This is a genomic window from Paenibacillus lacisediminis, assembly GCF_046567315.2.
The window spans coordinates 56,262-171,604 of record NZ_JBKIAX020000003.1 but is presented as its reverse complement, the minus strand read 5'-3'; the positions used below and the strand labels follow the sequence as shown (position 1 = coordinate 171,604).

The 115,343-nt window shown below is 52.4% G+C and carries 101 protein-coding genes, 1 pseudogene and 1 riboswitch (1 of these 103 only partly in view); of the genes and pseudogenes, 13 read left to right on the top strand and 89 right to left on the bottom strand.

Annotated features, from left to right (window positions below; all coding sequences use genetic code 11):
* Window positions 1-22, top strand: partial view of a DUF3231 family protein gene (locus tag ACLD72_RS06985; RefSeq protein ID WP_411002235.1) — the 3' portion only. 485 nt of this gene lie to the left of the window's left edge; only the last 22 of its 507 coding nucleotides appear in the window; the start codon falls outside the window, past its left edge; its stop codon occupies window positions 20-22.
* A gap of 457 nt (window positions 23-479) precedes the next feature.
* Here ACLD72_RS06985 and ACLD72_RS06980 read toward each other — a convergent pair whose 3' ends face one another.
* Window positions 480-1,175: a 2-phosphosulfolactate phosphatase gene (locus ACLD72_RS06980; RefSeq protein WP_411002250.1), complete on the bottom strand. Its 696-nt coding sequence runs from the start codon at window positions 1,173-1,175 to the stop codon at window positions 480-482.
* Window positions 1,176-1,329: 154 nt separating this feature from the next.
* Here ACLD72_RS06980 and ACLD72_RS06975 point away from each other — a divergent pair, with 154 nt between their 5' ends.
* Entirely contained in the window at window positions 1,330-2,634 is a 1,305-nt protein-coding gene (locus ACLD72_RS06975; RefSeq protein WP_411002236.1) for an MFS transporter, read from the top strand.
* Between the two features lie 109 nt (window positions 2,635-2,743).
* Window positions 2,744-3,607: a phosphosulfolactate synthase gene (gene comA / locus ACLD72_RS06970; protein WP_411002237.1), complete on the top strand. Its 864-nt coding sequence runs from the start codon at window positions 2,744-2,746 to the stop codon at window positions 3,605-3,607.
* 77 nt (window positions 3,608-3,684) lie between these two features.
* Here comA and ACLD72_RS06965 read toward each other — a convergent pair whose 3' ends face one another.
* From ACLD72_RS06965 to ACLD72_RS06900, 14 genes are all read right to left on the bottom strand, one after another.
* A complete protein-coding gene (locus ACLD72_RS06965) occupies window positions 3,685-4,863 on the bottom strand; it encodes a nitrate/nitrite transporter (RefSeq protein ID WP_411002238.1) in 1,179 nt (392 codons plus the stop codon).
* Between the two features lie 194 nt (window positions 4,864-5,057).
* Window positions 5,058-5,576: a hemerythrin domain-containing protein gene (locus tag ACLD72_RS06960; RefSeq protein WP_411002239.1), complete on the bottom strand. Its 519-nt coding sequence runs from the start codon at window positions 5,574-5,576 to the stop codon at window positions 5,058-5,060.
* A 15-nt stretch (window positions 5,577-5,591) separates the two neighbouring features.
* Window positions 5,592-6,239 carry a response regulator gene (locus ACLD72_RS06955; protein WP_128633452.1) on the bottom strand — a complete coding sequence of 216 codons (648 nt, stop codon included), beginning with the start codon at window positions 6,237-6,239 and terminating at the stop codon, window positions 5,592-5,594.
* A gap of 58 nt (window positions 6,240-6,297) precedes the next feature.
* Window positions 6,298-7,317 (bottom strand): ATP-binding protein, encoded by a 1,020-nt coding sequence (locus ACLD72_RS06950; RefSeq protein WP_411002251.1) that lies wholly within the window; start codon window positions 7,315-7,317, stop codon window positions 6,298-6,300.
* A gap of 35 nt (window positions 7,318-7,352) precedes the next feature.
* Window positions 7,353-7,814: a GAF domain-containing protein gene (locus tag ACLD72_RS06945; RefSeq protein ID WP_411002240.1), complete on the bottom strand. Its 462-nt coding sequence runs from the start codon at window positions 7,812-7,814 to the stop codon at window positions 7,353-7,355.
* 36 nt (window positions 7,815-7,850) lie between these two features.
* Window positions 7,851-8,537, bottom strand: a complete 687-nt coding sequence (gene narI / locus ACLD72_RS06940; protein ID WP_411002241.1) for a respiratory nitrate reductase subunit gamma — start codon at window positions 8,535-8,537, stop codon at window positions 7,851-7,853.
* Complete coding sequence (narJ, locus tag ACLD72_RS06935; protein WP_411002242.1) at window positions 8,524-9,102, bottom strand: nitrate reductase molybdenum cofactor assembly chaperone; 579 nt, start codon at window positions 9,100-9,102, stop codon at window positions 8,524-8,526. Before narJ ends, narI begins: the two co-directional genes overlap by 14 nt.
* A complete protein-coding gene (narH, locus tag ACLD72_RS06930; RefSeq protein ID WP_411002243.1) occupies window positions 9,095-10,636 on the bottom strand; it encodes a nitrate reductase subunit beta in 1,542 nt (513 codons plus the stop codon). The genes narJ and narH overlap by 8 nt, the downstream gene beginning before the upstream one ends.
* Window positions 10,626-14,303 (bottom strand): nitrate reductase subunit alpha, encoded by a 3,678-nt coding sequence (locus tag ACLD72_RS06925; protein WP_411002244.1) that lies wholly within the window; start codon window positions 14,301-14,303, stop codon window positions 10,626-10,628. Before ACLD72_RS06925 ends, narH begins: the two co-directional genes overlap by 11 nt.
* A 748-nt stretch (window positions 14,304-15,051) precedes the next feature.
* Entirely contained in the window at window positions 15,052-15,972 is a 921-nt protein-coding gene (locus tag ACLD72_RS06920; protein ID WP_458475656.1) for a transposase, read from the bottom strand.
* Between the two features lie 913 nt (window positions 15,973-16,885).
* A complete protein-coding gene (locus tag ACLD72_RS06915; RefSeq protein WP_411001141.1) occupies window positions 16,886-17,287 on the bottom strand; it encodes an NUDIX hydrolase in 402 nt (133 codons plus the stop codon).
* A gap of 43 nt (window positions 17,288-17,330) precedes the next feature.
* A complete protein-coding gene (locus tag ACLD72_RS06910; RefSeq protein ID WP_411001139.1) occupies window positions 17,331-17,822 on the bottom strand; it encodes a DMT family transporter in 492 nt (163 codons plus the stop codon).
* Between the two features lie 13 nt (window positions 17,823-17,835).
* Window positions 17,836-18,534 (bottom strand): Crp/Fnr family transcriptional regulator, encoded by a 699-nt coding sequence (locus ACLD72_RS06905; protein WP_411001137.1) that lies wholly within the window; start codon window positions 18,532-18,534, stop codon window positions 17,836-17,838.
* Between the two features lie 30 nt (window positions 18,535-18,564).
* Window positions 18,565-18,990, bottom strand: coding sequence for a DMT family transporter (locus tag ACLD72_RS06900; protein ID WP_251587723.1), 426 nt, complete (start codon window positions 18,988-18,990; stop codon window positions 18,565-18,567).
* Between the two features lie 171 nt (window positions 18,991-19,161).
* Here ACLD72_RS06900 and ACLD72_RS06895 point away from each other — a divergent pair, with 171 nt between their 5' ends.
* Complete coding sequence (locus tag ACLD72_RS06895; RefSeq protein ID WP_411001135.1) at window positions 19,162-19,722, top strand: GNAT family N-acetyltransferase; 561 nt, start codon at window positions 19,162-19,164, stop codon at window positions 19,720-19,722.
* A 55-nt stretch (window positions 19,723-19,777) separates the two neighbouring features.
* Here ACLD72_RS06895 and ACLD72_RS06890 read toward each other — a convergent pair whose 3' ends face one another.
* Window positions 19,778-20,203 (bottom strand): MarR family winged helix-turn-helix transcriptional regulator, encoded by a 426-nt coding sequence (locus ACLD72_RS06890; RefSeq protein ID WP_411001169.1) that lies wholly within the window; start codon window positions 20,201-20,203, stop codon window positions 19,778-19,780.
* 158 nt (window positions 20,204-20,361) lie between these two features.
* On the opposite strand from ACLD72_RS06890, the gene ACLD72_RS06885 reads away from it, so the two are divergent.
* Window positions 20,362-21,846: an MFS transporter gene (locus ACLD72_RS06885; protein WP_411001133.1), complete on the top strand. Its 1,485-nt coding sequence runs from the start codon at window positions 20,362-20,364 to the stop codon at window positions 21,844-21,846.
* Window positions 21,847-22,019: 173 nt separating this feature from the next.
* Here the strand turns inward: ACLD72_RS06885 and ACLD72_RS06880 are convergent, their stop codons facing one another.
* From ACLD72_RS06880 to ACLD72_RS06835, 10 genes are all read right to left on the bottom strand, one after another.
* Window positions 22,020-22,715 carry an NTP transferase domain-containing protein gene (locus ACLD72_RS06880; RefSeq protein WP_411001131.1) on the bottom strand — a complete coding sequence of 232 codons (696 nt, stop codon included), beginning with the start codon at window positions 22,713-22,715 and terminating at the stop codon, window positions 22,020-22,022.
* The gene (locus ACLD72_RS06875; protein WP_411001129.1) at window positions 22,708-24,012 is read right to left on the bottom strand and encodes an XdhC family protein; all 1,305 of its coding nucleotides are present in this window, start codon (window positions 24,010-24,012) and stop codon (window positions 22,708-22,710) included. The genes ACLD72_RS06880 and ACLD72_RS06875 overlap by 8 nt, the downstream gene beginning before the upstream one ends.
* A 544-nt stretch (window positions 24,013-24,556) precedes the next feature.
* Window positions 24,557-25,354 (bottom strand): LamB/YcsF family protein, encoded by a 798-nt coding sequence (locus ACLD72_RS06870; protein WP_411001127.1) that lies wholly within the window; start codon window positions 25,352-25,354, stop codon window positions 24,557-24,559.
* Window positions 25,355-25,397: 43 nt separating this feature from the next.
* Window positions 25,398-26,408, bottom strand: a complete 1,011-nt coding sequence (locus ACLD72_RS06865) for a biotin-dependent carboxyltransferase family protein (protein WP_411001125.1) — start codon at window positions 26,406-26,408, stop codon at window positions 25,398-25,400.
* Entirely contained in the window at window positions 26,405-27,166 is a 762-nt protein-coding gene (pxpB, locus tag ACLD72_RS06860; RefSeq protein WP_458475655.1) for a 5-oxoprolinase subunit PxpB, read from the bottom strand. Before pxpB ends, ACLD72_RS06865 begins: the two co-directional genes overlap by 4 nt.
* A 399-nt stretch (window positions 27,167-27,565) precedes the next feature.
* A complete protein-coding gene (locus tag ACLD72_RS06855) occupies window positions 27,566-28,285 on the bottom strand; it encodes a YebC/PmpR family DNA-binding transcriptional regulator (protein WP_411001121.1) in 720 nt (239 codons plus the stop codon).
* 515 nt (window positions 28,286-28,800) lie between these two features.
* The gene (locus ACLD72_RS06850) at window positions 28,801-30,357 is read right to left on the bottom strand and encodes an ABC-F family ATP-binding cassette domain-containing protein (RefSeq protein WP_411001117.1); all 1,557 of its coding nucleotides are present in this window, start codon (window positions 30,355-30,357) and stop codon (window positions 28,801-28,803) included.
* Window positions 30,358-30,505: 148 nt separating this feature from the next.
* On the bottom strand, window positions 30,506-31,498 hold the full coding sequence (mgrA, locus tag ACLD72_RS06845; protein WP_411001115.1) for an L-glyceraldehyde 3-phosphate reductase: 993 nt from the start codon (window positions 31,496-31,498) through the stop codon (window positions 30,506-30,508).
* A gap of 135 nt (window positions 31,499-31,633) precedes the next feature.
* Window positions 31,634-32,473 (bottom strand): AraC family ligand binding domain-containing protein, encoded by an 840-nt coding sequence (locus tag ACLD72_RS06840; RefSeq protein ID WP_411001113.1) that lies wholly within the window; start codon window positions 32,471-32,473, stop codon window positions 31,634-31,636.
* Window positions 32,474-32,650: 177 nt separating this feature from the next.
* Window positions 32,651-33,214: a spore coat protein gene (locus tag ACLD72_RS06835; protein ID WP_411001111.1), complete on the bottom strand. Its 564-nt coding sequence runs from the start codon at window positions 33,212-33,214 to the stop codon at window positions 32,651-32,653.
* A gap of 219 nt (window positions 33,215-33,433) precedes the next feature.
* On the opposite strand from ACLD72_RS06835, the gene ACLD72_RS06830 reads away from it, so the two are divergent.
* Window positions 33,434-33,874, top strand: coding sequence for a spore coat protein (locus tag ACLD72_RS06830; RefSeq protein ID WP_411001168.1), 441 nt, complete (start codon window positions 33,434-33,436; stop codon window positions 33,872-33,874).
* A gap of 38 nt (window positions 33,875-33,912) precedes the next feature.
* Here ACLD72_RS06830 and ACLD72_RS06825 read toward each other — a convergent pair whose 3' ends face one another.
* From ACLD72_RS06825 to ACLD72_RS06775, 11 genes are all read right to left on the bottom strand, one after another.
* Window positions 33,913-34,083: a hypothetical protein gene (locus ACLD72_RS06825; RefSeq protein WP_411001109.1), complete on the bottom strand. Its 171-nt coding sequence runs from the start codon at window positions 34,081-34,083 to the stop codon at window positions 33,913-33,915.
* Between the two features lie 116 nt (window positions 34,084-34,199).
* A complete protein-coding gene (locus ACLD72_RS06820) occupies window positions 34,200-35,090 on the bottom strand; it encodes a phytanoyl-CoA dioxygenase family protein (protein WP_251587745.1) in 891 nt (296 codons plus the stop codon).
* A 140-nt stretch (window positions 35,091-35,230) separates the two neighbouring features.
* Window positions 35,231-35,373: riboswitch (cyclic di-AMP (ydaO/yuaA leader) on the bottom strand.
* A gap of 77 nt (window positions 35,374-35,450) precedes the next feature.
* Entirely contained in the window at window positions 35,451-35,717 is a 267-nt protein-coding gene (locus ACLD72_RS06815) for a hypothetical protein (protein ID WP_411001107.1), read from the bottom strand.
* 441 nt (window positions 35,718-36,158) lie between these two features.
* Window positions 36,159-37,718 (bottom strand): acyl-CoA synthetase, encoded by a 1,560-nt coding sequence (locus ACLD72_RS06810; protein WP_411001166.1) that lies wholly within the window; start codon window positions 37,716-37,718, stop codon window positions 36,159-36,161.
* 177 nt (window positions 37,719-37,895) lie between these two features.
* Window positions 37,896-38,762: a transporter substrate-binding domain-containing protein gene (locus ACLD72_RS06805; protein ID WP_411001164.1), complete on the bottom strand. Its 867-nt coding sequence runs from the start codon at window positions 38,760-38,762 to the stop codon at window positions 37,896-37,898.
* 11 nt (window positions 38,763-38,773) lie between these two features.
* A complete protein-coding gene (locus ACLD72_RS06800) occupies window positions 38,774-39,541 on the bottom strand; it encodes an amino acid ABC transporter ATP-binding protein (RefSeq protein WP_411001105.1) in 768 nt (255 codons plus the stop codon).
* A 29-nt stretch (window positions 39,542-39,570) separates the two neighbouring features.
* Entirely contained in the window at window positions 39,571-40,239 is a 669-nt protein-coding gene (locus ACLD72_RS06795; protein WP_411001103.1) for an amino acid ABC transporter permease, read from the bottom strand.
* Window positions 40,220-40,885, bottom strand: a complete 666-nt coding sequence (locus tag ACLD72_RS06790; RefSeq protein ID WP_411001101.1) for an amino acid ABC transporter permease — start codon at window positions 40,883-40,885, stop codon at window positions 40,220-40,222. Before ACLD72_RS06790 ends, ACLD72_RS06795 begins: the two co-directional genes overlap by 20 nt.
* A gap of 42 nt (window positions 40,886-40,927) precedes the next feature.
* Window positions 40,928-42,148 (bottom strand): threonine synthase, encoded by a 1,221-nt coding sequence (locus tag ACLD72_RS06785; protein WP_411001099.1) that lies wholly within the window; start codon window positions 42,146-42,148, stop codon window positions 40,928-40,930.
* A gap of 213 nt (window positions 42,149-42,361) precedes the next feature.
* Window positions 42,362-43,519, bottom strand: coding sequence for a glycosyltransferase family 4 protein (locus ACLD72_RS06780; protein WP_411001097.1), 1,158 nt, complete (start codon window positions 43,517-43,519; stop codon window positions 42,362-42,364).
* A 19-nt stretch (window positions 43,520-43,538) separates the two neighbouring features.
* Window positions 43,539-44,687, bottom strand: coding sequence for an NAD-dependent epimerase/dehydratase family protein (locus ACLD72_RS06775; protein ID WP_411001095.1), 1,149 nt, complete (start codon window positions 44,685-44,687; stop codon window positions 43,539-43,541).
* Window positions 44,688-45,080: 393 nt separating this feature from the next.
* Here ACLD72_RS06775 and ACLD72_RS06770 point away from each other — a divergent pair, with 393 nt between their 5' ends.
* On the top strand, window positions 45,081-46,310 hold the full coding sequence (locus ACLD72_RS06770) for an aminopeptidase (RefSeq protein WP_411001093.1): 1,230 nt from the start codon (window positions 45,081-45,083) through the stop codon (window positions 46,308-46,310).
* 306 nt (window positions 46,311-46,616) lie between these two features.
* Here ACLD72_RS06770 and ACLD72_RS06765 read toward each other — a convergent pair whose 3' ends face one another.
* The 12 genes from ACLD72_RS06765 to ACLD72_RS06710 form a co-directional block, all read right to left on the bottom strand.
* Window positions 46,617-47,891: an MFS transporter gene (locus tag ACLD72_RS06765; protein ID WP_458475653.1), complete on the bottom strand. Its 1,275-nt coding sequence runs from the start codon at window positions 47,889-47,891 to the stop codon at window positions 46,617-46,619.
* A gap of 70 nt (window positions 47,892-47,961) precedes the next feature.
* On the bottom strand, window positions 47,962-48,240 hold the full coding sequence (locus ACLD72_RS06760; protein ID WP_411001091.1) for an ArsR/SmtB family transcription factor: 279 nt from the start codon (window positions 48,238-48,240) through the stop codon (window positions 47,962-47,964).
* Between the two features lie 251 nt (window positions 48,241-48,491).
* Window positions 48,492-50,291, bottom strand: coding sequence for a family 43 glycosylhydrolase (locus tag ACLD72_RS06755; RefSeq protein WP_411001089.1), 1,800 nt, complete (start codon window positions 50,289-50,291; stop codon window positions 48,492-48,494).
* A gap of 19 nt (window positions 50,292-50,310) precedes the next feature.
* Complete coding sequence (locus tag ACLD72_RS06750) at window positions 50,311-51,828, bottom strand: glycoside hydrolase 43 family protein (protein ID WP_411001087.1); 1,518 nt, start codon at window positions 51,826-51,828, stop codon at window positions 50,311-50,313.
* Between the two features lie 2 nt (window positions 51,829-51,830).
* Window positions 51,831-52,859: an endo-1,4-beta-xylanase gene (locus ACLD72_RS06745; RefSeq protein ID WP_411001085.1), complete on the bottom strand. Its 1,029-nt coding sequence runs from the start codon at window positions 52,857-52,859 to the stop codon at window positions 51,831-51,833.
* 61 nt (window positions 52,860-52,920) lie between these two features.
* Entirely contained in the window at window positions 52,921-53,844 is a 924-nt protein-coding gene (locus ACLD72_RS06740; RefSeq protein ID WP_411001083.1) for a carbohydrate ABC transporter permease, read from the bottom strand.
* 16 nt (window positions 53,845-53,860) lie between these two features.
* Window positions 53,861-54,823, bottom strand: a complete 963-nt coding sequence (locus tag ACLD72_RS06735) for an ABC transporter permease (protein ID WP_411001081.1) — start codon at window positions 54,821-54,823, stop codon at window positions 53,861-53,863.
* Window positions 54,824-54,923: 100 nt separating this feature from the next.
* Window positions 54,924-56,597: an ABC transporter substrate-binding protein gene (locus ACLD72_RS06730; RefSeq protein WP_411001079.1), complete on the bottom strand. Its 1,674-nt coding sequence runs from the start codon at window positions 56,595-56,597 to the stop codon at window positions 54,924-54,926.
* 127 nt (window positions 56,598-56,724) lie between these two features.
* Complete coding sequence (locus ACLD72_RS06725) at window positions 56,725-58,461, bottom strand: sensor histidine kinase (protein ID WP_458475652.1); 1,737 nt, start codon at window positions 58,459-58,461, stop codon at window positions 56,725-56,727.
* Between the two features lie 11 nt (window positions 58,462-58,472).
* Window positions 58,473-60,035 carry a response regulator gene (locus tag ACLD72_RS06720; RefSeq protein ID WP_411001077.1) on the bottom strand — a complete coding sequence of 521 codons (1,563 nt, stop codon included), beginning with the start codon at window positions 60,033-60,035 and terminating at the stop codon, window positions 58,473-58,475.
* A gap of 20 nt (window positions 60,036-60,055) precedes the next feature.
* Entirely contained in the window at window positions 60,056-62,953 is a 2,898-nt protein-coding gene (locus ACLD72_RS06715; RefSeq protein ID WP_411001075.1) for a glycosyl hydrolase 115 family protein, read from the bottom strand.
* A 29-nt stretch (window positions 62,954-62,982) separates the two neighbouring features.
* Window positions 62,983-64,962 (bottom strand): hypothetical protein, encoded by a 1,980-nt coding sequence (locus tag ACLD72_RS06710; protein ID WP_411001073.1) that lies wholly within the window; start codon window positions 64,960-64,962, stop codon window positions 62,983-62,985.
* A gap of 143 nt (window positions 64,963-65,105) precedes the next feature.
* Here ACLD72_RS06710 and ACLD72_RS06705 point away from each other — a divergent pair, with 143 nt between their 5' ends.
* The gene (locus tag ACLD72_RS06705; RefSeq protein ID WP_411001071.1) at window positions 65,106-65,966 is read left to right on the top strand and encodes a helix-turn-helix domain-containing protein; all 861 of its coding nucleotides are present in this window, start codon (window positions 65,106-65,108) and stop codon (window positions 65,964-65,966) included.
* 56 nt (window positions 65,967-66,022) lie between these two features.
* On the opposite strand, the gene ACLD72_RS06700 is transcribed toward ACLD72_RS06705, so the two are convergent.
* The 12 genes from ACLD72_RS06700 to ACLD72_RS06645 form a co-directional block, all read right to left on the bottom strand.
* Window positions 66,023-66,787, bottom strand: a complete 765-nt coding sequence (locus ACLD72_RS06700) for a MerR family transcriptional regulator (RefSeq protein WP_411001069.1) — start codon at window positions 66,785-66,787, stop codon at window positions 66,023-66,025.
* 74 nt (window positions 66,788-66,861) lie between these two features.
* The gene (locus ACLD72_RS06695) at window positions 66,862-68,487 is read right to left on the bottom strand and encodes a response regulator (RefSeq protein WP_411001067.1); all 1,626 of its coding nucleotides are present in this window, start codon (window positions 68,485-68,487) and stop codon (window positions 66,862-66,864) included.
* A gap of 21 nt (window positions 68,488-68,508) precedes the next feature.
* A complete protein-coding gene (locus ACLD72_RS06690; protein ID WP_411001065.1) occupies window positions 68,509-70,254 on the bottom strand; it encodes a sensor histidine kinase in 1,746 nt (581 codons plus the stop codon).
* 104 nt (window positions 70,255-70,358) lie between these two features.
* Window positions 70,359-71,189 carry a carbohydrate ABC transporter permease gene (locus tag ACLD72_RS06685; protein WP_251588887.1) on the bottom strand — a complete coding sequence of 277 codons (831 nt, stop codon included), beginning with the start codon at window positions 71,187-71,189 and terminating at the stop codon, window positions 70,359-70,361.
* Between the two features lie 8 nt (window positions 71,190-71,197).
* Window positions 71,198-72,166 carry a carbohydrate ABC transporter permease gene (locus ACLD72_RS06680; protein WP_411001063.1) on the bottom strand — a complete coding sequence of 323 codons (969 nt, stop codon included), beginning with the start codon at window positions 72,164-72,166 and terminating at the stop codon, window positions 71,198-71,200.
* A 133-nt stretch (window positions 72,167-72,299) separates the two neighbouring features.
* Window positions 72,300-72,674: a DMT family transporter gene (locus tag ACLD72_RS06675; RefSeq protein ID WP_411001061.1), complete on the bottom strand. Its 375-nt coding sequence runs from the start codon at window positions 72,672-72,674 to the stop codon at window positions 72,300-72,302.
* Window positions 72,674-73,225, bottom strand: a complete 552-nt coding sequence (locus tag ACLD72_RS06670) for a TetR family transcriptional regulator (RefSeq protein ID WP_411001059.1) — start codon at window positions 73,223-73,225, stop codon at window positions 72,674-72,676. Before ACLD72_RS06670 ends, ACLD72_RS06675 begins: the two co-directional genes overlap by 1 nt.
* A 382-nt stretch (window positions 73,226-73,607) precedes the next feature.
* A complete protein-coding gene (locus ACLD72_RS06665; RefSeq protein ID WP_411001057.1) occupies window positions 73,608-75,677 on the bottom strand; it encodes an alpha-glucuronidase family glycosyl hydrolase in 2,070 nt (689 codons plus the stop codon).
* Window positions 75,678-75,694: 17 nt separating this feature from the next.
* Entirely contained in the window at window positions 75,695-76,486 is a 792-nt protein-coding gene (locus ACLD72_RS06660) for a Nif3-like dinuclear metal center hexameric protein (RefSeq protein WP_411001055.1), read from the bottom strand.
* Between the two features lie 91 nt (window positions 76,487-76,577).
* Window positions 76,578-77,894 (bottom strand): ABC transporter substrate-binding protein, encoded by a 1,317-nt coding sequence (locus tag ACLD72_RS06655; RefSeq protein ID WP_411001053.1) that lies wholly within the window; start codon window positions 77,892-77,894, stop codon window positions 76,578-76,580.
* Between the two features lie 138 nt (window positions 77,895-78,032).
* The gene (glsA, locus tag ACLD72_RS06650; RefSeq protein WP_458475651.1) at window positions 78,033-78,992 is read right to left on the bottom strand and encodes a glutaminase A; all 960 of its coding nucleotides are present in this window, start codon (window positions 78,990-78,992) and stop codon (window positions 78,033-78,035) included.
* 60 nt (window positions 78,993-79,052) lie between these two features.
* A complete protein-coding gene (locus ACLD72_RS06645; protein WP_411001049.1) occupies window positions 79,053-79,340 on the bottom strand; it encodes a small, acid-soluble spore protein, alpha/beta type in 288 nt (95 codons plus the stop codon).
* Window positions 79,341-79,579: 239 nt separating this feature from the next.
* Between ACLD72_RS06645 and ACLD72_RS06640 the strand changes: the two genes are divergently transcribed.
* On the top strand, window positions 79,580-80,452 hold the full coding sequence (locus tag ACLD72_RS06640) for a YitT family protein (protein WP_411001047.1): 873 nt from the start codon (window positions 79,580-79,582) through the stop codon (window positions 80,450-80,452).
* Between the two features lie 57 nt (window positions 80,453-80,509).
* Here the strand turns inward: ACLD72_RS06640 and ACLD72_RS06635 are convergent, their stop codons facing one another.
* Entirely contained in the window at window positions 80,510-81,550 is a 1,041-nt protein-coding gene (locus ACLD72_RS06635) for an ABC transporter substrate-binding protein (protein ID WP_411001045.1), read from the bottom strand.
* 219 nt (window positions 81,551-81,769) lie between these two features.
* Between ACLD72_RS06635 and ACLD72_RS06630 the strand changes: the two genes are divergently transcribed.
* Together ACLD72_RS06630 and ACLD72_RS06625 are read left to right on the top strand one after the other, a co-directional pair.
* Complete coding sequence (locus tag ACLD72_RS06630; RefSeq protein ID WP_411001043.1) at window positions 81,770-82,750, top strand: FecCD family ABC transporter permease; 981 nt, start codon at window positions 81,770-81,772, stop codon at window positions 82,748-82,750.
* Window positions 82,750-83,799 carry a FecCD family ABC transporter permease gene (locus ACLD72_RS06625; RefSeq protein ID WP_411001041.1) on the top strand — a complete coding sequence of 350 codons (1,050 nt, stop codon included), beginning with the start codon at window positions 82,750-82,752 and terminating at the stop codon, window positions 83,797-83,799. Before ACLD72_RS06630 ends, ACLD72_RS06625 begins: the two co-directional genes overlap by 1 nt.
* A 525-nt stretch (window positions 83,800-84,324) precedes the next feature.
* Here ACLD72_RS06625 and ACLD72_RS06620 read toward each other — a convergent pair.
* On the bottom strand, window positions 84,325-85,707 hold the full coding sequence (locus ACLD72_RS06620) for a helix-turn-helix domain-containing protein (RefSeq protein ID WP_411001039.1): 1,383 nt from the start codon (window positions 85,705-85,707) through the stop codon (window positions 84,325-84,327).
* A gap of 242 nt (window positions 85,708-85,949) precedes the next feature.
* Entirely contained in the window at window positions 85,950-87,365 is a 1,416-nt protein-coding gene (locus ACLD72_RS06615) for a PQQ-dependent sugar dehydrogenase (protein ID WP_411001038.1), read from the bottom strand.
* Window positions 87,366-87,517: 152 nt separating this feature from the next.
* Between ACLD72_RS06615 and ACLD72_RS06610 the strand changes: the two genes are divergently transcribed.
* Window positions 87,518-88,423: a DUF2935 domain-containing protein gene (locus ACLD72_RS06610; protein ID WP_411001036.1), complete on the top strand. Its 906-nt coding sequence runs from the start codon at window positions 87,518-87,520 to the stop codon at window positions 88,421-88,423.
* Between the two features lie 95 nt (window positions 88,424-88,518).
* Here ACLD72_RS06610 and ACLD72_RS06605 read toward each other — a convergent pair whose 3' ends face one another.
* The 22 genes from ACLD72_RS06605 to ACLD72_RS06500 all read right to left on the bottom strand — a co-directional run bounded on the left by ACLD72_RS06605 (window position 88,519) and on the right by ACLD72_RS06500 (window position 109,489).
* Window positions 88,519-89,118 carry a suppressor of fused domain protein gene (locus ACLD72_RS06605; protein ID WP_411001034.1) on the bottom strand — a complete coding sequence of 200 codons (600 nt, stop codon included), beginning with the start codon at window positions 89,116-89,118 and terminating at the stop codon, window positions 88,519-88,521.
* 464 nt (window positions 89,119-89,582) lie between these two features.
* On the bottom strand, window positions 89,583-89,918 hold the full coding sequence (locus ACLD72_RS06600) for a hypothetical protein (RefSeq protein WP_411001032.1): 336 nt from the start codon (window positions 89,916-89,918) through the stop codon (window positions 89,583-89,585).
* Window positions 89,919-89,945: 27 nt separating this feature from the next.
* Window positions 89,946-90,473 carry a papain fold toxin domain-containing protein gene (locus ACLD72_RS06595; RefSeq protein WP_411001030.1) on the bottom strand — a complete coding sequence of 176 codons (528 nt, stop codon included), beginning with the start codon at window positions 90,471-90,473 and terminating at the stop codon, window positions 89,946-89,948.
* A 9-nt stretch (window positions 90,474-90,482) separates the two neighbouring features.
* Complete coding sequence (locus ACLD72_RS06590) at window positions 90,483-91,394, bottom strand: hypothetical protein (protein WP_411001028.1); 912 nt, start codon at window positions 91,392-91,394, stop codon at window positions 90,483-90,485.
* A 148-nt stretch (window positions 91,395-91,542) separates the two neighbouring features.
* A complete protein-coding gene (locus ACLD72_RS06585) occupies window positions 91,543-92,385 on the bottom strand; it encodes a DUF4367 domain-containing protein (RefSeq protein WP_411001026.1) in 843 nt (280 codons plus the stop codon).
* Complete coding sequence (locus tag ACLD72_RS06580) at window positions 92,382-92,948, bottom strand: sigma-70 family RNA polymerase sigma factor (RefSeq protein WP_411001160.1); 567 nt, start codon at window positions 92,946-92,948, stop codon at window positions 92,382-92,384. The genes ACLD72_RS06585 and ACLD72_RS06580 overlap by 4 nt, the downstream gene beginning before the upstream one ends.
* 52 nt (window positions 92,949-93,000) lie before the next feature.
* A complete protein-coding gene (locus ACLD72_RS06575; RefSeq protein WP_458475650.1) occupies window positions 93,001-93,255 on the bottom strand; it encodes a hypothetical protein in 255 nt (84 codons plus the stop codon).
* 156 nt (window positions 93,256-93,411) lie between these two features.
* The gene (locus ACLD72_RS06570) at window positions 93,412-94,275 is read right to left on the bottom strand and encodes a hypothetical protein (protein ID WP_458475649.1); all 864 of its coding nucleotides are present in this window, start codon (window positions 94,273-94,275) and stop codon (window positions 93,412-93,414) included.
* A 255-nt stretch (window positions 94,276-94,530) separates the two neighbouring features.
* A complete protein-coding gene (locus ACLD72_RS06565; RefSeq protein ID WP_411001021.1) occupies window positions 94,531-94,983 on the bottom strand; it encodes a hypothetical protein in 453 nt (150 codons plus the stop codon).
* Between the two features lie 579 nt (window positions 94,984-95,562).
* Complete coding sequence (locus ACLD72_RS06560) at window positions 95,563-96,348, bottom strand: ABC transporter permease (RefSeq protein ID WP_411001019.1); 786 nt, start codon at window positions 96,346-96,348, stop codon at window positions 95,563-95,565.
* Between the two features lie 7 nt (window positions 96,349-96,355).
* A complete protein-coding gene (locus ACLD72_RS06555) occupies window positions 96,356-97,159 on the bottom strand; it encodes an ABC transporter permease (protein ID WP_411001017.1) in 804 nt (267 codons plus the stop codon).
* Window positions 97,152-98,201 (bottom strand): ABC transporter ATP-binding protein, encoded by a 1,050-nt coding sequence (locus ACLD72_RS06550; protein WP_251587817.1) that lies wholly within the window; start codon window positions 98,199-98,201, stop codon window positions 97,152-97,154. Before ACLD72_RS06550 ends, ACLD72_RS06555 begins: the two co-directional genes overlap by 8 nt.
* 269 nt (window positions 98,202-98,470) lie before the next feature.
* On the bottom strand, window positions 98,471-99,163 hold the full coding sequence (locus tag ACLD72_RS06545) for a response regulator transcription factor (RefSeq protein ID WP_411001015.1): 693 nt from the start codon (window positions 99,161-99,163) through the stop codon (window positions 98,471-98,473).
* The gene (locus ACLD72_RS06540) at window positions 99,160-100,674 is read right to left on the bottom strand and encodes a sensor histidine kinase (protein ID WP_411001013.1); all 1,515 of its coding nucleotides are present in this window, start codon (window positions 100,672-100,674) and stop codon (window positions 99,160-99,162) included. The genes ACLD72_RS06545 and ACLD72_RS06540 overlap by 4 nt, the downstream gene beginning before the upstream one ends.
* 52 nt (window positions 100,675-100,726) lie before the next feature.
* Window positions 100,727-101,476, bottom strand: coding sequence for an ABC transporter permease (locus ACLD72_RS06535; RefSeq protein WP_411001011.1), 750 nt, complete (start codon window positions 101,474-101,476; stop codon window positions 100,727-100,729).
* Complete coding sequence (locus tag ACLD72_RS06530; RefSeq protein WP_411001009.1) at window positions 101,448-102,206, bottom strand: ABC transporter ATP-binding protein; 759 nt, start codon at window positions 102,204-102,206, stop codon at window positions 101,448-101,450. Before ACLD72_RS06530 ends, ACLD72_RS06535 begins: the two co-directional genes overlap by 29 nt.
* Window positions 102,207-102,295: 89 nt before the next feature.
* Window positions 102,296-103,240, bottom strand: coding sequence for a hypothetical protein (locus tag ACLD72_RS06525; protein WP_411001007.1), 945 nt, complete (start codon window positions 103,238-103,240; stop codon window positions 102,296-102,298).
* A 584-nt stretch (window positions 103,241-103,824) separates the two neighbouring features.
* A complete protein-coding gene (locus ACLD72_RS06520; protein WP_411001005.1) occupies window positions 103,825-104,718 on the bottom strand; it encodes an alpha/beta hydrolase in 894 nt (297 codons plus the stop codon).
* A gap of 12 nt (window positions 104,719-104,730) precedes the next feature.
* Window positions 104,731-105,687: a FecCD family ABC transporter permease gene (locus ACLD72_RS06515; protein ID WP_411001158.1), complete on the bottom strand. Its 957-nt coding sequence runs from the start codon at window positions 105,685-105,687 to the stop codon at window positions 104,731-104,733.
* A 64-nt stretch (window positions 105,688-105,751) separates the two neighbouring features.
* Window positions 105,752-106,789, bottom strand: a complete 1,038-nt coding sequence (locus ACLD72_RS06510; protein WP_411001156.1) for a FecCD family ABC transporter permease — start codon at window positions 106,787-106,789, stop codon at window positions 105,752-105,754.
* A gap of 4 nt (window positions 106,790-106,793) precedes the next feature.
* Entirely contained in the window at window positions 106,794-107,723 is a 930-nt protein-coding gene (locus ACLD72_RS06505) for an ABC transporter substrate-binding protein (protein WP_411001003.1), read from the bottom strand.
* 119 nt (window positions 107,724-107,842) lie between these two features.
* Window positions 107,843-109,489 (bottom strand): AraC family transcriptional regulator, encoded by a 1,647-nt coding sequence (locus ACLD72_RS06500; protein WP_411001001.1) that lies wholly within the window; start codon window positions 109,487-109,489, stop codon window positions 107,843-107,845.
* A gap of 252 nt (window positions 109,490-109,741) precedes the next feature.
* On the opposite strand from ACLD72_RS06500, the gene ACLD72_RS06495 reads away from it, so the two are divergent.
* Entirely contained in the window at window positions 109,742-113,092 is a 3,351-nt protein-coding gene (locus ACLD72_RS06495) for an SNF2 helicase associated domain-containing protein (protein WP_411001154.1), read from the top strand.
* A 351-nt stretch (window positions 113,093-113,443) separates the two neighbouring features.
* On the opposite strand, the gene ACLD72_RS06490 is transcribed toward ACLD72_RS06495, so the two are convergent.
* From ACLD72_RS06490 to ACLD72_RS06480, 3 genes and pseudogenes are all read right to left on the bottom strand, one after another.
* Window positions 113,444-113,578, bottom strand: a complete 135-nt coding sequence (locus ACLD72_RS06490; RefSeq protein ID WP_458475645.1) for a hypothetical protein — start codon at window positions 113,576-113,578, stop codon at window positions 113,444-113,446.
* Between the two features lie 43 nt (window positions 113,579-113,621).
* Window positions 113,622-113,981, bottom strand: coding sequence for a discoidin domain-containing protein (locus tag ACLD72_RS06485; RefSeq protein WP_411001152.1), 360 nt, complete (start codon window positions 113,979-113,981; stop codon window positions 113,622-113,624).
* Window positions 113,982-114,047: 66 nt separating this feature from the next.
* A pseudogene (locus ACLD72_RS06480) lies at window positions 114,048-115,199 on the bottom strand (glycosyl hydrolase family 8); the annotation flags it as partial.
* Window positions 115,200-115,343: the final 144 nt, after the last annotated feature.

Below are 115,343 nucleotides of genomic sequence, written 5' to 3'. Positions count from 1 at the left end.
GCTCGTCAAAAAACCGGAATAACGACAGATACCAAAAACAAAAGAGAATAACGACGGAACCAAACTTCCCCCGAAAATTCGTTATTCTCTTACCTTATTTAAGGCTCAAAACCGAGATTAGTGCTTGAAAAATAAATGTCTTGGTATCCCTGCATGCTGCTTTGCACGATTATCCCTTTTGTTCAGTGGGTAGAGGGTGCGGAGCTAATCACGGTCAGTTCATTTTTCCCGGTATCTTCCCCCATTCCTCCCGTCAGGTCTGCTTCTCCCAAACCTATTTTCCTCTCCTGAATTTATCTTTCTCTCTGCTTTCGGATCAAAAGGGATAATCGTGCAAAGCGTCCGGACAGCGGATGTTGATCTGCCGACCAACTCACCGGCTTCCCCTATCCTAAGCTTTCATCGCCCTTCCGATATTTCTTGCCTCGATCGGTTACCGGCTTGACCTGTCAAGCGCTGATTATTAGGTTGAGCCTTATTTAAACTATAACTTTTTCCACGAAAGGAACGCCATTTCGGCGGTTCACGGCCATCACGAAATCCGAGCGCAGCTCCGCACTGCAAAATGCCATGTCCTCGGGCAAAAATTCCGGCCTGCCGGGATCATAAAACTTTTGGGCCGCTTCGGAGTTAAGTATCCTTAACTTGGTTTCTTCCGCCGAGGGTGCAAAGGTTTCGCGAAGAATGCCGGAAATATACTGCGCGCAGGCCAGGTCATCGTCCCCCGTCGGATGCGAGGCGATGATGTTGATCGTGATGGAGGGGTTGGATTTAAGCCATTTTGCTTTGATATACTCCGCGGTCGTCCTGGCGTTTGAAAACCCCGTAACCAAAACGAGCCGGGCATTCAGCGCGTGCAGCGCCGCTTTTACGCCATTGGTCGTTTTCTGGGCCAAAAACTTCCCCTGAAGGTCGGCCCGCCCGATTCGCGCCGGGGAGTTGTCAAGATCAAAACCGCCGATAAGCAGCCCCTTTTCCTCTCCCGCCAGCAGACATCCCTCTGTTTCCTTTTTCAAGCAAAAAGCTTCCTCCGGCGTCGCCGCGAGAAAGATGCCTTTAATGCCATGAATGAACGCCTGATGAGCGACCGTAAATGCCCGTATGACGTCAATCACCACGTTGATATCCGAAGCTGCGGGCATCCGGCCGCCCCCCTGCATGATCTCGATATTCAACATGTTCCTCCCTTCTTCCCGAGCATTATCAGCTTATGCCTAACCCGGCTTAAATGGTGCAACGGCCCTGTGATGAATACCTTCCGTAAGAATAACAAATAATGAACTTGTTAATTATGTGTTTACATTTTGCCGATCTGAGGAGCTAATTCACATGGAAAAGACCAAATCACGCAAGCTGAATATTTCGTTCGAAAGCGATATACGCCTCACCCCGGACCACAAATCGAAAGAAGCGGAGGAGGCAAAGGAACAGTCCGGCAGCGAATCCAAAGGCCGCATTTGGGAATTTATCGCCATCGCCACGATTCCGATCGTGCAGGTGTTCGGCAATTCGATGCTCGTGCCCGTGCTTCCGGAAATGCAGCGGCAGCTTGGAATCAGCAAATTCCAAAGCAGCTTGGTCATATCGATTTTCTCACTGGCCGCCGCTCTCTTCATTCCGGTGATCGGTTATCTGTCCGACCAGTTTGGGCGGAAAATGATCATCATCCCCGCTTTGATCGTCTACGGCGGGGCGGGCGTATTGGCCGGCTTCGGAGCGATTTGGGATTCCTACGGGGTAATTATCGCCGCCAGAGCGGTCCAGGGCATGGCGGCCGCCGGCACCGCTCCCATCGCGATGGCTTTGGTTGGCGATCTCTATAAAGGCGGCATGGAGAGTAAAGCCTTGGGCCTGGTTGAGGCCGCCAACGGGTCGGGGAAAGTGCTTAGTCCGATCATCGGCTCCCTGCTCGTGTTAATCGTCTGGTACGCTTCTTTTTTCGCATTTCCTGCGTTTTGTCTCATTTCTTTGCTTGCTGTCTTGTTTTTGATTAAGGAACCAAAACATGAGCAGAAGCAGGAGCTGAGGAAATACATTCACAAAATTGGAGAAGTTTTCAGCAAAAAAGGCAGTTGGCTAATCACTTGTTTTTTTGCCGGTTCCTTGGGACTGTTCATTTTGTTCGGCGTACTGTTTTATTTGTCCAACATTTTGGAAGACCCGCCTTACAACATAGACGGAGTCGTCAAAGGTTTGATTTTGGCCATTCCCCTGCTTGGCATGGTCATTACCTCCTATACGACCGGGAGTTTGATCAAGAAAAAAGGCACGCTGATGCGCTGGCTCATGAATATCGGGCTGCTTTTGATGACGCTGGCGCTCGGGGCTACGATTTTTTTCTTCAAAAACATTTACTTATTTATCGGCCTGCTTACGGTCAGCAGCATCGGTACGGGTATGCTCCTGCCCTGTCTAAATACGATCATTACCGGGGCGGTGCAAAAAAGCGAACGGGGCATGATCACTTCCCTCTACAACAGCCTGCGTTTTTTAGGAGTCGCCTTCGGACCGCCGTTATTCGGCTGGATGATGGACAAGTCGGATTATCTGGTGTTTATTTCTGTCTCGGTTTTATCGTTGATTACGCTAGGGCTGGTCTTTTTCCTGATCCGGCCGCCGCGCAAAGTCAGCTGAATCCGCTATTCGCTTTTGTCAAAAGATGGGCACCTGCCGGGGGGCAAACGCATAATATGCCTAAGACATTGGATCACAGATAAGTTTAAAGAAATGAGGAGATTGCAAGATGAATAGTACGTTGCGTGCAGTTTGGCCCCCCGAGCTGAGCGACCCGAGCGGACTGCGCCGTCAAGCCCCGGGCGAGGGCAACCGTCAACCGTTGGAGGCAATGAGCCGCGGCCTCACGATGATCATCGATAAAGGATTGGGCAGAAATGCGTTTGCGGATTTTGTCGAGCTGGGTTCTCCCTATGTCGATTGCGTTAAATTCGGCTTTGGCACGACCCCGCTGTACAGCACGGAGCTGCTGCTATACAAGATCAATTTGGCCAAACGGCACGGCCTGATGGTGATGCCCGGCGGTACGATGCTGGAAACGGCCGTTCAGCAAGATGCCGTTCCGGCTTTCTTTGACGCGGTCTGCAGCCTTGGCTTTAACGGGATTGAAGTATCCGACGGCACGATCGAGCTTCCGCGCAAAAAACGCACCGAACTGATTCATGAAGGCAAAAAACACGGACTCCGGGTCGTTACGGAATTCGGCAAAAAGTTGACCGGATCGCTCATCGATGCCACTCATCTGGCGGAGACCCAGGAGGCCGATCTGGAGGCCGGCGCCGAGTTGATGACCGTGGAGGCCCGCGAGTCGGGATGCGGCGTCGGCATTTTCGATGATAATGGCGATTGCCGCATGGAAATTGTCGACAATATTCTCGAATTTGTGCCTGATTCTCGCAGGCTAATGTGGGAGGCCCCGCTGAAGCATCAACAAGTGCTGCTGTTGCGAAAATTCGGCTCGGATGTGCACCTGGGAAATATCCCTCCGGCCGATATTTTGTCGCTCGAGACAATGCGGCGGGGACTGCGCCAGGATACCTTCGAATTTGGCGTTAAGCAAACGGCAGCGAAGGAATTTTTTTACGTGATCTAAACATCGCGCAATATAAGACAGCCTTGGCCTGATCGTTGATGATCGGCCAAGGCTGTTCCCCTAAAAATCGGCTGTCTTTAATTGCTGATACTGGACGTTTCCGCCGCCGATCCCGCCTTGTCATGGTAGAGCATCCAGAGAACGAGGATCACGCTGGCCAGCGCCACCTGCGACAACAGCATAAATCCAATCGAATACTGCCCGGTTACGGAATGGATGTAAGACAACAGCAGCGGCGGGAAAAATCCGCCAAGTCCGCCCATCATCGAAACGATCCCGTTGACGATGCCGGCCTGCTTGTTGAAATATTGCGGCACCAGCTTAAAGATCACCCCGTTCCCGCACCCTGCGGCGATCGCGATAACGAGGCAGCCGACCGTATATAAGGTAAACGTCGGCGAGAAAGCCAGCACGATCGCGGCCAACGTAAAGGCCGAGAAGACGCCGACCAGCAGATACAGCGCGTTAAAGCGGTCCGCCAGCCAACCGCCAACCGGGCGCATGAACGTAGCGAGCGCGATGAAGCCGGCCGTCCGCATCCCTGCGTCAACTTTGTCGAGGCCAAAGTTCGTGACGAGGAAATTGGGCAAATACACGGTAAAAGCGACAAACGAGCCAAACGTAATAAAATAGAGCAGCGAAAACAGCCACAGCTTTTCATTTTTGTACACGCCTTTGATTTGTTCCTTTAACGACGTTTTCACTTTGACTTCCTTACGGTCGCCCAGGAGAAAATTCAGAGCCGCAAACACCAGCAGCACAACCAGATACAGCTTTACGGTCATCGTCCAGCCGATTTGCGTAGCGATAACGGGCGCCGAAAAAGAGGTGACGGCCGTCCCCAAATTCCCTAATCCGTATATGCCGTTCACCAGGCCATGGCGTTCTTTAGGGTAGTATTTCGGAATCGACGTGACGCCGACGGAAAATACGGCGCCGCCGATCCCGAGGAACAATCCGCCAATGATCAGATCCACGTATGACTTCGCTTCGCTGATGTAGTACACCGGAAACAGCAATAAAATGAAGCTGATCAAAAAGACGATCCGGGCCCCAAAGATGTTCGTGTAATAACCGATGGGTATACGCAGTACCGAACCGAGCACGACCGGAATGGCCGTGATGATCGCCACCTTGTCGGGCGGGATGTTGATGTCTTCGCCCATAAACGACACAAGCGAAGAGATGATCACCCATACGGCAAAACCGACGATGAGATTTAACGTTTGCAGTGGTAATTGAACTTTTCTTATCACATAGATCACCTTTCCCATATTACTGAATGAACCATAATCAGATTCCCCACCCGTATCTTAGCGTATAAGTTCCATACGCCTGAATAGGGATTTCCCCTGATCCGCCCAAGAAACTCCCTTATGTAACCATTTCGACACGAAAAAGCCCATAATCATCAATCGATGTTTATGGGCTGCTCATTTTTATATAGGGACTATTCAACAATTAAGTTATACATTTCCCTATACAACTGCTCTTGTTCGGCTTTGCGCATGACCTGCGCGGTCATCGGAAACAGCACCGTTTCTTCCTTAACGAAATGGACGGTCAAGATTTCAAAGGCTTCGCCCGCATCCCGCGAAAGAGCCTTCATTTGCTCAAGCGTGAACTCGCCGTCGGAATAATGAAGGAAATGATCGATGTAGGTGAAGACTTCTTCATGCTCATTTTCGATCGAAACGATCGGGCCTTGCTCATATCCAATATGTTGCCCCAACCTTGGAAAAAAATAGGCCTCTTCCTTCTGAAAATGTTTGCGCAGAGGCGCCTTGAAATCGTTCAGCAGCTTACGTAAACGGACTAACTCACCTTTGGCTTGCTCAGGCGTATACCGGTCATTCTGGAGCCCCAACACGATCGCGTGCCACTCGTTCATCAGATGCGCCAAATAGCGGTGCTCGTTTTCCAGGATGCGCATGGCGGGCGCTTCGCTTTGCAACGTTCCTTGTTCCATGAAATCCAGCCTCCGTTAAAATTCCAGGAGCTTTTTTTTGAGCGCGTATTCCACCAGCTCCGGTCTTGTTTTCAGGTTCAGCTTTTCCATCATTTTCGCTTTGTGGGCTTCCACGGTTTTGACGGAGATATGCAGCATTTCGGCGATCTCCTTATTCCCGTACCCCTTGGCGACGAGCGGCAAAATTTCGATTTCGCGGGTCGATAGCAACTGGTATGGACTGGCTTCATCAAGCTGTTGATTATGGGCGATGAACTCCCGGACAAGGGAGGTGGCAAGTTTGGGATGGATATAAACGCCGCCCTGATACACCATACGAATGGCGGTGACAAGCTGTTCGTCCGGCGAATTTTTCAGCACATAGCCGCGCGCGCCGTTCTTAAGCACATGGAATAAATATTCCTCGTCGTCATGCATCGTCAGAATGATGATCTTGGTTTCGGGAAAATCCTCGTTGATCTTGGCCGTGGCGATCAGGCCGCTTTCCCCGGGAGGCATGCTGAGGTCCATCAGCAGAATGTCGGGCCGGTGCTTGGCGACCATTTTGTACGCTTCCAGGCCATCCGCCGCCGTAGCCACGACTTCCATATCCTCTTGAAAATTGATGATCATCGCAAACCCGCTTCTGACAACGGCATGATCATCCGCAATTAACACTTTCACTGCGCAATCCTCCCAGTCCTTGATGTATTCACTCCGCTTAACCTTTGCTAACAGCCCCTTACCGGGCTTCTCCGAGCGGAACCCTAAGCTGAACCGTTGTTCCTTTGCCCGGCTTCGATTCGACGGAAAGCTCGCCGCCCACGAGCTCCGTCCGCTCCTTCATTCCGTATAAACCAAGCCCGGTACCTTTCGGATCGCGCGTATTGACATTAAATCCATGGCCTTGGTCGGCAACGATCAGCTCCAAGGTACGCTCCGACGCAAACAGCCGGACGTCGATCTCGTCGACATCGGCATATTTCAAGGCGTTTAACACCGATTCCTGGCAAACCCGGTAAACGACCGTTTCAATTTCGCTGTTAAAGCGCCGGCCGCCCAGTTCCGCGTTAAAATGAACCAGCACGCCGTAATTTTTCTCAATCCATTTAAAGTGCGAACGAAAGGCGGCGTCCAGTCCGAGATCGTCCAGCGAGGCCGGCCGCAGCTCCACCGACAGGTTGCGGATTTGTTCCAGCAGCCTGGTCAAGGAAGCCTCGGTTTGCTGTATTTTCTGCAGGGCCTCATCCTGCACCTTGAAATATTTCAATACCCGCAGGTCGACCAGCGAGCTGATCAGTTCCTGAGCTACGCTGTCGTGCAGCTCGCGGGAAATCCGTTTGCGTTCATCCTCCTGCGCTTTAATGATGCTTTTCGTCATCTTGTTGCGGTTGAGCGTCTGCTGCGTCATCCATTGATTCGTCAGATTGCGCAGCATCAACACCCGAATTCCCGATTCCGCATCAACGGTTTGAAAGCTGGCGGAGTATGGGACAACCTCTTTACTTTTGGTCTCCAGAAACAGCTGGAACGAGCTGAAATCCTTCTGTGTATCGGCGAGATAACAATTCAGGCACGACATCAGCTCATCTTCGCTCGTATAGCCCGCGCACGTGAAGCAAAACGAGTTGCTGTCCGGCTCGGCCGGCTGCTCCAGCACCCGGGGATCCAAGATGGCCTCGGCCTGCGGATTCATCGCTATCACCCGGTGCTGCTTATCGAAGAATACAATCGCATCCGAGCTGTGTTCATACAGGCTCATAAGCAATTCGAACGGAATATTCGCAGGCGGCCGGATCACTGGGGTGTCAACTCCTTTACATCAAATTCGCCAAACTTGCCGTGCAGCGCTTCATGCAAATGCCGAAACGCCTCGTCCGTCATGCGCCGTTCCCCACGGTAGCCAACGAGCAGCACGCCTTCCACGCGATCCGCCAAATACAAGGGGATCGCCGCCAGGCTGGTCAGCCGCTCCGAAACGACGATCGGATAATTAAACAGATCCGGCGGATTCAATTCCTTGGCAACGCTGGAAACGAGCATGGGACTGCCGGTCTTGAAGACGATGCCGGCAATCCCTTTTCCCGATTGAAGGACGATGCGTTTATAGCGGTTGTTTAAATTACCCGATACATATTTCCAGGTGAGGACGAAATCGTTCACGGCCGATTCGGCGAAGGCGAGCGATACAAAATCGTAGCCCAATTGCTTTTTTAAGTGATCTATTTTTGCCTGGTACTGACTGGAGGAAGAATTCATATCCACGGCTCCCTAATTCTATTCCAACGATCCAGCTTAATGCTGACGATGCTTCCTATAAAGGATATAGCTTCTCCGGGCATAATTCAAGGGGACGCTCCAGACGTGAACCAGACGGGTAAACGGCCATAGGGCAAAGATCAGGAAGCCCGCCAAAATGTGGATCTGAAACGAAAGCGGAACATCCACCATGTAGGAGGCCTCCGGACGGAAGATCACCAGGTTGCGGAACCAGATCGAAATCGTATCCCGGTAATCGAACTCCGGCTGAACTTTGTTCGTTACCAGGGTGGAGAACATACCCATAAATACGATAAACAGCAGCAACAAGTTTACGATCATATCCGAAGTCGAGCTTAAGCGGCGTACCGTTTTGGTCGTCAGGCGGCGCGCCGTCAATAGCAGCATTCCGGCCAACGTGAAGACGCCGAAGAGCCCGCCGACATACATCGCGCCCATATGGTACAAATGATCGTTCACCCCGATGGCGTTCATCCACGATTTCGGAATGCCCAGACCGGCGATATGGCCCATGATGACCGGAATAATGCCGACATGAAACAGCAGGCTGCCGATCATCAGCTGTTTTTTCTCGATGAATTCGCTGGATTTGGCCGTCCAGTTAAACTGATCGTAGCGGTAGCGGAAAATATGCCCCACCACAAACGTCGCCATGCAAAGATACGGGAAAATGACCCAGATAAACTGATTAATCAGATTCATGTGCTATCACCTCCTGCTGCAGAAGGCACAGCTTAAACGTTTCTCTTAGCGCCTTGATGAGATGATGATAGGGACTCTTATGCTTTTCCAACGATTTCATCAATTGGTACGTTCCGTCTTCCAGCACCGTGATGACCGTATGCATGCCCACCTCGCCTCGCGGATGGTCCAGCCAATCGGCCGCGTACAGAAACTCCAGCATCAGCGGCAAATAATCCGGCAATTCCCGGTCCGCCATTTCCAGCCCAAACATTTCATAAATCGTTTTGAGCGTGGTCAACATCTGCCCGCGTTCTTTGGAGTCCTCGTATTTGGAAAAGGTCATATAAAGCGTTGAGGTTTTCTCGAAATCAAAAGTCCCCACGTAACGCTCCTCGATCTCATCCATGCTGAGCTGAAGCAGTTCTTCCCGGTACTTCATCACCGGTTCCATAATAGAAGGCGGCAAAACCTCATCCCCGCTCTCGAGGATCTGCGAGAAGGTTTGTTTGTCGGGATAGGCCAACTGTCCGGCAAAAAAGCCAAACAGCTCTCTGTGCTCCTGCAATTTCGCCAGATCAATCACGCCAGATCCCCCCGTAAAAGTTTTGTTCGTACAGCTCCCTGCCGCTTTTTCCGGAGTTCGCCGGAACGGCCGGCCCGCAGCCATCGCAATTCATGCCGAAACCTTCCGATCCCTGGGCGCGGTACGGGTCCATGTAACCTTCCTTATGCGAGGTCGGAATGACGAAGCGGTCCTCGTATTTGGCGATCGCCAGCAGCCGGTACATCTCTTCGATCTGCCGGGCGGTGAGTCCGACCCGGGCCAGGCGGCTTTCGTCAAACGGCTGCTTCGAGTACTGCGCCCGCTGATACGAACGCATCATCGCCATGCGCTGCAACGCGATTTTGACCGTGGCCGTATCCCCGGCAGTCAACAGATTGGCCAGATATTGCACCGGTGTTCTCATCTCTTCGATCGCCGGGAAAATCAGGTCCGGATTCTGGATCGAATCCTTGCCCTCGAAATGGCTCATGATCGGGCTCAGCGGCGGAACATACCAAACCATCGGCAAGGTACGGTATTCCGGATGGAGCGGGAACGCCAGCTTGTATTCGATCGCCAGCTTATAAACCGGCGACTGCTGCGCGGCTTCGATCCATTCTTCGGACAGGCCGTCTTGACGGGCTTGCTTGATCACTTCCGGATCATGCGGATCAAGGAACAACCCGAGCTGCGCCTCGTACAAATCCTGCTCATTCGCCGTGGAAGCCGCTTCCTGCACGCGGTCCGCATCGTACAGCAGCACGCCCAGGTAGCGGATGCGTCCGCTGCACGTTTCCGAGCAAACCGTCGGCAATCCCGCTTCGATTCTCGGGAAGCAGAAGGTGCATTTTTCCGCCTTGTTGGTTTTCCAGTTGAAGTAGACCTTCTTGTAAGGACAGCCGGTCATACAGTAACGCCAGCCCCGGCAGGCCTCCTGGTCGACGAGGACGATACCGTCCTCATCGCGTTTATAGATAGCTCCCGACGGGCAGGACGCCACACAGCTCGGGTTCAGGCAGTGCTCGCACAGCCGCGGCAGATACATCATAAACGATTGCTCAAAGTTGAACTTGATCTCCTCTTCAATCTTCTCGATGTTGGGGTCTCTCGGACCGGTAATATGTCCGCCGGCCAGATCGTCTTCCCAGTTTGGCCCCCAGTTCGGCTCCATCGTCTCGCCGGTGAGCACGGATTTCGGACGCGCCGTGGGCTGATGCTTTTTCTCCCCGGAATTCGTCAGCTTCTCGTAATCGTAGGTCCAAGGCTCATAGTAATCTTTCATTTCCGGCATATCCGGGTTGTAGAAAATTTTGCCCAGGGCGATTTTGGACAGCTTGCTGCCGGACTTCAGCTCCAGCTTGCCTTTACGCAGCGTCCAGCCGCCCTTGTAATGCTCCTGGTCCTCCCAGCGCTTCGGATAACCGATGCCCGGCTTCGTCTCCACGTTGTTGAACCACACGTATTCGGCGCCTTCACGGTTCGTCCAGGTGCTTTTGCAGGTAACGCTGCACGTATGGCAGCCGATACATTTGTCCAGGTTCAGCACCATGGCAATTTGCGCTTTAATCTTCAAGCCAGTCGACCTCCTTCAGTTTGCGCACGGCAACGTACACATCCCGCTGGTTGCCGATCGGTCCGTAGTAGTTGAAGCCGTAGCTGAGCTGAGCATAACCTCCGACAAGCTGCGTCGGCTTCAAATGAATGCGCGTAGGCGCGTTGTGGCTGCCGCCCCGCTCCTTGGTGATTTCCGAGCCTGGTACGTTGATGTGTTTATCCTGGGCATGGTACATGAACATCGCGCCTTTCGGCATGCGATGGCTGACCACCGCCCTCGCCGTCACAACGCCGTTACGGTTGTATATCTCCAGCCAATCGTTATCGCCAATTTGATGCTGCTCGGCATCCTCCCGGCTGATCCATACGGTCGGACCGCCGCGGAACAAAGTCAACATGTGCAAATTATCCTGATACGTGCTGTGGATGTTCCATTTGCCGTGCGGCGTCATGTACCGCAACACCAGGGTGTCTTTACCTCCGGCGATCTGCTTGTCGCGGGGGCCGAACACCATCGGCGGCAGCGTCGGCTTGTAAACCGGCAGCGCTTCGCCGAATTGCAGGAAAATCTCGTGATCCAGATAAAAATGCTGGCGTCCGGTCAACGTACGGAACGGCACCAGGCGCTCGATATTGGTAGTAAACGGCGAATACCGCCGCCCCGATTTATTGGAGCCGGTGAACACCGGCGTTGGGATAACCTCGCGCGGCTGGGCCGTAATGTTCGCAAAGGTGATCCGTTCGGCGGCGCGGTCGGCGGAAATATCCTTAAGCTCCACACCGTGTTCCTGCTCGGCGGATTCCCAAGCCCGTTGCGAAACTTTTCCGTTCGTGGCCGAGGACAGATGCAGCACGGCATTGGCCGCATGTCTCGCCGTATGCAGTTTCGGCCGGCCGTTTTTGATCGTCTCGTCAAAATAAGTGCCATTGATAGACTTAAGTTCTTCGTACTCTTCCTTCACCGGGAAGGATACTCCGTGCGCGCCAACCTTGCCGGTTTCCAGATTCGGCCCAAGCGTCACGTACTTATCGTAAATTTTCGTATAATCGCGTTCGACCACGGCGAAGCTTGGCATCGTTTTGCCAAGGACAGGCGCAGTTTCTCCGCGCTTCCAGTCCTTCACCTCGCCGTACGGCTGGGCGATTTCACTCATCGAATCATGTCCGAGCGGTGAGGACACCAGGTCTTTATGCACCCCTGGAAGGTGCTCTTTGGCCATCTCCGACACCACGCCGGCCAGCGTGCGGTAAATATCCCAGTCGGAGCGTGATTCCCACAGCGGATCGATGGCCGGATTAAACGGATGCACGAACGGGTGCATGTCGGTCGAGGAAATGTCGACCTTCTCATACCATGTCGCCGCCGGCAATACGATATCCGCGTACATCGGCGTCGCGGTCATGCGGAAGTCAAGGGATACGAGCAAGTCCAGCTTGCCTTCCACCTCATCACGCCAGACGATTTCTTCCGGCTTCTCCTCCTCGTTGGGCGTCGATAACAGCCCGTTATGCGTCCCCAGCAAATGTTTCATGAAAAATTCCTGGCCTTTGGCCGAGCTGGAAATGAGATTGGAGCGCCAGACGAACAGGGAACGCGGGAAGTTCTCCGGCGCATCCGGGTCTTCTACCGCAAACTTCGTTTCGCCGGAGACAATCTGCTCATAAGCATGCTTAATGATGTCGGCGTTATCCGTTTGACCTTTGGCGGCCGCTTCTGCGGCAAACGCTAAACTGCTTTTGTTGAACTGCGGGTACGACGGCAGCCAGCCGAGACGGGCCGCCAGCACGTTGTAATCCGCCGGATGTCGGTACGGAATGTCCCCGCCCGTCGGCGACTTAAGCGAATCGGCGCTCATCTCCTCGTATTTCCATTGGTCGGTGGCGAAATAGAAAAACGAGGTCGCGTTTTGCAGCCGCGGCGGAGCTTGCCAGTCGCGGGCAAAAGCAATCGACGACCAGCCTTCGATCGGCCGGCATTTCTCCTGGCCGACGTAATGCGCCCAGCCGCCGCCGTTAACGCCCTGCGAAGCCGTTAGCATCACCAGATTCAGAATGGAGCGGTAAATCGTATCGCTGTTAAACCAGTGATTGATGCCCGCGCCCATGATAATCATCGAGCGGCCGCCGGTATCCAGCGCGTTTTGCGCAAACTCGCGGGCGATTTGCACGATAAGCGAGGCCTTGACGCCGGTGACTTTTTCCTGCCAGGCCGGGGAGTAATGCGAGCTTGCATCATCGTATCCGCCAGCCGTATGCGTGGCGCCCTGCCGGTTTACGCCGTATTGGCTGAGCATCAAGTCGTAGACGGTTGCGGCAAGCCGGGTCGATCCGTCGGCCAGGGTAACGGTTTTGGCCGGAATCGAGCGGGTAAATGTGCCGTTGCCGGCGGCATCGAAATAAGGGAACACGATTTCCGTCCACTCCGCCCCGTGATCCTCAACCGAAAGCGCCGGTTTGATGACCGTGCCGTCCTCCCGTTCGAGAATCAGGTTCCACTTCACGTCTTTTTCCCAACGCTGCCCCATCGTTCCGTTCGGAACGGTTAGTTCGCCGGCGGCCTCGTCGAAAATTACGGGCTTCCACTCGGCGTGTTCCGCCTGTTGCCCGAGATCGCTTGCCCGCAGAAAACGGCCGGCTTTGTATTTGCCTTCATGCGAATCAAGCAAAATCAGGAACGGCATATCCGTGTATTGCTTAGCATAGTTCATGAACATCGGCTCCTGCCGCTGTACGTAAAACTCGTCCAAAATGACATGCGTCATCGCCTGCGCAACCGCCGCGTCGGTTCCCGGATGGGGAGCCAGCCAGTTGTCGGCAAACTTGACGTTTTCCGCATGGTCCGGTGCCACGGATACCACTTTGGTCCCTTTATAACGAACCTCTGTCATAAAATGGGCGTCCGGCGTCCGCGTCAACGGCACATTGGAGCCCCACATGATGAGGTAACCGGCATTGTACCAATCGGATGATTCCGGCACATCGGTTTGCTCGCCCCAAATTTGCGGCGAAGCCGGCGGCAAATCGGCGTACCAGTCATAGAAGCTGAGCATTTCGCCGCCCAACAAGGAAATAAACCGCGCACCCGAAGCGTAGCTGATCATCGACATGGCCGGAATCGGCGTAAAGCCGGCGATCCGGTCGGGGCCGTATTTTTTAATGGTATAGATGAGCTGCGCGCCGATAAGACGAGTAGCTTCCTCCCACGTCACGCGCACATGACCGCCCTTGCCGCGAGCCTGTTTATAGGACTTGGCGGCTTCCGGATTTTCCACGATGCTGGCCCATGCCTCCACCGGGTTGTCGTTGTACTTCGCCAGCGCCTCCCGCCACAGCCGCAGCAAACGGCCGCGCATATAAGGATATTTCACCCGTAGCGGGCTGTATTCGTACCACGAGAACGAAGCGCCCCGCGGACAACCGCGCGGTTCGAACTCCGGCATGTCCGGCCCGCAAGACGGATAATCGATTTGCTGGTTTTCCCAAGTGATGATGCCGTTTTTCACGAACACCTTCCAACTGCAGGAGCCGGTACAGTTCACGCCATGCGTCGTCCGCACCACTTTGTCATGCGACCAGCGGCCGCGGTACATGTTCTCCCATTCCCTGCTTTTCTCTTCAACTTTTGACCAGTTTCCCGAAATAGATTCCGCCTTCTTGAAGAAGGTAAGTCCTGATCTTCTTTTCATAGGAAGTATTCACACTCCTTCATCACGAATGAATGCATTTGATCGGGGAATCCAATGGAATTCATTCTGCTCTCTCCATTATCTAGCGGCGCACCTCCATTTTCCCATCAGGGAAATCCCTTAGTATGGAGGTGAAAACCCTAATAAGAAAAACGCCTGACGGCGTCCTTTAATGGCTCTGACTGGCTCTGACTTCTACTTTAGACGCTGCTCTAACGGACACCAGCGACCTTATCCGCCCATTTACACTGCTTCGTTTGGTAAAGCGAGAGTGACGAGCTTCTACGATCAGACAAAAGAGGTATCCTTGCTTGCCAGACAAGCCGAAAACCGATCGTGGCAAGAAACGCGGAAGGGCTTTGAAAGTTAAGGATAGGGAAGTGGGGTGGGATGGGATGGGCGGCAGATCAACACACACTGTCCGGAGCTTTGCACGATTATCCCGTTTGATCAGGTAGCAGAGAAACAGACAAGCTCGGGAGAAGAAAATATTTGGTAGAGAAGCAGATCGGTTCGAGATAATTTAGACGGGCTTAGGAGAAGGAATCAGGTTTAGGGGTGGTGAAACAGACCGGACAAGAGATCAGGACAGGAGATCAAGGACAAGACGCGAGGGAAACGAAAAGACAGTGATTTTGCTGTAGCCTGAACCCTTCCATTTGCAGCAACGCTCACACCGTTCGTGCTAACTCACACCAATCAAGTTGATCCGCATTAAGCTAACCCCTACCTATTAAGTTGACCTTAGTCAAACTCCCCCACCGTGGATCAGGCCGCAGCCGCAAGGGGCTGGTTCGGTTGGCGCGCGATCAGCCGGCGGTAGGGGATCGCCGGAATCACCACACACATGCGCAGTAATTTCTGCCGCATCGTTTCTTTCGCTCCGGGCAGGTGCAGCCGGCGACGTTCGGTGTACTCGTTCAGGTACGCCTGCAGATGCTTCAGTCCCAAGGCTATATGTACTCTTCAACGATTCCCACGCTTCTCTCACCACTTTCCGTAAGGGCGCATACAGCCGATAAGCTAGAGGGAACGACTGCACCGCCGATGTACGGACATCTACATGCCCGTTGATGAACGCAGCGAGTTCGTGACGGTTTGCCCTTTGTCCGTCTCCTCTTTTATGCGGCACCAGGCGGATTTTGACCTGCTCCGGCTCTCCCGACTCCGTGACCGTGCAGCCCGCTACGACCGCCGAGGCATACGGATGCGAAAGCTGACACCGGGACGGGTCACGCCCATACAGATCGCTGTTCACCTTCACGTCTCCGCTCAGCAGTTCCCGGGCATCGAACTCCCCGACGGCATGGCGTATTTTGTGCAGCATCAGCCAGGCGGTTTTGTAGGTGACCCGGGTCACCTGGCTCAGCCGCATCGCCGAGATGCCGCCCTCAAGCAGGAACAAATCCAGGGCCTCGAACCACTTGAGCAGGGGCAGATGTGTTCCTTCAAAAATCGTACCGACCAAAGCCGACGTTTGATGCTTGCACTTTCCGCACTCGAACAAGGGGATATGCCTGGAGGTCAGATGGCTGCACCGGGTGTGAGCGCAGCGCGGGCAGACAAAGCCGTTCGGCCACTTCATCGAAATTAGCGCCTCCATGCAGGCCTGCTCGCTGTTATAACGGTTGCTGAATGATTGAAGTTCCGTTCCCGCATTGACCTCCATATTCGCTCGCCCCCGAATCAAGAATTTACGAACACACGTTCTATTTGCTTTATTATACCAAACGTACGTTCCTTTTTCAAGCCAAAAATCTCACCTGAACCGCATCATTTTTTCCTCCTCTCTTTTTCTTCTCTCTTTTTTGGGAACCCTTGCTCTAGCCCCCACCCCCTGCCCCCTGAACGAGAGGGATAATCGTGCAAAGGCAAGCAGCAGGCAGGGACACCAAGACACGAACCCTTTGGACAGCCCCCTCACCCGGCGTCGATTTGTGACACTGCTCGAGGGCGGCTACGGTGCAAAAGGTAGATGCGCTGGCCTCGGCGGATAGTGACGCCCTCTTCATCGTTGATGCTTTCATGCTTCCATGTTTGAGCGGAACCGCAGTAAAGCGGTCGAGTTGCTTGCCCGATTTAGAGATCATGCCACAGGCACGTTTTACAAGGGATCTCCTATGTTCTTGATCAACGAAGTAGCCCAAAAAGCCGGGAAGACACTGTCCGCCTCTGATTCAGCGTCAACTCCGGCAATGGATTGCTGCTTTACCCAGCTAAATCAGGGCTTGTCTGCCGATTTTTTGCTGCGAAAGGTGAGTTATAAATAAGGTTAAAAAAACCGCTGAGCGGGTCAGCGGTTATCCTTGCAAAATTGCGTTGAGTGATTAGCAGGGATACGTAATAAAGGCATTTTATGGTCTTATTTCTGCAAATCACTCTACTTTAAATAAATAAGGACATTTTATGACTCTATTTATCCAGAGCTGCCAGGAAATTCCCTCTTTCTACCTGTCCGCCCAAAAATAAGGACGTTCTGTGTGCCTATTTCTCTCATTCCCCGTTCCAGTACAGAAATAAGAGCACTTTTTGTCCTTATATGCTTTTGAACGATTGTCCGATCAACCACGCTAGAGCCTCGATCACGGCAGCAGTTTTTTGTCATGCAGCTCTTCAAAAATAATCCGGCTGATCAGCGACGCCCGGTTCCGGTCGGCATGGCTGAGCCAGGCCAATTCTTCAATCTCTGATGCGGGCGCAAGCTCCCCGGAGTAGTCGGCCGTATAACACGTCATTTTGACGAGCACCCCTTCCGGCTTACCATCGGCTTGGGCTGCAAATGTGGCGAAATAGCTTATCGTTTCCGGCTTGATGCAAACGGACAGCTCCTCGCCGATTTCGCGCTGCAGCGTTTCGGCGTCGGTTTCCCCTGGCTCCCGCTTGCCTCCGGGAAAATAGAAAAGCTCCTTCCCCTTGGAACGGACGCTCAAAATCCGCCCATCCTTGATACAAATCCAGGCGATTTTATCGATAGTGTCAGACATGTTCTTTCCTCCTCACAGTGATTTGTCCAACTTATATAGTTCCTCAGTTCAAGGCTTCCTGCTTGGTTTTCTGATCGCGGGCCGCCGCTTCGGACCGCTGGCGCTCGCCCATTTTATACACGATGATCCCGCCGACAATGACCAGCACGCCAATCAGCTGTTTTGGCGTAAAAGGAACCTTCTGCAGCCCGAGCCAGCCCATGGAATCAAACAATAAAGCGAATCCCAGCTCGGAGGTCATGACGATCGCCACGGCATAAGTCGGCCCCAGACGTTTGACTCCCTGCACCATGCAGGTGACGACGCCTACGCCGATCAAACCGCTGAAATAAAACCACGGCTGCATATCGTGCAGCGCGAACATATTTTTCCCTTCGAGCAAAAACCCGATCACGAAAGAAGCGGCAAATCCGAGGCCAAGCACCAACGTGGTGGTCGTCCAGGTGCCCGTATGCTCATTGACTTTGTTGTTAAAAATATTTTGCATGCCGACCAGCGACCCCGCGATCAGCGCCAACAAGATCCCTAAAAACATCGTTTCCTCCCGGTTATTCGTAGATATTCCGGTGGGTCAGCTTTTGCAGACCTTCCCTGTCCTTGACCAAAATGCCCTTGCGGTTGCGTTCGATCAGCCCGCGGGAGCCGAACTTTTGCAGCACCCGGTTCAAATGCCGGTAGCTGGTGCCGATCAGATTGGCCGCATCCGTCAGGTCGGATGTGCTAAGCTCTCCCCTAAAATCCGCATCGGATTCGTCAAACGTTATGGACAGCAAATAGCTGGCGAGCCTGACCTCCACCGGATACAATAAATTAAAGCTCATCGAGCTCGACTTCATGTAAAACTTTTTGGTGATGATGTCCAGCAAAAAATGCAGCAGCGGGGAATGGTCGCCGCAGTATTTACGCAACCAGCGGTATTCCACCCCGATCATATGCACCGGTGACACCGCCTCGACCGTGTTAATGATGTCGCTGTCCCGGATATACTCCACATCCCCGATCACTTCCAGCGGCATCTTAAAAGAAATGACGAGCGTGCGGCCTTCCTCCGACGTGTTGTATATTTTGATTTTCCCTTTCACCAAAACATACATCACCCCGGATGACTCCCCTTGGGCACAAATCAACTCGCCTTGATCGAAAGCAAGCAGCGTCAGGTGCGGGAGGAGCGGCTCCGTAAATATGTTATCCAATTGATGCGCCTGCATATAGGCCTTAAGCAGCTCCCGATCTTCGATTTCTGTCAAGTTCCGATTCCCCCCAAGCTTGCGGCTGGCCTATAATTTAAGGATCGCGACGCCAGCGATCATCAGCGCGATGCCAACAAACTGCGGCAGCCGCATTTTTTTCTTTTCGATGCCAAACCATCCCGTGCTGTCGATCAGAAAGGTGATGCACAGTTGCGCGATCAGAACGGCGGCAATCGAAAGCGTGACCCCGACGTGCTGAATCGCCGTGACATTGGAGAAAATAATAATCGCCGCGAGCGCCCCGCCGCCGAGATACAACGGCTGCACACGCCCCAGCTGTTTCAGATTGCCATCCCGGATAAACAGCCAGATGAGCAATGCTGCGGCAAAGCCGGTGAACTGGGTCAACGCAGCCGCCGGCCAGGTGCCGACGCTCGAGCTGATCCGCGCGTTCGCCACTCCTTGGAGCGTAATAAAGGCCCCGGCCATAAACGCAAATAACCAGCCTTTCATGGTGTTCTCCCCTCTTCATATTCTGTTCATATTAAAAGATAACACAGGACCTTTTGGAAAGGACATATGTCCTGAAGTTTGGGGTCAGCGAAAATTGCCCGGGGCCATACCGCTGTATTACTATTTAATGGCAAGCTATTTTGCATTCATTAATAATAGGAGGCGCTTTCGTTGCAGCTAACGTTCGAAACAAAAACATATTGGGACGAAACCTGGTGGGAACGGCTCGGCCCGATTTACCGGGAAGCCTTCCCGCACGGGGCCAAACCGGAGAAGGTGCTGCGGAGCATGTTAAACCACGGGGTAGCCTGCATGCACGCCGGGACCCTGGATGGCGAAGCGGCCGCCATGGCGATCACCGGGTTTAGCGGTCCGGCGGAAAATAAGCGGCTGATCCTGGATTACATGGCCATCCGTCACGAAATTCGCGGAAAAGGGCTGGGAGCGAGCTTTTTTAAGCAAATCCGCGATTGGGCCGCTAGCGAAAGCCGGGTCAAGGCGATCATCATTGAAGCCGAGGCGGAAGATACGGAGGAAAACCGCAGCCGCCTAAACTTCTGGGAACGGTGCGGATTTATAGCTACCTCTTATGTACACCAATATATTTGGGTACCCGAGCCCTACCGCGCCCTCTACCTTCCGCTGTCCCCCGGTTTTACCGTCACGGATGACGGGAAGTCCCTTTTTCGCGATATCACTTCGTTTCATCAAAAATCGTTCCGCGGCCATTAAACCTCTTTATAAATAATATGGATTGAACCTTGGAAAAATAGATCTGACGGCAGCTTTAATCTGCCTGATAGCTGTCGTAGATTTTTTGCAGCAAGCTCGATAGCTGCTCCTTTTCCGCCTCCGTCAAGCAGCTTGTAAACCGGCGGTTATGTTCCTCAAAAATCCGCCGCAGCGTCGGCTCGAAGTCTTTGGCCTTTGGGGTCGGATACAACCGGTAGGAACGGCGGTCATGATCGTCGATCCGGCGGTAAACGTAGCCCGCCTCCTCCAGCTGCTTGACGCAGCGGGCCGTGGTCGCTTTGTCGAACTTGGCTTCGCTTGTCAGTTGATCCTGATTGATCCCGGGGTTCGCCAAAATGGCCTTCAGGTAAGTGTGGTGCCCCCCGCCGCCGATGTCGTAAGGCTTCAGCAAGGCAGCCAGCTCCTTTTGGTTCATGCGCTGGATGTATGAGATCAACTTGCCGACGAAAAACTTCTCCATCCCTTTCACCTCTTTGCGAGCGGTCTGTTTTACAAAAATTTTACTAAAAATCTGTTGCAAGCGCAACTAAATCGGAGTACACTGAAACCAGCAAAAAAAGTTGCGGACGCAACAAATGCAAATATTGGGTTTACCGAAACAAGAGAGGTGTAAATTTTATGCAAACGGAAAGTAAAGGTGCCCCGGTATCCTATCAGGAGGATCCGCAAATCCAAAAACGGCGCTGGCTGATTCTGGTCGTGCTGAATCTGTTCACGTTTATGTCGACGCTCGACGGCAGCATCGTCAACATCGCGCTCCCGGTCATTTCGAAGCGCTTGGACCTGCAGGTCGCGGAGGCGGAATGGGTGGTGACCGCCTATTTATTGATGATTTGCGCGGCGATTCTTTTTTTCGGCAAACTGGGGGACATCGTCGGAAAAATCAAAGTTTTCAAGTGGGGTATGATCTTCTTCACCGTCGGCTCGCTGCTGTGCGGGTTCAGTTCCTCTTTGACGATGCTGGTCGGGTCGCGGTTGATCCAGGCGCTGGGCGCATCGATGACGATGGCCAACAGCCAAGGCATTATCACCGATATTTTTCCGGCAAATGAACGGGGCCGGGCGTTGGGGTTGATCGGCACGTTCGTATCCTTGGGCAGCATCGCCGGACCGAGCTTGGGCGGCGTCATCGTGTCCGCGCTCGGCTGGGAATATATTTTCTGGGTCAACATTCCGGTAGGGCTCATCGCTATCGTGCTCGGCTGGAGAACGCTGCCTGGGGACCGCACCAAACTGCGGGTGAAAATCGACAAAGCCGGCAGCCTGCTATTCCCTTTATTTATTCTCGCCTTGTTCTCCGGCTTGCTGCTGGGACAGCAAATCGGCTACCGCGACCCGCGTATTATCGCAGCCTTGATCATAGCGGCCGTAGTGTTTATCGTTTTTCTCTGGATCGAAACGCGCAAGTCCGAACCGATGCTGCAGCTGTCGCTGTTTAAAAATCCGCTGTTCAGCTTAAGCATCCTGTGCGGATTTCTCGTCTTTGTCGCCAATTTTTGTTTTAATATTATCGCGCCTTTTTATACGCAGAGCATTTTGAACCTTTCTCCGTCGCAAGCCGGGCTGCTGATGATGCTGTTCCCGATCGTGATGGTGATCGTCGCTCCGCTCAGCGGTGCGCTGTCGGACAAAATCGGTTCCGAACTGCTCACCTTCGCCGGCCTGATCGTGATGGTCGTCGCCCAGGTTGGTCTTGCCGGTCTTCACGGCAGCAGCCCCATTTTCCTGGTCGGCGTATGGATCGCGATGCTCGGTCTTGGAAGCGGCTTGTTCCAATCGCCTAACAATTCGCTGGTCATGTCCAAGGTGCCGAGAACGCAGCTGGGGATCGCCGGCAGCATCAACTCGCTTGTGCGCAACATCGGCATGGTGGTCGGGATTACGGTCGCCACCACGACCTTGTTTGGCGTCATGAGCAGCCTGGCCGGCCAGCGGGTTACGGGATTGGTGCCAGGTCGCCCCGACCTGTTCCTCTCCGGAATGCACGTCGTCTTTATGACCTCGGCGACCATCTGTCTGGTGGCCGCGGTGCTGACGGGCTGGCGTTTATGGTCGGCCAAACGCGGCGTACGCGGCGAACAGCTTCGTTCGCAGCAGCAATAAAAGAAGATCGCCGCATCCTGGCCCAAAAGGCGCGGGAAGCGGCGATTTTCTGTTTTTTGTGGATTACGTCCATTCCACCCGGGTCAACAACTGGTGTTTCAGCAGCGCCAAAATAAAATCCAAGTAGAAATCCTTGCGGACCACGACCTTAAATTGCTGCTCCCGGCCCTCATTCATATAGAACTTTTGGAAAAAGCCTTCCGCACATATCCCAGGTAGTCCTCGGGCGTATCAATATCGCTTGGCGCGGGGCCGGGAGCCTCCGCATAAACGATGCGCTCCCCGTATTTGCGCAGAAGCTCTTTGGCGCCTACGTCTCCGTTCAACGCGGCCAGATCGGCGAACAGCGGAGCGGCAAACAATACCGGATGGGCCGGACGATCCTCGTAGCGGGCCTGAACGATCCACGCTCCGGTTTCCCGGAACGTATCGGTCACCCGGCGGATTGCCTCGGGCTTCATCTCCGGCTGATCGCCAAGCAGCACCAGGATGGCCGCCGGTGAATGGCGCGCCCGCAGCTGCCGCACACCGGCGGCCAGTGAAGCGCCGAGCCCGCGGGCCGCTGAGTCCGTTTCCAGCCATTCCACGGACTCTAGTGGTGGCGGCTGGACGCTGTTTGAGCCCGATGCGATCCTTGCTTCGGCTCCCGCCCACAGCTCCGGCCCGGCCTTCAGGTGCGCCCGCTTGATCGGCCCTTTTTGGGCGGCGATCACCGCGACCCGGCAACTTCCTGACGACAGCGCCTGATGAACCGTTTGCTGAAGCACATGGCCTTGGGGCGCCGGAAGCAGCAGCTTGGGCCGCCCCATCCGCGCCGACGCTCCGCCGGCGAGAATCAGCGCCCAAACGGCGTTTACCGCTTCAGACATGGCAAGTGGTCTCCGAACGGCGGCAGTGCTCCTGCGGCGCAGGGCGCGCTTCGGCAATCTGCGAGGGCGGGGATGCCGCCCGCAGTCCTTTACGGTCGCGCAGAAATCCCCCGGACTTGCCGTTTCTGCAGGCCAACATTTCCGCGAGGATGCTCATGGCGATCTCCTGCGGCGTTTCCGCCCCGATATCCAGGCCAACGGGAGAATACAGCTTATCCAGGAGAACGCTGTCTATGCCGCTGCGATACGCTTCGCCCCGCTCCATTCCCTGTTCTGTCTCATGCTTTGTTCCCTGCTCCATCATCCTCTGTTCCTTCTCCTGCTTCGTTCCCCCCTTCGTCCCCTGCCCCCCGGCTTCGCCAAGGCTTCCGTCTGCTTTATCCGCCTTATGCGGCTGTTCCCGCCCGATTCCTATAGGCTCCAATATTTTTTCCAGCCGGTATCTTGAGCCGACAAGCCCCAGATAAGCCACCTCCGGTGTAAGCATCTTCCGCACCGCCTCCCGGTCCAAGTCAAGATTATGCGACATGACCACCACGAATTTGCCTTTGACGTCCACTTGGTCAAACGCGAGCCGCGGAATGATCAACAGTTCGTCCGCCTCCGGGAACCGGCTTTCGCTTGCCTTCTCCGTCGCATGGTAGGCGACGGTGACGCGCCATTGCAGCATTTTCGCCATGCTGCAGAGCACGCGGGCATCGTCGCCGACGCCGACGATGACCAGCTCCGGGCGCGGTGCGATGCGCTCGACCAGCAGCTCCAGCCGGGAGCTGCCGTGTACGTCTCGCACCAGCCCGGCCGGCCGGCCGCCGTCAAGCCGGCCGGCGTACGACCCGCTGGGGCTAACCCAGCGCGCGCCCGGCGGAACGGCGGCGTGATCGGAGGAACCGATCACCGTCACCGCCTCATAGGGCTCCCGCGTTTTCGCGCGCCCCAGCAGGTCGGATAAGATCCGGTCTGCCGCCTTAGGATGGCGCACCGGATCAAACGGCTCCAACCAAACGGTGATCGCCCCGTTGCAGCCGAGTCCATGCCCCCAGACGTCATCGCCTTTGACCCGGAAGTCGTAGAACAGCTTTAGCGGCTCGCCGGAACTTAGCACCCCCTCGGCGTGCTGGCGCAAATCCTCTTCGATGCAGCCGCCGCTGAGGATGCCCGTCACTTCCCCATCCTCGTGGATAAGGCAGCGCGTCCCTTCCCGGCGGTAGGCGGAGCCGTCTACTTTGATCACCACTGCTACGACGCAGGGCCGGCCATCTCTCCGGCAGGCGAGCAGCGAGCGGGTTATCTCCTCCATGCTCAGGTCATCTCCATCCGTATCAATTCGGCATCGCCGATAAACAGTACGCGGTCTTTGGCCCAAATATGCCGGGATCTTGAATGGGATAGACCGGATTTTTTTAGCGAATAAAAATTCCGGCATACTAGAGGACGAAGCGCAGGCAGAGAGGGAAGACAGGAGGAGAGAGAACTGGAAGAAGCGGAACTGGATGAAGGGGAACTGGATGAAGGGGAACTGGATGAAGGGCGAATCCGGGAGCTAAGGGACACCAGAGGCTCTATCTGGGGAAAAACGGAGGTTTGCAAAATGTAACGGACAGAGATGACTCTATTTACCTCAAATTGGTCCGGGTGAGCTCGTTTAGAGTGAAATAGCGTCATCTGGGTCCGTTAGGCTGGGAAATGCCCGGGAAATAGGCGGATAAGGTCGCTGGTGTCCGTTAGAGCAGCATCCCCAGCTTAGAAAGGGCCGAAGTCTGTGCAATTCTATAATCGCGAGAAAACTTCCTCTAAATTCGGCCTGCCTTCCCAAAATGTACGTCGACGATAGAACGTTTTTCTTACCCCGACTCTGTTTGTCCGAGCATTTGTCCGAGCGTCAAACCGATCGGTTGAACGACCATTCCCGCTTCCTCCAGAGAGCTGCGGATTTTGCCGGCAAATTCCACGGCATGTGGGCCGTCGCCGTGAATACATATCGTGTCAGCCCGGATCAGCACGTCCACGTTTTGCTGGGACATCACTTTGCCTTCCGCCACCATGCGAATCACTTGGCTGATCGATTTTTGCTCATCGGTGATCAAAGCGTCAGGCTGTTTGCGGGGCGTCAGCGAACCGTCGGACTGGTAAGTACGGTCGGAAAAAACTTCGCTTGCAGTGCGCAGCCCCGCTTTTTGCCCAGCCTTAATCAATTCGCTGCCGGCCAGACCGAACAAAATCAGCTCGGGATCGACGTTGTACACCGCCTCGGCGATCGCTTCGGCCAGTCCGGCATGGCGGGCAGCCATGTTGTACAAGGAGCCGTGCGGCTTCACATGTTGCAGCTTTACTCCTTCCGCGCGCACGAATCCCCACAGTGCGCCGATTTGATAGACGACCATGTCGTAAGCTTCCTGCGGAGAAATATTCATCTCCCGGCGGCCGAAGCCGACGAGATCCGGCAGTCCCGGATGCGCGCCGAGCGCCGCGCCGCTTTCCAAGGCCAGCTTTACGGTTTGCCGCATCGTCGCCGGATCCCCGGCGTGAAAACCGCACGCGATGTTGGCGGAGGTCACATGCTTCAGCACCTCACTGTCACTGCCGATTTGATAAGCGCCAAAGCTTTCCCCCATGTCGCAATTCAAGTCCACCACGCTCATGGTCCATTCGCCTCTCTTTCAATTGTATATTCAACGATCCGGTTTATTTTCGCTGCTGCAAATGGCCGAGTCCCTGACGCAAAGCAAGGATGGCCTGTTCGCGTTCGATGAGCTGCCGCTGCGCTTCCCTTAAGCTGATCAACTGGAATCTCACCTTCCCGCCCAAATTCACCTGGGCGAGCAGCGGCAAATCCATGGAAGCCACCTGGGCAATCATCGGGTATCCGCCAGTTGTCTGGCGGTCGGCCATCAGCACGATCGGGTTGCCATCAGGCGGCACCTGCACTGTTCCCATCGTAACGGCCGAGGAGATCATCTCCACGGTTTTCATCAGCTTAAGCTCAGGTCCATTGAGACGGTATCCCATCCGGTCGGACTGTGGCAATACCTCAAACGGTTCGCTTATGAATAACGCTTTACTCTCTTCCCGGAACAAATCGTATTGCTCACCCGCGATAACCCGGATCACCGGGTTCGGCTCGTACGGAGGAATGAGGTCGGCGGAAACTGCCCAGCGGCTGACGGCACCCAAGTTATTTTCCGCCTCCCGCGCCAGCAGGCCCAGCATATGGAGACTTTGCAAAGACATGTTCCCGACCGGAAGCCGGTCGCCTTTGGCCAGCGCACGCCCATGATATCCCCCGATGCCGGCCCGCAAATAGGTAGAGCGGCTGTTCATCTGCACCGGCACGTCCACCCCACCGCTTACGGCCAGATATGCTCTGCAGCCTTGCTTCATGGGACCGAAGTTTAGCGTGGAGCCTTTGGGGGCCAGGATCGTCCGCCATCCCGGCAGTGATACTCCGTTTAGCTTGGGCGATAAGTCCCCGCCGCAAATCGAGATTAACGCCGTCTGCTCGAACACGATCTCCGGGCCCATCATCGTAATTTCGAGTCCGGCTTCCCCCTCCTCATTGCCAACGAGCAGATTTGCAATCCGCAACGCAAAAGCATCCATCGCACCGCCGACGGTCACACCGTATTTCTGAAATCCATATCTCCCCAAATCCTGCACTGTCGTCAGCAGTCCAGGTTTATGAATCAGAAGGCTCACCGCTTATCCTCCTCCCAAGCGTCAAATTGCCCCCGGGATATCGGGTAAAAGCGCACCGTATCGCCCGCCTCCAGCAAGGTTGGCGGCATTTGCCCCGGCTTGAACAGCGCGACCGGCGTTTTGCCGATCAGCTGCCAGCCGCCCGGCGTATCGAGCGGATACACCCCCGTCTGATCCCCCGCGATACCGATCGAGCCTGCCGGAATCGACAGCCGCGGCGTTTGTCTCCGCGGTGTCGCTATTCGTTCCGCCATGCCTCCCAAATACGCAAACCCGGGAGCAAAGCCAAGCATATAAACCAGGTAATCGGCCGAAGTATGTATCTCGATGACTTCTTCGGGCATTAGACCGTGATGCGCCGCCACTGCGGCTAAATCCGGGCCCAATTCTCCGCCGTAGCAAACCGGAATTTCAACCACCCTCGACGGCGGGAGGGCGGTATTTGTCAACTCGCTCAGTACGTGGCGAAGGCGGGCGGCGGCGAGTTTAAACGGGTATACGTCTCCCTCCCATCCGGCTTCTTTATTATCTGTTAGCAGCTGCATGATGTCGTAATATATAGTTACCGAAGTAAAGGCCGGAACGTATTCCACCGTCCAGCGGAACGGATTTTTTTCAAGATAATCGGCCAACTGCCTGACTTTTTGGTGCACCGCCGGCTGAATCGCTTCTCCAAGCTTAACGATCAGAGCGGAATCCCCCAGCGGAATGATTTCCGTTCCCGTTGTATGGCCAGCGCCGAAAGCCTCGTTGTTCATCATATTCCTCCTAAAATCATCTATCCGAATCTGGACCATTCATAGGAAAATAAGTACAAAAAATGCCGCTAATGATGATGAACCTGCCTGGCTCCGGATAATAAGTACATAAAGTGCCGCTATTTTGAAGGCCGACATTTCGTCGAGACGACGGTTCCCCGAGACGACGGGCCATCCGTCGTTCCAGCCGACGGTTGGCCTTTCTACCCGATGGTTCCAGTAGCTGGCTGTCAAGTACCGCTTTCTAGGTTACGCCACTTTAATTTTAACGGATACTATCGCTTAAAAAAAGCAAACAGGCTGTCCAAGGATAATCCTCCTTGTCAGCCTGTCTCCATCCGAAGCGCACCACTTGAGACGCTCAGCTCCCCAAGTATGTAGCCTTTCGTCTTGTTTCGTTTAGTCCGCAAATTCAACATTATGATACACTTGCTGTACATCTTCCAAATCTTCCAGCGCATCGATCAGCTTCTCGAATTGCGCCTCGGCCTCCTGCGGAAGCGTTACATAGTTTTGCGCCAGCATCGTCAGCTCGGCCACCGTAAACTCGGTGATTCCGGCGTTTTTGAGCGCTTCCTGCACCGTGTGGAATTGATCCGGTTCAGCATATACGATGACCGAATCGTCCTCTTCTACGATATCGCGCACCTCGACATCGGCTTCCATCAGGATTTCAAACACTTCATCAATCGTTTTTCCTTCCATCCCGATCACCGCGGTAGCGTCAAACATATAAGAAACTGAACCGCTGACGCCCATATTGCCGCCGTTTTTGTTAAATGCGGAACGCACCTCCGGCGCGGTACGGTTCACGTTGTTGGTCAGCGTGTCCACAATCACCATCGAGCCGTTTGGACCAAAGCCTTCGTATCGGAGCTCCTGATAAGTTTCCTCCGAGCTGCCTTTTGCTTTATCCAGAGCGCGGTCGATGATCGCTTTAGGCACATTGTAGGTTTTGGCCCGTTCCAGCACGACTTTCAAGGCGCGGTTCGATTCCGGATCCGGTTCGCCCTTCTTGGCGGCCACATAAATTTCAACCCCGAATTTGGCGTAAACCCGGCTCGTGTTGGCGTCTTTCGAAGCTTTTTTCTCTTTAATATTGTTCCATTTGCGACCCATACTGTTCCCACTTTCTATGTTTAGTACCTATCTATTATAACCGATTTTTTTCAAGCTGTGGACTATTCTCTCAGGACCTCTTATGTGGCATAAACAAAAACAACCCACCTGATATACAGGAGGGCTGTTTAAAAAGGACATTACCGCTTTCTTTTCCGCCGTGGTGCCGTGGAACAAACCGCCGCCTTGGGCGCCTCACTAACGACATTGTATTTGACCAGATGCTCGTAAACGGGAACACAATGATGCCGAGTCACTATGCTTATCGGATGGATAACTCGAACAAGCTGGGGATCATAAATATCCTGGACGACGACTTGCGTCGGCGCAACGATCGTTACGGGTGGACAGCAATGGCAGCTCATTTGGATTCACCTCGCTATAGGTTTTTGGCTTCATTACGTTATATGAGACTACCCCGTCGTCTGACTGTTCTTTTGCCCCTTTTACAGTAAAAACAGCCTGCCCCCTGTAAAAGAGCAGGCCGTTTCCAACGGAATGCCGGTATTCAGAGCCTACAGCATCTTCGTCGTCCACGATTCGCAGTTCCACGTTTCCGTCACGACATCACGGTAAAACTCCGGTTCGTGGGAAATCAGCAAAACGCTTCCCTTAAACGCCTTAAGCGCGCGCTTCAATTCATCCTTCGCGTCCACATCCAAGTGGTTCGTCGGTTCGTCGAGCACCAGTAAATTTGTCTCGCGGTTAATCAGCTTGCACAAGCGGACCTTGGCTTTTTCTCCACCGCTCAGCACGGCGATTTTGCTCTCGATATGCTTCGTTGTCAAGCCGCATTTGGCCAACGCCGCGCGCACTTCGAATTGCGTAAACGATGGGAACTCGTTCCAAATTTCCTCAATGCATGTGTTGTAGTTGGCATCCTTCATCTCTTGCTCAAAATAACCGATTTCCAGCAGATCGCCGAGCTGCACCGATCCGGATAACGCCGGAATCTGCCCGAGAATGCTGCGCAGCAGCGTCGTTTTCCCGATCCCGTTCGCCCCGACCAGGGCGATTTTTTGCCCGCGTTCCATCCGCAGGTTCAGCGGCTTCGACAGCGGCGAATCATAGCCGATCACCAGGTCCGCCGTTTCAAAGATCAGCTTCCCGGACGTTCTTGCATCTTTAAAATTAAACTGCGGCTTCGGCTTTTCCCTGGCCAGCTCGATGATCTCCATCTTATCCAGCTTTTTTTGTCTGGACATCGCCATATTCCGGGTCGCGACACTCGCCTTGTTGCGGGCGACGAAATCCTTCAGATCGGCGATTTCCTGCTGCTGGCGCTTATATGCGGACTCCAGCTGCTGCTTTTTCGCTTCGTACACCTGCTGGAAATGATCGTAATCTCCGGCATAACGGGTCAGCTGTTGATTTTCCATGTGATAGATCAAATTAATGACGCTGTTCAAAAACGGGATGTCGTGCGAAATCAAAATAAACGCATTTTCGTATTCCTGCAGGTAACGCTTGAGCCATTCGATATGCTGCTCGTCCAGATAGTTCGTTGGTTCGTCCAGCAGCAGGATGTCAGGCTTCTCCAGCAGCAGCTTGGCCAGCAGCACCTTCGTCCGCTGTCCGCCGCTCAGATCGTTAACATCCTTATCCAGCCCAATATCGGTCAAACCGAGCCCCCGCGCGGTCTCTTCGACTTTGGCGTCGATCATGTAGAAGTCCTGGTTCGTCAGCGTATCCTGAATCGTGCCGACCTCCTCCAGCAGCCGCTCCAGCTCCTCCGGCGACACCTCGCCCATTTTGCCGTACATGTCGTTCATTTCCTGCTCCATATCGAACAGGTACTGGAACGCCCCGCGCAAAACATCGCGAATCGTCATCCCTTTGCTGAGCACCGCATGCTGATCCAAATACCCGACGCGCGTCCGGCGAGCCCATTCGATTTTGCCTTCATCCGGTTGCAGCTTGCCTGTGATGATATTCATAAACGTGGATTTGCCTTCGCCGTTGGCCCCGATCAGGCCGATATGCTCGCCTTTCAGCAGCCGGAAGGATACGTCGCTAAAAATAGCCCTGTCGCCAAACCCGTGACTTAACTTTTCTACATTCAATATGCTCATGAAACTACACCTTTCTCGCAAAAAGATACACTCGTCATATTATAAAGGTTAACGGGAGGACAACTCAATACGGCGGACAAAATTATTGCCCATAAAAAAAGCACCTTCCCCGAACTGATCTTTAGGGACGGTGCTTTTCGCCGATCATCTAATATCCTAAAATCTCGTCGATTTGGCCCAGCTCTTCGGCGGTAAACGAAGTGTTTTGCAGCGCAAGAGCCGCGTCTTCGATCTGGCTGACCTTGCTTGCGCCGATAAGTGCGGAGGTCACTTTGCCGTCTCGCAGCACCCAAGAGAGCGCCATTTGCGACAGCTTTTGCCCTCTTGCGGCGGCCAAATCATTAAGCCGCTGCACCTGGGCGATCCGCTCCGCGGTCAAATCCTCCGGACGCAGGAACACGCTGGGCCCGGCCGCCCGGGAATCCGGGGTAATGCCGCCCAAGTAGCGGTCGGTCAGGATGCCTTTTTCCAGCGGCGAAAAAACGATCGAACCGATCCCCTCTTCCTGCAAAACGTCTTGCAGCCCTTCCTCGATCCAGCGGTTCATCATGGAATAATTAGGCTGATGAATCACGCATGGCGTGCCAATTTCTTTAAGGATTTTCGCGGCCGCCCGCGTTTCTTCCGGCCGATAGTTGGACAGCCCGACATAAAGCGCTTTCCCTTGACGCACGACGAGGTCGAGCGCGGACATCGTTTCCTCCAGCGGCGTATCCGGATCAGGGCGGTGATGGTAAAAAATATCGACATATTCGAGGCCCATCCGCTTGAGACTCTGATCCAGGCTGGAGACGAGATATTTTTTGGAGCCCCATTCCCCGTAAGGTCCCGGCCACATGTAGTAGCCAGCCTTGGTCGAGATGATCATTTCGTCGCGGTAAGGGCGGAAGTCTGCCCTGAGCACTCTGCCGAACGTTTCCTCCGCCGATCCCGGCGGCGGTCCGTAGTTGTTGGCCAGGTCAAAATGCGTGATGCCGAGGTCAAACGCCCGGCGCAGCATGGCCCGCCCGTTTTCCAGGACATTGATGCCGCCGAAATTATGCCACAGTCCAAGGGATATGGCGGGCAGCTTCAGGCCGCTTCTGCCGGCGCGGTTATATGTCATTTTTTCGTATCTGGTGCTGTCTGCCTGATAGGTCATAGCTGGTACCTCCTTTAATGGTCATAAGAACAATATAAGCGAAGCCACGGCTCAACCCTATATCAACAAGGCTGTTTCATATGGCATAATGTCTGTTCCTCTCGATCCATTCTCCGAAGGCGCCAGCCGTTCCCGTTACCGTTTTTCCCGGTAAGCCGAAGGGGAAACGCCGAGCGTTTTTTTGAACATTTTCGAAAACAGCAGCGCATCCTGATATCCGACCGAACGGGCCACCTCGCCGATCGTAAACCGGCCCGTTTTCAGCAGCCCGCAGGCCCGCTCCATCCGGTACTGCAGCAAATACCGCTGCGGCGGGTACCCCGTCGCCTGCTTGAAGATGGCCGATAAATATTTGCGGTCCAGCCCAACGATCGCCGCCAGTTGACCGACTGAAATCTCCTCGCCGTAATGGCTGTGCAGAAAATCAAGACAGCGGTGAACGTAAACATCCTTCGCCTGAACTTGAACCGCCGCTTGGCCCGGTGCGGAAGCTGGAGCCAACTCCACCATCACCGAAAAAAATTCGTACAACAAGGCCCGTAAACGCAAATCGCGGGTGGCCGCATTTTCCTCCGCCTCGTTCAAAAGCTCGTACAGCTTTGGCATCAACCGGGTGTCCATCGGAAACACCGGCTGCTCCGGGGTGGCACGCGTCCGCGCCAAAATTTCCCCCGCCTGATCGCCGCAAAAGGCAATCCAGGAATAAACCCAGGGCTGTGCTGCGTCCGCCTGGTAAAAGACGACCCGCTCGGGATAAGCGATAAACGCCTGTCCCGCCGTCAGCGTCAGCGTCTCGCCGTCCTCCACGCGAACGTTCCCTTTTCCCTCATGGACAAAATGAATTTTATAAACATCGCGCACGCCCGGGCCAAAGGAATGCAGGGGAGCGCAGGCTTCCTTGCCCCAATAGCATAAATACAGCTCCGGCGATTCGCGAAACGGACGATCCGGGTTATAATGAAAAATCGCAGCCAAGCTCGGCACCCTCTTTGCACACGGCATTGGAATTGAATGCGCCCGCATCCGCTGCCATTGTACCACAAAAAGCGATTCCAACTTGTTGATCCCATAAAAAAAAGAGCCAGGCCTGCCAAGGTTATTGGTTTCCTTGGAATACCCGCTCTTTTTAACCCGCTTCGATTAGGCGTACCACTAATGAACCGCCACCGGCTCCTGCACCTTCTCGTAAAAAGCACCAAGTGTATTCATCGTCGTCATTGGAGCCGCCTCTAACGGATAAAAGCCTTTTTTCACCATCCATTGCCATACGTCATAAGCGTGGTGCGAGCTCATGCAGAAGGCATGTTCCAGAAAGCTGCGGATTTCGGGATGGCTCATTTCCATGGCCGCCCAAGCGTACTCCCTGCCCGCCCGTTTCAAGGTCAGCAAATAAGCGGTGGCGATTTCCCGATCGTTAAACTGCTCTATCGAGGTTCTTGGCATGACCGGTACAGGGGACGCAGACGCCTGGGTAAAAGATTGCAGGACCGGCTGCAAATCCGGAATCGGCAGTTTCTCGGCGGCTCCTTCCGCTTTGCTTAAATACTCTGCCTTCATGTTGTAGTCCTGAATATGGAGCGGAAGATGTTTTTGCAACATCGCCTTCAGTTCAGGGTCCTGCGCTTGATTGATAAAACAGGCCATATTCGTAATCGAGTTAACGCAGCTTAACGCGAGTTCATTCAAATCCTGTGCTTCGTGTGCGGCCAGTTCCATGAAACATGTACCTCCTTCGGTTTTTTGGGTTGCTGAATCACCACTTTTAGCATGCACCCCATCGTTTTCTATTATCGCCGGAAGCCGTAGTAAAATTGTCCATTACATAGACAAATACCCATCTAAGCCCATTATGCATATAGTGGATTAATACCAGTATTGGAGTGTGAAATCGTGAACAACGAATGGAAACAGGAACATCTAGCCTGGCATGAAACAATGGAGCTGCATGAGCTTGTCGCCTCGCAAGCCGCCAATTTGGTGGCGTTCAAAAAGAAACTGCCGATGGTGATGGACCCGGCGTTAAAAGCGCTCTATGCAGAAACGATCAAAACCTTGGAGCACAATATACGCGAATTGCTCAAATTTTATCCGATGGCTCCAGGTATGGCCCGCAACGTTTCGCCCGATATGACCGGTTTTGACGCGGCCAACCTGCTTGGCTTCGCTAAAGCCTCCGTACGCAATTACGCGAACGCCATTACGGAGACGGCTACCCCTCAATTAAAAGAAACGTTCCAAAAACATCTGCTTGGCGCCATCGCCCTTCATACCAAAATATTTAACTTCATGTACCAACACGGTTACTATCCGGCGTATAATTTGGAAGAACTGTTAGCCCATGATGTGCAAATGGCCAATCAAGCGTTGAACATGTAATAAGAAAAAATCTCGCCGCTGGCGAGATCACTGGTGCATTATTTCTGTTGTTCCTTTTCTTCAGGTTCATCGTATTTATTGATGTGCCCGGTAATGGCTTCGACCGCTTCATTCACATTCGTGGTGGCCGGCACAGCCTTCACCTCGTCTTCGGTCTTATCGACAAAATTTTGATGATCCGCACGTACGGCTTCAATTTTATTGCTCACCTGAGGTCACTCCTTTCCCGGAAAGTTGTGGTTTGAAATTACTATGCGATATTTTGCGCTACTTTATGTAAAAGGCCGTCCCCAGGCAGATCTTTCTGCCGGGACGGCTTTTTTTCTTAAAATTCCGTGCGGGTCGCCATGTATTCGGGTCTGGGCTTCTTCCCGAAATAAGGCTCGGCCAATTTGTTCTCCACACTGTTATAGACCATAAAAATGTTGCTGCGCGGATATGGCGTGATGTTGCTGTTGGAGCCGTGCATCAAATTGCAGTCGAACAGCAGGACCGAGCCTGCCTTGCCGACCGGTGTTTCAATGCCGCAGCGCTTGGCCAGCTCGGTTAAGCTCGCTTGATCGGGCGCGATGAATTCCCTGGAGGAATCCCCCGGCGTCCTGCCGACGCACGACACGAAGATTTGATGGGAACCGGGCATGACCATAAGCGGTCCGTTAAAAGGATAATTGTCTTCCAGCGCGATCAAACAGCTGAGCGCCCGCATCCGGGGCATCCCGTCCTCCACGTGCCAGGTTTCAAAGTCCGAATGCCAGTAAAACTCTTTGCCGGTAAATGCGGGCTTGTAATTGATCCGCGATTGATGGACGTAGGCCTGCCCCGCCAAAAAATACTCAACGATCGCAAGCAGTCGCGGATGCCGGGACAACTCCTGAAAAACCGGATGGCTCCGATGAATCGCAAAAATCGATTGCACTTCTTCCCCACCGGGTACGCGGATAATTTCATCGGAAGTCAAATCCTGGGATGCTTCCCGCAAGCGCCGTGCCTTCTCCTGATAGCCCTTTAATTCCGCTTCGCCGAAAAAGTTTTCCAGGAACAGATAACCGTTTTTGGCGTAAAAATCCGATTGCTCCTTGCTGATCCCGTTTTCCGCGGTCCACTCGCCATATACGATGGGGTCCTGCCGCGGAAGCCATCTCGGCTCGGCATACACCCGGGAAGGGTAAGCATCCGCCTTTGGATCAAAAATTACGGACGTTTCCAATGTATTCATTTCTCCTCATCCCCTCATGAGAAATATTTGTCCATACAAAAAGGACCTCCGCTTGGAGAAGGCAAAGCTTCGCCAGCAGGGTCCTTAAAACAGACAAAGGCCCTTATAAAAGGGCCTAATAAGATCTCTTAATGTGGCAATATAGACCCATCCACTGCTGACGAGGTTAGCTGACGGGCTCGGGTAAGATGGTACCCTACAATCATTGCTGAATGACTCGCCCCAAAAAAATGGTTCCCCCGTTTTCCGGCCGCGTAAGCCGGAAACTAAGCGTGAGTCTATAGTAAAGGCAATTCGCGTTCATGTCAACCCATGTTCTGTAATATTTTTGATTTCACTAAAACCTCGCCGCCGTACTTATTACCGCAACTGGCTTTCCGCTTCAGCCAAATCGGCCTGATCCTCCTGCAAATCTTCTTTGGCGCGTTCCAGCGGTTCCGGATTCATGCGCCCATCCGCTTGGGAAATGGCCTTTTCCGCTTTTTCAATGGCGTTATAGGCATTTTCCACTGTTTCTTCAGTCGGATGGGATTGGGCTTGCGTTACGGCCCGGTGCGCTTTTTTAACGGACTGCTGGGCCGATGAGATCGGGTTTTGCGATTGCACGCTGGAATAAGGATTTGCCATGTATTCAGCCTCCTCAAAACGATGATATGATGCAGGTTCCTTACTAATTTGAGGAAAAGGCCGGAACAATATGCGTTCGAACTTTTGCCAATCCCATATGACAGCGATGGAATGCGGAGCTGGAAAAAGGAATAGGGGGGAAATCGGCACGAAATGCAAAAGGGCATGCGATTTTCGTCGAAACTCCCCGAAACAGGCGGTTCAACTGCAAATATGCAGTTCATTTCCTATTATTAGCTGCTTTTTTATCCTATAGCCGCAAATGAGATGTATTTTTGCACTTCAACCGCTCAAAAGCAGAAATTTGCGGAAATTCAAATGCACTTTTGCACTTGATCCCATCGAGCCGTCCTTCTTACCACGAAACTGATTGATGAAGTCGCCGTTGATTTTGCCAAATTACATCAAGGCTTTCTTGCCTTAGCTCGGGGGTCTTTTTTTCTAAATCGAGCTTTTCACCTTCAAGGCTGCCTGTTCCTCCCGCTCCCGCAGCTCTACTCTGCGGATTTTGCCCGTGTTCGTTTTTGGCAGCTCGTCAACAAATTCGATCTTCCGCGGATATTTATACGGGGCCGTCACCGCTTTGACATGAGCCTGAAGCTGCTTGATCAGTTGCGGTGAACCCGCTACCCCCTCTTTCAGCACGACAAAAGCTTTGACGATATGCCCGCGAATTTCATCGGGACTAGCCACTGCGGCGCATTCCTTGACCGCAGGGTGCTTCATCAGCGCTTCTTCAACTTCAAACGGCCCGATCGTATACCCGGAGCTGATGATGATATCATCGCCGCGCCCCTCAAACCAGAAATAACCTTCTTCGTCAATTCGCGCCCGGTCCCCGGTAATAAAATACTCACCGCGCACGTTTTGTTGTTTCCGCTCCGGATCCAGGTAATAGTTCTTAAACAAAGCCGGCATGCTAACGTGAACGGCAATATCCCCGACTTGTCCTGCCGGAAGCGGAATTCCCCGCTCGTCGACCACCTCCGCCACGCCCGGGGAAACCGCTTTGCCCATCGATCCCTGCTTAAGCGGAGTATCCTTCAGATTGCCGATCAGCAGCGTGCTTTCCGTTTGCCCGTATCCGTCGCGAATGGTAATGTTCAATTCCTCCCGGAATTTCCGGATTACTTCCTGGTTTAACGGCTCCCCGGCGGAAACGGCGCTGCGCAGGCCGGACAGGTTATAACCGCTGAGCCCGTCCGTTTTCGACATAATCCGATATTCGGTTGGCGTGCAGCACATGACCTGGATACCGTAGTTCTCCAGAAGCTGCAGGTAGCGATGCGGTTGGAACGCCCCCTGATATACGAAACCGGTCGCCCCATTTCCCAAAACCGACAGGAACGGGCTCCAAATCCATTTTTGCCAGCCCGGCGCGGCTGTAGCCCACACTGTATCGGTGCTTCGGATGTCCAGCCAGGCCGAGGTGATCCTGAGATGCGCGTAACCCCACCCATGGCTTTGCACGACGCCCTTCGGATTGCCGGTTGTTCCGGACGTATACGCCAAAATGGCCATATCGTCGCGGTGAGTCCGTACCGCCTCAAAGGTGTCCGGCTGTCCGTCCATCAAAGAATCGAGCATAATCCATCCGGCTGGAGCGGGCACGGTTTCTTTGCCGCCGGCCACCGCGATGCGAAACGCCCAAGCCGGCAGTTCCTCAGCGATGTTGTCCGCCTCGCCGGTCGCATTGTGCCAGGCGATGACCGCCCGCGCCCCGGAGTGCCGGAGCCGGTAAGCCAAGTCCTTGGCCCGCAGCATTTCGGACGAAGGGATGATCGTCAGCCCCAGCTTCAGGCAAGCCACGTAAATCACATAAGCATTAATATGCCGCGGCATCATCACCAGCACGCGGTCCCCTTGAGTTAACCCGAGCCCCGACAATCCTCCGGCAAGCCGGTTGGCCCTGGCCAGCAGCTCTCCGTACGTAATTTCCTCATAGTCGCCTTGCTCGCTTAACCATTTTAGAGCCGTTTTCCCCGGCTCATGGTTCTCCATCTCCGATGTTATATTGTAAAACTCCGGCGCCAGCCATTGCTCATAGTTCAAGTTGATCTATCCCCTTTTAACTGAAATTACCAGTCTATTTGATCAACTCATTATACCATATTCTAGTACCAGGTTCTAATACCAAAAGTGAAAAAACCTGCAAAAAGATTTGCGGGTTTGACCGGTCTAAAGTTTGCCGCCCTCTGTGATGACTTCATTGGGATCGGCATCGGGTCCCAGCTCGTCTTTGACGTATTTGTTGTACAACTGAAGCAGAAACTGCTCCTTCCCCAGATTTTCCAGCTCGGTATTGATCCAATCCTTCAGTTCCGTGTTGCCTTTTTGGACTGCCGGAGCGATCGGCGCTTCTTTTTCCAGCTTTTCTTCGATCAGATGAAACCCCGGGTTGTCCTTGGCCCAGCCAATCAGAATAAAGTTATCCTGGGCGTAGCCGTCGCCGCGCCCGTCTTTCAGCGCCTGCAAAGACTCGGTGTTTTTATCGTATTTGACCAGTTCGATATCCGGGCGGTTTTCCGTCAGAAAAATATCGGCGGTCGTTCCCTTGGTCACGATGATTTTCTTCCCCTTCAGATCGTCCAGCGTTTGGATCCAGCTGTTGTCTGCGACGAGCACCTGGGTCGCCACTTTCATCGTCGGATTGGTGAAGTCCACTTGCTCGGCGCGTTCGTCCGTAACCGTCATATTGGCGACGATCAGGTCCACTTTGCCGCTTTGCAAGTAAGGAATCCGGCTGGCCGGCTCGATCGTGACGAATTCGATTTTCGTTTCGTCGCCCAGCAAATCCTTGGCGAACCGTTTCGCCAAATCGTTGTCAAAACCGATGAAATTCCCTTGTTCGTCCGTAAACCCGAAAGGCGGCTTGTCGGAAAATACACCGACGATCAGTTTGCCGCGGTCTTTAATGGCCTGAATGCCGCCGCCGGAAGCCTCTTTGACTCCGGCCGAGCCGCCCGCCGCGCCGGAGGAATCGCCGCCACAAGCGGTCAGCGCTCCCGCAAGCAGCAATAACGATAATACAGATAAAACCCGCATCCATGATTTCTTCAAGGTTTTCCACTCCCTTTTCCGGTTTCAATGGCAAAAAATTGTCCCAAAAACTGCTGTGCCCGTTCACTTCGCGGCCCTGCAAAAAATTCATCCGGCTTCGCGATCTCGTGGATTTCCCCCTGATCCATAAACGCGATCTGGTCCGCCACAGAACGGGCAAAGCCCATTTCGTGCGTAACGATCAGCATGGTCATCCCCCGCTTCGCCAAATTCAGCATCACCTCCAGCACCTCTTTGACCATTTCGGGATCCAGCGCAGCCGTAACCTCATCGAACAACATGACCTGCGGGTGCATGATCAGCGCGCGTACAATCGCAATCCGCTGCTGCTGTCCGCCGGAGAGCTGGCGCGGATAGGCGTCCTTTTTATCCGCCAGGCCCACCCGTTCCAGCAGCTGCAGCGCTTCCGCGGCCGCCTCGGCCTTCGCGCGCTTCTGCACCTTCAGCGGTCCCAGCAAAATATTTTCCAGCACCGTCATATGCGGAAACAGATGATAGCTTTGAAAAACCATGCCGATCTTTTGCCGGACCTGCTGCCAGATCGCCTTGCCCGAAGTAAGGTCCTCGCCCTGGAAGCGAATGCTCCCGCCCTGCACCGGTTCAAGACCGTTCAAACATCGCAGGAGGGTGCTTTTGCCGCAGCCGCTGGGTCCGAGAATGACGACGACTTCGCCTTGCGCCACTTCCAGGTCGATCCCGTTCAAAACCGGTTGTTTGTCGAAAACTTTGACGACGCCCTCCAGGCTTAATAAACTTCCGCCCATGTCCTGTCCCGCCTTTCCGTAAGGTTGAGCTACTCCGCCCACTTTTTCTCCAGCCGCCGCGAATAGACGGACAGCGGATAGCAAATCAGAAAATACAAGGCAAACAGCGCGCCGTAAATGATGATCGCCGCGAGGCCGTATTTGTAATTCCGTTCGATAACCTGCTGCCCAGACTTGATCATCTCCGTGACTCCGACCAGCACAGTCAGCGAACTGGTCATTACGATCCGGGTGAACACGTTAATGCTTGGAGGAATCATGCGGCGCACCGCCTGCGGGATCAGCACATATATGTACAGTTGGCGGGGATTAAGCCCGATCGCTTTGCCCGCTTCAAGCTGGCCCTTGGGAAGCGACTGCAGAGCGCCGCGCGCCACCTCGCCGATTTCCGTCATGCCCCAAAGCGACAAGACCAGCACGGCCGAAGCAAATGCCGGAATGCCGATCCCGAAAAACAGCGGCAGGCCGAAAAAAAAGAAAAACAGCCAGACCAGCACCGGCACGCTGCGAAAAAGCTCGAGCACCGTTCGCGTCACAATCCGCAGCCACAAGCGCCGCGAAGTGCGGAGCGCTCCAAACCCAATGCCGCAGACGATGCTGATAGCAATTGTATAAAGCGAAATCAGCACCGTTTTCCATACACCGCGGCCCAGCTCCGGCAAACTAAAGAAAAGCAGCTCAATTCCCGTACGCTCCATGCCGGTACCTCCTTTCGATCCAACTCAGCCCGAAAGACAGCGGCAGAAAAATAAGCAAATAACAGAAGGTCATCATCAGCAGCATTTCATACGTTTTATAGTACAAAGAGATATAGCTTGTCGTGGTGAACAGCAGCTCAGGCACCGCGATCGCGGAGACGATGGTCGTTTCCTTCAGCAGAAAGATAAAATTGGCAAACAGCGACGGAAGCGCGATGCGCAGCGCTTGCGGCAGCACGATGTGCCGGAACAGCTGCCAGCGGGACAGGCCGATGGCCAGCCCCGACTCCTCCTGATTTTTATCCACCGCTTCCAGCCCCGAACGGAACACTTCCGTAAAATAACCTCCACCTAGAAAGGCCATGGCGATAAAAGCGACCGTCAGCCCAGGCAGCTTGATCCCAAGAGAAGGCAAGCCATAGTACAGAAAAAACAGCTGGATCAGCAAAGGCGTGTTGCGGGCGACTTCCACATGTGCGCGGACAAACGTTTTGAGCACCGGCACTCTGAAATAGAGAATACCGGAGTAAAGTATGGACAAGGCCAGCGACAGCACGATGGCGATGATGCCGATCCGCAGGGTAAGGCCGGCCGCGAGGACGAAGTCCGGAATATGTTCGATCATAAAATCCGTATCGAGTTGCATGCTGCGTTTCCCCTCTCCCGTTATGCCGCCTGTATACCCGGATTAAGAAAGCCGGGAAGGGATAGATTCCCCGATTTTCAGCAGCGGCGGCTCCACCTGGGCCGTTTCTGGATATTTGACGCCGGCCCCCGTGTTCAGCACGACGACCGTTTCGCCGTCCTTGATCCATCCTTGCTCCGCCAGCTTGCGAGCCGCCGCGAAAGCCGCCGCTCCCTCCGGACAGATGAACGCTCCTTCCAGCCGGGCGATTTTCCACTGCTCCCGCAGCAGCTCCTCGTCGCTGACGGCCACCGCCGCCCCAGCGGTCTCGTAGACCGCCCGCAGCACCAGAAAATCACCCAGCGCTTTCGGGACATTGATGCCAAACGCCGCCGTTGCGGAATCCGGCCAAAATTCCGAGCGCTCTTTACGCTCCTGCCATGCTTTGACGATCGGCGCGCAGCCCTCCGCCTGCACGGCGACCAGCCGCGGAAGCCGGCCGCTGATCCAACCGATTTCGCGCAGTTCCAACAGCGCTTTGTAAATCCCGATCAACCCCACGCCGCCGCCGGTCGGATACAAAATCACATCGGGCAATTCCCAGCCCAGTTGTTCGCATATTTCGATCCCCATCGTTTTCTTGCCTTCGATCCGGTACGGCTCCTTCAGGGTCGATGCGTCGTACAGTCCATCCTCCGCAACCGCCCGGGCGACGATTTGTCCGGCATCGCTGATCAGACCGTTCACCAGATATAGCCTGGCGCCGGCCAGGGCCGCCTCGCTGCGCGTGATCGCGGGCGCGTCCTGCGGCATGACGATCGTCGCTTCGATGCCCGCCCGCGCCGCATACAGCGCCCAGGCCGCGCCCGCGTTGCCGTTGGTCGGCATGGCCAACTTTTGCACGCCGAGCTCCACCGCCTTGGAGACGCCCACGGCCGCGCCGCGGGCTTTGAAGCTGCCGCCGGGCACCAGGCTTTCGTCCTTCATATACAAGCGGGAAATCCCGTAATCCAACCCCAAACGGGGCATATCAAGCAGCGGCGTCATCCCTTCCCCCAGCGTGACGATATTTTTGCGGCTGCGGACGGGCAACAGCTCATGATAGCGCCAAAGCGTATTTTCGCGGCCGATCAGCGAATCGCGTGTCCATTCCATACCTAGTTCATCTAGGCGGTACCGGGCCAGCAGCGGCGAACCGCACGGACATAACTGCCGCACCTCGTCCGCCCCGCAGATTCGTCCGCAAGCCGGGCATTCCAAATGCGATAAATAGCTGAAGCTCATGCTCAAACAACCCGCTTTCCGCAATCTTATAAAGAAGTAAAAATATTATAATTTATACAAAATCCTAACCATGTGCACCCCTATTATTATTCATATTATTCCAATTTGTCAACACGGAATTATACATACAGCATAAGCCGGCACAAAAAAAATGACAGCCGATCGTTGCCTCTATCCCCCAGCCAACAATCGCTGTCATCCCAAAAATCTCTCTTATCTGGCCCGCTTGGCGCTTTTGCCGACCACCGCCGGAGTTCGGCCGCTCAGCGGGTCCGCCATGACCGTCCGGTACAACTCCAGCAGTTGCCGGCTCGGTTCGTTCCAGCCTTGGGTCAGGGCCTCTTCGCGGGCCCGGTCCCCCATGCGGCGCAGCAACTCCTCATCCAACAAAGGGAGAATGACGTTAACCAAACTGCCCGGGATCTCCGGATCGTATAGAAACCCGGTCGCCCCTTCCCGGATCTGTTCCCGGCTTGGCGGGCTTGCGGCAGCCACTACGGTGAGTCCCGATGCCATCGCCTCCAGCAAGACGAGCCCCAGCGTTTCGGTCGTTGAAGGGAATGCGAAAATATCGCTGGACGCATACGCTTGACTCAGCTGCTCCCCGTGCAAAAATCCGGTAAACACCGTCCCTGTACCGGCGAAGTGGGATTCAAGCCGTTCCCGGTGCGGTCCGTCACCCACGATCGCCAGCCGAAAGCGGTCCGACGCGAGCAGCACGTCGCGAAGGCGTTCGATTTCTTTCTCCGCAGCCAATCTGCCGACGTACAATAGCAGCCTTTTGTCCAGTGCGCCGCCCGAAAGCATCCTGCGCATCTCTTCGTTGCGATGCCTGGGACCAAACAGCTCCGTATCCACCCCCCGCTGCCAAAGCCGGACGTTGCTGAACTTGCGAGAAATAAGCTCATCCCGCACCGCCCCCGATGTACACAGATTTAGATCGGCGCGGTTATGCAGGCGGCGCAAATATCCCCAAAGGATCGGCTTCAGCCAGGGAAGCTTGTAAAAATCGGCGTACTGGGGAATATGCGTATGGTACGATGCGACCAACGGGTAGCGGCGTCCATACCAGATGCCAGCTCCCCCCAGCACCACCGGATTTACCACATGAACAAGGTCGGGCTTAAACGCTCGCAGCTCCTTGCCAACGCGCCGGCTTGGCAGCGCCAACGGCAGGTTCGGATACAGAAAAAACCGCAAGCTCGGGACCCCGATCACCTGAGCCCCTTCAACTTCGCTCACGCCCTGATCGGGCGCGATCACGAGCACTTCGTGACCTTCCCGGACCAGCCAGCGGATGCTTTGCATCAGCCGCGTGACGACGCCGTTCGTGGAAGGATAAAACGTTTCGGTAATGAAGGCGATTTTCATTTGGCCTGTACGCCCCCTTTTAACCCCAGCTCACATCAGGCAACACATTGTTCATCACGACGCGGTCTTTATATTTAAGAGCGGTTTCGAAAATGCCGAGCAGCACCTCGTCCGTCAGCAAGTTCGGCGTAAGGCCAAGCTGCTGCAGCTTCGTATTTTTGGCGTGGAAATAATGCGATTCTTTTTCAACTCGAGGGTTCGGCAAATGGGCGATCTCCACCTTGTGGCCATCCCGTTCCGCCACTTTTTTTACCTTTTCCGCCAGCTCCAGCACCGAAAATTCCTCGGTAAACTGGTTAAATACGCGGAACTCCCCGCAGTCGGCCGGATGATTGACGGTAATTTCAATACAGCGCACCGTATCCGAAATATTGAGAAACCCCCGGGTTTGCCCGCCTCGCCCGTACACCGTCAAATCGTGGCCGATCGCCGCTTGAATCAAAAAGCGATTCAGCGCCGTGCCAAACACACCGTCGTAGTCGAACCGGTTCATCAGCACCGGATCAAGCCGCGTCTCATCCGTATGCAGCCCGTAAACGACACCCTGATTGAGATCGGTCACCCGCAGCCCCCAAATCCGGCAAATAAACATCAGGTTATGGCTGTCATGCACCTTGGACAAATGGTAAAAAGACCCCGGCTGCTTCGGATACGGCAGCACGTCCTTGCGGCCATTGTGCTCGATTTCGATATATCCTTCTTCAATATCAATATTCGGCGTCCCGTACTCTCCCATCGTGCCAAGCTTGATCAAGTGGCAGTCCGGCGCCAGCTCGCGGATCGCATAAGCCACATTCAGCGTCCCCACCACATTGTTGACCTGGGTGAACACCGCATGCTCCCGGTCGATCATCGAATACGGAGCCGAACGCTGCTCGGCAAAATGCACGAACGCTTCCGGACGGAACTGGCGCATGACCTCGCACAAAAAATCGTAATGGTTCAGATCCCCGATGTAATACCGGATCGTTTTGCCCGTAAGCTCCTCCCACTTGGCTACCCGCTCCTGAAGTGAAGCGATTGGGGTCAAAGAATTCGAACGCAGCTCCTCGTCCCATTTTCTCCTTGCCAAATTGTCGATGATCGCTACCTCATGCCCTTGTTTTGACAAATACAGCGCCGTTGGCCATCCGCAAAAACCGTCGCCGCCCGCAATAAGAACGCGCATTTCTGGCCGACCTCCTTTAAATGATCCAAACTCAAAGCAAAATTGGTCTTGAGTTAACGATAGCACCGTAATATTAAGGTGGCATAAAACGGCGGAAACTTTCCGGCAAGGTACGCGCTTTCCGGTAAGGTAGTAAGGTGCGTACTTTCCGGTAAAGTACGTACTTTCCGCCAAGCTGACGCGCTTTCCGCTATGGTCGGCCCGTATCCAGCCGCTTTCGGCCCTAGCATTCTCCTTCCTTCACTTGCGCCCAGCCTCCAGTCCTTTTCGGCTTTACCGTTCTCTTCTTCGCTTAATGTCCGGCCTTTCCCGCTTCCTCCCTTCGCCCTTCCGAAAGTGCTACAATAGATCATGCATACATAAGCGAACCTAAGACTCGGAGGAGATCAACCTATGGAACCATTCGATACCCTGCTGGAAAAATACGCGGAGCTGGTCATCAAAGTCGGAATCAACGTGCAGCCCGGGCAATGCTTGATGATCTACGCTCCCTTGGAAACCGTAGAGCTCACAAGGCTGCTCGTCGCCAAAGCTTACCGCGCCGGAGCCAAATACGTTCACGTCGACTGGGAGGACGAGCAAATTACCCGGATCAGGTATGAAACCGCGTCGGACGAATCGCTGTCGTATTATCCGCAATGGCTTGCGGACATGGCCGAGCAGTTTGGAGCGGAAGGCGGTGCGGTGCTGCGGATTAAAGTGCCGGATCCGGAACTGCTGGCCGGCATCCCGTCAGCCAAAGTTTCCGCCGCCGTTAAAGCGGCCGCCAAAGCGCGCGAGAAGCATTTCGCCCAAACCCGCAACAACCAGATCAGCTGGTCGTTGATCAAGGCGCCTACGCGGGCCTGGGCCAATAAAGTATTTGCCGACCTGCCGGAGGAGGGGCGGATCCAGGCGATGTGGGAAGCGATTTTCCAAATGAACCGCGTCTACAGCGATGATCCGGTGGCGGCCTGGCACAAACATATCGATGAGCTTAAGCAAAGACAGGAATATATGAACGCGAAACGTTACAAGCTCCTGCACTATCGCGCGCCGGGAACCGACCTGTCCGTGGAGCTGCCCGCAGGGCATCTTTGGCTGGGGGGCGGCGACTACAATGCGGCGGGCAACTATTTCGTGGCCAACATGCCGACGGAAGAAATTTATTCGCTGCCCCACCGCAGCGGAGTAAACGGCACCATCACAAGCACGATGCCCCTGAATTTGAACGGGCAGTTGGTGGAAGGCTTGAAGCTGACGTTCCGGGATGGAAAAGTGGTGGAATACGACGCCAAATCAGGCCGGGAGCATATGACCAACCTATTGAGCACCGATGAAGGCGCCTGCCGCCTCGGCGAGGTTGCCCTGGTGCCGCACGACTCCCCGATCTCCCGGCTGAAGCGGATTTTTTACAACACCGGCATTGACGAAAACGCCTCTTGCCACCTGGCGCTCGGCAGCGCCTACCCGGTCAACATCGAGGGCGGAACCAAGCTAAGCAAAGAGGAATTGACGGCCAGAGGCGCAAACGTCAGCTTAACGCACGTCGATTTTATGATCGGCTCCGCGGAGCTCGATATCGACGGCGAACTTGCCGACGGCACGATCGAGCCGATCTTCCGCAACGGCAATTGGGTCTAAGCAACTGATAGCAAACCCAGACACAAGACAAAAACGGGCCTTCCCACATTGCGTTTGCGGATCGGAAAAAGGCCGGCACTATCACCTCATATTGGAAAAATCCAATAGATTGACGGGAACGTGTTGGCGAAAACGAGCTTGAACCAAATGCAAAAAAGAAGCTTCCTTTCCGCGTCGACCGCGAAGCGGAAGCTTCTTTTGCTTTGTTTATCTATGGCAATCTGCCCGATCGTGCTCGGCTGAAAGCGGCGGTATAACGCGCTTTGCCCGCTAAATCTGCGGGCATTCGCCATCCATTCCGCTGCGTTACGCGCCCTGCCCGCTGACCTGCGGGCATCCGCTGCTCTTCCCTGCCGCTTCAGCCGCTTGGAGCTGTGCCGCTTCAGAAGCTTCAAGCTGCCCCGCTTCAGTCGAACGGTCCTGCGCCGGCTCCGCCTTCCGCCGCAAACGGGCCAGCCCCCAAACCCCGAGTATCGCAAGCGCCACCCCGATCGCTCCGAACCAAGTGATCGACGTCAGCGACACCTGGCCCACGGCCACGCCGCCAATGGCCGCGCCGGCTGCCATCGCCAACTGGTTCATCGAGGAATTGAGGCTCAGCATGACGCCGGACGATTCCGGGGCCAGTGTGACGAGATTATACTGCTGCGTTGGCCCGGAAGACCAGGCCGAAAAGGACCATAGGATCAGCACGGCAAATACGGCAATCACTGAGCTCGCCGCGAAAGGCAGCAAAATCAACGCGGCGATATGAATGATCATCCCGGCGGCCAATGTAAAGTTCACGCCTTTTTTGTCCGCGCTGTATCCCCCCGCTTTGGAGCCGATCAGACTGGCGATTCCGAAGGCCAGCAAAGCCGTGCTAAGAAGCGCTTCGCCCATTCCTGCAACCTGAAGCAGATACGGCGAAATGTAGGTATAAGCGATTGAATACCCGCCGAGCCAAAAGAAAGTGATCGCCAGCGCGAGGGCAATTTTCGGATTTTTCAGCATGGCAAGCTGTCCGGCCAGCGGCACGGGCTTGTCGCCTTGAAGCCGGGGAATCGTAAAGCGAATGACGATCATCGCCAGAACCCCGACCAAAGCGATCCCCACAAACACAGCTTTCCAGCCAAAGCTTGAAGCGATGATCCGGCCCAGCGGAACGCCAACGATCAATGAAGCGGTAAAGCCCATGATTACAGTGGCGATGGAACTCGCCTGTTTCCCTGCGGGGGCAATTTGCGCTGCGATGCTAAGCGCCGTAACGACGACCATACCCGCCCCCAGCGCCATGACCACCCGAGCGGCAATAAACCAACCGAAGCCGGGCAGTACAAATGATAAGACGTTCGCTACCACAAAAATGCCAAGCGACAGCAGCATGAGTTTCCGCCGGTCCATAGCGGCGGTGAACGCCATCAGGATCGGTGTCCCGATCGCATAGGTCAGCGAAAAGACGGTGATCAACTGGCCGGCCGCCCCAATGGATATGTCAAGCGCCCCGGCAATCTGGTCCAATATCCCCGAAATGATGTACTCCGACGTACCCACCAAAAAACTGATCAAAGCCAAAATATAAATCTTCCATGTATTCGACATTGGTGTTTTGCCCACTCCTTCAATCTAATTATTATATTTCTAAAAACATAGAAATATACAGCAAAAAAATTTAGTTCAACAAATATGGCGCATATTTTTCCGCCACTTCGCGGTTTAAGCTGTAATAAATAAAAGTGCCTTCTTTCCGCGAATCCAGCAATCCGCACTCAAACAACTGCTTTAAATGATGCGATAGCGTCGAGTTGGCAACGGTCCTTAGCTTCTCCCCCAGTGAGACGCAGCATTGGTCCGGCTCGTTCGCCAGCAGTTTGACGATATTCAGCCGCGTCGGCTCTCCGAGCGCTTTATAAACTTTTACGGCTTCGCGCGTCTCCGGGCTAATCTCCATCTGCAATGCCTCCTTTCTTTCTATACCGGTTTACTTATTTCTATATCGATAGAAATATAATACCGTAATTTTCACCTTATGTAAATATCCCGAAAGAAATTCTTGCGAAAAAAAGGGGGCATAGCCAGCCATTCTTTGACTAACTGCGCCCCTCTTCTTCAACTGCGAATGCCAGTAATCCGCAAATGGACTTCTTCTAAACCCGCTCCAAGCTCGTGCAGAAATCGGTAACCCGTTGTTCTGATCTTCCCTCAGCCTTCCACCAGCACGTTCAGAAATACGGACGCAAGCTCAGGATTCAAATCCTTCTCTTCCGTCAGTCCTAGCATCGGTTCACCGTCGATGTCGAAATGTACGCGGCGGAGACCCGAGCAACGGGGTTGGCCAATGCCAGGGCGAGCGTGGTACACGCTCCAAATCGTTCCGTCCTCGTCCTTCACGTAAGAGTTATGTCCCGGCCCATACTCCCCCGGTACGCTTACGGAAGTGAGCAGCGGGTAATTGCCCTTGGTCCAACTGTTCGGGTCAAGCAAATTCGCATCAGAATCGGCGCTGAGCAGTCCGACGCAATACGTCGCATCGACCAGCGCTCCGGAAATCGTCACGAAGATATTCCGGTCTGTCATGAGCGCGAAGGGCCCCTCTTCCACGAACGTTTGATTGTTCGCCCATCCGTAATCGGGCTTGGACAGCAGGACGGGCGCCGACTTCAGTTTCCATGGTTCCCGCGCATCCGCCTCAGCGATATAGATCCACGAGCCCAGATCATGCGGCACCAATTCCCTTTGCGCCCAAAGCACATATAGACGGCCCTTCCGCTCCAATACGGTCATGTCCAGCGTAATGCCGGTTAAACAAAGCGGACTCCCGTCGCGCCGGACGACCCGGACCGGAGTATCCCAGTCCCCGGCAGCCGTCGGATTGCCGCCCTTCTTCAGCCGCATCACATGCGATTGAATGTCGCCGAATTCGCCGCTGCTGCCGGCAAGAAAAATATACAGATCGCCGCCGATGCCATGAAGTTCGGGCGCCCACAAAAATCGCTTTAGATGATCATGCATTTCGGTATCCAAGATTTTGATCTCTTCTGCCGCGACCAGCCCGGATATGGAATCCGCCTCTCGGATCGATATCGAATGGTTGCCGTCGGCATCATTTGTGGCGACAAAACAATACGTGCCTTCCCACTGCGCAATGCAAGGGTCGGCACGGTTCATCGCAAGCGGAAACGCAAAGCGATCCTGCCGAATGCTTCCCGATATGCGATAAGCTCCGGGACGGCTCCAGTCGATTCCGGCCGCATCCCACTCGACCGGCTTAACGGCGGTTGTGCCGTCACTGTATATAGCCGTCACCTTGACGGCTTTTAACTGTTCTGCGGACGAAACGGCTACACGCTCCGGCAACTCATTACGTACATGGACCGGCACCGTAAGCTTATGAATCAGCCTCTGGGCCACGCTCCGCGATACGTTTATCACATTGCGCGGCACTGCTCCTTCGATGCCGACGGGCATCGGGTTCAGCGCGAAGGCTTCGCATAACCTCGGCTCCGAAGCATCGCCCGGGTGTGTCACGTCTGCCATTTCACATTGATAATACCTGTCGTCCTCTTCACGCCAACGAAGAATATACCTTCGGGACGCATGATCATATTCGCACATGACATCCTGTACATGACGCCCGCTCACTAGGTTTAGCAGGCCGATCTCCCGATACTGCAGTAAATCCGCGGAGGTGAACAGAAGCACCGAACCCTTGCTCTGCTGATCGGGAGAGCCGTCCGCCTCCGTCCGAATGGCTACAACGCCAAAGTTTCCGTCGGCCATAGGGAACAGGTACGGATTTCTCAAACTTTTGGCGGACAGGGTGCCATTCGCGAGCTCTGCGGCTTTAGCGAACAGCACCCCTGAGTTATGATTGAGCTCCCGATAACGTATGCCGTCTTCGGTGTATGCGAGATGCATGCTGTACGCGAGCTTCGGGGAGTAGATTTGCGGTTCCAGCGGTTCTCTCGTATAGCAGAGAATTCCGTAAAGTTTATTTTCCATACGCTAGTTTCTCCTAATTCTACCTCTCGGTTTTCTCGTAACGGAAAAAGCCGAAGTCGGCATGGCCGCCGATTTGCGCGGTAGCATAATAATATAACCCGATCCGATAGCCCATAAAGTGATCCAAGGTGTAACGCATGTTAAGTGCTCCGCCGATCGGCATCCATTCCGACCCGTCGACGGAATAATGAAAGGATGCCAAATCTTTGCTGTTCTCAAAATCAAAGTGAATTTTCATTTGCACATTCCTGCCGTGGAAGCGTGCGGTTTCCAGCTCTTTCTCTTCACCGTTTCCCCCGTTAACGCTCATGGCTATGAACTTGTCGCCGTTCTTTGCCACCTTGACGCCGACGGTGCCGAAATGGCATTGCAGGGCAACAAGACCCGCATGATCGCCGGGCTTCATACGGGCCGTGTCCAGCAAGACCGCCCCCATGCAAGCCGGCCCTTCCGTGCGCTGGGTCAGCGTATTGCGCGCCTGAAGGACGCCTGTCGCCAAGCTGCCCGTCGTCAGTCTCAGAAAGCCGGGGCGTTGGGTCACCGACCATAGCCGGTTATCCGGGTTATGATTCCACTGCCAATTCAGGGCAAGCCTGTCGTCTTCATAGTCGAATTCATCGCTGATCACAAGCGGCTTTGGATGCGCAGCCGGCAGTTTCGTCTCAATGGATAACGGAACTTTGCCCTCCTCTCCAAAAACGGGCCAATCATCTTTCCAGGAGACAGGAACCACACAAGGAATTCTGCCGACGGCGTCATGATCCTGGAACAACACGGCGTACCAGTCGCCGTCCGGAGTATTAACGATGCCCCCCTGGGCCACACCATTATTATGGTAGTCCATATCATCGTCCAGAAGAACCTTGTGTTCATATGGACCGAGAAGCTCCCTCGAACGATAACACAACTGCCGTCTTCGCCGATTGCCGACTCCCGGCCAATCAATAAAAAACAAATAATAATAGCCGTTCAGTTTGTAAGCATGACAGCCTTCGATGCGCAAATTGATGCCTTCCCGCCCGCCTTCCAGCAGCAATTGATCGATTCCCCCGGGTTTTATGGCCGTCGCGTCTTCCGTCAGCTCCTGAATCCGGATATCGCCGTTTCCGTAAATCACATACACGCGTCCTTCGTCATCAAAGAGCAGGCTTGGATCATGGTGAAGTCCGCGAATCACCGAACGCTCCCATGGCCCATGTTCAATATCCTCCGTCCGGTATACATAAAACTGCTGCGTATCATTACTGGAGAAGCAGACATAATACCTCCCATTGTTGTAGCGAAGGCTTGCCGCCCATGAACCTCTGCCGTAGATTCCCGTTCCGTCCAGCAAACGGTGAGCATCATTATCCTCAAAGGTATCGTACACATAATTCACGATTTCCCAGTCCCTCAAGTTCTCCGATTTCATGAGCGGACATCCGGGCATGGAATGCATGCTGGTGCTAACCATATAAAAGGTTGTACCCACCCTGATTACATCTACGTCAGGCACATCCGCCCAGATAATAGGATTCGTAATCGTGGCTGTATTCACGGTTATTTGCTCCTCCCTTCGGTTTCGGTCAGATCGATAACACGCCGGAACGCTTCTTTGGGCTCCATCTGCTCGTCAAACAGGAACGGCCAGTTTTTGCGGCCCCGGACGGGGAAGTCATCCAGCCAGGTATAGTTATCGGCCACGCCCCAAAATGTAACGGAATCGATGACATTCCTATGCTCCAGCAGCAGGGAGAAAATCTCTTCGTAGCGCTGCTCCTGCAGCTTCAGCATGTTCTCTGTCGGCGCTGTCAAATCGGTGCGCCGATCATCGAATTGGAACATAGACAGATCTAGCTCGGTAATGTGAAGTTTGACGCCCAAGGAAGCATACCGTTCAATCGTTTGACGAATCTCTTCAATGGAAGGGCCGTAAATATTCCAGTGCGCCTGCATGCCAATCCCGTGAATCGGGACGTTCTGATCCAGCAGATCGCTTACCAGCCTATAAATCTTCTCGCGCTTGACCGGGTCGGTCTCGTTATAATCGTTATAGAACAGCAGAGCATCCGGGTCCGCTTGATGAGTCATTTCGAACGCATGGCGGATAAAATCTTCTCCAATAATCTGCAGCCATTTCGTATCCCTCAAATAGAGGTCGGATTTATCCTCAATCGCTTCGTTCACCACATCCCAAGCGTAGACTTGGCCACGGTATCTGCCGGCTACCGTGTCAATATGATGCTGCAAACGACCCAGCAATTGCTGGCGAGTACAGGGATCGCCCGCCGAATTCCGGAACATCCAGTCGCCGGTTTGATTGTGCCAGACCAGCGTGTGCCCCCGGACCGCAATATCGTTTGCCTTGGCAAAGGCAAAAATTTGGTCGGCGGCAGCAAAGTTGTAGCTCCCTTCCAGCGGCTGAACCTCCACCGGCTTCATCTCATTTTCGGCCGTAATGCTGTTAAATTGCTTGGCAATGAATGAACCCTGGCTGGAAAGGATGCCCGTACTCACGGCAGCTCCGATTTTGAACGCATCCTGGAACGCCTCACGTAATGCCGGGGCGCCATTTAATGCTTGTGCCATAACTGTCTTCCCTCCTCAATGAAATGCCTTCTACGAAATCACAAATATTTCGGATTATGGATTATCCCTTGATGCCGCCAAGCGTCATCCCTTGGACAAAATACCGCTGCAGGAACGGATATACCATCAGAATCGGCACGCTGGCAATGATCGTCATCGTAGCCCGGATTGAAGCCGGCGTGACCATCGTTCCGCTGTTGCCTTGAGATGCCGAATAAATATCGCTGGTTGATGATGTAGCTGTTGTGGTCGAGGTTTGCAGAATCTTCATCAGCTCATATTGCAACGTACTTAAATTGATATTGGATGAATTGTACAGAAATACGTCAAACCAGGAATTCCATTGTCCTACCGCTACAAACAGCGACACCGTGGCCATAGCCGGAATGGTCAGCGGCAGCACGACACGAATAAAGGTGGTGAATTCTCCCGCGCCGTCGATCCGGGCCGATTCCAGAATCCCTTCGGGAAGGCCTTCGATAAAGGAACGGACGACGATCATGTTGAACACTCCGATAATGCCCGGAACAATATAGACAGAGAAAGTATTGATGAAGCCCAAATCCCGGATAAGCAGATAAGTGGGAATCAAACCGCCGCTGAAATACATGGTGAACACGAAAAATATGGTGACCGACTTGCGCAGCACAAACTCCCGACGGCTGAGGGTGTAGGCCAGCATCGCCGTGCAGAACACGGAAACAGCGGTTCCAACCACCGTGCGCAGCGCCGAGATCAAGGTGGCGTGATAAATATCGGATTCTCCGAAGATGTATTTATAATTGTCCAAGGTCCACATCCGCGGCCACAAATAAATTCCGCCTTTGATGGCGTCGTTGGCGTCATTAAAGGAAACGGCGATCATATTGATGAAGGGATAAATCGTGACGATCATCAGGCAGATCATAAAAATAATGTTGCATAGATCAAAAACTCTATCACCTAAACCAGACTTGCGTAAGCGGGTCGCTTTCCCTATTCGCATGGCACGGGCCTCCTTTTTAAAATAATCTGCTTTCTCCCATTCTCTTGGCAATAAAGTTGGCGGAGAAAAGGAAGATAAAGCTGACTACGGTTTTGAATATGCCTGCCGCCGTTCCCAGGGAGAAGTTCCCCATCCCCAAACCATACTTCAGCACGAATATATCAAGGTTTTCCGAATAATCCATGTTCATGCCATTGCCCAACAAATATTGCGGCTCGAATCCGGATTCAAGAATACTGCCCAGATTCATAATCAGCAGAATAATGATCACCGACTTGAGCCCAGGCAACGTTATATACAGCATCCGTTTGAAACGGTTAGCTCCGTCGATTTCAGCCGCCTCATATTGGGAAGGATCGATCGAGGTAATGGCCGCCAAATAGATGATCGTGTTCCAGCCTACATTTTTCCAAACCTCGGTTGCCCCGAGAATGCCCCAGAAGTATTCCCCTTTGCCCATCCACAGCACCGGCGTATCAATCAGATGAAACTTTATGAGCAGCAGATTGATGATGCCGTCCGGGGACAACACCGTCAGAACAATACTCGACGCCACAACCCAGGAAATAAAGTGCGGCAAATAGCTGACGGTTTGAACGAACCGCTTGAAGATAACATTCTTCAACTCATTCAGCAGAAGCGCCAGCGTGATCGCCGTAATGAAACCAAGCACCAGATTTATGGAGCTCATCACCAAAGTGTTGCGCAGCACCCGGTAAAAGGTACTGTCTTCAAACAGAAGGCGGAAGTGCCGCCAACCTACCCATTCCTGCTCCGCGAAGGATCTGGCCGGCTTAAAGTTCTGAAAGGCCATCGTCCATCCCCAGAGCGGAAGATATTTGAAGATAAAAGCCCAGATAACGAAGGGGATACACATAAGGGCGAGCGTTCGCTGTTGAATCAGGCGTTTGAAAAACAGGTTTTGTTTCTTTCCTTTAACTGTAGGCGCCGAGTTTAAGGAAACGATCGGTTTCTCCATATGAGATTACTCCTTTCCTGCTCTGCTCTAAACCCTGAGGGTCGAAACGCCTTTCGACTTCCGACCCTCAACATCTGGCAAACCTATTTCAAATGTTGCATTACCATTTTCCGGCAACGCGATCTTTTACAGCCTTCGTTATCGTATCTTCATACGTTTTCTTGTCCAGTTTATTAAACTCGCCCATATACTCGTTCCATGTGTTATCGAAACTGGACGGCGGGTCCATAATCAACTTGGGCAGGTATTTCTTCTGCAGGTCATCCGCCTTGGTGATGAACATTTGTTCAGGCGATCCTTGCTCCAGGGCGATCGACCAAGCTGGAGACCAAGGACGTTCATCAGGCTTGCTGAACAATTCTGCGAAGGTCTTCACACCGTATTCTTCAAGCAGCTTCTTGTCGCCGTCCGTGTAAGTAAAGGTTGCGACCTCCGGCTGGTTGCCCGGACCATAGGCATTGCCGTCCGCAAGAACGGAATTATTGCCGTAACGAGGCCAACTGTAGTTGAAATAGTCAAACCCGTATTTTCGGCTCAATTCCGGATCCTCGTGGATTTTGCGCTGTTCATCATCCTTGTAATAAAAACGTCCATTCTCATCCACGCTATACGATTCGTCCTTGATGCCCCATTGAACCAGAATCTGGTTTTCCTCTTTCAACAGGTTATCGAAGTACTTGATGATGCGGACGGGATCTTTGGCTTTGACGGTGATCCCGACTCCATAATTGTTGACAAATCCAGGAGGGTCGATATATTGATCCTTAATATCTTTGTCGAAAACGATAGGCAGCGCAACAAAGCGTTTATCATCAATGCCGGCTTTCTTCAAATTGTTGGTGGCATCCCCAACCTGCCAGGAATAGCTGAAATAACCGAGTACACGTCCGGAGGTCAGCTTAGCCAAATATTGATCCCGGTTCATCGTGAAAGACTCCGGATCGAGCATCCCTTCGGCATTCACCTCGTTCAGTTTCTGAATCCAGCGCTTTTGATACTCGGAGCCCGCCACCAGATTGGCTTCATGAGTTTCCAGATCGACCATGACGCTGCCGTCATTCGGATAACCAGCCAGGTGCATGGCCGGGTTCTGCAGCGTGAAGAAGTTGCTAGGCTCGCCGGCCAGTGTGGCGAAACCAATGGTTTCCTTGCCGTCCACCTGCGGATATTTGTCCTTGTATTGCTTGATGAGGTCGAAATATTCATCCAGTGTAGTAATTTTCGGGTAATTGAACTCCTTCAGAACAGAACGTTGAATATAGAAGCCGGTCTGAAAATTAGGCTCCGAAATATAGCCGATGTTAGCTCCATAAGGGAAAAAGTAGATTTTCCCGTCATCCTGCCTGAATTTGTCCATATAAGGACCATACACACGCTTGATGTTGGGTCCGTACTTCTCGATCAGATCATCGAGCGGAATGAAAGCTCCCGCATCCATCAGCTTGGCCATTTCTCCGCTGGAGTCAATGATATCGGGATAGTCTCCGCTGGCAATCATAACCCCCGCTTTGGTAGGGGCATCACCCACCAGGTATTCCATCTTCCAGTCAACGCCGGTTTGTTCGAACAATTCTTTCCCGATGGTTGTTTCACTTGCCAGAACATCCTTTTTAGGAGCGCCAAAGGTGAAATACGTATAGGTAACCGGGCTGTTGTCATCGCCGTCCGGCGGGGAAGCCTCCGAAGACGAGGACGATCCGCCCCCGCTGCATCCCGTTAAAGCTGCGATCAACAATACTATCAGTCCTGCAAACAGTACTCTTCTTCTAATCATTCAACTGATTCCCCCTTTGGTATCATCAGACTTGTAAGCACTTTTAATATAACAAGTAACCGCTTACAAAGTTACCCAACAAACTGTATTTCCTGCTTTGAAAAGTATATCCTTTTATACATGCCTGCTATATTTCTCCCACCCCGTCAATCGGCAGAGCAATTTCGATCTGCGTTCCTTGCCCTTCCCATGTATGGATTACGAAACCAAAACGATCCTGATAACAGAGCTTCAGACGGCTATACGCATTTTTCATGCCGATCCGTTCGCCCATTCCTGCTTCCTGCTCCAAATACTCGCGCAGCTCTTTCAGCTTGGCGGGGGACATCCCGATCCCGTTATCCTCTACGCTGAAGATCAGTTGGTCTTCGCGCAGGGTAACAGACAACCTGATGATGCCTTGAGCCGGAATCGATTCAACTCCATGGATACTGGCATTCTCGACGAACGGAAGAAATACCATCTTCGGAATCCGCTGTTCAAGAGCCGCCGGTTCCGCTTCAATGCTGTATTCCAGCTTATCGCCAAAGCGGTACTTCTGAATCTCCAGGAAGTTCCGAATGAGTTCCAACTCCTCATGGACCGTGACATAGTTCCGGCTCCAAGAGATGGACCGTCTGAACATCTTGGCCATATTATGAATGATCTTGGCTGTCTCCTTCTCTCCCTTGATTAAACTTCTCATGCGGATCGATTCCATGGTATTAAACAAAAAGTGGGGATTAATCTGACTGTGCAGCGCATGAAGCTGAGCCTGCTGCTGCTTCAGTTCCAGATCCTTCTTCTGAATATCCGCAAGATAGACTTCGTTGATCAAGTTATGGATCGTCTCTGTCATCCGGTTGAACTCGATCGTCAGCTGGCCGATTTCGTCTCTTGCCTCTTCATGGGGGATCGTCTGGAAGTTCTGGGTTTTTACCTTTTTCATATGCTTTAGAATGCGTACCAGCCGTACATGCAGCGACCTCGACATCGCGGCTATGATCAAGCTGGGCAGCACAAAGTTGATGCATGCAAGCCAAACGACCATGGAACGCGACTTCCGAACGTCTTGAAGTACGACTTCTTCATTCATAACGCCTTGCAGCGTCCATCCCTCCAAATAATTAATTCCAGGATAGGAGGCTGCCAAGCGAAGAGAGTCCTTCGGAAACGCAATGTCCCCGAATAGAACATTTTCCGTCAGCCATTCTGTCCCTGAGTCATTGCTAAACCGCACCCGGCCTTGGGGATCAACGAAGTACACCTTGCCGTCGAACCCGCTGCCCAGGAAATATTGGCGGATGAGATCCATATTCAAATCAATCTTAAGCACTTGCTCAATGCCTCCGGTATTCTCATTGTCCAGCCTTTGAATCAGGCTGAACGCCTGATCCGAATAGACAAGAGCCGGGTAGGGAGCGGTTGACGATCTTAACTGGTTATACCAGTCCGTATTCCGGACCTCATCGGTCAATTGTTCAATATAGCCGGAAGATAATATGGTTGGATTGTCTGTATACACCTGATACCAGCGGATCCCTTGGGCAGGCTGACCGGAAAATTCTGTTTTCAGATAGGAGTTGTAAGCCTCGATGTAGTCAATTTGACTGTTAAAGTGACGGGTAAGGGTTGCATTGAATACGGGATCGGCATACATGGAATACGATAGGCCGACTCCTTGGTCGATGGTTACACGCAAGTCGTTTTTGAGATTGTCCAAGGCCATGCCCGCATCGCGAGTTTTCTGGCTGCGGATATTGTCAGTGGTCACATTGTAGAAGACAACATTGGTTACCACAATGGGAATGAATACCGACAATACATACATGAGCAGCAGCTTGTCGCGCAGTTTCATATAATTCAGATTGAATTTTATATTCATACAAAGCGCCTCTATTCTCTGTCAATCAGCATGTTCCGGTACTCCGTTGGCGACACCTTCTCCAGCTTCTCGAATTGGATCACGAAATAATCCGCATTCTGAAAGCCCACCCGGGCCGCGATTTCGTACATCCTGAGATCGGTTTGGCGAAGCAGCTTCTTGGCCTCCCGAACCCGCAGCTGCAGCAGATATTCGTTGAAATAGCGCCCGTAACTTTTGCGGAACAGCCGGCCCAGATAGACGGGGTTCATATAGAATTGAGCCGCTATGCTCTTCAGACTGATATTCTCGCAGTAATGGGAGTCAATGTATTTCTTAATCTGCTTGATACCGCCCTTGGACTGCTCCTTTCGCAGCTTCGCTATATATTGCTCCGCTTCCATGATCGCCAGCAAGAAGTGCTCCTTCAACTGCGTCAGGCTCCAGTTGCCGTAATCCCGTTCGGCCAGCCCCTTCAATCGCTGCACCCCTTCAACTTCAATACTGCCGTCCATTTCCTTCACTACACTGATTATTCCGGTCATGCAGCGGGAGAGCGAGCCGTTAACGGCCTGGGGAGCAAAACGCTGGGTGCGGAAGATCTCGAACATTCCATCTACCGTTTGCCGGTACGCCTCCTGGTTGCCCTCTTCCACTTGCATAATCAGATTGCTTACAGTGACCGGACTCATATCGAAAACGTACAGCGGTTTATCCTTAATTTGCGCGTATTCAATAACCCCGCTGCCCTCGGCATACTTATGCCTGGCCGCTTCGTTAGCCTCCAAATAGGACCTGCGGACATCCGTTATGTTATGGACTGTTTCGCCTGCGTAAAGACTAACGTCCGCTCCCAGTTGCCCGGAAAGGCCTGAACGAATCTTCTCCATAGCTTGGGTCAGCCCTCCGTACCGGTCTTTCAGCCGCTCCACAGTAAACAACATCCCGAATCTTCCCCGCTCCTGCTCAAACACGGGAATATCGGATTTCTGCTCTTCAAGGGAATATAACGCTTTCATAAATTGCTTTAGACCGACTTGCATTTCCCCGGGAGCGGCATGAAGTTCGACCAAGGCATAGCAAAAGCCCGATGCCCCGGTAAGCCCTAAGGCTGCGGCATATGTTTCCGCATCCTCCAACCGAAGCTTCTCCTGCACCAGGGCCTCCAAAAATGAACCGTTAGCGTAATCTTCTCCCCTCGTCTTGGCAATTTTTCTTTTGCTCATGTTTAGGGCAAGCTTTCTTAGGGTTGCGGTCATCTCTTCATCATCCACAGGTTTTAAAATATAATCATGAACTCCGTAGCGAAGTGCCTGCTGCGCATAACTGAAGTCATGATAACCGCTGATCACGATGAAAAACAGGTCCGAATCGGCATCTTCTTTCACGCTGCGGATGAGGTCCAGCCCGTCCAGAATGGGCATCCGGATATCGGTGATCACAAGATCAGGCTGTAAATGCTCAATCATATACAACGCCTTATCTCCGTTATCCGCCTCCCCCACAAGCGTATAATTGAGGTCCTCCCATGGAATCAGCTTCTGCAACCCTTTGCGAACAAAAATCTCATCATCCACCAACAAAACTTTGAACATGGCCCGTGCTCCCTCCTGCTTTAAGATCGATCGTCAATATGAGCCTGGGCAGGATCGGTACCTTTCTTGACATAGAAACTCTCCCTCGGCCCAAGGTAAGATTCGGGCAATAGAGCGGCCGCCGGGTAGAGCACAATCCGCTCAAGCACCAGCGATGGGCTTACCGCATAAATCCGCAGCGTATTCAATCCGCGTCGGCAAGAAATCTCACTGCTGTAGATACGGATGTTGTCTTTAACGGCACGGATCCATTCCGGACAACCAAGATCCAACGAACGAAATCGATCGCTCACTGCATTCTCCACGTGAATCTCGCCGCCGTTCACCTGCACGCCCAGATACAGTTTATGATCCATATAGGCCGTGTTGGATGGCGCCAGATAATAATCTGCAGCGTAAGTTCCTTCCTGCTCTGCTACAAATCGATATTCCAGATATGGCCGGTCTTCCGCTGCGGCGAAATCATACTTGTGAGGCAGTACTTTCATCCCGGATAAGGTGCGCCCGTAATGTTCGAGCTTCGTAAACCTAAAACCTTCAACATCATGCTTACGAGCGTAATGTTCGGCTTCCATGGCGATATAGCCGTCCCGCTCCAGAAAGGTCATCGGTTCAAGTCCCGCAATATTCGTACCTTCAGCCCAGACGTTAAGCTTGACTTTGGCGTCCGGTGCCTCTATAAAAACCTCTGCCTTTTCCCTTTCTTGCAGCAAGGCGCGGTCAATGTTGATCGTAATCACATCTTTTCTCGTCACCAAGCCTTCCGTTTGCGAAAAGGACAGCCATGGACAATCCGTCGTAATTTTATAGGCAACCGGCATGCGGCTTCCGCAAGCGATATCAATCTTTACTTCCTCCACATCGGGACGCAGAAAATCATAAATGTCCAGAGGCTTGCCGGTCCAAAGAAACCCTTCCGTAAACTTGGCAGCGTCGGACTTGGCCACGATGATCCGGGGCTTATTGGCCGGTTCGACCTTTATCATAAGCGGATAGCGGTTGCCTTCCTCATTCCAATGAACAAAGCCGACATGCTCGGACAGTCCCATGCCGTACCACTTGCCGTTGTTGATCCCATGCAATTCATCCGTCAACTCCCTGTCCTTCCGGATACATCTTGCGACTTCGTCCGCCAGGTCGTTCGCCTCTACCCGGTTCTGCCGCGCATACCATTCATTTCGTCCGGCGAGAAGCTGCATACGCTGCAAATTCATAGACGCGGCAGCCGGAAAATAGACCAGTTCATAGTACGATGGCAATGCCCAGGCCGGACATGCCGCTTTCAACTCTTCGGCAAGCCCGGTAATCCGCTCCGCTTGTTTTAGCAAACTCTCCGATTCGCCGTAATGTACGGGATGATATACGCCCGAATGCATAATTTCCGGTTTGCGGTTATGGTTGATTCGGGTATAACCATTGAGGATTTCCAATATTGCATTTCTGCCTTCTTCGTCAAATGCGCCGCTGAATTGGTTGTCTATCCATCGCTTCGTGAAATCGCCGGTCCTGTTCGGCCGTGACGATCCCCATGTTTCCATGTCATAGGCCAACTCGAAGAAATAAGACAACGGATATTCCAGAAAACAGATATCGCCCGCATTGACGACCCAGATCTCTCTGATGCCAAAATCATAGGCCATCGTGAGCTGTTCCCATACCTTCGGCAAATAGTTGGTGTTCATCCAGTCGTAGGCATGAGCTCCTCCGTGAAAATCAAAATGATAATAAAGCCCGTAACCGCCAGGATGCTTGCGCATTTTCTCGGTTGGCACACTGCGCAGATTGCCAAAATTGTCGTCACTTAACATCAGGGTAACGCCGTCCAATTCCGGATCGCCGATCAGCCCCGGCGTTTCTTCATTCCCATAGAAGAAGGCTTCCACTTCCGTGAAAAGAACAAGATCCCGCGGCACCTGCGATAGATCGTCGTTCACATTTTCTCGAATGAGCCGGTTTTGTTCACGGATCACGTCCCGGAGCAGCGCAACATTATCCGCCAGCGTCGCCGATTCCCCCAGGATCTTCGTATCCTGCTCACCGCGCATGCCGAGTGTGATCACATTCTCGAAATTCCGGTTCCGCTTGAGACCGTCCTCCCAAAAGCGCAGAATCCCCTCCCGGTTCCCGCGAAAATCCCAGGCATCCCCGTAGATGGAATCCTTGCCGCGAACCTGCCGGTATTCTTCACCGTTACGCATGCAAGGTTCATGATGTGAAGTTCCCATCACAATTCCATATTCATCCGCGAGTTCCGCATTCAACAGATCCGGGCCGTCACAGTTGAAGTTGGATTTCCACATCGCCGGCCACAAGTAATTTCCTTTCAGCCGCAGGATCAGTTCAAAAACATGCTCATACATGTCCGCATTAAGACCGCCGAAACGATGCGTCGCCCAAGTGCCGAATGCCGGCCATTCGTCATTGATAAAAATCCCCCGGTATTTGACGGACGGTTCCTTGGATACCCGATGGTTTTGATCGGTCAAAACCACCTGTTCTTGTTTCGCCGGTCTTACATCCGACCAATCCACCAACGGGGAAACGCCCAGACACTCGGACAGATGGAACAAACCGTAAATTGTGCCGCGTTTGTCGCTCCCCGCAATCACCAGTGCACAGGATACTCCGGGAAAGGGGGCTTCCACCAGTTGAAACAGAAACACCTCGCGCTTCTCTTTTATGAATGACAGGTCGATTTTTTGGTTCTTGCTTAGTTCTTCCAAGATCGGGCTGCGTCCGACCGTGCCGTAGATGACCGAATATTTCCCCAACGCGGTCACATCTTGAGCGGTTTCGGGCAAGACGCCGGTAACCAGGCCGATATCCTTTCTGACTTTGTCCGCAACCTTGGCCACGCCTGAAAAAACTTCCTTTTCTTTGTAAAAGACTGGAACTTCCTTGCCCAAAATAAATTTCATTTCAATCCTCCGTTTCCTTCTCCCATAAATTACTTGGCCAGCAGCGTATCCCAGTAGTCGCCAACCAGTCCCTCGATAACGCTTCCACTGGCCCAAGGCATCAAGCAGAACCAGGTGCTGGCCGGTGTTCCGTCACTATACTTTTCGGTCACCAGACCTTCGGAATGACAAAACCGTTCAGACATCCAGCCTTTTTTCCCGTAATCGAATTCCATATCATAACGGTTGTAGGTCTGGCACCCCCATCCAATGGTATCCATCATTCGGTCTCTGACATATTCATCTTTAGCGTGCTCGGAGAAGTACAGCATTTCATCCACGAGGTTGCTGGACATCGGATGGATATGCGGATTGGCAACCGAGGTGACGCTGCCTCCGCAGCTGGACCAACCGAGGGTGCTAAGCGGCGGCACCTTGACCGGGGAATTGTAACAGAATTTGAACGTGAACTCGTAGCAAAGGGCATCCCTCATATGCTCCAGATAGAGCTCATCTCCAGTCATGGCGTGCAGGAATCGAACGGCTTTGATATACGCCAGTATCCCTTCCGAATCAGGTGCCTTATCCGCATCAAGCGGAGCCCCGTAACATTCCATGCGCTTCACATAGGTCTGATAATAATGTCTCTCACTGCGCTTCAGGCTGTCGAGATGGGTTCTGTCCCCCGTGAGCCAGCCGTAATAGGCCAAAGCGGCCATGCACCACGCTCCGCTGAAGGAATCGTATTCAAGGCCGGCTCCGGTTCGCTCGGACAAAATCGTCGGATATTCGTCATCCGTATTTTTAGTCTTTTCCAGCCGAAGAAGAACCTTCTTGACGAATATCATCCAATCCTCATGGAGGCAATTTTTGAGTCTTTTTTCAAATTCGTAGGCCTTCATAATATAAAACATCGCCTGCGCACACAGATAAGCCGAATGTCCGGGCGTGCGCATCCCGTCAAACCACCAGCCGCGGGTACTCCACTTCCCGTCATGATACGCCTCAAAGGGAAGCCCGGAAGCCGGATTTAGGGAATGCTCAACGATATGCTCGATACAGGAAAGGGCCTGTTCGCGCATAGGCTCGTCACCCAGCCGCAAGGCTGCCATCAAAATCGGAGTCGCCACCGTCAATCCGTCCGTCCAACTGATCGATATAATCTTATTGTACCGGTAACCGCCCGTTTCCTTGTCCTCATAGACAAACGTGGAATAACTCCGGTCTTCGGGCAGCCAGGCATATTCAAAAATCGCTTTGGATAAATCGGCGGCGGTCGTTTTGATATCGCTGGCTTTTCTGGGGCTTTGGTGATAACGGTAATAGATTTCTTCGAGCGCCGGATTGATGCCCAACTCGGATTCGGATTCGTACTCGTACAAATCCATGGTCAATTCCACGGACTCTGCCGCCGCCAATTCAAAACAATTTTCACCTAGCGGCGCGCGTCCCTTAACCAAACGCGATTTGATGAACAGCAAAGGCGCATTTTCGTAACCGAGCGTGTAACCAACCGTTCCCTTGGCAAGGGAACAGGTGAAGCCGCCGTATTGGTAAAACTCCCCGTTCAGTTCCGGCTTCCACTGTTGTTTGAAGCCGTCTTTGCTGACAAAATAAGGGCTGCTGCAAAGACCGTAAATCTTGCCGCTCTCGAATACAAATGCCGCCGGATGGGACAAACGGTCGCTTCTGGTCATCCACCACGGCGACGAAGGCCGCGCAGGGTTTCCCTCTCTCAAACGCGGAAACTCATTTGGCACGTTCTGAGGTGCTTCTCCGCGGTTTCGGCCGTACATAAATGCGGGCAGGAAAAAGCGCGGATTCCCCTTGGCAAATGGCAATTCCACATGGATCACGCCGGACCACGACGATCCGCTTTGATTGCGGATCTTGACCTTGGCTTGATATGGATTTTTAATGCCTCCGGTTCCTCCAGTGATTGTAACGGATGCTTCCAATTGATGCTCCTTGAGTTCCATGTATTCCGTACTTTCCTGTGATTTGCTCCGTGCGGTTATAATCAGTTCCATGATATCCTCCAATCCACTGTTAAAAAAAGCGTTTGCAGTCTTTATCCTATTATGCTAGGATATTCATATTTTAAAGTTGATCCAAAGAATAATCATTGCAAATTCCGCCGTGTTTATTGCGCGAACAGATCAGGAGGTTGCAGATGAACGAACCCTTTGAGCTTCGATTTGATCCCATAAAAAAAGATTATCTTTACCTTCACAGGACTACTACATACAACTTGGGAACGTTCTATCACCGGCACGAAGCGTACGAGTTGTATTTGTTTCTTCGCGGCAATGTCAACTTTTATATCGAAAACAGCTGTTACCATCTGGAACCGGGCGATCTAATCGTTATCCATCCGGAAGAAATGCACCGCTCGTTTAGTCTGGATGAATCGGAGTATGAGCGAATAACGATCAACCTGCAAAAATCTTACCTGCATCAGCTTTCTACTCCGGCCACACATTTATCCGAGTGCTTCGACTACCGTCCGAAGGGGAAAGGGAATATCTTTCATTTGAACGAAACGCGGTTGAAGCAATTTCTGCAATTGGCCGGCAATCTGGAGGAAGTCCTTGTTTCCGATGCGTACGGATCAGACATTTTGGCCAATAGCTATATCGCTCAATTATTAGTCTTAGCGAATTCTGTATTTCAAAATGCAAGCTTTACTTCTACCGATATCATGCCGGAACTTGTACGAAAAACGATGGAGTACATCGAATCGCATCTCTCTCAGAACATCTCGCTTGACCATCTTACCGCTGAGTTTTATTTGAGCAGCACTTATATCAGCCGCCAGTTCAAAAAACATACGGGGTTAACGCTTCGTTCATATATTCTGGATCGCCGCATTGCTTTGGCAAAATCCTATCTCTGCGAAGGGCTCAGCATAACGGAGGCTTGCTATCAATCCGGGTTTAGCGACTATGCGAACTTTATCCGAAGTTTTACCAAGATCGCCGGAATCTCGCCCGGGAAATTCGTCAAACAAGTCCGATCGTCCGCCAATAAATAAAGGAGCAGCACGGAAGAAAGCCCTGCGAATGAATCGCAGAGCCTTCCGGTTACAAGTTATTTTGGGACGCCGGTATAAATGTGAATCGCGTCGCGCAGGAATTCGGCCATACCGGGCTGGTCTTTGTCGTAATAAGACTTGAAACGCTCGTCGTCCACATACATCTGGGCGAGGCCGGCGTGGGTCTCCTTGCTGTATTCGCTCCAGTAAAACGTCAGCCAGCGTTTATGCAGGTCCGCGGCTTTTTGCGCCAGTTCGCCAGCCGGGTCGCCCGTGCGGAAAGCTTCCGCCAGCGTGGACTGCACATCGTTTGCCAGCCGGGTCACCTCTTCATACTGTTCGGGTGTCATTTTCATCAGCTTTTCGTTGGACTTGTTTACGGTCTCTTCACCGTATTTCTCCCGAATTTCCTTTCCGTATTTCTGTTCGTTCTCCTCGATCATGTTTTGCTTAAAGCCTGCAAATTTCTCTTTATCGTTCATCGTCATTCTCCCTTCGTTTACGGCAATCGTTTTTTCAACGTTGGCGATCAGGATGTCAAGCTGCTTTCTTTTGCCGAGAAGCTGCTCGCGGTGCTCTCGAAGAGCATGGACTCCGTCAAAATCCGGATCTGTCACGATCGCTTTGATATGATCGAGACTCAGGCCAAGCTCCCGGTAAAACAAAATTTGCTGCAGCCGGTCTACCTCCTTTTGGCCGTAGATCCGGTACCCCGACGAGTTGATTCTTGCCGGCTTAAGAATGCCAATCTCGTCGTAGTAACGCAGTGTTCTGGTGCTGATCCCGGCCAATCGTCCCAGCTTTTGAACGGTATATTCCATGATTTCACCTCCTGACACCTTCACTCTACACCTTGCCGTAACGTGAAGGTCAAATCTTTTTTAGTATTTCTTATTTATCTGATCAGATCCGTCGGGTTCATTCCCGTGATCTTTTTGAACAAGGTGCTGAAATACGGCACATTTTTGTACCCGACCTTCTCCGCCACCTCATAAACGAGCATGTTGCGCTCAAGCAGCAGCTCCCGCGCTTTCTCAATTCTCACGCGGGTGAGGTAATTGTTGAAGGTTTCCCCTGTGATGTTTTTAAAAATAATGGACAGATGGTTCCGCGAAATGTAGATTTTTTCCGAAAGCTCAGCTAACGTAACATCTTCGGCGTAATGCTCATGGATATAATGAGTCATGAAATCGACGACTTGCCGGTGTTTGCTGTTCCCCCGAAGCTGGCGGCTTCTGCATATCATGGATATCTTGGAACACAACCATTCGCCGAGTTGAACCGGATCGGTCAGCAAAATCAATTCTTTGGCGATGAGATCGTTCGGGAACAAGTCATCCAGCAAAATGCCTGCTTCATATAAGCTGTAGTTGAATACACCCCACACCTCGCCGGCCTGCATTTGAATATACTCCGGTGTAATCGCTTTCTGATTTTCCAACAGCTTCACTTGCTCTTCAATCAGGGCCTTGGCCTCTTCCTCCTGGGACGATTTGATCGCACCCGCAATTTCAACGTAAAATTTGACCGGAAACAAAGTGACGGACTGCTGATTTTCGTTCCCCTTCTCTTCTCTCTCGTACCAATACATCTCGTAGTTCGGGGTGAGCCGCTGGGTTCTCGAATCAATCGCGCGAAACGCCTCTTCGGTTGAGTCGGGAATTTTCGTCCATTCTTGCTTCATTTCCCCGATGCCGACGCGAATCTGGAGCTTCACATAACATTTAACGCTGTCGATCAGCTTCATGCCCAGTTCCTTCAGCCGCTCTTCCAATTCCCCGTGATTCTCCTCCGGCTGGGGATGCACGATCAGCACCGCTCTGGAGCTGTGCAGCTCGGTATATTCGATCGCCGCAAAGATTTTACGCGCCACCTCGCACGCGATATTGCTGATGGCAAACCGGAACAGGTTCCAATCGGTCAGCGGGAGCTGGCTGGCCCGCACATCGCGGACCGTATCGATGCCGATGGCGATATGATTGCATTTCGACCAATACCGGTATGGATGCGGCAAGCTGTCGGGAGAGCGGTAGGTGCCCTCAAGCGTTCCGACCACCGCGGATCTTACCCACTCTTTTTCGATAAAAGGCTCGTAAAGCTTGAGTTTTTGCTCGACCTCGCCTTGCTTGATTCGCTTCACTTCTTCCTCCGTTAGTTCCTCCACCACCTTGGACAAAATCCTTTTCAGCGTCGGAACGCTGATCGGTTTGGACACATAGTCGCTTACGTTATATCTTAACGCTTGCCTCGCGTATTCGAAATCGGAATAACCGCTCAAAATAATGATCTTGCCATCGTACCCTTCCTTTCTCAACTGTTCGATCATGTCCAGGCCGTTCATTGACGGCATATAGATGTCCGTGATAATGATATCGGGTTCTGTCTCGCGGATCATTTCCAGGCCGTCCGCTCCATTCAGAGCGTCACCCGCCCATTCGGCGCCGAGCTGTTCCCATGGAATTGCCCGCTTCATGCCCTGAAGTACCTGACGTTCATCATCAACGATGGCAATTTTCCACATTTCGATGTCCTCCTAATCCTCTTACTTATCCTTCCCCGCAAACTGGGGAGGCTCCGTCAGACGCGGCAAATCGATCACGACGCGAGCACCGCCTTCTTCCCGTTCCGTCAGTTTGACGCCATAGCGGTCATCGAAGTAACCGGCGATCCTTTCCCTCACATTGCGCATCCCGTACCCCCCTGTGCGGCGAGGCTGTTTCCTGTCGGCGGCCTCACTGAGCCCAGCTCCGTCGTCTTCGATGGTGATTTGCAATCCATCGATTTTATCCGCGAGCCGGATGCGAATAAAGCCGCGGCTCCGGGCATTAAAGCCATGAACGATCGAGTTTTCCACGAACGGCTGGAGCGTTAGCTTCGGAATAAACAAATCGCGGATTTCCTGCGGAGCTTCGATCTCGAATTCAAGCCCTTCCCCCCAGCGAAGCTGCTGGATTTCCAAATAACAGGCAATATGTTCAAGCTCCTCGGCAATCGTGATGAAGCTGTTGCCGTTCGACAAGCCGATGCGGAACATGCGTCCCATCAGCTCAAGAATGCGGCTAAGCTCATCCTGCCCCGCTTCAATGGCCATCCAGTTCAACTGATCCAGCATATTATAGAGAAAATGAGGATTAATGTTGGCCTGCAGCGCCTCGATCTCCGCTTTGCGCTGCTGCTCGTACCGCCGTTCAAGCGAGCGGTACAACTCCGCAATCCGCTCGTTCTGCTTGCGATAACCGGCAAACAGATACCCGAATTCGTTTTCGTAATCGCGGGGGAGCTCCGTTTTATTGCCATCGACGAAATCCGACCGCATTGCCGTAACAAGCTGTTTGATCGGCTTCGTAAACTGGCTGCTGAGATAATGGGTTAGCAGGAGGACCGACAAAATGGCGGCCAGGCCGATAAACCCGATCACCATGGCAAGCGTATAACTGCCTTCGGTGATTTGCTTCCACGAGGAAATCTCCACCAGCGTCCAGTTGGAATCCTGCAATTTGGAATACACGAGCAGCGAATCGCCGATTTTGGCATTTCCCCGGATCCGGACATGCCCCGATTCCGCGTCTTTGGCATTGATCCATTCGGACAGCTCCGTATGGTCTAAAACTTGTCCGGTTTTGACCAATTCTCTGCCCTGGGAGTCCACCATCAGCCGATTGGCATTGGAGGTATGGCCGGCCAGTATTTTGACAATCTCTTTATATTTGATATGAATCACCAGTACGCCCAGGTATTTGTCATCGTACACGATTTTGCGGCCAAAACTGAGTACCGGGACCTCTCCCTGGAAGCTTCTTATGTTATGTTCGGTGGACCAGGCGAAATCATTGTTCACAAAAGCGCCAGCCCAAGCCTCTTGGTTTAGCTTACTCAGGTCCCGGAACTGGATGTAATTGTCCTCTTCCCGCTGAAAAGGGTGTTCCATATATAAATCGATGCCTTGGATCAACGGAATCGAATAGGTCAGATTGGCCAATGCATTTACAACGTTGACGGATCGCCGATAAGTGTCGTATTGGTCACGCCGGTCCTTAAGAAAAGAGATAATCTCGTTATCGCGGGAGGTGGACAGTGAAATTTGTTCGATCATCGTAAGACGCGTCGTAATCTCGTTGTTCAACTCATCCAGCAGCCGCTGCTGATACAGCGAGCTGGTTTTAACTAGCTCGTTGGAGGAAATAATGTAGCTGGCCCACGCGATGCAGGCGACCACGATCACGATGACAACGGCAAAGCTGCGAAAAAAAAGGGTGTCGATGCGGAATTTTTTAAAAAGACTAATCATCTCTCGGATGCTCCCTTCCGGCACTAAGGAGAAAAAACGGTAAAGCCGCGAAACGAATCGTTTCGGCAAAGCTCTACCGTTATATTATTGGCGGCCAACCATCCTTATCCCTTTATTCCGGTTGTGGCAATTCCTTCAACAAAATACTTTTGCAGAAACATAAATACGAAAGTGGCCGGCAGAATGGATACGAGCGACATCGCCAGAAGCTGGCCCCATTCCTGAGCGGACTGGGAATCGTTGATCATCCGCAGCGCCAAGCTGACCGTATATTTGTCAACCGAGTTGATATACAGCAAGTGGCCAAGGAAATCATCCCAGTTCCAAAGAAAGCAGAAGATCATGACGGTGACGATGGCCGGCTTGGTCAATGGCAGCACGATCCGCCAGAAAATACCGAACCAGGAACAGCCGTCGATTTTGGCCGATTCATCCAGCTCCTTCGGAATCCCCCGGATGAACTGAATAAGCAGGAAGACAAAAAACGTACCGCCGGCGCCTGCCGCTACCAGGTGGGGAACAATAAACGGCAAATACGTATTGACCCAACCCAACTGGTGGAACAGAGAGTATTGCGGAATGATCAATACTTGCCCCGGCATCATCAAGGTTAACATGAAAATGGAGAACCAAAAGTTCTTCAGCGGAAAGTTCAGTCTGCCAAACCCGAAGGCTACCAGCGAGCTGGAGATCAAGGTGGCAGCCAACACGGCGATCTCCAAGCCGAAGGTATTAAGATAAAAATCCGTAAACGTGTGTCCGGGAACCGAATTCCAGCCTTTTACGAAGTTGCTCCACTGCGGAACCTTTGGGAAAATATTCGGCGATCCCAGCTCGGTATTGCTTTTAAGCGATGCGCCGATCCACCAAAGCACCGGGTAGACCATTACAAAGCTAAACAGAATCATGAAAATATGCCGGATGAACGGTTTCATTTTGATCATCATCTGCGTCTCTTTCTCCCTTCCGTCTCTGTTTCATAGAAGACCCAGTATCTCGACGTTCCGGCGATGATCAGCGATGCGATAACGATGATGACCAGCATGATCCAGGCGAGCGCCGAGGAGTATCCGAGCTGATACCGGCTAAACGCACGTTCGTACAGATAGAGGGCGTATACGTAGGTCGAGTTCATCGGACCTCCGTTGGTGATGACAAACGCGGAGGTGAACATTTGGAACGCGTTGATCACGCCCATGATGAGATTGAAGTAAATAATCGGCGACAGCATTGGAAGCGTAATGCGGAAAAACTGAAAAAATTTGTTCGCCCCGTCCACGGAGGAAGCCTCGTACAAATCGTTCGGAATTTGCTTCAGCCCCGCCAAGAAGATCACCATCGCGGAACCAAACTGCCAAACCGCCAGTAGAACGAGCGTACTCATCGCGGTATCCGGACTGGTGATCCAGCCCTTGCCTTCGAACCCAAAGGTGGCGATGATTTTGTTGAAAATCCCCTCTACCCCAAAGATGTTCCGCCAAAGCATGGATACGGCGATACTTCCGCCGATCAGCGATGGAAAATAGATCGCTGTGCGGTATACGCCGATTCCGCGAACGGCTTTGTTCAGCAGCATGGCGATCAACAAAGCCGCGATCAGCTTTAAAGGGACGGAGGCGATCACGTATTGGAACGTAGCGCGAAGGGATTCTTCAAATTTCGGATCCGAGGTAAGGATGTTGACGTAGTTTTTGGTTCCTACCCATTCGATCGGCCTGAGCAGCGTGTAGTTCGTAAACGAATAATAAAGCGATAATAAAAGCGGATACGCCGTGAGCCCGATAAAGCCGATCAGCCAGGGCGAAATGAATAAATAGCCGGCAATGGGAGCATCCCATCTTTTTAAAGAAGAACGTCGTCTTTTCTTTACGATCCTCTCCTGATTAACGGCTACGGGTGTGGAACGACCCATATGCTATCACCTCTGTAGTTTGTCTGATAGCTTAAGTATAGATGGGTCCCCCAGGCGGTTAAATGAGGGTAATCCTCGATTTCTTTTAAAATATCACGAAAAAATCCTAACGGACACGGCGCCACATTTTCGTTTATACTTTTCGGACAATAGCCGCCTCCTGTTTCGCTTCGTCGTTTGATGGACCGTGTCCGGGGCCGAGCAAATTCAGGATCACCACGCCGATGATAATTAAGCCGATTCCGATGATGCTGCCGGCATTGATCTTTTCTTTCCAGATGAGTACGGAGATGATGACCGTCAATACGGAACCGAGCCCGGACCAAATGGCGTACGCGGCGTTCAGGGGAATCGTTTTAAGCGACAATGACAAAAAATAAAAGGAGCATACGAAGGCGGCGATGCTTATTAAAGAAGGCGCTAACTTGGTAAATCCTTGGGAAGCTTTCAGCATCGAAGTCCCGACCAGCTCGCTGGCAATAGATATCAACAGTAACAAATAAGCCATTATTTTCTCTCCTCAATCTCATTTAAAATGTAGCGGATCACCTTTTCTTTTAACGCTTGATCCGGCGGGGCAAAACCGAACATTTCGGCAAACCATAGACCGTCGGCGGCCAGCCTGAACAACGTTGAGACCACGGGGTCCAATCCGTCATGTTCGATGCTTTTTTGAAGCTGACTGTATTCGGCTTGCATTTCCCCTAAAAGATGCGGATTGGTGAAAAGCGCGGTAGAAAGCGCAATCGTCATGTCGTTTTCGTTTTGCACCGAATCATGGGTTGTCTCTATATAGGCTTTGATCCACTTCCCTTTTTCGCCCGGGTCCTTGTCCGCTCGTGTCCTGACGCTACCGACGAAGTCATCGGAGTATTGCTTGACCATGCCCGAAATCAATTCTTCCTTGTTCGGGAAATGATAAAGCAGCCCTCCTTTGCTGACTCCGGCCTCTTGGGCGACGGCATCCAGGGTTAAATGCTCTACGCCGTTCTCTCTAGCCACTTTTGCGGCAGCCCGCAAAATCACGTTTCGCTTGGAAGCTTTTTTTGAACCTCCCACAGAATCACCTCCAAATTTAGTATACCGTCTGGACGGTTTAGTTTTCAACTTTTTATTTTGGCTCAAGACCAAAATCAGTGCTTGACAAAATAAAAGATGACGGAGATAGGGGGTGTTGTCTCTCCAAATCACTTTGCACGATTATCCCTCTGGTTCAGGAAGCCAAGTCACCCGATCAAACGGGATAATCGTGCAAAGCCCCCGGATCACGAGTCTCGCCTCAGGCCACGGGCAGAAATTACCATTCTGAAATTCTATTGGATAATTCCAATGACATCCGCACAAAACGCGCCAACGCAAACAGAGGAATGGTTCCCCATTCCTCTGAAATAAGTCCGCAAATGAAATTCATGAAGCCGCAAACAGCAATCCGTCATGCCGATTAATAAATCCGTCTGCCCCGTTCGTCGGAGATGCCGCTTTTGCGGAAGAAATACGTGTTGATCTGGTCCCGCCATTCCTTGGTGTGTTCCGCCTGCTCCGCCAGCCGGACCGCGACCTGCTTGTGCAATGAATCGGGGACCAAGCTCGCCAGGCTGCCCCAGGTTTCTTCCAACCAGGCGGCGCGCTCCACGCCTTCGAAATGCGTGTCGTAAATGTGCTGGATGACCGTTTTGCCGGAATGCAGGACATGGGTATACGGGACGTGATGGAAAAACAGCAGCAGTTCATCCGGACAGTTCTCCAAAGATTCGTACAGCCTGAAGTTGGGCTCGGCGTATTGGGCCGTGTATCCCGTTCCCGTGGCCTTGGTCCGGTCCACGCCGATTCCATGGCAATCGGCAAAATGGTACGTCCCCCACATCGAATACTCATAACCGTCGACGTTAGGCCCGTAATGATGGTTGGGATTGACCATGAACCCGATCCCAAGCGGTGCCGTATAGGATTCGTAAATACTTAAGGAGTCCAGCAAAATACCGCGAATCGTCCGAACCACCTGCTCGTCGTCCCCAAACGTCAGGCGGATCCACTCCTCCGCGATTTCCTCGGCGGTCAGCTCTGGATTCCAAGCGAGCCGGCCGTATCCGTACAAATTGGCTTGAGCCAGCAAATGCCCGGTCCAGTTGGCGTCGTCCCCGATGTTGGAAACGGCAGCGAAGCCGCTGTACCTGCTCCCATGCACCGAACTATCAACGATGCGTTTGACTGGAGTACCCTCCCCCTGCAAATACGTATCAAATTCCAGCACTTCCTTCCATTGCGGCACCAAATAACAAACATGCCGCTGCTGCCCGGTATACTCCTGGGTAATCTGAAACTCGATCATCTGGTTCGTGGCAGGCATTGCGCCGAGAAGCGGCGACACGGGCTCACGCACCTGAAAATCGATCGGCCCGTTTTTCACCTGTAGGATGACGTTATCATTAAAGCGGCCGTCCAGCGGCACAAAATGATCGTACGCCGCTCTCGCCCGGTCCGTCTTCCGGTCGCGCCAATCCTGCTTGCAGTTGTATACGAAGCAGCGCCAGATCACGACGCCACCGTACGGCTTCAGCGCTTCGGCCAGCATATTGGCACCATCCGCGTGGTCGCGGCCGTAGGTGAACGGACCAGGCCGGTTCTCCGAATCGGCTTTGACGAGAAAGCCGCCAAAATCGGGGATATACCGGTATATGTCCGCCGCCCGCTCACGCCACCACCGCTGGACCTCCGAGTCCAACGGATCAGCCGTGGGCAGGCCGCCGATCTCCAGCGGCGCCGCGTAATTGATGCTGAGGAACAGCTTGATCCCGTAACTGCGGAAAATGCCGGCAAGCCCGGCCACCTCCGGCAAATACGCCTCTGTGATCAGCATCGTTTCCAAGCGGTGCACATTTACGTTGTTGATCGATAAGGCATTCACCCCGGTCGATGCCAAAAGCCTGGCGTAATCGCGAATTCGCTGCAGATCGAAGGTGATTTTGCCGTCAGCGTAAAAAATCGAATTCCCGGCATAACCGCGTTCGATCGACCCGTCGATATTGTCCCATTGGTTGATCATCCGTAGTTGGTTGACCGGATTTTCCACGATATGAAGATCGCTAATGGGGCGGCCAATACCAATCAGTCTCAGCAGATGGAAAACACCGTACAGCACGCCTGCGGAAGAAACCGCGCCAATGGCGATATGGCCGGTGGACGGATCACTTTGGATCACGAAGCCTTCCGCTCCGATGCCTGCGCGCGTTTCTTCGTCAATGAACTGCTGAAGCAGCGTGTTGCCGCCGATAGTTCCAATCACAATACCTGAACCGCCATCCCAGATTTGTGAAATCTCGGGCGTTTGCCCCAACATCCCTTCCAGTCCGCGGACGAGTTCGGCCATGGCGGAAACGATGATTTCATCCTGCTCCGCAACGACAATGCGGCGATAATCAGCATACTGTTCAAGCGTTTTGCCTGCTAACCGGTTATACCCGAGCCAGGCCTGATAGCCCGTGTTTTTTGCGAAAAATGGTGTAATGCCCATTCGTTAATACGCTCCTGTCAAATAATTTGGAAAAGCGGCTTTTCAGCAACAAAATAAACGGGAAGTCCGGGGTACCGCGCCCTGAGCATACCCGCCAAATAATTCATGCCAGGCTCCTCGCTTTGCGCGTGGCCCAAGACGATGATAGCCTTGCGTTTTCCTTGCTGCACGGCATCTCTTACATATTCGGGAGTTTCCCATTCCGGTCCCTCGCCCAATATAATCAAATCCAAGTTTTCCTGCTCAAAAAGCGGAATCGCCATAAAGCCGCCGCCCCTGTAACCCGCGAGCATGCCAATTCGCGAACATATCATGGACAGGTCGCCAACGACGCGTACATACGGAATGCCAAGCTTGCTCTTGAGGTGGCCGGCAATTTCACGAACGCTTGCAGCCGGAATTTGGATGATGGCCGATGCCGGATGATATTCCGCAATGTACTTTTGCCAGTCCAATTGCTCGATAAGCCCGGCCATGATACCGTCGGGCTGATAACGATGCCAATAATCATGGAACCTGAAAATCGCCATTCCGGTTTCCTCGATCAGCTTTCGTTTTTCCATGGCTACAGGATCGTTCTTGATGGCCTCCCTATTATGATGGTTGAAAAATATCCCCTCGTGGCTGATCAGCAGATTTGCCCCCGCCTTTGCGGCCTGACGAATGACGTCAGATGAGGCCACAAACGCCGTGGCGATCCCCCTGACTTTTGTTGAAGGATCTCCGAATTCAAGCACATCGACCGTTGTTTCGAGCTGTCCCACGGGATTGATGAGTTCATGAATAACATCCTCGATTCGAAGCGGCATGGTTTCTCCCCCTTCTATCCTTATAATCTCTGAACGGGTAATATAATACCCGGAACAAGGTTAGCGTTCCGGGTTTTATGTCTGTCCAAGCTTAGTTTTCGTAAGATGCGGAAGCATCCTTCAATTGATCAAAAGCTTGTTCCGGGGTAATTTTACCGAAACTGAGTTGATCATGGACATAAGGGAAGTCTTTATCGATAAAGTTCGTCCAACCGCCCGCGCCTGCCGTCCAGGTTTGCGCGTCAGGTGCGGAAGCGTTATACATGTCCAGACCGCCTTTATCCGTTTCGCTCATGCTGGATTCCAGAAGTTTCGCGCTGTCGCTATTTGCCGGGATACCGCGCAGAGTGCCCAGTGTCTTAGCTGCTTCCGGATCATTAACGAACCAATTAACAAATTCGATAGCTTCTTTTTGATATTTGGAGTCATTGGTAACCGCCAAATACATAGAAGGCTTCACCCAGCCTCCCGCTTGCTCCGCACGAGGCATCGTCACAAGGGCGTACGCGCCTTTTTTCAAACTATCCCAAGAAGTGAGCGCATTGGAGAAGCTGTAACGGAACAAAATTTTGCCCGATACCATCAGATCCATTTGCGGATCAAGCTCCTTGTCCGCCGTGTTTACGTCTGCCGGAGGCACCAGTCCTTCCTTCCGGAGCTTGTCAAAGTGATTCGCCCAGTCGACGAAGGTATCACGGTCGATGTTGAAATGGCCGTCGTCCGTAATGACCGGGCCCTTGCCTTTAGCGTATTGATAGGCCGAATACACGAAGTAGTTGGCGGCATAATCTTTAACGAAGTATTGTCCTTCCGGCAGTTTGGATTTGGACGATTCGGCTAACGCAAAGAAATCATCCCATGTCCAACCGTTGGTCGGATTTTGAATGCCCAGTTTGTCGAGGGCGGCTTTATCGTAAATCATGCCGAACGCAACCGATCCAAGCGGAACAGCGTATTGTTGGCCGTCAAGCGAGCCGCCCGCGAGCAGCTTCGGATCGAATTTGGATACATCCACATCGGCCAATGGAGCCAATTGATTCCGGCTCATCCAGTCCGGCATCCAGCCCGGATCCAATTGAACGATATCCGGAGCATTTTTAGCCGCCGCTTGCGTGGATAGCTTATCCAGATAACCGTCCATACCGGAATACTCCGGTTCAAAAGTGATGTTAGGATGATTTTTCGTGTACAAATCAAGTGCGGCTAACGTAGCCTGATGCCGATCCTGTGACCCCCACCACATAATCCGAAGCTTAACTTGTTTGTTGCTCGTGTTCGCAGCCGCGTTTCCGGAGTTTCCCGCTTGCGAATTATCGGCAGCATTTCCTCCCCCGCCGCCGCAGGCGGCCAACGAACCTACCAGTGAAGCTGTTACCGCCACTTTAAGTAAACGCTTCCAACCAAACATTGTGAAACCTCCTTTTGAATAGCAAATATCTGTTTACATCTCCTATAGTACCGATTCAAAGAGGAGGTTTATATAAGAGCAATGCACGATTTGTTATAAAATTCCTCGAAAATAATAGAGCATTCCTCCCGGCATCTCTTAAAAGATGCTCCAGTTAAACTCACGCGACAACCGTTCCAGCAAATGGACGCCCGCGATGCTGTTTCCTTTCGGGTTCAGCGCCGGCCCTACTACGCCGATGCCCAAGCGCCCGGGCACCAGGGACAAAATGCCTCCCGATACGCCGCTTTTGGCCGGCAGTCCCGCCGCGATGGCGAACTCGCCCGACCCGTTGTACATTCCGCACGTGACCATGAACGTTTTGGCGATTTGCACGTAACGCCGAGGAATCAGCTCCTTGCCGGTGATTGGGTCCGTACCGTCCTTTGCCAGCACCAACGCCATACGCGCCAAATCGGCGCAGGTTACCTCGATCGAGCAGTGGCGGAAGTAGATGTCCAGCACTTCTTCCACGCCGCAGCCCAGAATCCCTTTATCCAGCAAAAAATAAGCCATCGAACGGTTCAGATGGCCTGTCGCCTTCTCGGACCGGTACACCTCTAGATTGCAATCCAGTGAAGGATTTCCGGCCAACTCGCGCAAAAACTCCAGGATGCGGGCCGATTTGTTCTCTGAGCTGTCGCCTTTGATCATTGAAGACACCACGATCGCCCCCGCGTTGATCAGCGGGTTAAACGGGATCGCCGGCTGCACCAGCTCGAGCTTCATGATCGAGTTGAAGTTATCGCCCGTAGGCTCCATGCCCACCTTGGAAAAAACCGCTTCTTCCCCATGATCCATCAGCGCCAGGATCAACGTAAACACCTTCGAGATGCTCTGCATTGTAAACGGAGCCTGGACATCTCCGGAGCTTACAGATCTCCCTCCCGCATCGATCAGGTGGACCCCCAGCCAATGTTTGGGCGATTTCGACAATTCCGGAATATACGTGGCCACGGTTCCCTTCGCGCTTTCCCGTCGGCTCTTTTCCACCCACTCCGCTAAGCATGCTTCCAGTCGATCCAGCTCGTTCACGGCTTGTTTCCTCCAATCGATCACGATATTGGACCGGGGCGAAACGCGTAGCAAAACCTTTGCTTCGCTCCGGCCAAAATACGGTTACTGCTGCGAATCGCTCAGCTTCTGCTTGGCCAAACGGATCATTTCCCGGACCATCGACCCGCCGATGGCGCCGCCGATTTTGCCTGCCTCCTCCGAGGTCAAATCCCCGTTGTCGCCTTCCTTCAGTGGCACGCCGAGCGATTCAGCCACCTCGTATTTCACATCGTCCGGATGCTGCGGATCTACAGGGTAGCCTTCACGCCGCATCACTTCTGCTTTGAACTGCTTCAGGTCCGCTTCATTAGCGCTGGGCGCCGCCGGACCGTTTCCTCTTCTTTTTACCATGGATATCCCTTTCTTTCAATCAAGAATTATCCATAACATGCCCCAGAGGAGACAAAATAATCGAGCGAAAAATGTATAACCGGCCGGCAAAAACGGAATGAAATATTATTGAACATTGTTTTTCGTGATGTAGATCATAGTCCTTCCGGGTGATAAAAATGATAATTTAATCCGATAATAAATTTTTATCGAATTGCCATCTCTAAAGATGCGAACCTTTAAAGAAAAGAAGGGTAGACATGAACTTGAATCAATATGTTCCGATCATCGCCAAACCGGTCAAAGCCGCCTTGAAACCGGCTCAGGAAGTGGGAATCATCCTCGTTTCGTCGCTGCTTGTCGCCGCTGGGCTTAATCTGTTTCTGATCCCCCACAAGCTGCTGTCCGGCGGGCTGACGGGCGTTGCCTCCTTCATCGGTTATTTTACGGACTGGAATATATCGATTCTGTACTTTCTGCTGAATGTCCCGCTCATCGCCTGGGGCTGGAAAGCGGTCGGGAGGCGGTATATCATTCTAAGCTGCATTTCCGTCGTGAGCACGACGTGGTTTATGGCGATCATCCCGCAGATTCAGGTAACCAATGACCCGATTCTCGGCTCCGTGTGCGGCGGGATCATCTCGGCGGCGGGCATCGGATTTTCACTGCGCGTAGGCGGCTCGACCGGCGGCTTTGATATCCTTGGATCGATCGTTACCCGTAAATACGACATGGCGATGGGCAATATTTTGTTCCTTTTGAATGGCGTCGTGATCGTGGCGCTCGGATTTTTGCAGAGCTGGGACCTGGCCCTCTACTCCATGCTATCGACCTTTGTGAAAGGTAAAGTCGTGGACATGATCCATGTCGGACATATCAAGGTCACCTGCTTTATCATCACCAAGCAAAAAGAGCAGATGCTCTGCCGGCTGCGCAAGCTCCATCACGGCATTACGTGCATCCACTCGGAAGGCGGGTACAGCGAGGAGAAAAACTACATGCTAATGACGGTAACAACCCGTTATGAGCTGGCCGCCGTGCGCAAAGCGGTGGCGGAAACCGATCCGTACGCCTTCATGAACGTGGTCCAGTCCACGGAAATCCTCGGTCGGTTCGCCCGGACGGTGAAATAACCCAAAAATAAAGACCGTTTCCCATGTTTAGGAGACGGTCTTTTGCAGGCGATGTAATTATTTTTCAAGTCCATATAACTCGTACAGCTGGTCAAGCATCAGATTGGCCGCTTTGATGCCGCCGGCGGTATTCCAGATGGCGTCATCCACTTTATAGACTTTGCCGTTTTTCACCGCGTTCAGGTTTTTCCACAGCGGATCGTTCGTCCAGTCAGTTTCGGTCTGATTCGCTTTGCCGTCGCCCGTTTCGTAAGTAAAGTAGAACAAGCGGTCGGCGTCCGCTTCGGACAGCCGTTCTTTCGTAATTTCATCGACAAACGTGTCTTTTGCGTTTTGCGTCATTTCATTTCTGGCAATGCCGAGCTGCTCGAAAATAATTCCGGAGAATGTGTTCGTATGGTAGACGCGAGTTTTGCCGTCCATGAACCGGACAACCGATACCGTTTCTTTCAGCTTGCCGCCGGCCTTGGCTTTAAAATCTTCAATCCGCGCTTCGAAGGCGGCCAACAGTTCGTCGCCTTTGTCGGTCATTCCAAGCGCTTCCGCGTACAGTTTGAAATTGTCCATCCAATTCCCGCGCAGGTCTTCGGACATGATCGTTGGAGCGATCGCATTCAACTGCTCATAAACCTTCTCCTGGCGCATCTTGTTCCCGATGATCAAATCCGGCTGCAATCCGGCAATCAACTCCAGATTCGGCTGGCTCTCCTCGCCAACCACTTCAACCCCGTCCATCTCGGCTTTGATATGCTCATACCAGGGGTCTCCGGTCCAGGAACGGACGGCGCCCACCGGTTTAACTCCCAAGGCAAGCAACGCTTCCGTGCCTTCATTGGTCAAAATGACGACTCGCTTCGGCGTGCCGGCTATTTTCGTTTCCCCCATCGCATGTTTAACGGTACGGACTTCATCGGCGGCCGCGTTGCCGCTTGAGTTCCCATTCTCCGAGGCCGGCGTGCCGCTTGCCGCTTGGGTATTGCCGGATGCCCCCTGGCTTTGATTGCTTCCGCATCCGGTAAGCGCCAGCAAGAGCGCCAAAATGGCGAGCCCCCACCAAATGGCGCGATTTCGAATGATGTGATTGCGAGTAAAGCTCATGAAAGTTCCCCCTTATATGTCTGTTTAGTTCTTGGTAAAGATAATAATGCAAATGTGATAATGATTATCATCTTCATCGCGATGTTCAAAACTATAAAGCATGAAAAACCGCTTGTCAATCCATTAAGAATGATTCTCATAATCATTGACAGCCCGCAATGCATCTTCTAATATTTAATGGATATTATCTTCTACATCCGGAAAGTGGGAATTTGCCTCATGAAAGGTTTCGGCTTATTGATTTCAGCGTTTGCCCTGGCCGCAGCGCTCGTTTGCAGCATCAGTTTCGGCGTGACGGACATTCCTTTCGGCACCGTGTGGGAATCGTTTGTCCGCCCAAACGGCAGCAACGAGCATCTGATTATTCAAACGGCCCGCGTTCCGCGCGCCTTTATCGCCGCCGCCGTCGGCGCATGCCTCGCGGTTGCGGGAGCGCTGATGCAGGTCATCACCCGCAATCCAATCGCTTCGCCCAGCACGCTTGGGGTTAACTCCGGGGCAGCCTTCTTCATCATCCTGGCGACCGGATGGCTGGGCATAGCGGGAATGCAGCCCCTTACCTGGGTTGCTTTGACCGGAGCGGCCCTAAGCGGAATGGTTGTTTTTCTGCTCGGAAGCATCGGCCGGGACGGCATGACGCCGCTCAAAATCACGCTTGCCGGCGCTTCGATGGCCGCTTTTTTCTACTCGCTCACGCAAGGCCTGATGCTCTCTGACGGCAAAATGTTCGACCAAGTCCTCGTCTGGCTCGTCGGGTCCGTTGCGGGGCGGGGAATGGACCAGCTTCTCGCCGTTCTTCCCTATATGGGAGCCGGGATGCTTATCGCTTTCCTTCTGTCCGCACAGCTGAATATCCTGGCGATGGGAGATACCGTCGCGCAGGGGCTTGGCCAACGTACGGGGCAAATTAAAGCTTTGGCCGCGGCGTCCGTTATTCTGCTTGCCGGAGGGTCGGTTGCGGTGGCCGGTCCGATCGCGTTTGTCGGAATCATTATCCCGCATATCGTCCGCTATTTCATAGGTTCGGATTACCGCTGGATTTTGCCTTACTGCGCCTTGTTCGGAGCCCTGCTGCTGGTGGCCGCCGACGTCGGGTCAAGGTACATCGCCATGCCAAAAGAAGTGCCGGTCGGGGTCATGACCGCGCTGCTCGGAGTACCGTTTTTCGTATATATCGCAAGAAAAGGGGTGAAAAACTGATGGCCAAACCCGGCAAACTTGAAGTCTCGGCCGCCAAATCGACCATACTGGCGAAGAAAAAAAGAACGATTTGGATCTGCCTGTTATTGTCCGTAGTATGTTTGGGAGTTATGGTCATCAGCGCTGCCATCAGCAGCAAGTATATCCCTCCCCTTACCGTGATCAAATCCTTTTTCGGCATGGCCGAAGCCGGGGATCAAGTCATCGTGCAAAAAATCCGGCTGCCGCGGATCATTATCGCCGCACTGGTCGGCGCGTCTTTGGCGGTGGCTGGGGCTATTCTGCAGGGCGTCATCCGCAACCCGCTCGCTTCGCCCGATGTGGCCGGAATCACCGAGGGCGCTTCGCTGGGCGCCATCTTGTTCATTTTCCTGTTTCAGGGGAGCATATCGATTCACTGGATGCCGCTCGCCGCGATCGGCGGCGCGTTTCTCGTCACGGCATTATTGTATGTGCTAGCCTGGAAAAAAGGAGTGTCTCCCTTGAGGATCATCCTGATCGGCATCGGCGTTTCCGCCGCCATCAAATCGCTGTCATTCATGCTAATCATCTCCGGCCCCCTGCAATTGGCCAGCCAATCGCTTACGTTCATGACCGGCAGTATCTATGGCGTATCGTGGGAGAACGACGTGCTGACGTTATTGCCCTGGACGGCAATTTTGCTGGTTCTCACTTGGCTGCAAGCCCGCCAGGTCAACATCCAGGCCCTCGGCGATGATATCGCCACGAGCGTCGGCGCCCGCGTGCAGCTGCAGCGTCTGCTATTGATTGCCCTCAGCGTTTCGCTCGCCGGCTCCGCCGTGGCCATCGGCGGGGCGATTGCCTTTATCGGCCTGATGGCGCCGCATATGGCCCGCAAACTGACGGGGCCGTCCTTTTCCGGCGTGCTCCCGATCAGCGCGCTGCTGGGCGCTTTGATCCTGCTCATTGCGGATCTGATCGCCCGCACCGCTTTTTTGCCCCGGGACGTGCCTGCCGGTGTTTTTACCGCCGCGATCGGAGCCCCGTTTTTTATGATTCTGCTGTACCGGAACCGCAATCGGTTATAAAAAACATGGGGTGTATGTCTAAAAGGCCGTCAGGGCGATTTGCCTTGACGGCCTTTTGATGTGAACGATCTCCCTCTGCCCTCGTCGTCGCCGGAAATAACGGTAATTTGTGGCGCTATGCTTGTGATTTTGTACCTCGTCCGCAAAATAGCGGAACTTTTGGGTCTTATCTTCCTACTGAAATTGGGAAAATCCCCCTTTTTGCCCCTTTCGCCGAAAACAGAGGTAAAAAATTCCTCTATTTAAGCTAATCCCTCTCATTTGTCATAATAACGCCCTTTTTTACCGTTATCTCCGCGGCCTCCACAAACAACCGCCTGTTCCGTTATATGAACGAAAATCGGATTCTGAATGCTTTAAAGCATAAAAAAGGCCAACAAGGCATAATAGCCAAGTGGTCTTTTTTTAATCTGTAAAGTTTGATATTAACCAAAACCGTGACTATTCGTGGTGATAACGCCGGGGCTTTGCTGCTTTCCGATAGGGACTAGAGTAGTAACTGGGGCCACCAAAGCCGCCAATAAGCTACATGTAAATATCCATATAGCCAACTTTCTTTTCATTCAGTTTTTGCACCTCGCTAATTAAAATTTTATACCGCTCGTTTGCCGCTTCCGATGCAAAATTCCGGTATTGTTCAAATAGCCCTATACATTTTAGCATACCGTATCTGTTATAAATTTCAATCGCGAATGCTAAACTGTCCAGTACATACTCCAGTCCTTGGACAAAAGCTTTTTTGTTTAAATAATACTCCCCTAAACCTGCCAACAAATTTGCGTATCGATCTCCGGTATATTGCTCGCTAATTTTCTTAATACGGTAGTGTTGCTCTTCATAAGTTAGATAAGATGCGTATTGTTTAAGCACATCGTCGATGTTTATATCGAACTTGTTCGCAGCAGTCACGATCTCACATAAGGCCGGGAATACTTCATATTCCCTCGTGCAAATATATTCCAAATATTCCGAAAGAACTTCGACCTTGCCGGACACTAATTGATACATATGACGGTTGCCTTCAGCCCATTCCTGAAACTGCTCAATTACAGCCACCTCATCTTCTGTGGGGTTCTTGACCCAACTGCAATCCGTATACAAGGAGACATAATGGAGTGCATTCTCATAATCTTCTAAAATAAAATGAGCTGCACCCAATGATAAATAAGAATAAAAAATGTAAAAAACAATTTGCTTTTGGGTTTCCGGCGATTTTTTGCTCCCGTTTAACTCATAATGAATGGTCGCTTTTATTTTCAGTTTTTCAGCTAATTCCTTGACCTTTTCCCAGTGACGTAATGAACCAAACACATTGATTAAATCATTTAGCGCATCCAGTTGATAAGGCTCGTCCAGCCGGTCGACAAAAGGCTCAAATTGTACGGCCAACAATAAATTCCTGTTCTGATCCTTGGACAGCCGCAACGTGAACAACCGGTATTGACACAGCGCCAGGCGTTCGGAATGCTGCTTCTGTTCACCTTCCGCTACCGCTTCATACAGCAAGATGGCCGCCTCTTGTTTGCCTTCATGAAAAAACTGCTCGGCCAAGTGAAATAGCAGGGGTATGTAAGATAGGTTGTCCAACATTAAGCGGATTGATCGCTCGATACAGTCCAGCTTGTTCAGTTCGGCGCAACGCCGCAAGAAGGGCCCCAGTTTGCGCCAATCGGGCGCGGCTTGAAAGAAACACTCGTCAACATACAAATCGTAAAAATAACCTTCGGGCAACCCCATCCCCGCCGTAATCCGGTCAAGCTGCTGCATGGCAATGGGACGATGGCCATTGATGATCCCGCTTAACGTTCCGGAATTGATCCGTGTAAGTTCGGTGAACTGATTGAGCGAGAGTCTCTTGTTTTTTAAATAATCCTCCAATTGTGAGCGAATCGTGCTTGCCGGCTTCATACGAACACCTCCTCTGTTCAATAATGGAATAATAAACCATATATTCCTAATGATATTGTTTATTGTAACATTGGTCAATAAATAAAAAGGAAAAAAATGTGTCCGTTTCCACCGTAACCTTAGGTCCCCCCTAATATGGATTGATCCACGTTGAGTCCGTCCAGCCATCCAGATCGTATTCGCTCATGCACTGATCCACCATACTTTTGAATGCTTCGGCTCTGGGTTATCCATTATACGGATTATGGAACAATTTCAAAAACAGTACCTTGATTAAAATCAGTCACTTTCATAGAGCTATGCACCCCTAAATATAGTCTGCTCTGATCCAGATTCGTTCCCAAACTAACATAATAAGCGGATTGAGACCCAAAGTTATAATTGGTTTCAATCACACCAAAATCACTTAGTTTGCAATCATTTCTTATCCTAGTGTAAGCCAGAACCCCTTGAACCGGAGGTCGAGATTCTTCTTTTCGGGCAAGATCGGTAAACACAACGCTTCCTTTTAAATCGGGGATTTCATTCCCCATATATGACTGGACTCCTGTAAGTGAAGTTCCTCCAAACTTATCGGGACGGGGGTCTTTATGAAAATAACTAGTTAAAGGCTGAAGACGCCTCACTGAAGTTTTTATTGCTTCATTGTAATAAGCGACTGTTTTCTCATCCAAAGTCGGGTTCGTGGGGCAATCTCTTATAATCGAAGTCGGAAAAGCACCTTCCCACCCTCGCCAGCCAAAATTAATAAATCCTTCTGGGTCAAGTTCAACTTTCATTAAAGAAGCTTGAATAAGCTGTGTAACCGGTATGGGTTTATAATGGATGAATGAAAAAATCGACTCTACCAAATCTTGCCCTACATTTCCTACATATTTAATGTACTGACTATAAAATCTTTGAAAAGAAACCCCCGGAATATTGCGAACCCCTTTGGCCATTACCGTAAGCGTTTCCTGAATAGGTGATGGAAGTTCATTAAAACGTGTGACTACGGGCGGGTTTTCGATAAGTGTATTCTTAGCCACATCGATTTCAATTATTTTTCCGGCGATTTCCATATCATCCTGACTTAAATTAAATGGGTCATAGCCCGCTCCGCCATCTCCGGTTGTTAAAATTAGTTTTCCATTTTCAGGTGAAAAGTTTAAACTATTGACGCCATTATGATTAAAAAATGGTCTTCTTAAGTTAAGCAATGTCCGTCGTTTTTGAGGTTGCCCATTCGGCTGTAAAATCCATTCTTCAACGGTATCAATATGATCATATTGAGTTTCTCTATTCATCCACTGTAAGTTTAAGGTTTCCGGATCACACGGGTCAGGCTTAAAAGGTTTAGGAAGAGCACCTGGACCTTGTGTTCCGGCCACGGAATAATGAAGATAAAACCGGCCGTTATAATAAAAATCGGGATGAAACGCCAGCCCTACTAATCCGCGTTCGTCATATCCGCCTCTAGAAGCACCTAGTTTTATGATTCGTGGGCGAATATCTAAAAAAGTCCTTATAACTCCGTTTCCTACGTAAAAGATCTCTCCTACCTGGGTTGCAATAAATAATTTTTCAATGGAGTCACCCGGAAGCATAGCTGTTTTCAAAACAGTTGGTAAATTTATCTTACCTACAATGGGCTGTAAATTAACCTTAACTTTTTTCAACTAGCTTTACACTCCCCCTATTTTTTCTTTTAAACAATATGAAAAGTACGGTTCTGTTAGTACCAATTTGGGCCGGGGAATCTTAAATATGCATGATCTTCCGTATAACGAAATACAATGAAACGAGGTTGATCTTTGAACGGAGGGATTTCATGGCAATGAATCAAGTGGCAAGTCAATATGTTTTAGATCCGCAGCGTGCCTTGTTGTTGCCCCCGGAACTAAAGTCTTCCCCGCCAGAATCATTAACTGAACAAAAGTTCATTGAGCGTTCCTTGACCGAAAATCGATTTTGGCTGCGGATTATGAAAGAACACGCTTTATTTCTGGGAGAAGGATTTAACCGGAATGATGTCGGACTAATTCAAGAAGCTGACCGTTTTTATCACTACTTTGATAGGCATCTCCACAAAGCGATGACACTACCGGAAACCGTCCAAAACGTAAGACAACTAAATGACGAAAGCATCACATTGGTATCAGCTTTTCGAAATTTCAAAAGGAATATCTTAATCTTAATTATCAATTGCAAAATAAGCGGTTTTAACTTCCCGCTGCTTGTAGATCATATTGCCCGTGAAGCAGAGTATTTTGTTCGTACTCTACATAAATTCAATCAAGGAATATTGGAACCCATTCAAGACGCTATCATTAGCGAAAATGTTTTCTGGCTCCGCATCATGATGGAACATTCTCGGTTTATCGCTTCCTTGTTAGACCAATCTGAACGTAATTTAGTCAATACTGCAAGGAAGTTTGGAGATGATTTCGAAACGCTTTTAGGGCAAGCAAGGGATGTTGAATCGATGCTATTTAACAAACAACCAACTTATCCGATCATCACAAAAATGCAAAAAGATAGCGAAAACGCTACAGTAGAATTGAGGAATTTCAAAAAAACCGGACTGGAACTCATTAAAACCTGTCAAATCAAAAACGTAATTAATCCCTTATTGGCAGACCATGTGGTTCGTGAGGCCAACCATTTTCTTCTCATGATAAAAGCACTCGAGGACCGCTTGAATAACCAGCTTCTTGCAGAACAACAGCAAAAATAATTCCCCTAGGTTGTAATCTTAAACCAGAAAAAAAGGTGGCAATTGGGTTACCAATTGTCACCAACCAAACTCGTTCAACGCACTAAAACTACCTTCTATTCTGCTTCTTTATTATTTCCATCCCATTCATAAACAGATTCTCTACTAACATGAAACGGATCAACATTTTTTTCTTCTAGCAAGTCCTCAAATTTATCCGCCCCATTTTCTATGAAATATTCATATTCTGATTGTGAGATAAAAAAGGCTAAAAGAATTCTCCCACCTTTTTCCTCACTTTTAGTTGTGACATGGCTATATTCTTCTGGGAATGCAAATGGTTCAGTAAAATAAACTGCACCTTTGTTGTATTTTTGTACGAATGATTTATCAATGTTCTCAATGCCGCTAATCGCTATTCCTCGGCCCATTTGCATTTGGTTAGCTATACAATAAAACAATGTACTTGCAAGAATATATCCAGCACTGCTAGATGCTCCATCAACTACCATTGAAACTTCAATATTATCGCCTACTACATCCTCATATTTGCTAAATCCGAGAGTATTATAAACTAAGCATTCTTCAAACACATTTTCATATTTCAAAATTTGTATTTTTGGCATTTCCTCATTATTTTTAAACACCTCTCGGTCAATTGGGTTCCCTAAAAATTTGCTGTAATGGTCGTAGTATAGTTCTCCAAAGTTAATCATCCTAATTAACTCCTTTTATAAGTTTCTTCTACCTCATATTTATAACTGATAGGCCCTCTCTTCTCCTTCCACCACCATGGTGCCTGTGGTAATTATCATTATTATACTCTACCTCAAAATAACGGAGCTTCGTGTTCATCGGTGAAAATGACTTCATTTTTTCTTCGAGTCGTAACCGTTGTAAGAAAACAAACAAAAACAGGTCAATCATGGTGGTATCACCATAAACGACCTGTTATGTGTAACGCTATAGCAATATTTGTGTTATAAAATTCAAGCATTTGATGTGCGTACAACCGTATTGACGAAAATTTTGTACGGGTACTACATGGGTTAACTATGTTTTTGATTATATGATGGGTTCATTCAGCACTGGATAGGGTTTATTCATCAGACGCCGTAGCATTGCTAGCAAGGTAGCCAGTGTAATTAGGTATTTACACAAAATGACGGACAGACCCAATTCAATGTTTATCAGACCAATGGAACTCTTTGAAGAACTCATCAGCTAGCCTAAAAAATAAGTCAAATGCTTCTTCGTTGTTTTTAGTTGATGATATAATATACTCATACCATCCACGTTCTTCGTCAAACTCAATTCCTAAATTGTTTTTTATCCACCCCCTAACCCAAACATGAAATTCTTCACTAAAATGATAGTCAATTGCTCCTGCTGTTTTTGATACAGACCCATGACAGTGAAATCCTGTAATAAAGTACTTGATATAATCTAATCGCTTTTCCTGAACAAACATCCCAGGTCTTCTCCTAATTGCACTAATCAATTCTTCAATATTCATTTACACCAACCCCTTCGATTAAGTACTTTAAAAATTGTAGCTTTTAGAAAGATCAAAATACTGTCTGAAAAAAGGGTCGTCTAAAGCTAGGTCATCAGCCCATTCTTTGTAAGGGACTCCTTTGGGATTTAAATTGTCATAGACAGTATCTCCGACTCTTATTGCAGCATGTTCCCCATTATCTGTAACACTGCGTCCTAATTTATCAGAATAAATCTGACCTGTGCTACTTTTAATATTTATTCTTTGTCCTGCTATTCCATTTTTCTTCAAACCTGCTTCTAAAGCACCTGCAAACTCCTTGCACTTACCCCATTTTTTATAGGCATCAGGGACATCATCAATGATTTTTACGCTATCAGCATTACCCGTCCCCTCAGTCTCTTCCTCCTCTCTTCGTCTCTCCTCTTCCTGTCTCTCTTTATTACCTCTCTCTTTCCTCTCATCTCCCCCGCCACCATGATGTTTCCGGTAATCATTATTATACTCTACCTCAAAATGACGTCCTAGGCCCCCGCCGCCATTACCTTCGAAGCCGAGGTGTCTTCCGCCCATGCCGCTCATTCAGCCTTGCAGGCTTAGGGAGAGTCCTTCCAGGATTTCCTCAAAAGCTTCCGCCGCTTGCTCCAAAGATTTAAAGCTTCCGGTTTTTAGCTTGCCGTCCCCCAGTTTGGCAGCTCCGTGTTCATCGGTGAAAAATGACTTCATTTTTCCTGCGAGCCCCAGGCCTCCGGCTGCACCGGCCGCGCCCATTTCTGCGTTCCCCAGGGCCCGGCCTGCCGCATTTTTCGCCTTCAACATGCTGGCCGCTTTTTTGGCGGCTCCAGCTCCTCCAGCAGCGGTAAGGCCGATATCCACCGCCAAACCCGCAGCTTCAATCGAGTCATACCCGATCTTATAGCTCTCGTCTTCCCGGTCGGTGAGCGGGTTCGGCAAGCCGTTGTTCCACCATTTGACTAACGGGTTAACGAACTCCTTTAAGGTCTCTCCGCCATCATGCAGCAGCTCGGGGACCGATTTTTGAAACGTCACCGCTTCCAATACGTATTGTCCCGTATTGATGGCCGACTTCACCGTCTCATTGCGTTCCGCCAGCGGCTTGACCTCTTCGTCGGTAAACAGACCGTAGTATGATCTGACCAGAGGATCTCCAAATTGCTGCGTCAAAAGCACGTCCGAGATATCGCTGGCCGTGTTCCATAAACCTTTAACGAAGTCTACGGCTCCATCCCATTCCCCTTTTAAGGTCGCCCCAATATTGTTCAGGGCAACTTCCCCAACGGCATATGCCGCCCCTTTCTCCTTAAGCACCTGCTCAAACGGAGACAAGAGCTTCTCATACGTTTGGTGCAGACTTCCGGCCAATTCGACCTTCTGTGCGCTGAATTCAGCGGATTCATTATGCTGTGCCTTACTTTTCTTTGCTTCTACATCGAGACCGTCCATTCCTTCCACCCGGATTTGGCCTGCTCGCAAAAACAAATTTTTCCTGGTGCTATTGAAGGGAGAATGATAAATAGACAGCCATAGAAAAAAAAGCCGCACAGGACAAACATCCCGTACGGCCAATCATCTTGAATTGAGCAAATTGCGTAAATCCAATAAACGTCTTTCGATTTAGTAATTAGCGGATCGACTCGGCAATGCGGATGATTTCGCTTCTGTCTACACTACGACTGGAGAGGTAATATAGTGCGTCCTTGGTTTCCCAAAGCAGAACTCTGTCATCCATCAGGATCGCTTTAACGCCATTCAACTGCAATTCCTCAAGCTTGCCGTCCGTACCCGTGCCGTATGCGGTTTCTTCATCAGGTAGCCGCTGCTGCATGTAGATACTGCCTTTTGTCTCCTCGTTTGTAAAATGGAGAGTGACATATTTGCCGCTTACCTCCTCCGCGTCACGATAGAATTCCGCTCTGTCAAAGGCGTATCCCTCTGGCAAATACTGCGGGAGCTTTACTGGAAAGTCGGCATAGTCGGCCAGCTTCGTTGTGTCCTTTATGCTGAGTATATGTTCCGCGATGTCCGGGTCCCGCTCTTCCTTTTTAACAGACTGCTTGCCCGTTGATTCTGCCGGTTGTACCTGAGGTTCTGTCTGCGCTACCTCAATATGTCCCAGATTGAACGAAGCCAGCACTTTATCTACTATATCCTGTGCAAAGGAAGGCTGGGCAATGGCTATGCTCAGCACTCCGGCAGCCAGTGTCGCGCTCAGCGCGATGGCAGGACGTTTGAATCCGCGTTTATTTTTCATTGTGTTTGCCTCCTGTTTATTGTTCATGGTCCGTACTTTAAACAGCACGGCGCTGCGATTGGAATATTGGCTGAAATCCTTGCCGGACAGCGCTTGGCCGAGCTCCAGCAGCTCACGGTTGTCCTCCGTACCGGCCAGATCACCGGGAGCCGCACCGTGCTCACAAGCCTCTATATCGCGCAAAAACTTATCGTTATTGCCTTTGACTCTCATAACTGATCCACACTCCCAAGTTCAGCTTTCAGTTTTTTCATGGCACGGTAGAGAATTACTCCGATATTGCTTTCGGACAACCCGGTAATCTGGGCAACTTCCGTGTTCCGGAGACAAGCTCCGAATTTCAGCGCCACCAGATTCCGCTCTCTTTCATCCAGTTTATTAAGCGCACCAATCAGTTTGTCGTTCCGCTCTTCCCGCAGGATCAGGTTTTCCGGGTCTTTTTTGCTTGACACCAGTTCCTTGACCGCTTCCAGCGAGAAAAATTGCCGTCTTTTTTGCCTTCTGTAGTAGTCGTTCACTACATTTCTGGCGATCGCGAACATCCATACCTCTAAAGGAGCTTTGTTCTGCGAATACGTATCCAGCTTGCTTAATATTTTCTCAAACACCACGCTCGTCAGATCCTCGGCCGTATGAATGCTGCTCACACGATAGCTGATATAGTTGAAAATCCGTTTATAGTAGGCTTCAAAAATCTCTGTAAACAGCCTGTCTATTTCCGTCTCTTCCCAGACCTCCTCCTGTATGAAAGGGTGAAGCAGCGCGCGATCTTGCATCACTTAAGAGTCTCCTTTCGCCAATGTATTACCTGGCCAAGTAATTCAACAGTTAATACGCCTTTCCTCCGGTTCCATTACAAAAAAATACCGGCTCCTGATACCAGGAACCCGGCATTTTTAACTGTACACCTCCATCTGGCATTCCATCGTTCGTATCCGTCCCGTTAGTATACTTGGTATAAGTGATGCTTAGATAGTCGCTTAAACCAATGTTTTTATCCGGGGACTTATCGGATATTTTGCTGTACGTAGGACCACAACTGACCAATGAAGTGGTTAAAAGAAACAATTCGACTAATTTCATACCAACGCTGATTCTTCCCATTTTCCCCACCTTTGTTATAAGACCAGCCATACACGAACATGACTTCCAATAAATTAAAGCGGAATCCGCCGCCCCAAACTTCTCGATTATTGAGGTTTGGACGGATCCCGCTCGACTTTCCCCCTTCATTTGCTGCTATTTAGAACCGGCTTGAATGAAACTGAAATTGTTGATAAATCCGTCTTCTTGAAGAAATATCGGCTCTGATTTCTTGGTCTTCAAGTCAAGATAAAATATCCCTCTTTGATCCGTCTTGGCGTTTTTGTCCTCACCCAAATAATAAATGCCTTTCCCATCTTTTGATAGATATATTCCTTTTCTTGCTGTAATGGGCAAATCTAACTTCGTTCTTTCGCCTGACTGAATGTTGACCATGCTATACTCAACCGGGCCGCTATTAATGACCTTTGCCGTTGCTATCAGGATTTGATCGCCGCTTACGGTTAAACTTAGAATTTTTTCCGCCTTCAACTCAATGATTTTGCGAGTCGCTAGCGTTGCATTGTCAATCTCTATGATCCAGTGATTAGACGGAATCATATCCGTATTCGCCATATTCGCTTTCTTCATTTGAATACGCTTCTGAGCGTCAGAATATTGGGCTGCGTACGTTTTATTGGTTTCCGGATTATAAGCGATGTCCCATGTATGGGTATCCAGATCTTGATCATCCACAAAGCGGATATCGCCACCTTTCTTATCGAAAAAGCCGACTTTCAAGTTAATTTCTCCTCGCTTTACCGCTACCATGATCAGCTTGTTATCGGCAGTAAGAGGAATAATTTTATTGATCGCAAATAGGTTGGTGCTTAGCTGCTTTGATGACTTTGTTGTTAGATCATAAACAAAAAGTTCGTCTTCATCCTGCTCCCCCTCCCCAGAATAGTAAATTTTCTGCTCCGGTAAAGATGCCGACGTAAGGGGATATTGTGATGTATAGGGCAATTCCGTCACTTTAGTCAGTTTGTTGCTGTTAAGTTCATAACTGTACACCTCCATCGTCATGCCATCGTTCGTATCCGTCCCGTTCGTATACTTGGTATAGGTGATGCTCAGATAGTCGCTTAAATCAGTGTCCTTATTCAGGGACTTATCGGATATTTTGCTGTACATAGGACTGCAACTGATCAATGAAGCGGTTAAAAGAAACAATACGACTAATTTCATACCAACGTTTATTCTTCCCATATTCCCCACCTTTGTTATGAAACCCGGGAACAAAACATTGTCCCCGGGTGCAACCTATTTATTGTATTAAAAACTATAATAATACCGCCCACTAAAAGATACGGAATCTGACCAATCTACCCCAAAATCCTCTACAGTCTTTTTCCAAAGATCCAGAACCGCATCAGGAAGAGAACCATTATCCCTTTTGTTTACAGTTCCCGTTTTGTCATTATCAAAATTTCTCACCCTCAGTTCAGTATCAAATTTTGGATTATCAATGTCTCCACGAGTAGCCGCATCACCACGTTGTGAATCTTCTTTTTCTCCTTGTTTATCAGTATAATTGGTAATTCGGCCTTCTCCCTGCACACTTCTTTCTGTAATGATTATTGTATTATTATGTTTACCATAGGTGTAGGTTCCAGCCGGTTTTCTGGTTCCCCTTGGCAAAGCCTTATATTTAAAAGGAACAAAGACACCATCGTCTTGAATAAGAAATTGTTTAATATAGCCTTCGCCGTCATACTCAACTCGCAAACCGGGTTTCTTCCAAGGGGCAACTTATGGATTGTCAGGTTCATATTCTTGTTTCCTCTCTCTATTTTCCATTATTAGAATAATATAAAAGAGAGAGACTTGTCCTTACAGAATGGTTACACTGGCGGTTACAAGGTCATTACAACTATGATTATTTACATTTTTATAAGAAAAACGTCTATCGAAGTACTTTCAAGGAAGCCAGACCGCGTTTAGCGGTGGTTTTTCTTGCGATTATAGAATTGCTCAGCTCCGCTGAGAACTTATAAATTCTATAATCTTAAAAAAACCGGATTACTGGTTGTGAGCAACCAATAATCCGGAATTTCCGAAAGACATATTCTCTTATAGTGCGTGTTCAAAAAGTCGGCTTTTCAGCACCGAAGCGTATGCTTTCGATGTGCGTTTTTTCAAAACGCTTTAGGTTGGATGAAGCTAGGGATTGAGGAGCGGAGCGTACGTTTTGGGTACGTGAGCACCGGAAGTCCCGGCTGAATTCAAGATTCGACGTCGAGACCACTTCCTGACCTGCTTCGTGATCAAAAGATGACTTTTTGAACAACTTCTTACAAGCAAAAGTTAAGACCCCGCTCCCCGGTACCGTTTTACGCCATAGTTCCAAGAAGTGATGCCGATCGCCAGAAAAACCACGCCGACGACCGGAGTGAGCCAAGCCATCATCTGCATCTCCTCCCGGTGCAAAAACAGCGAAGCCGGATAAACGCCGACGAAAGCGAACGGCAAAATCCAGGTCAGCAGCACTTGAATCGCCCGGTTGTAAATCGTTACCGGATAACGGCCATAACCTTGGACATTGTACATCAGCGGCAAAATGCCGGTCGGCGCGTCGGAATAAAACGACAGCGAGGTCAGCGTCGTGTAAATCCCCGTATAAATAGCGACCGCGCTCAAAGTGAACAGAATCAAGGCCGGAATCGTCCACCACTCCAAGCCAAGGCCCAGTTGCGCCCCGCTGACGCCCATGATGATCAAGCCGATGATCGAGCCGACGAGCGCCGGCGGATCGACGTTTTCCAGGAAGATCTGGAACAGGTTGTAGGCCGGCCGGGTCATGATCCGGTCCATCTCGCCTTTGACGATATAACGTTCGCTGAAGTTCCACATATTGACGAAACAGCTGAACACTCCGAACGGCACCATAAAAAAGCCGTAAACGAACACCACTTCACTTTCGCTCCAGCCGCCAAGGCTGTCGGTATGCATGAAGATGACAAAAATGAAAATCAGGTTCGTCGCCTGAAACAGCAAATCGGAAATGACCTCCACCCAAAAATCCGCGCGATAGGTCAGCCGGGTTTTCATATAATTTTTCAAATATTCGCCAATGAGGCCCAAATAGTACATGTTGTTCTCAACCTCCTTGAACGAACAGGCGCCGCCGCGACGCATGATACAGCCAAACCATCGGAATCAGCAAAATGACGAACCAGACAACCTGAATGCCCAGCACGCTCCAAATCGAGGCGCCTTGAATCCGGCCCGTAAACACGGAGCCCGGCAAATAGGTAATCGCCTGAAATGGCAGGTAATTCATGATCCCCGAAAGCCAGGACGGAAACAGGCTGATCGGAATGATGAGCCCCGAAAACAGATCGACGACGACGCGTTTCATGCGCATAAAGCCTTCATTGTTTTCCACGAAAAAAGCCATCAGCCCGGTGATAATGTTGAGCTGCGAATTGATCAGGAAGCTGAAAAACAGCATCACGAGGAACCCCACCCAGGCGGACGGCGCCGTCGGCAGCTTCACCGGATACAGCAGCATGGCCACGGCCATGCCGGGAATCATCAGCATCAGAAAGCGGAACATCCCTTCGCCGAGGCCCTGCATCATCTTGACAAGCACGTAGTTATAAGGACGAATGAATTGGATGGCGATGCTGCCGTCGCGGATATCCGTGGAGATTTCCCGGTCGAGATTGTTGAAATAAAAAGCTCTCGCCATCCATGATACAGCCAGATAAGTCGTCATCTGCGAAGCGGTAAAGCCCCCAAGCTCGCCGCCCCCGCCATAGATCGCTTTCCACGTAAAATAATAAACCCCGATGTTCAGCGTATAAATCAAAATGCCCGAATAATAATTCACCCGGTAAGCCAGCATTGTCAAAAAACGGATGCGGATAAAGTCGATGTAAGCTCCTAAGGTGTTAGACATGGACTACCGCACCTTCGCTTTCGGCCGGCTCGTCCGTTTTTTTCTCCGCCGTACCGGCTTGGTAGATGCTGCGCACGATTTCATCGGTATTCGTCTCGATGATTTTGATATCGGTGATGTCCGCTTTGCCGACGACTTGCCCCAGCACCTCGGACACGCCGATGTCGAGAGGAATCCATACTTTGGCGTTCAAATCGTTTTCCGCCGTCCAAACCACCGGCAGCGAACCGGTCCAGGAGCGGAGCTGATCGAGCTTGGTCGCCGTCCCAAATTGGAACAGCACCTCCCTGCCTGTCCCCCAGCGGTTTTTGAGCTCCTCCAGCCCGCCGTCGTAAATGATCCGGCCATCGTCAAGCATGATGACCCGGGAGCACAGCGCCTCGATATCCTGTAAATCATGGGTGGTCAGCAGAATTGTCGTGCCGTGCTCGCGGTTCATATCTTTCAGGAAGTCGCGGATTTCCGATTTGACCACGATGTCCAGGCCGATCGTCGGTTCGTCGAGGAACACGATCGACGGATTGTGCAGCAGCGCGGCGACAAGCTCGCACCGCATCCGCTGGCCCAGGCTCAGCTTGCGCACCGGGCGGTTCAGCAGCTCCTGCAGCTGCAGCCGTTCCACCAGCTCGTCCAGCCGCTTCTTGTAATCGGCCTGCGGCACGCGGTACACCTTGCGCAGCAGCTCAAATGATTCGATCACGCCGATGTCCCACCACAGCTGGCTGCGCTGCCCGAACACGACGCCGATATGCTGCACGAACTTTTCGCGCTCGGCATAGGGCACGAAGCCCCCTACCTTCAAATGACCCGAAGTCGGCACGAGGATGCCGGTCAGCATTTTGATCGTTGTCGACTTCCCGGCCCCGTTTTCCCCGATATAACCGCAGATTTCCCCCTCTGGAATCTGAAAAGAAATATCTTTAACGGCGGCCACTTCGTTATACTCCCTCTTAAACAAATCAAGGAAGGCCCCTTTGAGGCCTCCGCGATTTTTCTGCACTTTAAATGTTTTGCGCAAGTCTTGCACTTCAATGGCAGCCATGTCATCCCTCGCTTGTACATAAATTTTAGCCCGCTAAAAATTATATAGTAACTTCCACCAAAGCACCAGTCCTTAAAAGCGCGCAAAAGTTTAGTAAAGTTCAAAAAGTCAGGTTTTCAGCACCGAGAAGGTTGGATGAAGCTAGGGACTGAGTAGCGGAGCGTACGTTTTGGGTACGTGAGCAACGGAAGGCCCGGCTGAATTCAAGATTCGATGCCGAGTTACTTCTTGATTTACTTCGTGATCAAAAGCAGACTTTTTGAACTACCTTATAAATTAAAGCGGTAGCCGACGCCCCAGATCGTCTCAATATACTGCGGCTTGGACGGATCACGCTCGATTTTCTCCCTTAATTTGCTGATATACACCGTTACGGAGGCGACATCGCCCAGCGAGTCCATGCCCCATATTTTTTCGAATAGCTCGTCTTTCGTAAACACCCGGTTTGGGTGCATCGCCAAAAACAACAACAGATCATATTCCTTTCCGGTGAGCGACAGCTCCACGCCGTCCACCCAAACTTTCCGCGACAGCTTGTCAATGCGGAGGCCACGGATGCTCAGTTCATCCTGCTCCTTTGTCCCAATGCTGCCCGTCAGACGCTCATAGCGGGTGAGGTGGGCCTTGACCCGGGCCATCAGCTCGCCGAGGCTAAACGGCTTAATGACGTAATCGTCGGCGCCCAGGCCAAGGCCGCGGATTTTATCGATATCTTCTTTTTTCGCGGAAACCATCAGGATCGGAATATCTTTGGCCTCCCGTACCCGCCGGCAGATCTCAAAACCGTCCGTGCCCGGCAGCATTAAGTCGAGCACGATCAGATCAAAAACTTCCTCCAGCGCCCGCTTGAGTCCCGTGTCTCCGGTTGGGGCGATTTCCGCGAGGTAGCCGCTTGCCGTTAAATAATCCCGCTCGACCTCGGCAATCACCGGGTCGTCCTCGATAATCAAAATTCGCTTCATTCCTGTTCACCGCCCATCGGTAAATTTCCCCGCCTCGGCAGCGTGAAAGAAATCGCCGTCCCTTCGCCAACCGCGCTGTCCGCACGCACGCTCCCGCCATGCTCCTCAACGATCTGCCGCACGATCGCCAGCCCCAGCCCGCTGCCGCCGGTCGTCGAGCTCCGGGCAGTCTCGGCCCGGTAGAAGCGCTCGAACACGTGCGGCAGCGCCTCGCCGGCGATGCCTGCCCCGTTGTCCGCGATGCGGACGATCGCTTCGCGCGGGCGCGCGTCCAGCTCGATGCGCAGGCGCTTTTCCGGCTTATTCATATATTGCAGACTGTTGCCGCCGATATTCATCAGCACCCGCTTCAGTTTGTCCCGGTCGGCCAAAACCGTCAGCGGTCCCGCCAGCTTGGCGCGGAATTCCACCTCCACGTCCTTGTAGCTTGGGTCGGCCTTCAATTCTTCCGCCCACTCTTCCAGGAAGCGATGCAGATCGACCGGTTCAAAATGAAACGGCAGCCGCTTTAAATCCAGCTTGGAGAACAGGAACAGCTCTTCGATGAGCCGGTCCATGTCCGCCGTTTTTTGGCCGATCATGGCGATATACTTATCCCGTTTCTCCTCCGTATCGGCGATTCCGTCGCGCAGTCCTTCGACGCAGGCTTTAATTCCGGTGATCGGGGTTTTCAAATCATGCGAAATGTTTGAGATCAGCTCTTTGCGGTTCTCCTCGTATTGCAGCTGCAGCCGGATCGACGCTTTCAGCCGTTCCCGCATTTCCTCAAACGCTTCCCCAACTTCGCCGAATTCATCCCTGCGCTTTAGGTCGAGCGGTTGGTCCAGCTCCCCTTCCTTAATCCGCTCCGCCGCATGCTTTAACGTGTATAGAGGGCGGATGATGCTGCGGGATACAAAAAACGTCAGCAGCAGGTTAGTGAAGGCGATGACGATCAACAGGGACAGAAACAACGTCGGCATGAACTGTGACATTTTGTTGAAAACCGGATTCAAATCGGAAAGCAAATACAGCGAGCCCGGGCTTTGGTCGGCAAAAACGAAATCGACCCGCTCCGCGTTGTAGCGGCCGTTTACCTTCGCCCCTTTTTTCCAACCGGCGAACCGCCGTTCGTCACTAGGCCCAACCTTGCTTAAATCGTTCTGCAGCCCTTCGCGGTCCACGCCGGATGAGGCGAACAGCACCTCTCCGTTTTTGACGACGATCAGACCGGCTTGCAGTTTTTGCAGCGTTTTGTCCGTCTTCGTGAGAAATTCGTTGTCCGCAAACAGCCCGGGATCATGCTCCGTGATGAATTTGACCCCGGCCATCACCCGTTCTCGTTGGTCGATCGTTTCCCAAAACTGCGAAAGCGCAACGCCATGCACTGGTAAGATGCCCGTTTTATTTCCGGCGCCCGCATCGCCGCCAAAAAACACGCGGGTGAGGATAATCCCGATGATGGAAATCAGAACAAACGGGATAAGCACCATGGCTACATAGGAAAGGATAAGTCTGCGTCGGATCGTCATGCGCGAAAAGTCCCCTTCAGGTGAGATGTACTTCGTTAAAGTGCATAACCTCTTAAAACGACTTTCGTTCAAAAGTGGTGAGACCGCCTATATATGCCATCATACTATAAGCCAGCAGAATGAATAAAGATGACAGCAGCTTGCCCGCAGGTGCCCCGCCTCCACCCCATAACAAATGCCAATCGGTATAGGAATATAGCGACCACAGGGCCAGCGGCGGATAAAAAAGCGGCAGCAGCTTGCCGGCAAGGTAGACGAGGACGGCGCAGCCCAGCGCGGCGGCGCTGCCGGCAAAATACTGGGCGATCCAGACGGCCGCCAGGCTAACGGCCAGCATCGGAAGCACGGATACCGCATAGGCGATCGTACTTTCCGCCCACTCCGCCAGCGGATCGGCCGAACCGGCCCACAGGCCGCAAGCGGAAGACGCCAGCCAGGCGGCAGCCAAAATGATGGCCGTAAACGCAGCCAAAGCCAGAGCTTTGGAGGCGAACAGCTTGGCGCGTGTCACCGGGCGCACCAAAGCCAGCTTGATCGTACGCGCCGCCGCTTCACCGGCAAACAAATCCGCCGCCGACAGCGCCAAATATAGCGGCAGCAGGATGCCGGTAAACAGGTTCAGCGTCAAAAGCGCCGCCTGCCCGCTAAGCGCAGCGCCGAGCCCGGCGGCATCGGTCAAAAACCGCGTCAACAACGTCAGCAGCAAGGGGACGAGCACCGCCAGCCCCAACATCGCCTTTGTGCTTTTTTTCAACCATAGCTTTTCCAGTTCATTATGCCAACTCGCCAGCAAACTGCTCACGGCTTTCCGCCTCCTTTCCTGCTCCAATCGTATGCAAATAATATTCCTCCAGCACCATTCCCGGCGGAATCAGCTGAAACCGGCTGCCGAACCGGAGCAGTTCGCCGTGATGGAGAATGCCGATATGCGTTGCGATCGGCTCAAGATGGCTGATCATGTGGCTGGACACAAGAAAAGCGATCCCTTCCTGGCGGGATAACCGTTCCATCGTATTCCGGAACTCCGCCATCCCACCAATATCCAGCCCATTGGTCGGCTCGTCGAGGATGACCATCCGGGGATGGTGCAGCAGCGCCGCGGCGAGCGCCAGTCTCTGCTTCATCCCCAATGAATACTGCTTGGCCCGCTCATGCTTGAAAGGGGCGAGGCCAACCAGCTCCAGCACTTCATCAAGCCGGGCCGCCGTTACCTCCGGGTAAAGCCGCGCCGCTTGCCGCAAATTTTGATATCCGGTCATGTACTCGTACGCGTCAGCCGTCTCGATCACGCAGCCGACTTGGGCCATCGCTTGCTCAAACCGCGTTTCCGGGTCCAACCCGAACAGACGCACCGTTCCCGTGTCGGGGCGGCATAATCCGGTGATCGTCTTGAGCAGCGTCGTTTTGCCGGCTCCGTTTTGGCCGAACAGCCCGACGATTTCACCGGCGTGTACGTTAAAGCTAATATCGTAAATTCCGCGCTGATTGCGGAATCGCTTGGTCACATTATTTACGCTCAATAGGGCGTCCATGACAGCATTCCCTCCTTTATTATAAGCAGCGCCGGGCCATGGTTGCCCGGCGCTGTCCGCCCGCTAGGAACGGGCCTTCCTTAGCGGCATTAACGATGCCATGGCGGGGTATGGCCGTCCCGCTTGATCGTTTCTACCTGCTTGCCGGTCAAATCGACCGTATCAGGCGTTGTCTGGCCATATCCGGACAAATCGCAATCGATGGAGATGACCAGTTCATGCTTGTTGCCCGCCTTATCAGTGCCGCTGATGGTAATTTTCCCTTGCTGGCGCTCAAGGTATTGTTCCGGGCTGATTTCGGCGTCAAAGCGGATATCCTCCACTTTAACGTTATCGGTCAACTCGGGAAAATCCACCTTGGGCATGGAGGGATGAGCCAAGCCATCCTTTTGAGCGGTTTCGCCGCTATTATCCGCCATCCAGCCTTCTGCCCCCATCTGCCCGTGGAACGCCGGTCCGGCCGTCAGATGGCTCGCCGCCAGCGAACCAGCCGCTTGCACAACGGCCGGGATTTGGCTGCCGGACAGATGCAAGGACGCTTGCTTCTCACCGGAAGGAAGCTCCTCAACCGTCGCCAGATCCTTCACATTGCCCAGCAGCGCATCAATGAACTGTTCCGCGTGCTGCGGAGGTGCAAATTCCTCGCTGCCGGCTTGCTGTTCCTTATCGCCCAAGTTCATTACCCGGTACGTATCCGAATCCCCTTCGTGGAGGATCACTTTTTCATCTTGTTTAAAGACCTGCAAGGTTTGGCTTTCCGATGCCCCGGTCACGGTGACCTTTGCGCTCATTCCATTGGTTTCTTTGTTCCGTTTCGCCTCCATCTCGGCGCGTAAGATCTGTTTGCCGTTGTCGGTCACAACGATGGTTCCCTGATGGGTTAAGCTTTCGGCCGAAAACGTATGTTTCAGGGCGGTTTTGTACGTTTCGTACCCGGACGTACCCGCCATCGCGGATAGTCCGCTGGCCAGCAGCAGAGCGGCCCCGAGGCCAAACACCGTCCCCCGCTTGATCCATGTTTTCGTTTTTTTCATAGCGTTCTTCCTTTCTTAAACTTTGGTTTATCGAAAGTTCGGAAGCGCGGCATGCCTGAACTGAACTTCCTGTCATTAAGCATAACCGCCAGGTCTAAAACACCTCTAAATGAATTCTTAAAAAAGTATAAAAAAGTGGGACGGCACGATGCTCCGGTACGGAAATTTGGAGGATAAGCGAGTGGCGAGAAGCCTCGGGTTGAGCAGTGATGCCGAAAAAGGCAGGCGTAGTAATAGGGCATATTACAGGGTGTAGTCAAAGTGTTTTATATCATGTGTAATGGAGTGTTGTACGGCGGATGTGTGAATCGCGGATTTCCAAAGTAATGGACAAAGTAGTCCCTAACGCTGCAACAATTCTTGAACCACAAAACTACTCTAACGGTTGTCACAACCGCTATTTGATCCAAAAACGTTGATTTCAAATTCTAACGGTTGCCCTGGCGCTTATTTCACTTAAAACCAGCTACTTCTACCTGGATTAAGGCAAATAACGGCGCTCACAACCGTTAGGATTTAGAAAAGGTCTTTTTTCGCAAAATAGTGGCTGATACAACCGTTAGATTTCCGGCTGGCAATGGGCATCACGGTGACTGTGGCGACAAGTTTAACGTTCCCCCAACGCACGGCGTAAGCGTACTGCGGATCACCCGGACGATGAACGGGAACAGCACAGATAGATGGCTCTCTTCTGCGAAGTACGTATAGGACACGTGGAATCCGGGGATACCGGCGGCATTCAGCCGTTCGAACATCGCTTTGACGTCTTCGAGCATATGTGGCTTTTCCTCGCTGCCGACGCCGAGATAAAGTCCAATAGACGGACCTGGTCCCGCGGAATCCGCAGCTGAACGATCATCTGCTGCCGGCCCCGTCTCCCTCCATTGCCGGACCACCTGTTCCGCGACCGGCACGATATAGCGATTTTTCCACCAGATCGACGGGCTGCCGGCGGCGTAATGCTGAAAAGCCCGAGGCCGCGCAAACAGCGTGTACAGCACAAACCAGCCGCCCAGCGAGTGGCCGAACAGCGTTTGACGGGTGCGGTTAATCGGCATCTCCCGCTCGATAAGCGGCTTCAACTCCTCTTCGATAAACGCCAGGAACCGCTCCGCCCCACCGGTTTCCGGCCAGGGTGCGGCGATCGGGCGTTCCGGCAGTTCGCTTTCCGCCGCATGGATCGTAAAATCGTAAAAGCGGGCGTCCGTGTCAAACGGCTGATCCGTCTCATAGCCGATGCCAACGACGATGGAAGCTTCCAGCCGATGGGGGCCGCGCGCATGCATGCGCACCGCCTCCGCCATCGCCCCAAAGCAAGCGTTGGCGTCCAGCAAGTAAATGACCGGGAAGCCGCCCGCCGGCGCCGGTTCATCCGGCTTCCACAACATGATGCGGTAACTACGCCCGCCGCGGCTCGTCATCTTCCATTGTTCCGCCCCGGGGATACGAAATGGCTGTTTCTCCAGCGCATAATCCAAGTTGGTGCCCTCCTATCTTTTTCTTGCCCGATATAATTGGTAAACGAAATAAGGTACCCCAATGATCGAAATGACGATGCCCACGGGCAGCTCGGCCGGCGCAAACACCGTCCTGCCGATCAAGTCGCCGATGATGACCATCACCATCCCGATCGCTCCGCAGGCCGGGACCACATACCGATAGTGGATACCGACCAGACGCCTGGCGATATGCGGGGCGATCAGCCCGACAAAGCCGATGCTGCCCGATACCGATACACAGGCGCTGACAAGCCCGATGCTGCAAACGAGCAACCATTGCCGCTGGGCTCCCGCACGCACGCCCAAGCCGACAACGCTCGTCTCATGCAGCTGCATCACGTCGAGCACGCCCGCTTTGCGCCAAATGATTGGGATGAGCACCAGCAGCCACGGCAACGTCGTCAGCACCTGCTTCCAATTGGCGCCGTATATGCTGCCCGTCAGCCAGACCGTGGCCATTTCGAAATCCTGGGGGTTCATTTTCAGGGATACGTACAGTGTAATGGCGCCGAAACCCGAACCAAGCGCGATGCCTACGAGGATCAAACGCTGAGGGTCGATAACCCCGTTGCGGCCGGAAAAGAAATACAACAGCGCCGCCGCGGCGAGACCGCCGATCCAGCCAAACAGCGGCATCGATAACACCGAGCCAAAACTGCTGCCAGTCACCGCCCCCTGCATAAAGAACATAAACAAAACCACCGCCGTCCCCGCCGCAGCATGGATCCCCAGGATGCCGGGATCGGCGAGCGAATTGCGCGTGATCCCCTGCAGCGCGGCGCCGGCCACGCCAAGGCCGCAGCCGACCAAAGCGGCGATCAAAATGCGGGGCAGCCGGAAATCGAAGATGACCAGATCGTGATCCCGCTGCGGATCAATGCGCAGCAGCGTTCCGAACACGTCGCGAACCGAAAGGTCAAACGACCCGTTCGTGAGGCTAAGGTACATCCCGCATAACGCGAGGCCGCAGCAGACGGAAAAAAACAGCCAAAACCGCGCGGAAGAATATGGCCTACTCACTTTTCCCCCCTCCTCTCGTCTTGATCAAGTAGAGGAAATAAGGCACGCCGAACAGCGCGGTAACGACGCCGACCGGCACCTCGAACGGCGGATTCAGAAACCGGCTGAGCAAATCGCACCAAGCTAAAAACAAAGCGCCGAACAGCGCCGCAAACGGAATCACCCTCCGGTAATCCGGGCCTACCAGCAGCCGCGTAATATGCGGCATGATCAAGCCGACAAAGGCGATTTTTCCCGCGATCGCCACGGCAGCCCCGGTCATAACGACGACGCTGAGCATAGCCGCCGCTTTGATCAGCTTGACGTTCAGCCCCAGCTCCGACGCCAGCTCATCCCCCAGCGCCAGCGCCGTTACCGGGCGGGCCAAGAGCAGGGCCAGAAGCAGTCCGAAGATCCCGAAAGGAACGGCCAGCCACAGCATGTCCGGAGCGATATCGTGCAGCCGGGCGTTGTACCAAAAGCTGATATTTTGCGATACCTGAAAATAACTGGCTAAAGCCTGGGACACTCCGCCGAGAAAAGTGCCCAAAATCGTGCCTAGCACCGCCAGCATGACGGGCGAGGAACCGCCGGGCAGCACCCTGGACAAGCCGAAAACGAGGCCAGCACCAAGCGCCGAGCCGGCCAAGGAATACCCGATCATCCCCATATTCGTCGTCCCCGGCAAAAACGCCATGCACAAGGTGACCATAAAGGCCGAGCCGTCCGAAATCCCCATAATGGAAGGCGAGGCCAGCGGATTTCTGGTGATCCCCTGCATCAACGCCCCGGAAACGGCCAGCATCGCTCCGATCAGCAGCGCGCCGAGCGCGCGGGGAATCCGCGATGTCCGGATGATTTGATGATCGATGTTGCCCGGATCAAAATGAAAGACAGCGTCCCATACCTTATCGTAGGTGATCGGCTTCGTTCCGTGCAGCACCGATCCCGCGATCGTGACGGCGATGAGCAGAATGCCCAGGGCTAGAAGACCCCCGTTTCTCAGCTTGCGTAATCCCGCCGACGTCCCGGTTCGAGTATCCCCGCTCATCCCATTACTCGGCAAGCCGTTCCTGCGCCGCCTTCAGGAATTCGATCCGGCTCCACGCAGGGCCTCCTTCCGCAAGCGGGTCGATCACGTTCACGAACACTTTGCCATTCTTCACCGCATTTATGTTTTTGACGATCGGGTCAGCCACAAATTCATCCAGCGCCGTCTTCGTTTCCCGATTCTCATCGCTCGCAAACTGAATAAACAAATAATCCGGATTCATCGCAGCAAACTGCTCGATCGTCACTTCTTCCTGCGCTTTGGCCGCGGCAACCTCCGCCGGCGCTTTCAAACCAAGGTCAGCATACAAAATTGGATTAAAAAATACCGTCTCCGGATAAATAAATAGCTTCCCGGTACGGATCCGCACCGCCAGCACATTTTGATCCTGGAGTTTCCCGGTCAGTTCCGCCTTGGCTTTCTCCAGATCGCTTTGATACTCCGAGATCGCCTGTTCGGCTTCAGCCTGCTTTCCCGTCAATTCCGCCAGCAGGTTCAAACTCGCTTCCCAGTCGACGGCCAAATGCGAGACGAGAATGGTCGGTGCGATTTTGCTGAGCTTCTCCGCTACCTCTGCGGGAAATTTCGTCGAGCCGAGAATGACGTCCGGCTTAAGCTTCAGAATCGTTTCAAAATTGGGCTGTATTTTCTCCCCGATCGATTCCGCCTGATCCGTAATCGCCGCAAAGCGTTCCGGAAAATCTCCGCCGAACGTAATCGCTCCTACCGGGTGCACGTCCAGCACCAGGGCATCCTCCATCGCTTCCATCGAGCCGGTGATGACGACACGTTCCACCTTAGCCGGAACCTCGTAGGTCTGGCCCAAATATTCAATCGTGCGCATTCCAGTCTCAGCGCTTCCCCCGGACCCGCACGCCGGTAACACCAATGCAAACAGCAGGACAACCAACGCTGCCCAAGTCAACTTTTTCATCTCTCCGCAGCCCCTTTCCCTATGCAAACAAAATCATCACCATAAATATATGATAATGATTATCATTGTCGATTATAAAAAAGGGACCTCCGCTTTGCCATGGATAATCTTCGGAACAATTATGGACATTCTCCCGAAAACAACCGGACAAGCTGCTCCAGCATACGCAGGTGGGCATGCGGAGAATATTCAAGCCACGGGTCCGAGGACAGCCGCCGCACTCTTTGCCGCTCAACCGCGGGAATCGCCAGCCACTCCCGATCCATTTGCAATCTTGCCCACGCATCGATCGATTCGCTGTCCTGGCGCACCATCATCAAAATATGGCCGGGATTGATTCGTTTTAGCTCCTCCAGGCTTACCGGCCGGTTGTAAACATCCGAGTCCCCGTCATAAGCCGGAATCAGCTGCAAATCGTGGTACAATAACCCGGCCATGCCGCGATTGCAATGCAGAAACAGGCTTTCGTTCATCATGCGGATGACGGCCACCGTTCCCTGACGGAGCGCAAGCGGCAGCAGTTCTTTCGTCCGGTTCAACTGAAAGGAATAATTCTCCAGCCATTTTCCGGCCTGCCACGTTTCGCCCAAATCCGCAGCCAGCGAAGCAAACTGCTCCCGCCAGCCGAGACGCGCTACGGCAAGCAGCTTCACAGGCGCAATTCGTTCCAGCTCGCTTCGTTCTTCCGCCGAAATCGTCTCGGCGGCGAGGATCAGATCGGCGGAAATTTGCCGAAGCTGCTCCAGATTGGCGCGCCAGTCCTCGTTGTACCGGTAAGCGCTGAACTGGACCGGAATTTCGCCGCTGAACTCGCGGTAATAGTATTCCGTCCACTTCGGGTGGAGCGGAGCCGCGTGAGGCAAAATCCCAAGCGGAACCAGATAGCCGAGCGCCGGCGGGCTGTAGGCCGCCAGCTTCCTGCGGCTATTTTGCATATAGGCGGACGGCGATACGCCGATCACCTGTTTGAACTTGCGGCTAAAATAAAACTCGTCCGCATAGCCGATCATGTGCGCAATGTCGCGCAGCTTGGCCGGGGACCCTGCCATCAGCCGCTTCGCCCGCCGCATCCGTAGTTCCGTGACGTATTCGATCGCGCTTTTACCGTATTTTTTCTTGTATAACTCCACAAAATATTTCGGGCTCAGCTCCGCGATCCGGGCCAGCCGCTCGATCGTAATCGGCTCGACGTAATGCTCCTCGATGTAACGTTTGGCGTATTCCACAGCCGCGCCGGCGTTCTCCGGCTTCGACCGGCGGTTCCGGTATATGTAAAAAAGCATCTCCAGCAAATCGATCTGACAGCGGAAATGCCCCAGTTCGTCTGTACCATGCCATGTCTGATACAGATCGGCGCCCATCGGCGCCAGTCGATCGTAAGGATAAACGAACATTTTTCCCGGGTACGGCAGCGATGCGGAAGTCCGGTCCATCCGGGGGTAGTTCCTTCCTTCATGTTGATCCGGCTGCGGAAAGGCAAGCACATCAAAATAAAAAACATACAGCTCGGCCTCCCCGCTGCGCTCGGCAGCGCCAAACGTCTGCCCGGGAACTCCGAGAAAAACGCTGGATCGGTCCAGCTCCACCGGCTCCTGGTCGACAATCAGCCGCACGCTGCTCCGAACCGCCACAATCAAGACAAACGACATCGCCAGCTGCTGCCTTAAGCCGCCCCCAATTTCGCCTTTTATGTACTCAACGGAACGAAGCCGGAATGATAAATCACCCAGCTTTCTCAGTTTCAAATCGTTTTTCATCTGCTTCATGTTCCGACATCTCGCTTTATCAATGTACTCGTATTAAGTATATTGATAACCGTTCTCAACATCAATCCTAAATCCTTACTCAGCCCCGCGCTGATTCGATCGATCCGGTTCGTCCAGATCCAACCGGAGTAACCGGCCGGCAGGCGATGACTGATGCTGTTTACGGGAGAAATGGGCTGAGCGTTTTTCCGAATGTCCCTTTTCTGTTATCATAATGAGAGATCATTGTAGAACGGAGAAAGGAAATTAATGATGAGCTTTCAACTAACGCAGCGCGTGATCAAATTGTTGTGCGGACGCATTTCTTACGAGCGCGGAGAGGCCTATTACCGGACGGGGAAAGTAACCTTTCGGAAAATCGATCACGCTTCCCGCGTCTACGCAGCGGATGTGTCGGGAACAGGCCTTTATCACGTATCGGTGCAGATCGATCAACACGGGGACGTCCATGCGGAGTGCAATTGTCCGGCTTTTTATACCTATACCAATTACTGCAAGCATATCGCGGCGGTGCTGTTGGGCGTGCACGATATGCAGCAAAACGGCAAGCCCCCGGTGCGATCTTACCCTTCCCTGCTGCATACCGGACATGAGGAGGACGAGGGGTATGGGGAGCGCGGCGGGGACGATGTTTTTGGCGAGGCACAGAACGCCGCTCCCCAAGCGCGCCCGGTTGAAATTTCTTCCCGGGACATCTGGATCGCCCGCGACATGATGCACTTGTTCGAAGACAAAACAAAGCTGCCGCTCCGCGCCGGGGCCCGCTTTGATGCAAGAACGCCGCTGCAGGCCGTTTTTACGCTGCGCCCCGTTCCCTACGGGTACCGGAAGCACCTGTTTGGACTGGAGATGAAAGTCGGCGAGAAACGCCCTTATATCGTCAAAAACATCCGGGACTTTCTCGATAAAGCAGGCCGGCGCGAGCCCTTCATCTTCTCCAAGCATTTCTGCTATGATCCTGACCGTCACAGCTTTCTGCCGGCTGACGAGGCGCTGTTGCAGCAGCTGATTGAAATTAACCGCAACGAGCGGATGTACCAGGAAACCTTCGGCGCTTATATGCCTGCCAAGATATATGGAAACGGAGACCGGCTGCTGCCGATCCCGGCGTTTTTTTGGGACCGGCTGCTGCCCCTGCTGATGGAAGCCCCGGCCGCTGAATTGGAGCAACATGGACAAACCTGGCCCCGTCTAACCGTTTCCGCTGAACCGCTGCCGCTGCAATTCGAACTGGGTGAAGCCGGGGACAACCACTTTCATTTTGCCGTCCGCGGTCTTGACGATTGCATTATTCTGGAGGATTACGGGGTCATTCTGACCGAAGGCAAAATCATCAAACAGCCGGCGGCAGAGTGCCGGCGTCTAGCGGAAATCAAACATCTGCTGGCGACGGCCCGCAAGCAGCGGATCATCGTGCAGCCCGAGCAAATCGAGCCCTTTGTGGAAAAAGTATTGCCAGGACTATCCAAGCTCGGCAAAATCGAAATCGAAGACAACGTTGCGGGGCGCATGGTGCGCACGCAGCTGAAAGCCAAGCTTTATCTCGACCGGGTGAAGGATCGCCTGCTGGCCGGACTGGAATTCCAATACGGAGACATTATTTTTAACCCTCTGGAAGAACATGGTCCGAAGCGGGGAACTGACCTGATTTTGCTGCGGGATAGCGAAAAAGAACGGCAAATTCTCGAATTGATGGAAACAAGCGCGTTCGCGAAAACGGAAAGCGGCTATTTTCTGGACGACGAAGAAGCGGAATATGAGTTTCTGTATCATGTCGTGCCCGAGCTTGAGAAGCTGCTCGAGATTTACGCCACCTCGGCCGTGAAGGTTAGACTGTTGTCCGACCTCAGGCCGCCCAAAATCTCCGTGGAGCTGGACGAACGTACGGATTGGCTGGAGTTCCGCTTTGACATGGACGGCATTAATGAATCGGAAATTCGCGGCTTGCTGCTGGCTTTAGAAGAAAAACGGCGGTATTACCGTCTGCCGAACGGGGCGTTAATGCCGCTGGAAAGCGCCGAATTCCAGGAGATCGTCAAATTTATGAACGAGTTCGGCATTCGCCGGAATGAGATTGAAGGCAGTGAATTCCGTCTGCCGGTCAGCCGCGGCATCCATCTCCAGGAACAGACGGAGCCCGGAAGCCCGATCAAGCTTGGCAAATCGCTGCGGCAGCTGCTCCATAACCTGCGGAATCCGGATTATCTGGACTTCCCGGTTCCGGCGCATCTCTCCAGCGTTCTGCGGGATTACCAGGCCTACGGCTACCAGTGGTTAAAGACGCTGGCCCATTACCGTTTCGGCGGAATTTTGGCCGACGATATGGGCCTCGGCAAAACGGTGCAATCAATCGCCTTCATCGTTTCGGTGCTCCCGGAGATCGCCGCGTCCGGACAGCCGGCGCTGATCGTCTCCCCCGCTTCATTGATTTATAACTGGAAAAACGAGCTGGTGAAGTTCGCTCCGGAAATCAAGGCGGTGATCGCCGACGGCAGCAAAGCCGAACGAGTAAGGGCGCTAAGGGAAGCGGCCGAGGCCGATGTGATCATCACCTCCTATCCCCTGCTGCGCCGGGACATCGAGCAGTTTGCCGAGCTGTCGTTCCATACGCTGATTTTGGACGAGGCGCAAAGCTTTAAAAATTATGCCAGCCAAACCGCGCAGGCGGTCAAAAGCCTTCAGGCGAGACACCGGTTTGCCTTGACGGGGACGCCGATCGAAAATTCGCTTGAGGAGTTATGGTCCATTTTCAGCGCCGTGTTTCCGGAGCTTTTCCCGAGCCGCCAAGCGTTTAACGAGCTGTCCCGGGATACGATCGCAAAGCGGATTCGCCCGTTTCTGCTGCGCCGTGTGAAATCCGACGTGCTCAAGGAGCTGCCGGAAAAAATCGAGTCCTTGCAGGCGACCGAGCTGCTGCCGGAACAGAAGAAATTGTACGTCGCCTATTTGGCCAAGCTGCAGCAAGAAACGTTAAAGCATTTAAACGAGGACGCCTTTCAGCGAAACCGTATCCGTATTTTGGCCGGACTCACGCGGCTGCGCCAGCTATGCTGCCATCCCGCCCTGTTCGTCGACGGTTACGAGGGCAGCTCGGCGAAATTCGAGCAGCTGATGGAGATGGTGGAGGAATGCCAAAGCGCCGGGAAACGCGTGCTGATCTTTTCGCAGTTTACGGAAATGCTGGGGCTCATCGGCCGCGAATTGGGGTACCGGGGACTTCCGTTTTTTTACCTGGACGGGAAAACCCCTGCCTCCGAGCGAGTTGTGCTTTGCACCCGGTTTAACGAGGGCGAACGCGATCTGTTCCTGATTTCGCTGAAAGCGGGCGGCACCGGTCTGAATCTCACCGGCGCGGACACCGTCATTTTGTACGATTTATGGTGGAACCCCGCGGTGGAAGAGCAGGCTGCCGACCGCGCCCACCGGATTGGGCAAAAAAACATCGTTCAGGTGATCCGCTTGGTGGCGCAAGGGACGGTCGAAGACAAAATGTACGAGCTTCAGCAGAAGAAAAAGAACCTCGTGGAGGAAGTGCTGAAGCCCGGCGAAGAGTCGTTCTCGGCCCTCACCGAGCAGGAGATTCGGGAAATCCTGATGATATGAGAAAACCCGCCGGAGAATTCACTCCGGTGGGTTTTTAATGTGCAAATCCATGCTTTTGGCGTAGGGAGGTGAAGCAAAAACTTGCTTGGGCAGCCTATGCTGCCGGAATTAGCGGTAATTTATGTCGCTATTTGTGAGACTTTACCTCTGCTGCGGAAAATAGCGGAACTTTTGGTCCCTATTTGAAGACCACGCATGAAAAAAAGCACCTTTCGGCCCCACCCTTTTAAAATAGCGGTAAAAAAATCCTCTATTTATGCGATACTCCCTTTTTGGCGAAAATAAGGCCTTTTTTTACCGCTATTTCTGCGACCAGCGGCCTGCGACCAATGACCAGCCGTCTCGCGACCATCAACCAGCAACCAGCAATCGGCGGACAGCGGGCAGCCGGACAGGCGGACAAGCGTCAACAGTCAGCCGACCGTGGACAGCCGGGAATGTCGGACAGTCGTCGGCAGCCAGCACCCAAGCCGTCCGGTTAGCCATTTGCGGTCAGTCATCTCCGGTCAGCGCTCAGCAGCAGTTATCCCTACTGCCCGGTAACCTCAAACTCGTATAGCGAATAGCCGTAAGGGGTTCCCCGCCCGATCCCGTACATTCTTACGTATCTGGCCGGCTTGGAGTCCAGCGGGATTTCGTCCACGCCCCCGTCGCCGCTTGTTGCCGTGTAGACGTCCGTCCAGTGCTCGGGATCGCCGCTGTCGGTGGATACCTGGATTTTATAATGCGTAGCATAGGCATCCTCCCAGCGCAGCTTCACCCCGGTAATTTGCCGGACCGATCCCAGGTCCACGTAGATCCATTCCGGATCGCTGCCTTCGCGGCTGGCCCAGCGCGTCATTTGATTGCCATCGACTGCTTGGCTTGGCTCAAATCCCACGCCCTCCACGGAGCTGGATACCGCCGGCTTGTTCAAGGCCAGATTGGGCGCTGCAGGCGGCACGGTTTGGGCCTCCGGTTTCCACCAGTTGCCGGAAAGGAACAGCATGTTCAGTAAATTGTAAGTGTCGCTGAAATAGTCTTCTTTCTGATTCTTCATCCAATCCCACCCGGCGTTGACCCAGGCCTGGTTGGCGTTGTTGGCCGTTCCCGCGGAGATGAGCGGAGCGGCAAACACCGCCGTGGCGTAATCCCCGACGGCCGAGCCGTCCAGCTTGTATCCGTTTTTGATGCCTGCGGGCGATCCGCCGGTCTTGCTTTGAATCCAGGCCGCCAGCTTATCCGAGATCGCTTTGCCCCGCGTGTCCCCGTACAAGGCATAATCCATCACGACGCGCAGCGGAACCCGGCTCGCATTGTAATAGTAAATGTTAGTTTCCTTAAACTCATCCAAATACCATTCGGGAGCCGGTTTGGGCGGATTCCCCACCACAAAATCCGAGATCAGCCCGGTGTTTGGCGAATAAGTTTCGCTGAATTGCTGGTACACATTATATAAACTATCGATGACGTGGATCCAGGTTTCATCCTCCGTCACTTCGTAAAAAGCCCGCAGGTGGCTGAACATCCAATCCGAAGGGCGCGTGTTAAGAGCGTCTTTGGCATCCCAATCGCCCAGGTTCAAGCGATAGGTCTTGGTGACGTTGCTTGCCTTGATCCCGTCCGTGATCATTTTTTTCGCTTCCTGCAAATAGTTGACCGCGCCGCCCGATCCCCATTGATTGTGGGCGAGAAGCAGCGAGTAAGCGATGTCGAGATCGCCGTCGGTGGCCGAACCGAAATGCCCTTGCGCGGCCGGATCGTCCGCCACGACCCAACCCATCAGGTTGGGATTGCCCGAGCTTTTGTAAGCCCTTGCCGTTTTAAACAGTCCGTCGTAAATCGTCCGGGCTTCAGGATCGTAACCGGCCATCAGCGCGGTAATGATCATCCCGTACCCTTGCCCTTCAGAGGAACCTAACGCGGTAAAGCCGTCCGGGTCTCCGGTAATGTCCCCTTTCACGTAGTATCCGCCCGGCAGTGAAGCCAGATCGTGCTTGAGATATTTCGCTTTCCAGTAGCTGTAATACTCCGCCACGGTTTGATCCAGCGCCGCTTGCGTTACGTGATTCGGTTTAATGATTCCCGGGTAACTGACCTGCTGCGGAAATGGCTTTAATTCCCCGGCAGCGTTCGCACGCCGTTCCGGACCAAGCCATCCCGCCGAAACGAACACCGTCATGCAAATAAGCATCACACATAACCTTTGAAGCTTTAAAGCAGGTACTGCCGCTTTCCTTGTCAAACGCATCATCATTCCTCCTCGAATCGA

Bases quoted from the DNA above. Each gene is read 5' to 3' on its own strand.
- ACLD72_RS06975 (WP_411002236.1), top strand. From the start codon at position 1,330: ATGGAAAAGACCAAATCACGCAAGCTGAATATTTCGTTCGAAAGCGAT.
- comA (WP_411002237.1), top strand. From the start codon at position 2,744: ATGAATAGTACGTTGCGTGCAGTTTGGCCCCCCGAGCTGAGCGACCCG.
- ACLD72_RS06960 (WP_411002239.1), bottom strand. From the start codon at position 5,576: ATGGAACAAGGAACGTTGCAAAGCGAAGCGCCCGCCATGCGCATCCTG.
- ACLD72_RS06950 (WP_411002251.1), bottom strand. From the start codon at position 7,317: ATGAGCCTGTATGAACACAGCTCGGATGCGATTGTATTCTTCGATAAG.
- ACLD72_RS06945 (WP_411002240.1), bottom strand. From the start codon at position 7,814: ATGAATTCTTCCTCCAGTCAGTACCAGGCAAAAATAGATCACTTAAAA.
- narI (WP_411002241.1), bottom strand. From the start codon at position 8,537: ATGAATCTGATTAATCAGTTTATCTGGGTCATTTTCCCGTATCTTTGC.
- ACLD72_RS06925 (WP_411002244.1), bottom strand. From the start codon at position 14,303: ATGAAAAGAAGATCAGGACTTACCTTCTTCAAGAAGGCGGAATCTATT.
- ACLD72_RS06920 (WP_458475656.1), bottom strand. From the start codon at position 15,972: ATGGAGGTCAATGCGGGAACGGAACTTCAATCATTCAGCAACCGTTAT.
- ACLD72_RS06915 (WP_411001141.1), bottom strand. From the start codon at position 17,287: ATGTCTGACACTATCGATAAAATCGCCTGGATTTGTATCAAGGATGGG.
- ACLD72_RS06910 (WP_411001139.1), bottom strand. From the start codon at position 17,822: ATGTTTTTAGGGATCTTGTTGGCGCTGATCGCGGGGTCGCTGGTCGGC.
- ACLD72_RS06900 (WP_251587723.1), bottom strand. From the start codon at position 18,990: ATGAAAGGCTGGTTATTTGCGTTTATGGCCGGGGCCTTTATTACGCTC.
- ACLD72_RS06890 (WP_411001169.1), bottom strand. From the start codon at position 20,203: ATGGAGAAGTTTTTCGTCGGCAAGTTGATCTCATACATCCAGCGCATG.
- ACLD72_RS06885 (WP_411001133.1), top strand. From the start codon at position 20,362: ATGCAAACGGAAAGTAAAGGTGCCCCGGTATCCTATCAGGAGGATCCG.
- ACLD72_RS06880 (WP_411001131.1), bottom strand. From the start codon at position 22,715: ATGTCTGAAGCGGTAAACGCCGTTTGGGCGCTGATTCTCGCCGGCGGA.
- ACLD72_RS06875 (WP_411001129.1), bottom strand. From the start codon at position 24,012: ATGGAGGAGATAACCCGCTCGCTGCTCGCCTGCCGGAGAGATGGCCGG.
- ACLD72_RS06870 (WP_411001127.1), bottom strand. From the start codon at position 25,354: ATGAGCGTGGTGGACTTGAATTGCGACATGGGGGAAAGCTTTGGCGCT.
- pxpB (WP_458475655.1), bottom strand. From the start codon at position 27,166: ATGAACAACGAGGCTTTCGGCGCTGGCCATACAACGGGAACGGAAATC.
- ACLD72_RS06855 (WP_411001121.1), bottom strand. From the start codon at position 28,285: ATGGGTCGCAAATGGAACAATATTAAAGAGAAAAAAGCTTCGAAAGAC.
- ACLD72_RS06850 (WP_411001117.1), bottom strand. From the start codon at position 30,357: ATGAGCATATTGAATGTAGAAAAGTTAAGTCACGGGTTTGGCGACAGG.
- mgrA (WP_411001115.1), bottom strand. From the start codon at position 31,498: ATGACCTATCAGGCAGACAGCACCAGATACGAAAAAATGACATATAAC.
- ACLD72_RS06835 (WP_411001111.1), bottom strand. From the start codon at position 33,214: ATGGAACTGGCCGCACACGAAGCACAGGATTTGAATGAACTCGCGTTA.
- ACLD72_RS06830 (WP_411001168.1), top strand. From the start codon at position 33,434: ATGGAGCTGCATGAGCTTGTCGCCTCGCAAGCCGCCAATTTGGTGGCG.
- ACLD72_RS06820 (WP_251587745.1), bottom strand. From the start codon at position 35,090: ATGAATACATTGGAAACGTCCGTAATTTTTGATCCAAAGGCGGATGCT.
- ACLD72_RS06815 (WP_411001107.1), bottom strand. From the start codon at position 35,717: ATGGCAAATCCTTATTCCAGCGTGCAATCGCAAAACCCGATCTCATCG.
- ACLD72_RS06810 (WP_411001166.1), bottom strand. From the start codon at position 37,718: ATGGAGAACCATGAGCCGGGGAAAACGGCTCTAAAATGGTTAAGCGAG.
- ACLD72_RS06805 (WP_411001164.1), bottom strand. From the start codon at position 38,762: ATGCGGGTTTTATCTGTATTATCGTTATTGCTGCTTGCGGGAGCGCTG.
- ACLD72_RS06800 (WP_411001105.1), bottom strand. From the start codon at position 39,541: ATGGGCGGAAGTTTATTAAGCCTGGAGGGCGTCGTCAAAGTTTTCGAC.
- ACLD72_RS06795 (WP_411001103.1), bottom strand. From the start codon at position 40,239: ATGGAGCGTACGGGAATTGAGCTGCTTTTCTTTAGTTTGCCGGAGCTG.
- ACLD72_RS06790 (WP_411001101.1), bottom strand. From the start codon at position 40,885: ATGCAACTCGATACGGATTTTATGATCGAACATATTCCGGACTTCGTC.
- ACLD72_RS06785 (WP_411001099.1), bottom strand. From the start codon at position 42,148: ATGAGCTTCAGCTATTTATCGCATTTGGAATGCCCGGCTTGCGGACGA.
- ACLD72_RS06780 (WP_411001097.1), bottom strand. From the start codon at position 43,519: ATGAAAATCGCCTTCATTACCGAAACGTTTTATCCTTCCACGAACGGC.
- ACLD72_RS06775 (WP_411001095.1), bottom strand. From the start codon at position 44,687: ATGCGCGTTCTTATTGCGGGCGGCGACGGTTTTTGCGGATGGCCAACG.
- ACLD72_RS06770 (WP_411001093.1), top strand. From the start codon at position 45,081: ATGGAACCATTCGATACCCTGCTGGAAAAATACGCGGAGCTGGTCATC.
- ACLD72_RS06765 (WP_458475653.1), bottom strand. From the start codon at position 47,891: ATGTCGAATACATGGAAGATTTATATTTTGGCTTTGATCAGTTTTTTG.
- ACLD72_RS06760 (WP_411001091.1), bottom strand. From the start codon at position 48,240: ATGGAGATTAGCCCGGAGACGCGCGAAGCCGTAAAAGTTTATAAAGCG.
- ACLD72_RS06755 (WP_411001089.1), bottom strand. From the start codon at position 50,291: ATGGAAAATAAACTTTACGGAATTCTCTGCTATACGAGAGAACCGCTG.
- ACLD72_RS06745 (WP_411001085.1), bottom strand. From the start codon at position 52,859: ATGGCACAAGCATTAAATGGCGCCCCGGCATTACGTGAGGCGTTCCAG.
- ACLD72_RS06740 (WP_411001083.1), bottom strand. From the start codon at position 53,844: ATGCGAATAGGGAAAGCGACCCGCTTACGCAAGTCTGGTTTAGGTGAT.
- ACLD72_RS06735 (WP_411001081.1), bottom strand. From the start codon at position 54,823: ATGGAGAAACCGATCGTTTCCTTAAACTCGGCGCCTACAGTTAAAGGA.
- ACLD72_RS06730 (WP_411001079.1), bottom strand. From the start codon at position 56,597: ATGATTAGAAGAAGAGTACTGTTTGCAGGACTGATAGTATTGTTGATC.
- ACLD72_RS06725 (WP_458475652.1), bottom strand. From the start codon at position 58,461: ATGAATATAAAATTCAATCTGAATTATATGAAACTGCGCGACAAGCTG.
- ACLD72_RS06720 (WP_411001077.1), bottom strand. From the start codon at position 60,035: ATGTTCAAAGTTTTGTTGGTGGATGATGAGATTTTTGTTCGCAAAGGG.
- ACLD72_RS06715 (WP_411001075.1), bottom strand. From the start codon at position 62,953: ATGAAATTTATTTTGGGCAAGGAAGTTCCAGTCTTTTACAAAGAAAAG.
- ACLD72_RS06710 (WP_411001073.1), bottom strand. From the start codon at position 64,962: ATGGAACTGATTATAACCGCACGGAGCAAATCACAGGAAAGTACGGAA.
- ACLD72_RS06705 (WP_411001071.1), top strand. From the start codon at position 65,106: ATGAACGAACCCTTTGAGCTTCGATTTGATCCCATAAAAAAAGATTAT.
- ACLD72_RS06700 (WP_411001069.1), bottom strand. From the start codon at position 66,787: ATGGAATATACCGTTCAAAAGCTGGGACGATTGGCCGGGATCAGCACC.
- ACLD72_RS06695 (WP_411001067.1), bottom strand. From the start codon at position 68,487: ATGTGGAAAATTGCCATCGTTGATGATGAACGTCAGGTACTTCAGGGC.
- ACLD72_RS06690 (WP_411001065.1), bottom strand. From the start codon at position 70,254: ATGATTAGTCTTTTTAAAAAATTCCGCATCGACACCCTTTTTTTTCGC.
- ACLD72_RS06685 (WP_251588887.1), bottom strand. From the start codon at position 71,189: ATGAAACCGTTCATCCGGCATATTTTCATGATTCTGTTTAGCTTTGTA.
- ACLD72_RS06680 (WP_411001063.1), bottom strand. From the start codon at position 72,166: ATGGGTCGTTCCACACCCGTAGCCGTTAATCAGGAGAGGATCGTAAAG.
- ACLD72_RS06675 (WP_411001061.1), bottom strand. From the start codon at position 72,674: ATGGCTTATTTGTTACTGTTGATATCTATTGCCAGCGAGCTGGTCGGG.
- ACLD72_RS06665 (WP_411001057.1), bottom strand. From the start codon at position 75,677: ATGGGCATTACACCATTTTTCGCAAAAAACACGGGCTATCAGGCCTGG.
- ACLD72_RS06660 (WP_411001055.1), bottom strand. From the start codon at position 76,486: ATGCCGCTTCGAATCGAGGATGTTATTCATGAACTCATCAATCCCGTG.
- ACLD72_RS06655 (WP_411001053.1), bottom strand. From the start codon at position 77,894: ATGTTTGGTTGGAAGCGTTTACTTAAAGTGGCGGTAACAGCTTCACTG.
- ACLD72_RS06645 (WP_411001049.1), bottom strand. From the start codon at position 79,340: ATGGTAAAAAGAAGAGGAAACGGTCCGGCGGCGCCCAGCGCTAATGAA.
- ACLD72_RS06640 (WP_411001047.1), top strand. From the start codon at position 79,580: ATGAACTTGAATCAATATGTTCCGATCATCGCCAAACCGGTCAAAGCC.
- ACLD72_RS06635 (WP_411001045.1), bottom strand. From the start codon at position 81,550: ATGAGCTTTACTCGCAATCACATCATTCGAAATCGCGCCATTTGGTGG.
- ACLD72_RS06630 (WP_411001043.1), top strand. From the start codon at position 81,770: ATGAAAGGTTTCGGCTTATTGATTTCAGCGTTTGCCCTGGCCGCAGCG.
- ACLD72_RS06625 (WP_411001041.1), top strand. From the start codon at position 82,750: ATGGCCAAACCCGGCAAACTTGAAGTCTCGGCCGCCAAATCGACCATA.
- ACLD72_RS06620 (WP_411001039.1), bottom strand. From the start codon at position 85,707: ATGAAGCCGGCAAGCACGATTCGCTCACAATTGGAGGATTATTTAAAA.
- ACLD72_RS06610 (WP_411001036.1), top strand. From the start codon at position 87,518: ATGGCAATGAATCAAGTGGCAAGTCAATATGTTTTAGATCCGCAGCGT.
- ACLD72_RS06605 (WP_411001034.1), bottom strand. From the start codon at position 89,118: ATGATTAACTTTGGAGAACTATACTACGACCATTACAGCAAATTTTTA.
- ACLD72_RS06600 (WP_411001032.1), bottom strand. From the start codon at position 89,918: ATGAATATTGAAGAATTGATTAGTGCAATTAGGAGAAGACCTGGGATG.
- ACLD72_RS06595 (WP_411001030.1), bottom strand. From the start codon at position 90,473: ATGGGCGGAAGACACCTCGGCTTCGAAGGTAATGGCGGCGGGGGCCTA.
- ACLD72_RS06585 (WP_411001026.1), bottom strand. From the start codon at position 92,385: ATGAGAGTCAAAGGCAATAACGATAAGTTTTTGCGCGATATAGAGGCT.
- ACLD72_RS06580 (WP_411001160.1), bottom strand. From the start codon at position 92,948: ATGCAAGATCGCGCGCTGCTTCACCCTTTCATACAGGAGGAGGTCTGG.
- ACLD72_RS06575 (WP_458475650.1), bottom strand. From the start codon at position 93,255: ATGAAATTAGTCGAATTGTTTCTTTTAACCACTTCATTGGTCAGTTGT.
- ACLD72_RS06570 (WP_458475649.1), bottom strand. From the start codon at position 94,275: ATGGAGGTGTACAGTTATGAACTTAACAGCAACAAACTGACTAAAGTG.
- ACLD72_RS06560 (WP_411001019.1), bottom strand. From the start codon at position 96,348: ATGTACTATTTGGGCCTCATTGGCGAATATTTGAAAAATTATATGAAA.
- ACLD72_RS06555 (WP_411001017.1), bottom strand. From the start codon at position 97,159: ATGTCTAACACCTTAGGAGCTTACATCGACTTTATCCGCATCCGTTTT.
- ACLD72_RS06550 (WP_251587817.1), bottom strand. From the start codon at position 98,201: ATGGCTGCCATTGAAGTGCAAGACTTGCGCAAAACATTTAAAGTGCAG.
- ACLD72_RS06545 (WP_411001015.1), bottom strand. From the start codon at position 99,163: ATGAAGCGAATTTTGATTATCGAGGACGACCCGGTGATTGCCGAGGTC.
- ACLD72_RS06540 (WP_411001013.1), bottom strand. From the start codon at position 100,674: ATGACGATCCGACGCAGACTTATCCTTTCCTATGTAGCCATGGTGCTT.
- ACLD72_RS06530 (WP_411001009.1), bottom strand. From the start codon at position 102,206: ATGGACGCCCTATTGAGCGTAAATAATGTGACCAAGCGATTCCGCAAT.
- ACLD72_RS06525 (WP_411001007.1), bottom strand. From the start codon at position 103,240: ATGAAAAAAACGAAAACATGGATCAAGCGGGGGACGGTGTTTGGCCTC.
- ACLD72_RS06515 (WP_411001158.1), bottom strand. From the start codon at position 105,687: ATGTACCTTAGCCTCACGAACGGGTCGTTTGACCTTTCGGTTCGCGAC.
- ACLD72_RS06510 (WP_411001156.1), bottom strand. From the start codon at position 106,789: ATGAGCGGGGATACTCGAACCGGGACGTCGGCGGGATTACGCAAGCTG.
- ACLD72_RS06505 (WP_411001003.1), bottom strand. From the start codon at position 107,723: ATGAAAAAGTTGACTTGGGCAGCGTTGGTTGTCCTGCTGTTTGCATTG.
- ACLD72_RS06500 (WP_411001001.1), bottom strand. From the start codon at position 109,489: ATGAAGCAGATGAAAAACGATTTGAAACTGAGAAAGCTGGGTGATTTA.
- ACLD72_RS06495 (WP_411001154.1), top strand. From the start codon at position 109,742: ATGAGCTTTCAACTAACGCAGCGCGTGATCAAATTGTTGTGCGGACGC.
- ACLD72_RS06490 (WP_458475645.1), bottom strand. From the start codon at position 113,578: ATGGCTAACCGGACGGCTTGGGTGCTGGCTGCCGACGACTGTCCGACA.